Genomic DNA, 108,734 nt, shown 5'->3' with positions numbered 1-108,734 from the left:
TCGGGCTATACTTCACGGCATTGCCGAGTAGGTTCACCAGGGTCCGCGCCAGCACGCTCCGATCCCCCAAGACCATCAGGGGCGCCTCGCCGCCAACCTGTTCGATGCGGATTTTCCGCTGCAGCGATTGGGGCCAGACCTCGTCGATCGCCTCGACCGCCACATCCGCCAGATCCAGCGGCTCCAGCGACACCGGCGTCACCTCGGCGCGCGCGAGCTGCACGAAGCCGTCGGCCAGGGCGAGCGTGCGGCGCGCGTAGGCGGCGATGCGGTCGGCCGTTTCCTCAGGTAAGTCGGGCGTGGTGGCCAGCAGGGCCAGGATCGAGGTTTGCGGCGAGCGCATGTCGTGGGTCAGCAACTGCAACGCCTGTTCGCGCTGGCGCATCGCAGCGGTCAGGATCGATATGTCGGCGAGCCGCACGATCCATCCCGCCGGCGCGCCCCGTTCGTCGCGGCGAAACACCGTCTGCAGTTGGAAGGCTCGCCCGTCGGGCAGGTGCAGGTCGATTGCGTCGTGCCGATCCGTGGCCTGGGGCCAGTCCAGTTCAAAGCGGCGACCAAGAGGGTCCAGAAGATTGATCAGATCCGCCAGCGACGCCCCGTTCAAGGCTGTCTGGTGGGGTCTGAACAGGGTCTGGGCCGCAGCGTTCGCCGCGATGACCCGGCCCCGCTCATCCGCCACAAGCGTCGCGTCCGGAAGGCTGAACAGGGCGTCAGCGGAAAAGCGGCGCAGGTCGTCCATATGCGTGATCGCCTCGCCGAGGCTGGAGGCTTGGCGCGTGACGACGTCGCCGGCGAACGCGGTCGCCGGGGCGATCCGCCCGCGCACGACGGACCGAACCCGCGCAAGCTCGCGGCCGATCACGTCGTTGACGCGCCCCAGTTGGCCCCAGCCCCAAAGCAGGGCGACCAGCTTCAGTCCGACGACCGTGGCGATTGGCGAAAGCCAGATATGGCCCAGCCAGAAGAGGGCGGCGGAGTAGCCCAGGCCCACCAGACAAAGGCCAATGGTGAGCAGGAGGTTGGCGCGCGGCGGCAGAGCCAGAAAGCCGATCATCAGCAGCCAGAGCAATGTCAGGCTGAAGGCTGCTCGGCTCCATGGGCCCGCAGGTTTTATCATGCGGCCATGGCGCAGCGCGTCCAGAATACTGGCCTGCAATTGCACCCCGGTCATGCTGGCGGCGTCCGGCGTGACCGGGGTGGGGAAAGCGGGGCCAAGGCCCGGCGCGGTCAGGCCGACGAACACCGTGCGTCCGGCGATCAGTTCGCGGGGGACCTCGCCGTCGAGCACGCTCGCGAAGCTGACATGGCGGTAGATTGACGGTGGCCCAGCGAAGGAGATCAGAAGCGTCTGGTCGTCGCCCCGCGTCACGTCCGGTGAGCCGGTCGGACGTGTAGCCCGGTGAACCACAGTCATCATGTCCGGCTTGAGGTTCGGCCCGTTGGCCTCGAACGGCGCCATGCGACGCACCACGCCGTCATCGTCGAAACGAACGTGCGCCAAGCCTACGCCGGCGGCGCCCCGGGCGATCTGGGGGATCGAGCCAACGATGCGCGATGGCGCGTCCTGACTTTCATCGATCAGGAACTCCGGGAGATACACCCGTCCTGACCGGGCGATGGCCTCGCCCAGGGCGCGGTCCTGCGCCGGATCGCGCGCGGGCTGGCTGAACAGCACGTCGTAGACGATGGCGCGTGCGTCCGCCTGGCTCAGTTGGTCGATCATTCGCGCATGGGCGTCTCGCGACCAAGGCCACGCCCCCATTCGGGCGAGGCTGCGATCATCGATGTCGACAATCAGAATCGAGTCGTCGGCGGGGCGCGTATTGGCGCGCGCCAGGACGTCATAAAGGACGTTGTCGACCCGAGTGGGCGGACTGACCGCCAGCAGCGCGAACACAAGACTGGCGGCGATCGCCAGCCAGAGCCACGACAGCCGACGATCGCTGGAGCGTGACGGCCGGGAGGCGGACGACTTCACTTTCCGATCTGCAGCTGTTGCAGCGGCCCCTGCTTCTCGGTCATCACGCCATCCTTGAAGCGCAGCGCGGTCACTCGCCAGGCATAGGCGCCGGGCGGCAGGTCGGTGAGCGTGAGGAGCGGCTCGGTCAGGCCTGGCTGATCGACCACCGGGCTCTTCATGTCGCCTGCGGCGAACATCTGGAACCTGTAGTTTCGGACGCCGTCGCCCGAGGAGCTCCAACGGAACAGGAACTTGCGCTGCTTGCCGTCGCGGCTGTCGCCGGGCGTCGCGGCGTCCAGCGTGTCGAGGTCGCGATCGAAACTGTAATCGGCCGGGAAACCTTCCAGGCCGCCGGGATCTATGGCGGTCAGGCGTACGAAGTAGGTGCCATTGGCGACCTGACCGAAGTCGGCGATGGGATTTCGCTGAGAGGTGGTCTGGGTTGTCGCCTCGGCGAAAATGTCGATGAAGCCGGCGTCGCGGGCCAGCAGCAAGCGGTATGACGCCGCCCCCTCCACGGGCTCCAGGCTGAAGCGGACCAGGGCGTCGCTCTGGGTTTGGCCGCCGGCGCCCAGCTTCGGCGCTGGCAGAAGCTCGACCGGCGCGCTGACGCCGTCGGTTGATGCGCTGACGCCGAAACCGGCCTCAATGGGCGCGCCTTCTGTTGCGCTGGCGCCGGCATCGACGCCGACGGCGCCCTTCAGGACTTCAGTCTGCGCCCTGTCGGCGGCGGCGCCGACGCGGAACTCCGTGCCGCGGACAGCCGAGACCGACACCGGGGTGCGCACCTCGAAGCGAGCGCCCGGCGTGGGCGTCGGAGTCGCCGAGATGGTGCCCTTGCCTTGCTCCAGCTGGAACACCCGCTGGGGGGCGTTGTTGATCAGCACCTGACGTAGCTTGGCGATCCGCACCCGCGTATTCGAGGGCAGGGTCACGCGGGACGCGTCTTCCAGTTCAAAGGTGGCGAAGGCGCCGGGACCGGTGATGATCCACTGACCTTCCGACAGTGGCATGCCGACACGCGCCGGGGCTCTCTGGCCGTTCGTCTCGATCTGCACCGGGCCGGTGAAAGCCGATAGCGTCGCGGCGATCGGTGTCGACTTCAGGAGGTTGGGGTCGATATTGAGCCGCGAGCCTGGCCGGAGTCGTCGCGGCTCCTGAACCCCATTGGCCTTCTGGACCCGGCGGTAGTCGCTGGGCCGGTTCAGATAGGCCTGGCCCAGGCCGATCAAGGTGTCGCCCGGCTTGACGACATAGGACACAGGCGGTTCGGCAGCCTGGGTCTGCGCCCAGGCGTTCGTCGCGCCTGACAGCGCCAGAACCAGGAGACTCGCGCCTGCGGCCTTGATCATGCTCAGTCTCCCCCGCCCGCCGTATCCGGGTCGCATGCTTCAAGACGATAGCCGAAACCGTAGACCGTGCTCAGCCGGAAACCGTTGCTGGGACGCAGATGCAGCTTTGAGCGCAGTCGTGACACATGGGCGTCGAGGGTGCGCGTCTCGAGGTCAGGTCTTTGTCCCCAGATGCGTCGCAACAGGTATTCGCGCGACAGGGGGCGTGACAAATTGCTGAACAGCAGCGAAGCCAGTTGAAACTCCTTGGGCGTCAGGGTCTCGACATGCCCGTTCCAGCCGGCGGTCTGAGCGCCGGGGTCTAGGCGATACTGGCCATACTGTTCGGTCTGAGGTTGGGACGGCGGGCGGTGGATGCGGCGAACCACGGCGTTGACGCGCGCCAGCAGCACCTGCGGCTGCAAGGGCTTGACGATATAGTCGTCCGCGCCGGCGTTCAGCCCCTCCACAAGGTCGGCCTCCACCGAGCGGCTGGTCAGCAGCAGGACGGGCGGCGCGGTCAAGGGATCGTCACGGAGAAGCTTCAGCGTCTCCACGCCCGACAGCTCGGGCATGTTCCAATCCAAAATGATCAGATCGAAAGTCTGCTTGCGCAGTTCCGCCAGCAGGCGCGAAGGCGAGGTGAAGCTGGTGCAGACGAAGCCGGCGGGATCCAATACCGAAGCCACAAGCGCATTGTGACTTTGGTCGTCGTCGAGCAGGGCGACTTTCATAAGCTCACTTAAGCTGGGAAGTGGCGCGTCCCGCGGGGGAGCGGAACGCGCCGCGGGCGACTCGCCGTCGGTGGGGCGACAAGCAGGCGTCCAGCTCTTCATCTGTACCTTGCTCCGCCCCTGCGCGCTCGACCTGAGGCGGCATTTTTACAATGGTTTACAGTCCGGTCGAGCCACCTTCGGCGTGCGAGCCGACGGCCAAACCCACGGCGGGGGCGAGGTCGCCGACGGACCTGACCTCGACGGCACGAAGACCGAGCCACCGGGCCATAAGCGCCAGCTCCGCCGCCAGCGCTCCGGGGGTCTCCGTGTCGGCATGGCGCTCAGCATGCGCCGCAAGCACCAACAACCGCCCCGTCTTTCGATCGGCTTTCAGGTCCACGCGCGCGGTGATCTGTTCGTTCTGAAGGAAAGGCAGGACATAATAGCCGTGGATCCGCTTATGGGCCGGCGTGTAGATTTCAAGGCGCACGCGCACGTCGAACAGGCGCTCGGCGCGCTCGCGAAACCAGATCAGATTGTCGAACGGCGAGAGCAGGGCGGCGGTCTTGATTGCGCGCGGGCGCCGGGCTTCAGGCCAGAGATAGGCGGGCTGATCCCACCCCTTCACGTTGACGGGGAGGAGGGCTCCTTCGGCGGCCAGGGCCGCGACGCCCTCGCGCGCATCGGCGAGGTTCAGGCGGAAATAGTCGCGCAGATCGCGTTCCGTCGCGACGCCCATCGCCCGGGCGGCGATCTTGAGCAGCCCGCGGCAGGCCTCGCCACGTTCAGGCGTCGGCGTTTCGTGGATGGCCTTGGGCAAGACCCGCTCCGGGAGATCGTAAACGCGCTCGAAGGCGCCGCGCCGGGTGGCTGTGGTCAGTCGGCCTGTCCAGAACAGGCATTCCATCGCGCGTTTGCCCTCGCTCCAGCCCCACCAGCCGCCCGCGCCCTTCGCGCCAAGCTCCAGGTCCGATGCGGCGAGCGGGCCGCGCTGGTCGACAGCGCGCAGGGCCTCATCGATGAAATCCGCGTGGCTCCGCAGGAAGCTCGCGACGTTCTTCCAGACGCCCGCGCCATCCCGCGCGTCCTGCATCCGCCAGCGCAGCAGGGGGTGGGTGGCGAGCGGGGTCAACGACGCTTCGTGGGCCCAGTACTCGGCGAGAGCGGGCTTGCGGCCCCAGGCGAGGTCCTCAAGTACAGCGCGGTCATAGGGCCCCAGGCGGGAGAAGAACGGCAGGTAGTGCGATCGCGAGACGACATTGACGGAGTCGATTTGGACGACGCCCAGCGCCTCGATCGTCGAAAGCAGATGGCGCTTCCCCGGCTGGGCTGGGCGAGGGCGGCCGAAGCCTTGCGCCGCCAGCGCGATGCGTCGCGCTTCATGCGCGGAGAGAATTTCGACCATGGCCTCAGTTGAGCTTGGCCAGTACGGGCGCGCAAGTCTCTGCGACCGCTACCATGAGGCTTGGCCTCGGCGTCGAACGCCCCTACCGATGCGGCGATCGGTTCCTGGGAGAGCGCAGCATGGTCGCTATCGAGAAAGGCGGAGCCTGCCTGGTGCTGGCGCCGGAAGTCGGCGGCGCGGTGGCGGCGTTTACGGTCGGCGGGCGCCACGTCTTGAGGCCGATGGGGGCGGGCGCTGTCGACGCCTTGCTGACGGCGAGCTTCCCGCTGGTTCCGTTCTGCAATCGCATTCCGAACGGCCAGTTCGTGTCTGACGGCCGAACGGTCGTCTTGCCGCCGAACCTTCAGGGGCACCCGCACCCGCTGCATGGCCAAGGCTGGCGCGCGCCCTGGACCGTCGAGAGCGCTGAGGGCGGAGTGGCTGTCTTGGCCTTCGACCATGTACCCGGCGATTGGCCCTGGTCGTATCGTGCCGAGCAGGCCTTTGAACTGCGCGAGACGGGCTTTCGGGTCACTCTGACGGTCATCAACACCGGTGAGGAGGTCATGCCCGCAGGCCTGGGTTTCCATCCCTACTTTCCGGCCAGGCCTGGCGAGCGCCTGACGGCGTTCAACGACGGGGTCTGGCTTATCGACGCCGACGTCTTGCCTACTGTGCGCCATGAGGGAGCATGGGGACCCGACTGGGCCGCCGGCGCGCCGGTGGCCGGGCACGCGCTGATCGATCACTGCTACACCGGCTGGAACCAGCGCGCGGTGCTGAGCGCGCCGGGTCAGCCGGACACTGTCATCACAGCTTCGGCTGATTGTGCTTGGCTGCACATCTATGTCCCGCCGGGCGAGGGCTACTATTGCGTGGAGCCGTGCGCCAGCCGCCCCAATCCGTTCGGAGAGGGCGAGACGGGCATGATGGCGCTGCGCCCTGGAGAGCGGCGCTCGATCTGGATGGAGATCGCTACGGGCTGATCCCCGCCTGCGCCTTCAGGCGGGCGACCATATCGTTGGACAGATAGCCGTCGGCGGGCAGTTGCTGGCTTTGCTGCCACGCGCGGAGGGCGCGGCGCGTGCCCGCGCCGATCACGCCATCGGCGGGTCCGGGGCTGAAGCCCACCCGCGCCAGGGCGATCTGGGCGGCCATCCGATCCGACATCGACAGCGGCGTCTCCACTGGCCAAGGCGTGATGGGAGCCGCGCCGCCGGCGAACCGGTCAGCCAGCAGACCGATCCCCAGGGCGTAGGACGTGGAGTTGTTGTAGGTCCGGATCGCGAAGTGATTGGGCAAGGCCAGGAACGCCGGCCCCGCCGCGCCGGCCGGCAGGATCAGCATGGCCGGCGAGGCCGCGTCCTGCGCGGTCCAGGGCAGGCCATCGGCGCGCCGCACGCCGCGGGCTTCCCACCAGGCCGGGATCTCCCGAGGGCCTTCTGTGACGGAGTAGTCGAAACCGGGCGGCAGGATGACTTCCTTGGCCCAGCCGACATTTCGCTTCCAACCGCCACGAACCAGCAGGTTGGCGGCGGAGGCCAGGGCGTCGGCGTCTGAACCCCAGATGTCGCGCCGTCCATCGCCGTCAAAGTCAACGGCCGTGGCCCTGAAGCTGGTCGGAATGAACTGGGTCTGGCCCATGGCCCCGGCCCATGAACCCTTGAGCTGGGCGCGTGTGACCTCGCCCGAGTCGATGATCTTCAGGGCCGCGATCAGCTCGCCTTCGGCCCAGGCGCGGCGGCGGCCGTCGGCCGAAAGGCTCACCATCGAGCGCACGACGTCGAAATTGCCCTGGAGCTGCCCGAACGCCGACTCCATGGCCCAGACCGCCAGGAGAATGTCGCGCGGCACGCCGTATCGGCTCTCGATCTCCGCCAGGAAAGCCAACTGTTCGCGCTTGTTGCGGCCGACCGCGACGCGATCTTCGCTGATCACGCCCCGGATATAGTCGCCGACGGGCTTGGAGAACTCGGGTTGGCGGCTGTCGAGACTGATCACTCGGGGATCGGGAGTGACCCCGCCGAGCTCACGATCCAGAAGCTCTGGTGACAATCCCGCCGCCAAGGCGCGGCCGCGGAAGTCCTGCATCCAGGTGTCGAAGGCCAGTTCGCCGGCCGGAACCGGCGTTTGCGGCGTCGGCGCGGGGACGGCGGCCGCCTCGGCCTTGGGCGCGGGCGGCGGTGGCGGGCTGATCGCGGTCAGCGGTCCTTGCGGAGAAGTGTCCGCGCAGCCAGCGAGCAGGAGAACGAGAAAGACGCGACGATCCATGGCCATGGGCTGGAAGCTACCGGGGTTCGCATGAAAGCTTCAATCACAAGCGCGCCAGACGCGTGAAGTTCCCGCCCAACGCCGCGAAAGGGCCCAGAGCGCATTGACTCGGGCCCGTGTCCTGACTATACGCACCGCCTCCGAAACACCCGGACGTTCCGGCCGTCGACTTGTGCGCGCCCGAACCTCTCCGCTGAGTACAGACAGAGACGGTCATGAAGGTTCGCAGCTCGCTGAAGTCGCTCAAGGGTCGCCACCGCGACTGCAAGATGGTCCGCCGCAAGGGCGTGATCTACATCATCAACAAGACCGACCCGCGCTTTAAGGCCAAGCAAGGCTGATGACGCGCCCTCGTCCCAGAGCCGTTCTCTGGGATGTCGGCAACGTCATCGTGCGCTGGGACCCCCGCGCACTGTATGCGAAGATCTTCAGGGAACCGGCCGAACTCGACCGGTTCCTTTCGCACGTCTGCACCCTGGATTGGCATGTCGAGCATGATCGCGGCGTCTCGTTTGCCGACAACGCCGCACCGCTGATCGACCGCTTCCCCGAACATGCGGAGCACATCCGGGCCTGGGATGAGCGGTTCGCCGAGATGCTGTCCGGGCCCATCCCCGAGACGGCTGCGGTCATCGAGGCGTTGGCCGGCCGTGACGTGCCGCAGTTCGCCCTTACCAACATGCCGCAAAGCAAATGGCCGATCGTCCAGGCGATTTCGCCCGCGCACTTCGGCTATTTTCGGGACGCGGTGGTTTCCGGCGATGAAGGCGTGATCAAGCCCGCCGCCAGAATCTACGAGATCGTTCTCGAGCGCACAGGCCTGTCGGCGCACGATCTCCTGTTTGTCGACGATAGCGCGGCCAACATCGCCGCAGCCCGGGATATGGGCTTTCACACCCATCACTTCACCGAGCCTGGCGCCTTGCGCAACGCGGTCGCCGGCCACGGCCTGCTCTAGGCAGGATCAGTTCGTCGCAGGCGGAATCGCGCTTCCCAGCAGGCCGCCTTCGCACTAGGTTCCGCGCCTCCTGAATTCCTGACTTTCGCGAGACGCTCCCATGGCCGACGACGCCATTCCCCACACCGACGTCCTGAACTCGACCGCCCAGGGCCAGCTCAAGTCGATCATCGAGCGCGTCGAGCGTCTCGAAGTCGAGAAGGCCGAGATCATGGAGCAGATCAAGGAAGTCTACGCCGAGGCCAAGGGCAACGGCTTCGACGTCAAGGTGCTCAAGAAGGTCGTCCGCATCCGCAAGCAGGACCGCGCCAAGCGCCAGGAAGAAGACGCGATCCTGGACCTCTATCTGTCGGCCATCGGCGAAATCTAGGTTTTTCAGCGTGCTTTGGCGTGCGGGGTGCGGGATAGTCTCCAGCCATGCGCGCCAAGCCGCCTGACCCCAAGGAACAAGCCAAACGCGCGGCGCTGAACGCCCTGAAGCGCGCCCGCCGCGCGGCTGAAAAGTCCGGCGTAGAGCTCTCCGAGTGGGAGGGCGAGTTCCTGAGCAGCGTCGCGCAGCGGGTAGAGACCTACGGACGCGCCTTCGCCGATCCGGAGAAGGGTTCTCGAGGCCAGGCGCTCTCGGGCAACCAGACGATCAAGCTCAAGGAAATCGTCCGGAAGGCCAAGGGCGAGAAGAAGCCCATGAGGCGTGGCAAGGGCTTTGGACAGTCGAGCCGCACTCCGGTCACCACCTCTCAAGACGACGATTGATCTGCGGTTCGCAGGGCGCTAGAGGGCGTGCTGCGTCGCGCAATTTCCCCGTGCGACACGCCTATCCCCACAATCTGGAATTTTCGTCCCAAAGGCTTACCAAAAACTGCTGTTCGTTGAACTGCGTTAAGGTGTTGGTAACCGCTCGGCGGCAAAATGTGAACAATTGTAAAGAGTTAACAGTTTTCTTGTTGTGAGGCTCTGGGCTGCGGGCGGTACGCGGTTCCAGGATCGAAGCGCGCGGGGCGTTCCCCTGCGGCGGGCGCTGCGTGTCCTCACGACGTCTCGGAACTAAGGACAATGGCGACCACATATCAATATCTGCTGCGCCGTAAGGCGGAGCTGGAATCCCGCATGGTTGAAGCTCAACGGCGGGCGCAAGCCCCGTTTGAGAGCGAACTCAGAGCCATTCTCCTGGCGTTGGACGCGCTGCGACAGGCCGGCATGGCCGAGCGTCTGACGACAGGCGAGGCGCCCGCCTTCGCGCCGCCGACGCCAGGCAAACGCGGCCGTCGCGGTCGCTCGACCCGTGACATGATCCTGATGACCTTGGCCCAGGCGCCGGGTCTCAATGAGGCGGAGATCGCCCGCCAGCTGGATCACCGCTGGAGTCGCCCGATTACGCCCGCTCTGGTGGGGCGAGAACTCGAACCCCTTGAGATCGAGGGGCTGGTGAGACGCTCCGGCGCCGGATGGGTCAGGGTCGAAGAGCCAGCCGACCGGGAGGAAGCGCGGGAGAGTTTTCTCGCAGCGTCGGGCCACTGAGATTGCGGAGGCCGGGACTCCCGGCCTCTCAGGTCTTGGCTGAAATCTGTTTGGGGTTCGCGCGGACGGGTTTCAGCAGCGCCTTCAGGCGCTGTTCGCGTGATAGCGGCCGAAGGATCAGCGGGCTCATCAGCCCGCTTCCTTCATGTCGACCTCGATGCCCTGCTCGCGAACCTTGCGATAGAGGGTCGAGCGACCAATGCCGAGGCGGCGCGCCACCTCGCTCATATGGCCGGCGTAAACATCGATCGCGTGCTGGATCAGGTCGCGCTCGATCTCTTCCAGCGTGCGCAGATGACCGCGATCATCAAGAATACGCACGGGCGCATCGCCGATAGAGGCGGCCATGGCGGCGTGAGTGGCCTGTAGCAGCGCCGCTGGCGGCGGTGCGGGCGCAATCGAGACGGCCTCGATCGGCGCGGCCAGGCCCGAGATCGCCGGGAAGTCGAACGGCTGCAGATAGGGCGCGTCCGCGAGGACAATGGCGCGATAAACCGTGTTTTCCAGCTGGCGCACGTTGCCGGGCCAATCGAAGGCGGTCAGCAGTTGCATCGTCTCGGGCGCGGCGCCGATAACGCGCTTGCCCTCCTCGACGTTGAACCGGCGAATGAACGCCTCGACGAGCGCCGGGATGTCCTCGCGGCGCTCGCGCAGCGACGGCGCCTCGATCGGGAAGACGTTCAGGCGGTAGAAGAGGTCTTCGCGGAAGCGGCCGGCCGAGACGGCCTGCTGCAGGTCGCGATTGGTGGCCGAGACGATACGGACGTCGACCTTGATCGAGCGCTTGGAACCGATCGGGTCGATCTCGCCCTCCTGGAGGGCGCGCAGCAGCTTGACCTGCATGTCCAGCGGCAGCTCGCCGACCTCGTCGAGGAACAGGGTGCCGCCGTCGGCTTCCTTGAACTTGCCCAGGTGTTTGTCGGTGGCGCCGGTGAACGAGCCCTTCTCGTGGCCGAACAGGATCGATTCCACCAGGTTTTCCGGGATCGCGCCGCAGTTCACGGCCACGAACGGCTTGCCGGCCCGATCCGAAGAGCCATGGACGGCGCGGGCGATCAGCTCCTTGCCAACGCCGCTTTCGCCCGTGATCAGCACGGGAATGCTGCTCTTGGCGGCGCGTTCGCCCATACGCTTGACCATGGTCATCACCGGCGACGCGCCGATGAGGTCAGCGAAGGTGGTCTTTCCGCCCGCGCGCTTGGTCAAGCGCTCCACCTCACCCTTCAGGTCGCCCATCGACAGGGCGTTGCGGATCGACACGGTGATCCGCTCAGGCGAGGCGGGCTTGATAAAGAAGTCGCAGGCGCCGGCCTGCATGGCCTTGACCACGGTGTCGACGCCGCCGCTGGCGGTCAGCACGATCACGGGCTGCTGAAAGCCGCGCGCGCGCATTTCCTTGAGCGTGTCCTGACCGTTCAGGCCGGGCATGACGAGGTCGAGCAGGATCACGTCAGCGGGTGCGCCCGACGTCAGGTGCGCGATCGCCGCGTCACCGCCTTCAGCGTGCGAGACCGCGAACCCGTCGCGCTCGAGCACCGCTTGAATCAGCCGACGTTGTGTCGGGTCGTCATCGACGACAAGGACCGTTTTGGTCATTGGGCACATCCACCAGAACCGGCCATGCCCACATGGAGCAGGGCTCTTGTTGGTTCAGAGTGATACAGGTCGTCGGTAAACACCGGCTTTCGCAGAGGTGTCGCGAAACTTAAATGTTATAGTTAACAGTAACTTCCGTGCGCGACGGCGCGTGGCGGACGGACAGAGCAGGGCCGATCGGTTGCGCCTTCGCATCGGGCGCGGCTGGACTTCCTGGACGTCGCCGAGGATCGTGGCCCCAGGGCCCGCCAGAGCGCGAGGTCTGAAGCCAAGGGCGGGGGAAGGCATGTTCGTTGGGCACTATGCAGGCGCGCTCGTCGCCAAGGCGATCGAGCCCCGGGCGCCGCTCTGGAGCTACGTTCTGGCCTGTCAGGCCGTCGATATCGCGTGGGGCGGCCTGATCATCGCAGGCGTCGAGAAGGTGTCTGTGGATCACAGCCTGCCGGGGAGCGCGCTGGTGCTTTCCCATATGCCGTATAGTCATAGCCTTCCGGCCGCCGTTCTCTGGTCCGTGGGCGTGGCGACTGTGCTCGCCTGGCTGCTGAAGCTGCCCCGACGCGCAGGCCTTTTCATCGGCTTGGCGGTGCTCTCGCACTGGCTGCTCGACTTCCTGGTCCATCGTCCCGATCTGCCACTTCTGTGGACCGGACCCAAGGTTGGGCTTGGCCTCTGGAACCACGCGGTTCTGGAGCAGGCCGTCGAGATGGGTCTCCTGGCGATGGCGGCCGCTTCTTGGGCTTGGCGGCGTGGCAGGGAAGGGCTTGGCTGGGGCGGCCCCGTGGTCTTCCTGGGCGTCCTGCTTGTCCTGCAGGTCGTCCCGCTGCTGACGCCGCTGGCCGACGATCCGGTCGGCCTCGGATCTTCGGCCATCGCGACCTACTTGGCTGTAGGCCTCGTGGCGTTCCTCGCAGAGTTCAGGACGCGCAAAGACTGAAGCCTAGGGCGCCCAAGCATTGCGCCTCGGGGGGCGAGAGCCCTATCTGCTGACCTATGAACGCGCCTTTCAAACCCGACGCCCCGCCCGAATGGACTCTGACCGACCTCTACTCCGGCCGTGACGATCCGAGGATCGAGACCGACCTCGCCGCCGCCAAGGCCGCCAATGACGAGTTGGCCTCCCTGGAGGGGATGTTCCTGGAAGCGCGCAAGGAGCCTCAGCGGCTAGGCCTGCTGCTGGATCGCGGGATCAGCCTTTACGAGCAGGCGACCAACGGCCTGTGGAGCGTGGGCGCCTATGCCGGCTTGGCGGCCTCGGTCGCGCGGGACGATCCGGCCTGGGCCAAGTTCGAGGCGGACCTGCGGGCCCGTTCCTCCCAGATCGCCGCCGACAGCCTGTTCTTCACGCTGGAGCTGAACCAGCTGGAAGACCGCGAGATCGCCAAGGCGCTGGAGGCGCATCCCGAGGCCGCGCGCTGGGCGCCGTGGCTGCGCCGGGTGCGCCTGTCACGACCGCACGAGCTGTCGCCGGAGCTGGAGCGGTTCATCGTCGACAAGGCCCCGGCCGTCGCGAACTGGGCGCGGCTGTACGATGAGACGCTGGCCAAGCTGTCCGCCAAGGTCGGCGACGAGACCCTGACTCTCGCCGAAGCCCTTAACCGCCTGTCGGACCCCAGCGTCGACCGCCGCAAGGCCGCCGCCGATGGACTGGCCAGCGCCCTGCAAGAGCGCGCCTCGACCCAGGCGCTGGTCTTGAACACCCTTGCGTTCGAAAAGCAGGTCGAGGACCGCTGGCGGCGCTACGAGACGCCCGCCCAGTCGCGCCACCTGGCCAACGAGGTCGACGCCGACGCGGTGGACGCCTTGGAGCAGGCGGTGGTCGAAGCCTACCCGCGCCTCTCGCACCGCTACTACGCCCTGAAGGCCAAGGTCATGGGCGTTCCGGCGCTCGATTACTGGGACCGCAATGCGCCCCTGACCGCCGCCGCCCCGCGCGCCTACGCCTGGGGCGAGGCCAGGGAGATGGTGCTGGAGAGCTTCCAGGATCTGGCGCCCAAGTTCGCCGACGCCGCCCGCGTTTTCTTCGACAAGCCGTGGATCGATGCGAGGCCCCGTCCGGGGAAGCAATCGGGCGCCTTCGCGCACCCGGTGACGGCCGATCGCCATCCGTTCGTCTTCATGAACTACATGGGCGAGCGGCGCGACGTGCTGACCCTGGCCCACGAGCTGGGCCACGCGGTGCACCAGACCCTGTGCCAACCGCTGGGCACCCTGTTGGCCGACACGCCCCTGACCCTGGCCGAGACGGCGTCGATCTTCGGCGAGGGGCTGGTGTTCGATCGTCTGCTGGCGGAAGCCAGTCCTGAGGACCGCAAGGGGCTGCTGGCCGGCAAGATCGAGGATGGCCTCAACACCGTGGTCCGCCAGATCGCCTTCCACCGGTTCGAGCGCCGCTTCCACGACGCGCGCCAGGACGGCGAGCTCTCGTCGGATCAGATCGGCGCGCTCTGGCTGGACGTCATGGGCGAAAGCCTGGGACCTGCGGTGAAGCTGAACGCCGGCTATGAGCACTACTGGGCCTATGTCAGCCACTTCTGCCACGCGCCGTTCTACGTCTACGCCTACGCCTTCGGGGATCTCCTGGTGCGAGGCCTGATGGAAAAGCGCCGCGAAGACCCCGCGACGTTCGCGCCGCTCTACGAGGATCTCCTCGCGGCGGGCGGCACGCGCACCTATGTGGAAGCCCTTAAGCCGTTTGGCCTGAACCCGCGGGACAAGGCTTTCTGGGCCGCCGGTTGCGCCCAACTCGAGCGGCTGGTGGACGAGTTCGAAACCCTGGTGTGAGGTGACATGGCCGACGACGCCCGCGATCCCGAACGCGACCGACTGACCGGTCGCCTGTCCCGCTTCGCGAAGGTGGGCGCGGGCTTGTCGGGCGCGGCCGTGTCCTACGGCGCCAACCGGATGTTCGGCGGCGATGAGGCCGACGCGCGCAACGCCAAGGCCTTGAAGGCGGCGCTGGGCGGCTTGAAGGGGCCGCTGATGAAGGCGGCGCAGATGTTCGCGACCGTGCCGGATCTCCTGCCGCCCGAGTTCGCCAAGGAGCTGGCCGAGCTTCAGACCAACGCGCCGGCCATGGGCTGGCCGTTCGTTCGTCGACGCATGGCGGCAGAGCTGGGCGCGGACTGGCAGAGCAGGTTCGCCAGCTTCGAGCACGAGGCCGCCGCCGCTGCCTCGCTCGGACAGGTCCACCGCGCAACGACGCACGACGACCGCGCCCTGGCCGTGAAGCTGCAGTATCCGGACATGCAGAGCGCGGTCGAAAGTGATCTTGGCCAGTTGCGCGCGCTGATCGCCCTCATCAAGCGCATGGACGGCGCGCTCGACCCCTCCGAGGCCATTGTCGAGATCGGCGACCGCTTGCGCGAGGAGCTCGACTACGCCCGCGAGGCCAAGCTGATGGCGGTCTACGCCAACTTCTTCGCGGACCGTGCGGACATCCGGACGCCATCGCCTGTGCTGGAGCTTTCAACCGGTCGTTTGCTGTCGATGACCTGGCTGGATGGCCAGGGGCTGCTGGCCTTCAAGACCGCGCCCCAGGCTGTGCGTGACCGGATCGCCGCGTTGCTGTTCGAGGCCTGGTGGAGCCCGATGACCCATCTGGGGATCATCCATGGCGACCCGCATCTTGGGAACTACACCTTTGCCGGGGAGGGCGCCGCGCACCTGAATCTTCTCGATTTCGGCTGCATTCGCATCTTCTCCCCGAAGTTCGTAGCCGGGGTTGTGCGTCTGTACCGTGGGCTCGCCAACGATGATCGCGCCGAGCAGGTCGAGGCCTATCGCAGCTGGGGCTTCCAGGGGCTCAGCGATCCCTTGGTCGACGCCCTGAACGTCTGGGCCCGTTTCATCTACGGCCCGCTGCTGGATGACCGGGTCCGCACCGTGGCCGACGACGTGCCGCCTGGCGAGTACGGCCGCCGCGAGGCGTTCAAGGTGCGCCAGGCGCTCAAGGCCGTCGGCGGCGTCACCATCCCGCGGGAGTTCGTGTTCATGGACCGCGCCGCCATCGGTCTCGGGGCCGCCTTCCTGCACCTGGGCGCCAGCCACAACTGGAAGCAGCTGTTCGAGGCCTCGCTGGAGGGTTTCTCCGAAGAGGCCGTGGCCGCACGCCAGGCCGAGGCGCTGGCGGCGGTGGGGCTGTAGCCGCAGCCGTCCTGTATAGAACGGCGTTGAGGGTTATTCGTACTCCGCCAGCAGACGCTCCAGCCGACGCTGCTCGGGCTTCATCACCCAATAGAAGCGCAGGGTGTTCCAGCCATAGCTGGCCGCCAGGGCGAAGACGCAGAGCGCCATGGCCTGGAATCCGGCGGCGGCGCTCATGCGACCGTCGTCCTTGAGGTGGTCGAAGGCCATCCACAGTGGGAACAGGAACACCGGCGTCAAGGCGCAGAATGTCTTGTAGTTTCGCCGAGCCGCCTGGTTCCGCGCCAGGAGGTTTTCGAGGGTGTCGCGCATCGGCTGGCCCGTGTCGCGCCGACGGGCTCGGAAGCCGTTCCAGAACACGCCGATCAACGCCGCCCAGCAGACGCCCAGCATCGCCAGTCCCGGCCAGTCGTGCGCGAAGGCGTCCCCTCGAGAGGCGGCCACCCCGGCCACGATCGTGAACACGATCATCGCGCCAAAGGGGATCGCCGCCAGCACGAATTCCGTCCTGCGGCGGGCGTTCAACATTGTCATCAGTTCCTCCATCAGCCTGGCCTGCTGCTCTTCGGACGGGCGGTTGGCCTCCGACCGCCAGGCCTGTTCGAGGCGCTCAAAGTCCATCGGCGTCCTCCTTCACCAAGGTCGAGAGCTGCTGGCGCAGGCGGGTCAGCCTCACGCCGACATTGCTCTCCGAAAGCCCGTGCAGCCGTGCGATCTCGGCATAGGGCACGCCGTCCAGCGACAGCAGGACTAGCGACCGCTCGACCGGCGGCAGGGTGCGGATCGCCGCATAAAGGCGTTCCAGGAGCGGACCTTGCGGATCCTCGCCGGCGTCGCGGGCCAGAAGTTCGGCCTCGACCGTCACGCCGCGCAGCCGTCGGCGGACCTCGCCTCGCTTCCAGGTCAGCGCGGCGTTGTGGGCCACGCGGTGGGCGAAGGTCCCGGTCGCGCTCTCCGCACGGAAGCGAGGGCGTGCTCTCCACAGCGCCACGGTCAGCTCCTGCAGCAGGTCGTGCTGATCCGCCGCTTCCGCGAACGCCCGCGCCGTCCGGTGCAGCATCGGCAGATGCGGCGCCAGCCAGTCGGCGAAGTTGTCGTGGTCTCGGCTCAAGCCATCCCCCTGTTTCGAAAGGTTAGACGCCGGCCAGGGCGTCGTCCTTACGGAAGGCTTTCCTTTTTTCAAACGCTTGTTAGCCTGGCGGCATGTCCGACGATCTGACCGACGCCCAGACAGCCGCCATCCCGGACGGCTTCTCCCAACTCAATTGGTCGCGTGGCTTTGGCCGCCAGATTGGCCCGCTGTTCGAGCATCGCGAAGGACCCGGCCAGGCGCGCCTCGCATTCCGCGTGGAGGAGCACCACACCAACGGCCTGGGCAACTGTCACGGCGGCATGCTGATGAGCTTCGCCGACATGGCCTGGGGGCGGATCATATCGCTGCAGAAGTCCTACAGCTGGGTCACCGTGCGGCTGATGTGCGACTTCCTTTCGGGCGCCAAGCTCGGCGACTGGGTGGAAGGCGAAGGGGAGTTGATCGGCGAGGAGGACTTGCTGTTCACAGTTCGCGGCCGGATCTGGTCCGGCGATCGGACCCTGATCACCGGCACCGGCGTCTTCAAAGCTCTGAGCCCCCGAAAGCCGCGTCCCGGCGAATTGGCTTACAAGGAAGAGGCTTAACCGATGGCCGACGACCAATCCGCGCCAGCCTCACTGCTCGCGCCGTTCATGGGCGCGCCGCCTCCTGCTCCGTCATGGTTCGACGCTGCGATCGCCCAAGCGCCCGAGCGCACGATGATCTCGGTCGAGGGCGCGAATATCGAGCTTCTGACCTGGGGCGAGGTCGGCAAGCCTGGTCTGCTGCTCTTGCATGGCAATGGCGCGCACGCCGATTGGTGGAGCTTCATCGCGCCGTTCTTCGCCAAGGACTGGCGCGTCGCGGCGATCTCGTGGTCGGGCATGGGCGGCAGCGACTGGCGAGAGGCCTATACCGCCGAACTCTTCGCCGCTGAGATCTTCGCGGCTGTGGAAGCGGCGGGTCTGGAGGCGGGCGGCGTCAAACCGATCGTGGTGGGTCATTCGTTCGGCGGATTCCCGACGCTGTATTGCGCCGCGCGGCACGCCGATCGCCTGCGTGGGGCCATCCTGCTCGACACCACGGTCCAGCCGCCCGAGAAGCGCTGGAAGGGGCCTCCGCCGCGTTCGGGCAAGGGCGCGCCAGCCTATGCGACCTTGGAAGAGGCCCTGACGCGCTTTCGCCTCGCGCCGCCGCAGGGCTGCGAGAACCTCTACATCGCCGACTTCATCGCCAGACGCTCGCTCAAGGAGACCCCGGACGGTTGGACGTGGAAGTTCGATCCTGATCTGTGGCGCAATTTCAAGATGCCGGACCTGGGTGATCTGTTGCCCCAGATCGCTTGTCCGACCGCCCTGGCGTGGGGCGAGCGGTCGAACCTGATGACCGACGAGACGCTCGCCTACATGGTGGGGCGCATGCCGGAGACCGTGCTGAAGCTCGCCATTCCGGACGCTGACCATCACGTCATGGTCGATCAGCCTCTTGCCTGTGTCGCCGGATTGCGCGGCTTGCTGGCCAACTGGCCCTGAGATCTCGCGACGGGTGACAAGGCGATCTGCGACCGGTAATCGCGGAGTAAGCCGCCGAGAGACTTACCGACTTGTCCGCATCGACGTTCCAGGGCCCCGTCCTCGTCTACGCGCCCGATCGCGGAATCGGCGACCTGATGTGGCACTTGCCCACGATCCGCGCGATCGCGGCGACAACGCCTGAAGGCAAGGTGGTTTTGGTCGCGCGGCCGTCGAGCCGTGCGGCCGAAGTGCTCAAGGTCGAGCCGTCGGTCGAGAGGGTGCTCTACGCGCCCCATTACAAGGATCGCCTGAAGGGCGTACGTGAGACGCTCGACTTCTATCGGATCTGCCGGACTGAAAAGCCACGTGCGGTTTGGATCCTGGAAAAGATCGACCGTCCGGCCATCGCCGCAGCCCTGGCGGGGGCGCCTGAGCGACGTGGCTTTGGTCTTGGTCATGGCCAGCAGCGCTTTCTGACGACAGGGCCCTTCCTGCCCAAGACCATGCGACCCGCGCACCGGATCGAAAAGCTCGAGGCGTTCGAGAGGGCGCATGGTCTCGTGGTCGCCAGCCGTGAACCCGCGCTGAAGCTTGACCCTGAGGCGCTGCAGGCCGTGAAAGCCAAATACGCCGACCGCCCCGGGCCGTGGTTGTGCCTCGGGGTTGGCGCCAGCGAACCGGCCCGGACCTGGCCCGCAGCGCGCTTCGCTGCGGCGGCCCAAGCCCTCTCGGACCTCTTCGGGACGGTGTTCTGGGTGGGTGGCCCGCATGAGGCGGAGGCGTCGAAGGCGGCGGTCGGCTCAATGCCGGGGAACGTGGTGGCCTGCGACCTGCCGCTCGACCAGTCGGCGGCGCTGATATCGCTGTCTGCGGGGTTCCTGGGTAACGACTCAGGCGCATTGAATGTAGCGGCCGCCGTGGGGACGCCGTGCATCGGATTGATGGGCACAGCGCCGGTGCCAGCCTACTCGCGCTGGCTGTCGCGACTGGATGGCGGGCAGGGGCGGATTTCGGATATTTCCGTCGACGAGGCGGTTGCGGCCGTGCGCGCGCGCTTTGTCGCTGAGCGCTGGGGCGATGCGCGCGCTTGAGCCTTCGCCGCCCGCGTTGTATCGGGCGAACTCGGTTTCTTCTTTTCTTTCCTGAGGACGACACATGGCTGGCGACTATCACCGCGGTGAAATGGACATCCACGAGCAAGCTGCCACCTACGACGCGTTCGGCAAGATGACCAAGTGGGGCTCGCTGGCTGTTGCGGTCCTGCTGCTCTTCATCACCCTGCTGTTCTGCACGTCGGCTGGGTTCATTGGTAGCGCTATCGCCTCCGTCGTCCTCCTGGCGCTGGGCGTGGTGCTTCTCAAGGAAAAGCCCACTCAAAGCCACTGACACCGGTGGCCATCGGCATAATTTTTCCCTGACGTGCACGTCATGCCTCGACAAGAGGCAAGACTATCCCCTACAGAGCCCCTCATGCTGGTGAGGTAACACCGCTCTGGGGAGGGGAATGCCGATGGCCGTCATCGCCGTCACGAAAGAGACCCGCGCCAACGAAACGCGGGTCGCGGCCACGCCTGAAACGGTCAAGAAGCTCGGCGCGGCCGGGTTTTCTGTCGTGGTTCAGGCTGGGGCTGGGACGGCCGCGTCCTATCCGGACGCTGACTACGAAGCGGCCGGCGCTAAGATCGCCAAGACGGCCAAGGACGCCCTGAAGGACGCCGACGTCCTGTTCAAGGTGCGCGCGCCCGAGTCGGCCGAGATCGCGGCGCTCAAGAAGGGCGCGATCGTCGCCGCCGCGCTCAATCCGTATCAGGACAAGGAAACGCTGGACGCGCTGGCCAAGGCCGGCGTGACGGCGATCGCGATGGAGTTCATCCCGCGCATCACCCGCGCCCAGGTGATGGACATGCTGTCGTCCCAGGCCAACCTCGCCGGCTATCGCGCGGTGATCGAAGGGGCTGAAGCCTATGGCAAGGCGCTTCCGATGATGATGACCGCCGCCGGCACAGTCGCTGCGGCCAAGGTGTTCATCATGGGCGTCGGCGTCGCCGGGCTGCAGGCCATCGCTACGGCCCGCCGCCTCGGCGCGGTGGTGACCGCCACCGACGTGCGTCCGGCCACCAAGGAGCAGGTCGAGTCGCTGGGCGCCAAATTCCTCGCCGTCGAAGACGAGGAATTCAAGAACGCCCAGACCGCCGGCGGCTACGCCAAGGAGATGTCCAAGGAGTACCAGGCCAAACAGGCTGAGCTCGTCTCCAGCCACATCGCCAAGCAGGACATCGTCATCACCACGGCCCTGATCCCGGGGCGCCCAGCGCCCAAGCTGGTCAACGCGGCCCAGGTGGCGTCGATGAAGCCAGGCTCGATCCTGGTGGATCTGGCGATCGAACAGGGCGGCAATGTCGAGGGCGCCAAGCTCAACGAGACGGTCGTCACCGCCAACGGCGCCAAGATCCTCGGCCACGCCAACCTGCCCGGGCGTATCGCCGCCGACGCCAGCGCGCTCTACGCTCGCAACCTGTTCGCCCTGTCGTCGCTGTTCACGAACAAGGAGGGCGCCTTCGCCCCCAACTTCGAGGACGAGATCCTGCAGGCCGCCGTCGTCACGCGTGACGGGGCGATCGTCCACCCGAACCTGAAGAGCTGACGATTGTGGAGCCGAACCTCGTCCTTCGAGGCTCGCTTCGCTCGCACCTCAGGATGAGGTTTTACTGCGAAGACCGAGCCAACCACCTTCCTCATCCTGAGGCGCCTTCGCGCAGCGAAGGCCTCGAAGGACGCACCGAGCTGGGAGCCTGATATGGAAGCCGTCGACCCCACCGTGTTCCGTCTGGCGATCTTCGTGCTCGCCATCTTTGTCGGCTACTACGTCGTCTGGAGCGTGACCCCCGCGCTGCACACGCCGCTGATGGCCGTCACCAACGCCATCTCGTCGGTGATCATCGTCGGCGCCTTGCTCGCCGCCGCCGCTCACGGCGCCAACAGCGACCTGGCCGGCGGCGCCGTCGCCGGTTCGACCTGGATCTCCAAGGGGGCCGGCGCGATCGCCGCAGCCTTCGCGGCGGTCAACATCTTCGGCGGCTTCTTGGTCACCCAGCGCATGCTGGCGATGTACAAGAAGAAGTCGAAGTAAGCGGCGCGAGGGGGAGCAAACATCATGAACGCCAATCTCGCCGCCATTCTGTACCTCGTTTCCGGGGTGCTTTTCATTCTCGCCCTTCGCGGCCTCTCCAGCCCCGTGACCAGCCAGGCGGGCAACCGCAACGGCATGATCGGCATGGCCATCGCCGTCGGCACCACACTGGCGACGCTCTGGAGCCAGGGCGCGCTCGACGCCGTGACTTTGGGTCTGATCGTCGGTGGCGTGGCCGTCGGCGGCGTGGTCGGGGCGGTGATCGCTCGCAAGGTCGCCATGACCTCGATGCCGCAGCTCGTCGCCGCCTTCCACAGCCTGGTCGGCATGGCCGCCTGTCTGGTGGCTGTGGCCGCCATCTACACGCCCGCCGCCTACGGCATCGTGGGTGAGGACGGCGCCATTCACGGGGGCAGCCTGGTCGAGCTGTCGCTGGGCCTGGCCATCGGCGCCATCACCTTCACCGGTTCGGTCATCGCCTTCGCCAAGCTGAACGGCAACATGGGCGGCGCCCCCATCCTGCTGCCGGCCCGTCACCTGCTGAACATCATCATCGCGGTCGCCATCGTGGCGCTCATCGTGGTGCTGGTCGCCAGCGGCGGTTCGGCGATCTGGGCCTTCTGGGGCATCTTCGCCCTGAGCCTGCTGATCGGCGTCACCCTGATCATCCCGATCGGCGGCGCGGACATGCCCGTCGTGGTGTCGATGCTGAACAGCTATTCCGGCTGGGCGGCGGCGGCTCTGGGCTTCACGCTGGAAAACACCACCCTGATCATCACCGGCGCCCTCGTCGGCTCGTCGGGCGCCATTCTGTCCTACATCATGTGCAAGGGCATGAACCGCTCGTTCGTCTCGGTGATCTTGGGCGGCTTCGGCGCTGACGCCGCTGCGGCCGGTCCTGGCGGCAAGGTCGAGACGCGCCCCGTCAAGCAGGGCTCGGCCGACGATGCGGCCTTCATCATGAAGAACGCCAGCAAGGTGATCATCGTCCCCGGTTATGGCATGGCCGTCTCTCAGGCTCAGCACGCGCTGCGCGAAATGGCCGACAAGCTGAAGGAGGAAGGCGTCGAGGTGAAGTACGCCATCCACCCCGTCGCTGGCCGGATGCCGGGTCACATGAACGTCCTGCTGGCCGAAGCCAACGTGCCCTATGACGAGGTCTTCGAGTTGGAGGACATCAACAGCGAGTTCTCGACGGCGGACGTCGCCTTTGTGATTGGGGCCAATGATGTCACCAACCCGGCGGCCAAGACCGACCCGACCAGCGCCATCTTCGGCATGCCGATCCTGGACGTCGAGAAGGCGCGTACGGTGCTCTTCGTCAAGCGCGGCATGGCCTCGGGCTACGCCGGCGTCGAGAACGAGCTGTTCTTCCGCGACAACACGATGATGCTCTTCGGCGACGCCAAGAAGATGGTCGAAGGCATCCTGAAGGGACTGTAAGGCTTCCTCATCGCTGAAGCGGCAGGGCCCCGGTGTAACCGCCGGGGCCTTTTCCGTGGATAATGGATCACCGCGGCGCCGGCGCTGGCGGCGATCGCCGTTGCGCCACCATCGGGTACAGCTGGCCTCCGTGGTAGGTGACGATCCCACACATCCTGTCCGCCGCGTCGGAGAGCAGGGCGTTATAGGCGACGTCGCCTTCGCGCGATCCGACGATCAGCTGAACTTTTCGATCCGTCACGGTCAGGCTCCGCAGGACGACGGGCGCTGTCCGCATGGGGGTCAGCGTTCCGCCGTAGCGGCCGTCTAGCCGGCCGACCGACAGGAGGCCAAAGCTCGGCACGCCGCCGACGTCCATATAGACGTCCCAGAGCCCGGCCAGGTCCGGCTCGCCAGCGGGGGCGCTTGCGGAGCGCAGAGATCGCTCGGCGCAGGTGGTCTTCAGAACGGTCGCGTCTTGGGCAAGGCTTACGGCGGGTGCGGCTGTGACGAGTATCAAGCCGCAAGCGAAAAGTTGGTTTTGCATTGGATCTCCGGTGGATCTGCTTCGAGGTCGCCGCTCTCTCGGTCAGCTTGCCGATCCGGCCAAGCGCCCAATTCGCCAACGTCATTGGCGCGTTGTCGGATTTACGGCGACGTCATCGGCGGCAGGGAGCCGCCTCGCCTTTCAGGCGCTGGGCGTCACGAGGTTGGAGCGGACAGCCGCGAGATAGGTTCTGCCGACGGGCACGGTCAGACCTCCGGTCAAGGCGATGAGTGTCTGGTGGCCCTCGCGACGCAAGCCGGCGACTTCCTGGCGCGCCACCCACCAACGCCTGTGCGCCTGAAAGCCGAGCTGCGGCGGCAGGATTCGCATGGCCTCGCCCAATTGCATGGAAATGAGGGCCGAGCCCCGGCGCGTATGAACCAGGAGATAGTGATCCTGCGCCTCGAGGGCCAAAAGATCGCGCCTCAGCCGACTTGGAACGCGCTCGAAAAACCGCTCGAGATTCAGGTCCTCCGCAGGCAGCGGCGCTCTTGACGGGGTCAAGAACGGCCATCCTGTGATCCCGGCGATCACCAGCTGGACCGACGCGACCGAAAGATAGAGGGACATTAGTTGCCCGGGCGGCGTCGACCGTCCGGGAAGCACCGCTCCGAGCGCCCACGCCACGACGAACATCATGGGCAGGCTCGAGATCGATCCCACGAGCACGATGGCGGCGAGCTTGGGCAGGCGTGCGAACGCCGGTGCGGGGCGAAGGATCCGCAGGGTGGCGAGCGCCAGCGCATAGCCGGTGGCTACGCAGCCGAACCAGAAGGCGTAACGTTGCGGGGGCTCAAGGGAGCGAAAGGACCCGAACGGTCCCGCGAATCCCAGAAACACCGCCAGTGCGACAACCCCGTACAGGCTGGTGAGGCGCGGGGAGGTCCAGGTTCGGAAGGAGATGAGGGGCATCTTGCGGCGCTGGCGAAAAGCAAACGCTATTCGTGAGCATCGTTGTTGTCGAGCGGGCCGGACAGCGCCTGTTGCTGACCCCGCCCCATGCGCTCCGCCAAATAAAGCAAAGGCCCCAGGATTACCTGAGGCCTCTGTCGCGGGGTGGTGTGGGGGAGTTGGTGGTCTCGATCACTTAACGGCCACTTCGACCGCTTGAGCGCGGGCGGCGTAGGTCAGGGCTTTGCGCTGGTGCGTGGACAGCTGGTTGGCGGCTTCGCGGCGGACCTTGGCCACGCAGGCGCCGACGGTCATGTCCAGGCCTTGGTCGCTACGCTGCATCGCCCGGCAGAGGTCTTGGCCGGCGTTGTCGACACGGGCCTTGAAGACAGCGGCTTGCGACGGGTCGGCCAGGTTCAGGTCACCGAAGCTGATCGTCACGCTCTGCTCGCGCTCGCCAGCGTTGGCGGCTTGCGTCAGGCCCAGCACCGGTACGGCGGCCAGGCTCAGGGTGGCGACGGTGGTCAGGCTCATGATGAACTTGCGCATTTGAAGTATCCCTCTGGTTGGGCGCTGTTCCGTGCGCCGATGAATATTGGATACATGCGACCTTTCGAGAAGTCCCGTTACGTATCAGTCATGACGTGTAATTAAGAGAGTTACAGCCCTTTAATATTATAAAAAGTTCGTAATCTTCCAAGTATAGAACTAGTCGCTCTGGGTTTCGATGAGTGCGTGGTTTGCAAATGGTTAAGCTGCGCCCTGCTTTTGCCTTATGCGGCATCCATACACCCCGCCGATTCACCATCCCGAAAGGTCAAGTGTGAGAGCAAGATCGCCCAGGCGCGGTCCTCTCGACTGACCGAACGTCGAAGAGGAAGCGGTTTTGGTCTCTAGGAGCTTGGCGCTATCTCCGCAGCACTTGCGCGTCGCGTTCTTCTCGATGCTGGGCGTCGCGGCGATGGCGGGCGCTTTGAATGGTGCGGTTGTCTTGGGTCAGTGGGTGGCTGACGCTCCCGCGAGCCCGGCAAGCGTCACGGCGGCTCAGCCCGCGCCCGAACCTGAGTCCGAGGTTCAATCGCCGCCGCCAGCTTTCGTGTTCGACGCCCCGCTGCCAGGGCGGGTCATCAACTCCCCGTTCGGGTTGCGGCAGATGCCTTGGGAGGAGAGCGGTCGGTTGCACCAGGGCGTCGACATCGCCGCGCCCGCCGGCGCCGCCGTGAAGGTGGCGGCCCCGGGAGTCGTGAAGTCGACGGGCGTCAGCCCGACCTACGGCCGCTATGTGCTGGTCATGCACAAGGGCGGACTCTCGACGATGTATGCGCATCTTGCGCGTCCGGCGCGCGGCGTGAAGCGCGGTGCGTATCTGCGACAAGGCGAGACTGTCGCCTTTGTCGGCAATTCGGGCCGGTCCTCGGGCTCCCATCTCCATTTCGAGATCCGCAAGGGCGACAAACCCCTCAATCCCAGCTTCTTCCTGGGGCGGACCTTCGCCGAGGCTGACGATCTGCCTCTGCGCGCGGCGAGCCGGGTGTCCAAGAAGGTTCACAAGGCTACGGTGTCCCGCTGGCCGCCCGGCGTGGCCAAGAGCGCAAAAGGCCACGTCCAGGTGGCGCGCCTGAAAAATGGACGGGTCAAGGCCACCCTAACCGTGGCCGCAGTTCCGGCGCCTGCCGCCTCGACGACGCCAACGACCACCGAGGCGGCGATTTAACGTCGAAACCGGCGATCGATGGTCTCGACCGTTTGCGAAGCGCCACTACATTGGTTTCCATGATCCAGCTTGTCGGTCGTGGCGTCGCGGGCCTTGCCCTTGTCTTTTTCTTTTACATCGCCGCGGGTGGCCTGATGAGCGCGACAGGCGCGCCCAAGCTTCGCGGCCAGATGGTCGAGATCGAGCCTGGACGCGCGCTGCGTCTGGTGTGCGAAGGGCCCAGCAGCGACCGTCCGGTGGTGTGGCTGGAGGCGGGAGCCTTCGGCTTCGCGGCGGACTGGGGCGCGGCGCAGGACGCTTTGACCGCCGCAGGCTGGCGATCCTGCGCCTATGATCGCGCCGGCATGGGTTTCTCCCCCAAAGGTCCGAGCCCTCGGGATGGGCTGGCTATCGTTTCGGACTTCGAGAAGCTGGTCGCGGCGTCTGGCGAGCCTGGACCCTACATCCTGGTCGGCCATTCGATGGCGGGTCTCCGGCTGCGCGAGTACGCGGGTCGTCACCCTGACAAGATTGCGGGCCTTGTCATGGTCGATGCGGCGACCCCGGAGGCGGCCCTTAATCCGTCGATGCAGGGCTTCATCAAGACCTTTGCGCGGGTGTCAAAGTGGGCCGCTTTTGGGGCCTCGATCGGGCTTTATAAGCCCCTGATCCACACGCGTCTGGGCGACAAGATCGACCTGCCGCCGGCGGCCAAGGCCGAGAAGGGGTGGGCGTTCGCCAATGGCCGTCACAACCGCACGGCCGCCGAGGAAGTGGGCTTGTGGGCGGAGGCCTCGGCTCAGGCCGCCGCGCAGCCGCAATTCGATCCCAAGTGGCCGATGGCGGTGGTCACTGCCGGTCCCGTCGCGGGCCGTGAGCTGCGCAAGGAAATGCAGGCCGCTCCGGCCCGTCGCGCCGTGCACGGCTATGTCGATCATGTCGAGGCCGCGACCCATCAGCTGTTGATCGGACGACGCTTCGCCGACCACATCGTCCGCGCCATCGCCTTCGTGGCCGACGCTCGCGGAAAGGGCTGATACAACCATAGCGTAGGAGCGATTCGGGGAGCCATCCGATGGTCAGCGCCGTCACCCTGGAAGGGGTCTGCAAGACCTACGACGACTTTCACGCCGTGCGTGATGTCAGCTTTGAGGTTCCGGCCGGACGGATCACGGGGTTCCTGGGGCCGAACGGCGCCGGGAAAACCTCCACGCTCCGCATGATCCTGGGGCTCCTGCCGCCTACTGCAGGGCGGATATCTGTCCTGGGCGCGCTGGACGCGACCCGAGTGCGCGAACGGATCGGCTTTCTCCCCGAGGAGCGCGGCCTCTACAAGCGCATGACGCCGATCGACGCGATCGCGTTCTTTGCAGGCCTCAAGGGCGTGCCCGAGTCCGAAGGCCGCAAGCGGGCCGTCGCCCTGCTGGAAGCTCAAGGTCTGGGCTTTGCGATGAGGCGCCCCATCAAGGACCTGTCCAAGGGCATGGCCCAGAAGGTCCAGCTTCTGTCGGCCCTGGCGCATGAGCCGGAACTGGTCGTGCTCGACGAGCCCTTCTCCGGCTTGGACCCGGTCAACCAGCAAGCGCTGGAGACGATGATCCGCGAGATCGCCGCGCGCGGCGCCACCGTGCTGTTCTCCACACATGTGATGCAGCACGCTGAGCGCCTTTGCGACAAGGTGGTGCTGATGGCGCGGGGGCGGAAGGTCTTCGACGGGGATGTCGCCACCGCGCGGTCGGCCGCGCCACGCGCGCTGGTGCTGGAAGGCGAACTGACGGCCGATGAGGTCGCAGCCTTGCCTGGCCTCGGCGAGGTCGCCTCTGAGGCGCTCCACGAAGGCGGTTGGCGTCATGTCGCGCGCTTGCCCCAAGTCGGAACCGGGCAGGACGCTCTGAAGGCCGCGTTCGCGCGGGATCTCTCGTTGCGACGGTTCGAGCTCAAGGAGCCCAGCCTGCATGACGCGTTCATTGTGCTGACGGGAGGTCAGGCATGAGCCGCCTGCTGAAGATCGCGCGCCGGGAGTATCTGGCCTATGTCCGCACGGTGGGCTTCTGGCTGTCGATCATCGCCTTGCCCCTGGTGATGGGCGTCAGCACGTCAGCGCCCTTGCTGATGATGAAGTCGGCCAAGCCTGAACGGCTGGCTATCATCGACCTGACCCAACAGTCTTTCGCTCCCGCCATTACGCAGGCCATGGCCGAGGACCAGGATCGCGCGACGTCCAGAGCCCTTCGAGCCGCGGCGCTGTCATCGGCCGGGCCCGAGGCTCAGGAGGCGGTTCGCAAGGCCCAGCAGGAAGGCGGAGACGCCGCAGGGCGCGAAGCCCTGGCGCGCTTCAGTCCGACAGCCGCCGCGCGCTTCAAGCCGCCCAAGGTCGAGGCGATCGTGCTGCCGCCTCCGGCTCAGGCCCTTGCCGCAAAGACCCCCGCCGAGGCTGGCGCGATCGCCCGCCGGGAGGTCGCCGAAAAGCGTCTGGATTCGGTGCTGATCATCAGCGGGCGCGATGCGAACGTCACCCTGGACCTATGGAGCCGAAATCTCGCGGCGCCGGTTCTGGAGAGCGATCTGCGACAGACCGTCAGCGAGATCATGCGCGAGCGGGCCCTGGCCCGGGCCGGTGTTTCGGCGCAGACCCTGAGCCAAGCCGACGCCCTCAAGCCCGCCTTCAATAGCTTGTCGCCGAAAGCCGCCTCCGGGGCGAAGGTCGCGCTGCGCGATCGTCTTCCCACCTATGTCGGTCTCGCGGCCGGCTTCCTGCTGTGGTCGATGGTGATGACCGGCGCCAGCATCCTGCTGAACAGCGTGATCGAGGAGAAGTCGAGCAAGATCCTCGAGGTCTTGCTGTCGTCGGCTTCTGTGCCTGAGATCATGGGCGGCAAGATCCTGGGTGTCGCCGGGCTGACCTTGACGGTCATGGGTGTCTGGGCGATGGCCGGGTGGGTTGCCCTCATAAACTTCGCTCCTGGCCTGGCTGGCGACCTGGTCGCGGTGCTGTTGGGCAAGGGTCTGCTAGCCTATTTCGGGGTCTATCTGGTCGGGGGCTACCTGATGTACGCGGCCTTGTTCGCGGGCATAGGCGCGTTCTGTGAGACCCAGCGGGACGCCCAGACCTTGCTGGGACCGATCATTCTGGTGATGTCGATCCCGATCATCTTCATGAGCCAGGCGATACGCTCTCCCGACTCGCCGATTCTTTCGACCCTGTCGTGGATTCCGCCGTTCACGCCGTTCCTGATGCCCGTGCGCATCGCTGGTGACCCGCCGCTCGTGCAGGTGGTTGGAACGACGCTTTTGCTGGCGGCGACCACAGTCGCCCTGGTGGCCTTCTCGACGCGTGCCTTCCATGTCGGGGCGTTGGCGACGGGGAAGATCGATCTCAAGACGTTGATCGGCCAGATCGCCCGCAAGCGCGCAGGGTAGGGCTCCTGCGGCCTGGATCCAAGAACGACAAAGGCCGCGCGGATCGCCGCGCGGCCTTTGAAATCTTCAGCGATGTGAAGAAGCTGTGGCCTTACCGGCTGGGCTTCTTCGGCATCGGCAGCAGGCCTTCGCGCTGAGCGCGCTTGCGGGCCAGCTTGCGAGCGCGGCGGACGGCTTCGGCCTTTTGACGGGCGCGCTTTTCCGACGGCTTTTCATAGTGCACGTGCCGCTTCATTTCGCGGAACGAGCCTTCGCGTTGCATCTTCTTCTTCAGGGCCTTCAGCGCCTGATCGACGTTGTTGTCGCGGACGAAAATCTGGACCAGGGGTATCTCTCCATTCGACAGCCCGACCAAAATTCCCAAGTCCCTCTTGAGGGGCCGGGCGGGCGAATAAAACCAGTGCCCCGGAAGGGGTGCTTCCAGGCGATGAGGCGGGGCTGATAGCAGAGCCAACGGCGGCTGTCCATGCGCGACGCGGCTTAAACCACAGTGTAGACTCGGATTCATGAGCGAAACCGTCGACACCTCCGGCCAAGCTTCCGATCAAGCGGGCTTGAACTGGGCCGAACAGGCCGAACAGCGCGTTCTGGATGAGGCCCTGCGTCTTGCGCCAAAAGCCGGCTGGAACAACGGACTCGTCAGTCGCGCGTTGGCGGGGGCCGGACTGTCCGACGCCGAGGGGCAGTTGCTGCTTCCAGAGGGGCCGCGAGACCTCGCCGCCCTGCTGTCGCGACGCCATGACGCGGCGGCTCTGGCGCGTCTGCAGGTGTTCGATATCGCCGCGCTCAAGATCCGCCAGCGCATCCGCGAGGGCGTGGTCGCCCGACTCGACGCGGCGCAGGAGAACGCCGACGCCCTGCGCCCGCTAGCGGCGTTCCTGGCCTTTCCGACCAACTTGGCCCTGGCCCTGCGGCTGACATGGGAGTCTGCCGATGTGATCTGGCGGTGGGCCGGCGACACCGCCACCGACGAAAACCACTACTCCAAGCGGGCGATCCTATCGGGGATCCTGATCTCGACCCTGGCTGTCGACATGGCGTCGGGACGCGTCTCGGCTCTCTCGCATCTGGATGCGCGGATCGACAACGTCATGGCCTTCGAGAAGTGGAAGGCGGGCGTCAAGCCGATGGATCTGGCCAGCGAGATGGTCTCCGCGCTGGCCCGGATACGGTTCGGGAAGTCGACGCGCGGCTAGCCCCCGAACGCCGCCGCCAGGCGATCGAGCTGGTTTTGCACGGGGCGTGGCGCTTCCTCGTTCGGCGACTCGACATACATGCGGCGGTCCAGATGACGGACGCGCTCGTACAGGCGCTCGGAGCGCTGCAGCAGGTTCATCAGGCCAAAGGGCAGCTCTTCGACCGCGGGGCCGTCAGTCGGCGCCTCTTCGGCGAGTCGATAAGCTTCGGCGCAGGCGGCTTCGGGCGGCATTTCACCTTCACGCACAGCGCGTTGCACTAGAAGCCACGAGGCCACCTGCATCAAGCGTGTGGTCAGGCGCATGCTCTCTGTGGCGTAGCCGAGCGCGGCGTTGCGGGAGAGCACCTTGCTGTCATGGCGACCGGCGCCGTCGAGATAGGCCGCGGTCTCTTCGACCAGCTGCATGCCTTCCTCGAAGGTCCGGTCGAACAGTTCCGATCGCGCGAAATCCTGGATCACTCCAGCGCGCCAAGGCGTGTCCGCGAACGCGTTCACTTCGGTCATAGCTACTCAATGCCCCTTCGAAAGGCCGCGAGGACGTCTCGCTTGGCGACCGAACTGCAACGCCCGTGCCAGAGCCAACCGTCCCGTTTCGCGACCCCGCCCCTTCGAACCGACCCACATCACTCTCAAGGCGGAAGGCCGCCTTAAGCCGCCAGTAACCTCACCGAAACCTTAAAAGAACCGTTAGTCCAGGCGACCAAACAGCGCATTGGCCGCATCTCGTCCGGCCTTTTTCTTGGCGAGCTGAGCCTTGGTGCGTTCGATCTCGGCCTGCAGGGCGGCGATCCGCTCTTCCAATTCCGAGACGCCGTAGACCTCGAGGTCCTCGTGGGTCGTCTCGTTCAAAGCGCGTCCGCTGAAGGCGCGGGCTTCCGCAGGCTCCTCGAACATCGGCTTTTCTCCCTTTTCTGTCAGACATCTGACGCCTACCTAGGCCACAAGGCAAGCACCACGAAGGAGCCCGGCATGGCCGAGACGATGACGGCGATCGCGATCGACGGCGGCAAGGGACCGGCTCAGGCGCTGCACGCCACCGACGCGGATCGACCCACGCCTGGGTCGGGCGAGATCCTGATCAAGGTGGCGGCGGCCGGCGTGAACCGCCCCGATCTTCTGCAGCGTATGGGCTTCTACCCGCCGCCGCCCGGCGCGCCAGCGACGCTGGGCCTGGAAGTGGCCGGAGAGGTCATTGTGGGGGGCGGCCGCTGGAAGACCGGCGACAAGGTCTGCGCTCTGTTGGGCGGCGGAGGCTACGCTGAGTACGCCGTGGTCGACGCCCGCCACGCCTTGCCGATCCCTGGAGGGCTTGATCTCCTCCAGGCCGCCGCTTTGCCCGAGACGGTGTTCACGGTCTTCGCCAATGTCTTCGAGCACGGCGCGCTGAAGGCGGGCGAGACCCTGTTGGTTCACGGTGGAACGTCCGGAATCGGAACAACCGCAATCGCCATGGCCAAGGCCGCCGGCGCCAAGGTGATCGCCACCGGACGTGGCGCGGACAAGAAGGCCAAGGCGCTCGCGTTGGGCGCCGACATCGCCGTGGACACCAAGACCGAGGACTTCGCCGAGGTGGTCAAGGCCGCCGGCGGGGCCGACGTGATCCTCGACATGGTCGGCGCCAGCTATTTCGAGAAGAACCTCGACGCCCTGAACACTGGCGGTCGCATTGTCTACATCGCCAGCCTGGGCGGCTCGACGCTGGAGGTTCCTGTGATGAAGATCATGCAGAAGCGTGCGGTGATCACGGGTTCGACCCTGCGTCCGCGCTCGGCCGACGAGAAGGCTCGCCTCGCCGCCGAGGTCGAGCGTGTCGTCTGGCCCTGGGTGGCGGCGGGCAAGCTTACGCCGATCATCGACGCAACCTTCCCGCTTGCCCAAGCCGCGCAGGCTCACGCTCACCTTGAGGCCGGCGAGCATGTCGGCAAGGTGGTGCTGACGGTCTGAAGTAATGGGCGCGCTGATTTGAGCGGTAGGATGGCGATCTCTGCTTGTCCCCCGTTCCCTTTTCACGAGAACCGGATTATAGCGTTCACCAACAACCCGCCCGGCCGAAAGGCCGGGCGCCGTCATTTCTGGAGGACCGCATGTCCGACATCCTGATGCCCAAGGCGACCGCCGTCTGGTTGGTGGACAACACCTCGCTCAGCTTCGAGCAGATCGCCGATTTCTGCGGCCTGCACCCGCTGGAAGTGCGGGGCATCGCCGACGGCGAAGTGGCGCGCGACATCCGCGGCGCCGATCCGATCGGCAACGGTCAGTTGACCCGCGAGGAACTGGACCGCGCTCAGGCCAATCCTGACTACCGGATGAAGGCCCAGGTCAGCCGTCACGCCGAGCTCCTGAAGCCGGCCAAGAAGGCTCCGCGCTATACGCCGGTGTCGCGCCGCCAGGACCGTCCGGACGCCATCGCTTGGTTCCTGCGTCACCACCCCGAAGTGACCGACGCCCAGATCTCCAAGATCCTGGGCACCACCAAGGCCACGATCGAGCAGGTTCGCGCCCGCACGCACTGGAACGCCGCCAACATCAAGCCGGTCGATCCTGTGACCCTTGGTCTGGTTGGCCAGCTGGAGCTGGACGCTCTGGTCAAGAAGGCTGCTGAGAAGAAGGCCAAGGACGACGCCAAGCGCGGCATCGTGCCGGAAGACCCGACCCTGCGCCCCGCTTCGGAAGCCGGCCAGTTCGAGCCGGAGGTCGAGGAAGAGGAAGAAGATTTCCGGGCCAAGCGCGGCGAGATCAAGGCCGAGGACGTGTTCGGCCAGTCGACGGGCTACGTGGACGAGGAAGACGAGGACTAAGTCTCGGCGCGTCCCCAAATAGCAGAGGCCCCGTTCCTTGTCGGAGCGGGGCCTCTCGTTTTTCGGCTGCCTCTAGCAGCTAGTGCATTCGAGCCTTAAGGCCCTCGATCTCTTCCTTCAGCCGCAATTTCTGCCGCTTAAGCTCCCTGAGCGCCGTTCCGTCGCTACCGGGTCGATTGGTCTCCTCCTGAATCTTGCGATCGAGGTTCTCGTGACGGGACCCAAGCTCGCGGATACGGGATTCGATGGCCATGGCTCTCGGCTCCTTGCTGTTGGAGAGGAAAGTGAACACCCGCTGCGCGGCGCTGTCAGATCACATATGATTGCAATCGGCCCCGCTTGACGTGGCGAGGCTTGCTCCCATGACGGATGAAAATTCACCATGTCGGACGGTTCGAAAAACGCTGATCGCCCACGCCTTGTGGTGGGCATAACGGGCGCTTCCGGCGTGGCCTATGGACTTCGGGCGCTCGACGCCTGTCGAGACCTTGGGGTCGAGAGTCACCTTGTCATGTCGAAGTCCGCCGCCCTGACCCTGACGCAGGAAACGGGTCTGTCGGTCTCTGACGTCAGCGCCAAGGCCGACGTTGTCCATCGCGCCGCAGATGTCGGCGCCTCGATCGCGTCCGGCTCGTTCCGCACGTTGGGCATGCTCATAGCGCCCTGTTCGGTCCGCACGATGAGCGAAATCGCAACGGGCGTAACGTCTTCGCTTCTGACCCGCGCCGCCGACGTGGTCTTGAAGGAGCGTCGGACCCTGGTGCTGATGGTGCGGGAGACGCCGTTCCATCTGGGTCACCTGCGCACCATGACCAGCCTGGCCGAGATGGGCGCGGTGATCGCTCCGCCGCTGCCGGCGTTCTACGCCAAGCCAGCCTCGATCGAAGAGATGGTCGACCAGTCGGTGGGTCGTGTGCTTGATCTCTTTGGTCTGTCCTGGCGACCCGTGAAGCGGTGGGGCGAGGACCTCGAGACCATCACCGGCAAGTCGGAAGGTTAACGCGATGGGCGCGACCAAGGGGCTTTGGGACTGGGCGTTGGACGCCTATGCGCGGCAACCTGTCGCAGAGGCGTGCCTGCACCTGCAGGACGCTCACGGTCAGAACGTGCCCTACCTGCTCTGGGCCGCCTGGATGGCCGAGCAGGGGCGGTCAGCGGACTTGAAAATCGCCGCCGGCGTAATGCGCGGCTGGGACCGGGATATTGGCGCGCCCCTGCGCGGCGTACGACGCGCATTGAAGGCGCCAAGGCCGCCCGTCGACGAGATCGGCAAGGAAGCCTTCCGTGACGCCGTGAAGGCCCTGGAGTTGCAGGGCGAGCGGGTGCTGATGGAGAGTCTCGAGGCCCTTGCGGGGCCGCCAATGACTCCCGCGAGCCTTGTGGACGGTCTAGTGGCCGCTGCGGAGGCCTCCGGCGATCCGCCGCGCCGCGCCGCGTTGGAAAGGCTTGCTTCCGCCCTCGAAGCCACGCGGGACTGAGCGCCTTTACCGCTCGTCAGCCTTTGCTATCTATGACCCTGAAGGGGCCCTACCGAGATGACGTCCATGAACGACGATGATCCGTCGGAAGACACCGACATCGCGATCGAACGTCGCCTCGCCGATCTGCGCGAGGAGCACAAGGACCTCGATGACTCGATCCGGGCGCTGGAAGAGCGCTTCCAGCCGGACATGCTGCAGATCGCGCGTCTGAAGCGGAAAAAGCTGGCCCTGAAGGACGAGATCGGCCGTTTGGAAGATCTCCTGACGCCGGACATCATCGCCTGAAGACCGTCCGGTTGAGATGTCGCCATCTCAGCCAAATAAACAGGCTCTAGCCCGCCACCGCCTTCACGCAGGCGACCCGCGCCTCGGGCGTCAACGCTGTGGGCGTATTGATCCGTTGCACCGTGACCTGGCCCGGACCGCGTGGCAGGAATCGGATCACCTCCGGCTTTCCATTCTTTTCCACCGCGATTCCGATCTCGACGGTGCTGTCGCCCGTCTTCCCGCCCTGGCGGCCAAGATATTTCATGCCGTCCCGCAGACCCGCAGCGTAGGCGGGGCCGGAGGGATCGACGCCCGCAGTCAGCCGCCCCCTGCCGGTCTCGGCAAGATCAAGGCCCAGCCAGTACGCTGGCCGCGTAAGAGTTTCGACGGTCAGGCAGCCGCCGAAGGCGTCCGGCGGGAGCAGGATGCGTTCGCCTCGGGTCACGAACCGATCGATCTCGGGCGTCAGGTCGACTCCCGTGATGCCTCGCGCGACGGGAACCAAGGCCTCAGGCGCTGGAATACGACTAGCGCCTGTTCGGCTCGTGGCCTGATCGCGCATGGCCAACATGATGCGGTCGAGGCCGCCCTTGGCCTTGAGCTTGGTCTCCATCAAAACCGCCACCTGCGCGCCGCGTTGGTAGGGCAGCTTCTGAACGGCCCTGTCGCTCCAGAACTTTGCGACGATCTCGTCGTTGTTCACGTCGATCGCCGCTGAGGTCGCATAGGCCTCCAGGGCCTCGTTCCAAGCGGCGGCGAAGGTCTCCAGGTCCACGAGGCCCGATCGCAGCGCAAGGCGGCGAGCGTAGTAGTCGGTGAAGCCCTCGCTGAACCAGTATCCGGCGGGCTCGCGCGCGCCATCGATCGCCCCGCCCAGCCGCTCGCCGTTCCACGTGTGCAGATATTCGTGGGTCAGGAAGAGGCGATAGTCCTCAAGCTTGGTGTTCTGGGTGGAGATCACGGCAAAGGCGTCGTCCAGCCCCGTTCCGCGATAAGAGGTCCAGCCTTTCGGCGCAGGCAGGGCGGCGAAGGTGATGAGGAAAGGCGTTCGCCCATCGCCCCAGAAGGCGCGGGCCGCGCTGATCGATCGCGCCGCCATGTCCGCGAAAGCCTCGGCGCTGAAGGGGAACTGCCCGCGCATCGCGACGGTCAGGGGCGCGCCGTCGAGGTCTCGGCGGGCCTCCACCACGTCCGGGTAGGCGATCAGGACGCTCGGCCCCAGTTGTTCGATCGGGGCCGGCTTTCGCATCATCGACGAAAGGTCGGTGGCCAGTCGCAGGGAAGATCCCGCAGGATCCCAAACGAACCTCGCCCGATCGCCTTCCCGCCCCTCGGGGGTCACGAACACGGTATGGCCGATCAGATAGAAGCCGTCGGGTTCGACGATCGGCTGGCCGTAGTTCGGGCCATCGGGCGGCGGCGGGCCCTCGTAGGCGCCGACGACCTGATAGCGGACCGTCAGCGGCGCACGGGGCTTGGAGGTGATGACCCAGGTCTTCTCATCGGGTTGGGCAAGTTGGCCGCCCGTCACGGTGGGACTACTCAGAAAGCGCCAAAGCCGCTCGCCGCCGCCCCACTCGGTCGGCAGGCGCAAACGGGTCTCGCCGTCGGCGTCGGCGGGCAACGTCACGGTGACGGAAACGGCGCGGACCGCGCCGGTCTCAAGAACGGGCGCAATACGATAGACGTTCACACTGGGCTTGGGCGTCGCCGCCTGGGCGGACATCGCTCCGGCGAGCGCCAGCGCCAGGCCGGCCAAAGCCGCCTTTGGACGACCGCAGATCATAGTGAGCTCCCCTGAACCTTGGGCTCACCCTAGGGGGGCCAGGGAGTTCGGGTCAGCTTAAAGTTCTGTCACGCCGCTTGCCGGCCTTCCAGCGCGCGCACCGTCTGCAGAAGGCGTCCCGGCGTGATCGGCTTTTCCAGCCGCGCATCCGCATGCTGGTCATCCTTGAGCAGGCGAGGATCGATAGCCGAGGCCATCAGGGTGACCGCGCCGGGCAGGGCTCTGCGCACCGCGCTGACCAGTTCGCCGCCGCTCATGCGGGGCATGGTGAAATCGGTGATGACCAGATCCGGTCCGAACGTATTCAGAGCCTCAAACGCCTCTTGACCGTCACTGCAGAGCAGGACGTCAAACCCAGCTTCCGTCAGGGTGATCTCGTAGATCATCGACAGAACCGGATCGTCTTCGGCGATCAGGATACGCTGCATGATCCAAAATCTCGCGCTTATGCTTAACAAACCGTAAAGCTAGTTAGCCCGGACACGCAGAGCGAGTCGCCGTGCGATAAGGTCGCACGACTGTTGGTTGTCGTTATCAGAGTTTGGGCGCCGTGGGTGGCGTCGGCCTAGGCGGTCCTGCGTTTGCGCACGAACATCGCTGCATCGGCTTCAGCCAGCGCTTCCTCGGGATCCGCGCCAGGCTCGATTTCCCGTACGCCGAACGAGATGTGCAACGGCGCTGACCACTCGCCGAACTCGACCGGGACGGCGCGGACCGCTTCTGCGAGGCTCTGAGCCTTCGCCAGCGCCGTTTCCTTGTCGGCTTGCGCCAGAAGCACCGCGAACTCGTCGCCGCCCATCCGGCCGACGATGTCGCTTTCCCGGACATTCGCCAGCAGGCGTTTGGCGACGGCCTTCAAGGCCTCGTCGCCCGCCGCATGGCCGAAGCGATCATTGACGCTCTTGAAGCCGTCCAGGTCGAAGAAAACGATGCTGGCGGGCGATCCGTAGCGCTGGGCGAAAGCGGCCACCCGCTTCATCTCGCGCAGGAAGGCACGACGGTTCAGCACCGGCGTCAGGACATCCATGTCGGCGAGGCCTTGGGCCTCGTTGAGCCGGAGCTTGAGGACCGAAACCTCGTTCCGCAGGTCCTCGATCTCGCTCATCAGGGTTTGCAGCGCCTCGACAACCTTTGGTGTCAGGTCCGCCTCGGTCAGGCCCAGAAAAGCGGCGCTGTCGGGGGCGGACACCTCGCGAGCCGCGACCTGCGCGCCAGCGCGCGCCAAAGCGCGCTTGCGAATGGCGGCGAAGGGTTCGGTCCGGGCGCCTGAAATCTTCATGGCCTTATGGGGAATCGAATTGCACAGCTAAGTGACATGGTTAACGGGAACGGCGTTCGACGCAATCCTGGCGCCGAAGAGTCGCAGGGCCGGGGTTCGATCTGGGCGCCAAATGCGCGTCTGATGTCCGGCTTGAGCGACCTCGTGTCGTTTTGGGGTTGCGTACGGGGAGCGGCCCGAATACGGGGCGGCTTTCATCCGCCGCCGCCGAGTTCAAGGGACGACGCCGATGCCTGCCACCATTCCGCCCGTCGCCATCATCATGGGCAGCCGCTCGGACTGGCCGACCATGAAGGGGGCGGCTGACGCGCTGGACAGCCTGGGCGTGGCCTGGGAAGCCAAGGTGGTCTCTGCGCACCGCACGCCACAGCGACTGTTCGACTTCGCCACAGGGGCCGAGAAGGCGGGGTACAAGGTGATTATCGCGGGCGCCGGCGGCGCGGCGCACCTGCCGGGCATGGCCGCCTCGATGACCAACCTGCCTGTGCTCGGCGTGCCGGTGCAGTCAAAAGCGCTCTCAGGGCTTGATAGCCTGTTGTCGATCGTCCAGATGCCGGGCGGAATCCCTGTGGCCACCTTGGCCATCGGCGAGGCGGGCGCCAAGAACGCCGGTCTGCTGGCGGCCCAGATCCTGGCCCTGTCCGACGCCCCCCTGGCGGCGCGATTGGCGGCTTTCCGCGCCGCCCAGACCGACAGCGTCGCCGAGAGCGTCGAGGACTGATCAAGATGGCTTCGTTCCCCCTGGTTCCCGGTTCCACCATCGGCGTCCTCGGCGGGGGACAGCTAGGCCGGATGCTGGCCCTGGCCGCCGCGCGCCTGGGCTTTGACGTCGTGATCCAGGACCCGGAAGAGGGCTCCCCGGCGGGCCGCGTCGCCGCGCGCCAGATCGTGGCCGCCTATGACGACCGCTGGGCGCTGAAGCGTCTGGCCGAGGCCTGCGACGTCGTCACCTATGAGTTCGAGAACGTCCCGGCCGATACGGTGTCAGAGCTGACGGCTCTGGGGGCCATGGTCTCGCCGGGCGCCAAGGCGCTGGCCGCCGCTCAGGACCGCGTGGCCGAAAAGACGTTCATGGCCGAGATCGGCGTGCCCACCGTGGCCTTCGCTGCGGTGAACGACAGCCAAAGTCTCGCCGAGGCCGTGGCCCGGATCGGCGCGCCGTCGCTGCTCAAGACCCGTCGCGAAGGCTACGACGGCAAGGGGCAGGCCTGGATCCAGAAGGTCTCTGACGCCGAGGCGGCGTTCGACAAAATTGGCCGTCAGCCGGCGATCCTGGAAGCGCCCGCCGATTTCGGCCGTGAGCTGTCGGTGATCGCCGCGCGCGGCCGGGACGGCGAGATCGCCTGCTATCCGGTCTCGGAAAACCACCACGAGGGCGGGGTCCTTCGGCGTACCGTGGCGCCGGCCAAGATCACGCCGGCAACCCGCGACCAGGCCGAGTCGATCGTAGCCAAGATCCTCACCGCGCTCGATTATGTCGGGGTCATCGGCGTGGAGCTGTTCGAGCTCTCCGGCGGCAAGCTGCTGGTCAACGAATTCGCGCCGCGCGTCCATAACACCGGCCACTGGACCCAGGACGGCTGCGAGGTCGACCAGTTCGAGCAGCATATCCGCGCCGTCGCCGGCTGGCCCCTGGGCCCGACCGAGCCCCATCATCACGTTGAGATGACCAATCTCCTGGGCGCCGATGTCGACGCCTGGAGGAAGCTGGCCGCCGAACCCGAGACCCGCGTGCACCTCTACGGCAAGGGCGAAGCGCGCCCGGGGCGGAAGATGGGGCACGTCAACCGGCTGCGGCCCTTGCGCGACTAGTCCGCCTCGTCCGGGACGTTCAGGTCGTCGGCGTCGAAGTCATAGTCCAGAAGGTCGCCGGGCTTGCAGTCCAGGGCCGCGCAGAGGCGGGCCAGGGTGCGGAAGCGGATGCCCTTCACCTTGCCCGAGCGGAACAGCGACAGCTGGGTTTCGCTGAGACCGACCTCGGCCGCCAGGTCGCGCGCCTTCAGGCCCTTGGCCACGATCAGGGCGTCCAGGGTGACGCGAACGGGCATCAGATCATCTCGTCGAGTTCAGCCTGCGCCGCCAGGGCCTGGTCCATGACGCGCCCCAGCAGGAATAGCGCCCCGCCGATCATGCCCAGGGTCATGCCGGCGACGTCGAAGTGCAGATAGCCGCCTTTGGCCTGTCCCAGAAACCGCATCAGGTTGGTGACGACAAAGACGCTGGTCAGGCCTCCAGCGCCCAAGGCCAGCCCGACCCGACGCAAGGCGGGTGGCAGCGCGGCCTGGATAAGCCGACCGTTGGCCAATTCGCCGAGTGTCTGGCCGATGGTCCACACCGCGAACAGATAGCACGCAATCGGCAGGTTCCAGATCGTCGCCGCGAGCATAGCGCTCGGACGCCAGGGGGCGTCCTTGAGCAGCACCAGCAGCGCCGGGAACACCCAGGCCATCAGCGCGATCAGCAGGCCGACGCTGATCACCATGAACATCGCCAGCCAGCGGAACTGGCGGCATCGGCGGCGGAAGGCGAGGATTTCGGTTTGGCTCATGATCGGCGAAGGGGTTGGGAACCTGTCTTGTCTTTAATCTTGACTTAAAGATCTCGGCTCCGCAACTTTATCTCTAACTTAAATTTCGTGAGCGCCGCCGATGCCCGCCGCTATCGAGACCCAAGGGCTTTCGCGCCGTTTTGGCGGGCGCCTGGCCGTCGATGATCTGTCGATGACCGTCCCCGAGCGGGCGGTTTACGGCTTTCTGGGCCGCAACGGCGCGGGCAAGACCACGACCTTGAAAATGATCCTGGGCCTGATCCGCCCCAGCGCAGGGGCGGTGAGGGTCAACGGGATCGACGTCTCGCGCGATCGCATCGGTGCGGCTCGGCAGGTCGGCGCGCTGCTGGAGGCGCACGGCTTCTACGGCAATCTGACGGGTCGGGAGAACCTTGGGCTCACCGCCACGCTCGTTGGCCTGCGCAACACCGAGATCGATCGCGTGCTGGAGGTCGTGGAGATGAGTGCTGACGCCAATCGAAAGGTTGGCGGCTACTCGCTGGGCATGCGCCAGCGCCTGGGTGTGGCGCGAGCCATGCTGGGCGCGCCCCCGATCCTGGTGCTGGACGAGCCGACCAACGGCCTCGACCCCGACGGCATCGCCGACATGCGCCGCTTTCTCAAGAGTCTGCCCGAGCGGACCGGCGCCACGGTGCTGCTGTCCAGCCACCTCTTGGGCGAGATCGAGCAGACCGCGACCCATGTGGGTGTTGTCAACAACGGGCGACTGGTCCTTGAGGGCGAGCTTTCCCGACTGAAGGCCGATCTGGCGCCCGAGATCCTGTTGCGGACGGGCGATGACGCGCGCGCTGTTCAGGCGCTGTTAGCCAGCGGCCATTCGCCGGTCGCCTTCGAGGGCGGTCTTTCCGTGGCGTTGCGTCTTGGCCAGGACCTCGACAAGGCTGCGGCCGAGCTGGTCCGCGTCCTGGTCGCCGGCGGCGCGCCGGTGTTCGCCGTGGGACCCAAACCCCGCTCTCTCGAAGACATCTATCGCGACGTCGCCGCATCCCGTTCGTCGCAAGCCGAGGCCGCCTGATGCTCGCCGTCCTCTCCGTCGAAGTCCGCAAGCTCAATCGCTCGCTGGCGGCCGTGCTGGCCATCGCCGCACCGACGCTGATCGCCATCTTCCTGTTCTTCAATCTGCTACGCGGCAAGAAGGCCCCGCCGTGGGAGATGTGCCTGCAGATGTCAGGGACAGTGTGGGCCTTCTTCATGCTGCCGATGAGCGTGACGGCCCTCACCGCCCTGGTCGCCCAGATGGAGCACGCCCCGCGCAGTTGGGACCACCTGCGAGCCCTGCCCGTGGCGCGCTGGAAGCTCTACGCCGCCAAGGCCCTCTGTGTCGTCGGGCTCGTCGCAGCGATGAGCGTGCTGAACCTGCTCCTCACCTGGGGCGCGGTCCTCCTGGCGGGGACGATCAAACCGGCGGTCATGCCGGTGGGAACGCCGGATCTGGCCAAGCATGGACTGCTGCTGGCCAAGGTGATGGCTGCGGCCACGCTGATGATCGCCATCCAGCTGTGGACCGCCTTGCGGTTCGCCAGCTTCGTGCCGGCGCTGGCGCTCGGCATCGGCGGGACCTTCTTCTCCGTGGTCGCGACCTCGGCCAAGCAGGGGGTGTTTTTCCCCTGGCAGATGCCGGTGAACATGTTCGCGCGCGACGCCTGGCGGATCGAGACAGCTTTGGCTCTCGGCGGCGGCCTTGGCCTGATCGCCTTGATCATGGCGATCATCCACCTGTCGCGGCGAGAGGTTCTGTAGCGCGCGCGAGCCTGCTAGAGCGCTTTGCGTGAGTAACGCGGAGCGCGCGATGAGCGAACAGGCCCTGATCGGACTGATCGGCGGGATGAGCTGGGAAAGCTCGGCCCAGTACTATCGGCTGATCAACGAGGCGGTGCGCGAACGCCTTGGTGGGGTCGCCTCGGCGCGGACCCTGATGTGGTCGTTCGACTTCGCAGAGATCGAGCAACTGCAGCACGCTGGGCGCTGGCCCGAGCTGTCGCGACGCCTGGCCGACGCGGCGCGGGCCCTGGAGGCGGGCGGCGCGGACTTTCTGGTCCTTTGCACCAACACCATGCATCGCGAGGCCGATGAGATCGAGGCGGCGGTGCATATCCCGCTGCTGCATATCGCCGATCCGACCGGCGAGGCGATCAAGACGGCGGGGCTCTCTACGGCGGGCCTGCTGGGCACGGCCTTTACGATGGAGCACGACTTCTATCGGGGGCGTCTCGAGAAGAAGCACGGCCTTTCCGTCCTGACGCCGGATGCGGACGACCGCGCCGTCGTGCACCGGATCATCTACGAGGAGCTGGTCGCCGGGCGCGTGCTGGACGCCTCGCGCGAGGCTTACAGGGCTGTGATCGCGCGACTCGTCGAGCAAGGCGCGCAGGCGATCATCCTGGGCTGCACCGAGATCATGCTGCTGGTCTCGCAGGCGGACAGCCTGGTTCCGGTGTTCGACACGACGACCCTTCACGCGATGGCGGCGGTGGAGCGGGCGCTGAAGCCGGTCGGTCTCTAGTAAGGCAGGTTATCCGGCGCGGGCTGACCTGGTGGCGGGGCCAAGGGCGCCGTCGGTTCCAGTTCCGAAGCCGCGCGCGAGAACTCTGCGGACAGGGTTTCGTAGAAGCCGTTTCGCGGATCGGGCTCGCTCTGCGGCGCCGGATCGGGCAGCAGCCAGTCGAAGTCGCGGACCGCCAGGGTCTGATGCGCGCTCATCATGAAGCGTCGCCAGATGCTGGCGGGGATATCGCCGCCCACGACCTTGTTCATCGGCTTTTCGTCGTCGTTGCCGACCCAGACTCCGGTGACGTAGTCGGGCGTGAAGCCGACGAACCAGGCGTCGCGCCAGTTCTGACTGGTGCCGGTCTTGCCCGCGACCGGACGCCCGAAGGCGGCGCGCTGGGCTGTGCCCTGGGAGACGACCTTCTTCATCATCTTCACCATCATGCTGGCGTGCGCGACGTCGTAGACGCGCCGCTCGCCCTGCGGCGGCTGGTGCTGGAAGATCTGCTGGCCGCCCTGGGTGGTGATCGATTCGATGACATAGGGCTCGATCCGGATTCCACCCTGCTGGAACACCTGAAAGCCCGAGGTGATCTGGAGGAGGTTCACCTCGTAGGAGCCCAGGGCCACCGACAGATCGGGCGAAGGCGGCAGGCTGGTGATGCCGAAGCGGCGGACAAGATCGCCGATCGCCGGGCCCCCAACCTCCTGGCCAAGCTTCACAGCGACCGTATTGATCGATGTGACCAGCGCCTGCTCAACGGTCATGGGGCCACGATAGCCCCCGCTGTAGTTCTCCGGCGCCCAGTCGCCGAACTTCACGGGCTCATCGACGCGCATGTCGGTCGGCAAGACGCCCTTCTCGACGGCGGCGGCATAGACGAACGGCTTGAAGGTCGAGCCAGGCTGGCGCTTGGCCTGGACGGCGCGGTTGAACGGGCTTTCGGAATAGTCCGTGCCGCCGACCATGGCGCGAACGGCGCCGTCCGCCGACAGCGACAGCAGCGCCGCCTGGCTGGCGCCCGAGCGCGTGGTCTCGGTGGCCATGGTCTGGCGCACAACCTCGGCGCCCTCGCTCTGGAGCACGGGGTCGATCGTCAGGCGCACCACGAGGTCCGGTGCGTTCTGGCCGGCGATCTTGACCGCCTCGGCGGTGGCGTAGTCGAGCACCCAGCCGTAGTCGCCCTCGTCCTGCATCGCCATCGGCGACAGGCGAGGCGTGTCGTCCAAGGCGCGGCTTTCCTGTTCGGGCGTAATCCAGCCCTCCTTGCGCATGTTCGCCAGGATCAGGCGCGAGCGGGCCAGGGCGCGCTCCATGTCGCGGGTCAGCGCCAGACGTGACGGCGCCTTGGGCAGGCTGGCCAGCAGGGCCGCTTCCGACAGGGTCAGCTGGCTGGCGGGCTTGCCGAAATAGGTCTGGGACGCGCCATCGACCCCATAGGTGCCCGCGCCGAAATAGATGCGGTTCAGATAAAGCTCGAGGATTTCATCCTTGGTCAGGATCTGCTCCAGCTTATGGGCCAGCAACATCTCCTGAAGCTTCCGCTTCACCACGCGATCAGGGGTTAGAAACAGGCCCTTCGCCAGCTGCTGGGTCAGGGTCGAGGCGCCTTGGCGGGTTTTGCCAGCCCGGTAGTTGATCCAGGCCGCCCGGGCGATGCCTTGGAGGTCGATGGCGCCGTGTTGATAGAAGCGCCGGTCCTCGGCCGCCAGGAACGCCATCGGCACATAGTTCGGCACCGAACCCAGGGTGATGCGCTGGCCATAGCGCGGGCCACGGGTTGCGATCACCTGGCCATTGCGGTCCTCGAACCGGATGCCCGGCGCCCGGTTGACGGCGAACAGCGCCTCGCGCGAGGGCAGGGGCGGGGTGTCCTTCAAGTACTTGAACCAGACATAGGCCCCTCCGCCGGCGACGCTCAGGACCGCGAGGAGGAAGCCGACCAGCAGCGTTCCCCAGATCCATCCCCATTTCCGGGACTTCTTCTTGGCCGCGGCGTGCTTGAGGTCGGCGCGGAAGGGCTCTTCCGGCGGCGGTTCTGGCGGCGGGGGCGCAGCGGGCGTGTCGCCTGACAGACGGAACGGATCATGGCCCTGCGGCGCCCAGGGATCATGCGAGACGCCATTGTCCGCCGAGACCTGACCGGGCTTCGGCGGCTCTGCGGGGTTCTTCCCGTCGTCGAACTTGTAGGGCGGCAGCGTCCAGTCGTTCACGGTTTGCGTCAGGCTCTGTTTGGTCGCCGGATAAATCGGGTTTAGGACGGCGCCATGACGCCACGCAAACCTTTCTGGCAGACGAAGACGCTCGCCGAAATGACCGTCCCCGAGTGGGAGAGCCTATGCGATGGCTGCGGCCTTTGCTGCCTAGTTCGCTTCGAAGACGAAGACACCGGAGAAATCATCCCCACGCGGGTGCACTGCCAGCTGTTCGACGAGCGCCTTTGCCGCTGCAAGGACTATCCGAACCGCAAGAAGACGGTGCCCGACTGCATCAAGCTCACGCCCTATAATATCGAGGATCTGGAGTGGATGCCGCCCTCCTGCGCCTATCGGCGGCTGCACGAGGGCAAGGACCTGCCGCTTTGGCACCCCCTGGTGACCGGCGATCCGGAGAGCACGCACAAGGCCGGGATTTCGATCCGCAACCAGACGGTGTCGGAGCTCAGCTTCAAGGACGCCGAGGATGCGATGGACTTTGTCGCGACCGATCTGATGCGGGATCGCGGCGATGATCTTTACGATCCCGAAGAAAGCTGAAACCGCCGCGCGACCGAGGCCCAGATACGAAAAAGGCCGGCCCGCAAACGCGGAGCCGGCCTCTCGTCGCCCTTACGGCGAGAAGGGTGCTTAGGCCTTCTTGCCGGTGAAACCAGCGAACTTGGCGTTGAAGCGCGAGACGCGACCGCCGCGGTCCATCAGCTGGGCGTTGCCGCCGGTCCACGCCGGATGGGTGCGCGGATCGATGTCGAGCGCCAGATTCGCGCCTTCCTTGCCGTAGGTCGAGCGGGTCTTGTAGCTCGAACCGTCGGTCAGGGTGACGGTGATGAAGTGGTAGTCGGGGTGAATGTCTTGTTTCATGGCGGCGATCCAGACCGACTAAGCCGGCGAGTGAGAATGGGGTAAGCGCCAAACCGCGCACGCGCGGGGTGGCCCTCGAAGACGCGCGGCTATAAAGAACCCGCGCGATTTTGGCAAGGGACTGTTGATGACTGACGCGAACAGCGGCGACCAGAAGGTCGAAGGTCGCCCCGGCGCGGGAGCCGAACTGGTCCAGGGCATGACCGAGGCCGGGGCCCGCCGGCCGCGTCGCAAGGACATCCGTCCCCTGGCCCACCTGTTGCCGTTTGTCATCGCCCACAAGGGTGACGGCCTGGCGGCCGGCTTCTTCCTGCTGTTTTCGACGGGCGCGACCCTGGGTCTGACCTATGCGTTCAAGAACGTCATCGACCACGGCTTTTCCAAGGGGCAGGGCGCGGCGATCAACAGCGCCTTTGTCGGCCTGGGCGCGGTCGCCCTGGTGTTGGCCCTGGCCACGGCCCTGCGGTTCTTCTTCATCACCCGGCTGGGCGAGCGCGTGGTGGCCGATCTTCGGCGCAAGCTCTACGGCCATACGCTGAGCCTGGATCAGCCCTACTTCCTGAAGACGCGAACGGGCGAGGTCCTGTCGCGGCTGACGACCGACGTGTCGCTGGTCGAGCAACTGGTCGGGGCGTCGATCTCGATCGCCCTGCGCAATATCCTGAACCTGATCGGCGGCCTGACCGCCATGGCGGTGGTCTCGCCCAAGCTGGCGGGCTTCATCGTGCTGATGGTGCCGGTGATCCTGGCGCCGATGTTCCTGGTCGGTCGCCGGGTGCGCAAGCTGACCGTCACCGCCCAGGACAAGTTCGCCGACGCTGTGGGCTATGCCGGCGAGAGCCTGGATGCATTGGAGACCGTGCAGGCCTTCGGGCGCGAGTCGGCCTCGTCGACGCGGTTCGGCGCGGCGGTGGAGGCGGCCTACAAGGCTTCGGTCCGCCGGATCACGACGCGCGCCACCATGACCGCGATGGTCATCACCCTGGCGTTTGGCGGGATCACGCTTCTGCTCTGGACCGGCGCGCGTCTGGTGCTGGCCGGCGAGATGACCGGCGGCACCCTGGCCCAGTTCGCCATGCTGGCGGTGATGGCCGCCGGCTCGATCGGCGCTCTTGGCGAGGTCTGGGGCGACGTCCAGAAGGCCTCGGGCGCCATGGACCGCATCTCCGAACTCCTCAACGCCAAGCCCGATATCGCCGCGCCGCCGAAGCCCAGGACCCTGCCGGTTCCGGGCCAGGGCGAGATCGCCTTCGAGAACGTGGTCTTCGCCTATCCGGGGCGTCCTGATCTTCCGGCGCTGAATGGTTTCGACCTGCGTGTGAAGCCCGGTGAGACCGTGGCCCTGGTTGGTCCCTCGGGGGCGGGCAAGAGCACCGTCCTGCGGCTGCTGCTGCGCTTCTACGACCCGCAAAGCGGCTGCATTCTGCTGGACGGGGTGAACCTGCGCGACGCCGAACCTGCCGAGGTCCGCGCCCGCATGGCCCTGGTGGCCCAGGACTCGCCGCTGTTCTCGGGTTCGGCGATGGACAACATCCGCTTCGGCCGCCCGGACGCGACCGACGAGGAGGTTCGCGCCGCCGCCGACGCAGCCCAGGCCACCGGCTTCCTGTCGGCCTTGCCGCAAGGCTTCGACACCCCGGTGGGCGAGCGGGCAAAGACCCTGTCAGGCGGCCAGCGCCAGCGCCTGGCCATCGCCCGCGCCCTGGTGCGCGAGGCGCCGATCCTGTTGCTGGACGAAGCCACCAGCGCCCTCGACGCCGAGAGCGAACAGCTGGTGCAGCAGGCTCTGGCCACGGCCATGGAAGGCCGCACCACCCTGGTCATCGCCCACCGCCTGGCCACCGTGCTCAAGGCCGACCGCATCGTGGTCATGGAAGAGGGCCGCGTCGTCGAACAGGGCGCGCACGCCGAACTCTTCGCCCGGGGCGGCCTCTACGCCCGCCTGGCGCGTCTGCAGTTCGGGGTCGAGGCGGCCTGAGGGCGGAAATCTAACGCCCCAGATCCGCTGGCGTCGTCGGTTCGCTGAGCAGGCGCTCCATCACCTTCCAGCGCGCCTCGTCGGTCTTGCCCGCGCGAAGCACATGCTCGCGGACCATGTCCTGGCCGATGTTGTAGTTGATGACGTACGAGCGGTAGGTCTCGATGAACGAGACCCGCTTCTCGGCCGCGCCCCGCGAATAGAGGCTGTACTTCATCAGCGCCCGGACGGCCTGCTCCTTGGTCATCTTGCCCGACAGGTAGAGGGCCGCGACCGTGTTGCCGCTGCTCGACAACGCGGCCTTGGCCTGTTGCAGGGCGTCAAAGGCTTCGGCCGTCTTCGGATCCAGGCCCGCCAGCGGGTAGAGCTGGTCGCGTTCGAAGGCGGTCTTGCTCTTGCCAGGGAAGGCCAGCTCGATGCCGAAGTTGGCCGAGCCTTCGGCGATGAACGACTGCGGCGAGTAGAGCGGATAGACGCTGAACTCGACCCAGCCCTTTTCCTTCGTCAGCTTCTGCTCGAGCAGGGCGTTCAGGACGTGGTGGCCGGGATAGCCCTCGTGACAGCCCAGGTCCAAGGCGCGGCTGATATAGATCGGCAGGTCGGTGTTGATCTGGATCAGGCTGTGGGCGCCGCCCTTGTACCAGTTGTAGCCGCTCCAGGGCTTCTTGGTGACGAACTCCAGGTCGAAGCGCTCGCCGGGCGGAAGCTTCATGTGCTGCTCGGTCTTGGCCTTGCAGGCGGCGATGCCGGCCTCCATCACTGCGCCGACCTTGTCGGTCGGGATGACGTACTGGTTCTGGAAGGCGTCGACGCGGGCGGCAAGATCGCCCTTGCCAGGGACGATCTTTTCGAGACGCGCCAGGACCGGATCATAGCTCTTCAGGGGCTTCAGGACCGGGCGCACCCCGAACAGGCCCTCGGCCTCGTCCTCGAAGCTGAACGTGTCGCCGGCGATCATCGCCAGGCGCGTCTGGGCCGCCTTCAGCTGGCCGCGCAGGAACAGCTTGCGGCGGCGCTGGTCGGCGGTGAGGTCCTTGTCGTGGACCTTGGCCAACAGCATCTGCAGGCGGTCCGCCTCCTTGCGGAGCACCGACACGGGGCGCGGCGCCAGCTTGGCGGAGTCCTGCCACTCGCGCGGGCCATAATAGGCGTCGACATAGCCGGGCTCGCGCTCGCCGGCTTCCAGCGTCATGCGCACGAAGTCGACGGCGATGCGGTCCAGCAGGTCCGAGCCTGGCGAGGCCAGGGCTGGCGCGCCGAAGACGAGCGCGGCCGCGAGCGCGGCGGCCGAGGCGGCGTGACGGATCTTCATGACGGTTCTCGCAGGCGACTTCAAAGCGAGCGCACGCTGCACCGACGCGCCGGGTCGAGGCAATAGCGAGGAACGATCTGCCGTTCGTCAGCCACGAACGGCCGCGGCCTGGGCCGGGAAGTCGCTGAACACGCCGTCCACACCCGCCGCGTAGAGCGCCTTCAGCACGGCTTCGGAGGCGCCATGCTGGGCCAGGAAGCCGCGGCTGGCCGGATCGCCCTTGCGCAGTGTCGCCGGGAGGAAAAAGTTCTCCGCGCGCACCGTCCAGGGATGGACGGCCAGGCCAGCGGCGTGGGCGTCGCGGATCAGCGTCGTCGGCGCGCCCAGAACCTGTCCGTCGTGGGGAACGACGAGCTTCCAGTTCGGGCCCAGGCCATCGGCGTAGACGGCGACGTCCTTCAGGCCCTGGGCGGTGATCAGATCCGCGTACTTGATGCTCGGCTGGTCGGCGGGGCCGCCTTCGGCGTCGACCAGGAAAACCAGTCGTGCGGGCGTCTTGGCGCGCAGACGCTTGAGCGGCGCGACCTCGAAGCACTGCACGAACACCGGGGCGGTCGCGGAGTTCAGGCCCAGCGCCTTCAGCTTGGCGACGAGGCGGTCCTCTGTCGGCAGGCCGATCGAGACGAAATAGGTCGGATGCTTCAGTTCGGGATAGACGCCGATCGTGCGACCCGTTCGCTTCGAGCCCGCCTGAGCGATCGCCCACACCTCTTCAAAAGTGAGGATCTGGGCCTGCCCGTCAAAGGCCGCGCTGGCGGGACGCAACTGCGGCAGGCGTTCGCGGGCGCGCAGGGTCTTCAACTCGGCGAGGGTGAAGTCCTCGGTGAACCAGCCGGTGACCTGCTCGCCGTCGATGGTCTTGGTGGCCTTGCGCGCGGCGAACTCGGGGCGGGTGGCGACGTCGGTCGTGCCGCCGATCTCGTTCTCGTGTCGGGCGACCAGATGGCCGTCCTTGGTCGGAACCAGATCCGGCTCGATGAAATCCGCGCCCTGCTCGATGGCGCGCTCGTAGGCCAAGGCGGTGTGTTCGGGCCGCTCGCCGCTGCAGCCGCGGTGGCCGATGACGATCGGCTTCTTGCTCTGGGCGCGGGCGAAGCCGGGCAGGAACGTGCCGGCGAGAGCGGCGGTGGTCAGGGCGCGACGGGTCAGCAGGGTCATGGACCGCGATTTAGCGCGCGGATGTGACGGTTTGGCTAGACCCTACAAACTGTCACTCCGGCGAAGCGCGAAGCGCGCCGAGCCGGGACCTAGGGCGGCCGTCCTGCCGCTTGCACCTGGGTCCCGGATAGCCTCTGCGAGGCTTCCGGGATGACACTGGAAAATGAGCTCTGCCTAAGCCGCCCGCAGGCGCTCCAGAATCTGCGGGTGAAGGTCCTGGTTGCTCGCCAGGATCGACTTTCCCTGCACCACGTCGTGATCGTTCTCGTCGATCGTGGTGATCTTGCCGCCCGACTCCTGGATCATCAGCACGCCAGCCGCGACGTCCCAGCTGTTGAGGTTGCGCTCCCAGAAAGCGTCGAAGCGTCCGGCGGCGACCCAGGCCAGGTCGAGCGAGGCCGCGCCGAAGCGACGGACGCCGGCGACCTTCTGGCTGACCTGGTGCAGCTCCTTCAGGAACTGGCCGTGGCCCGGCTTGCCGGCGAACGGGACGCCGGTGGCGAGGACCGCCTCGTCCAGGTGACGACGGGCCGCGACGCGCAAGCGCTTCTCGGCGCCGAGGAAAGCGCCCTTGCCCTTTTCGACCCAGAACAGGTCGTTGGTGATCGGGTTGTAGGTGACGCCGGCGACGATCCCCTCGCCCTCGCGTTGCAAGGCGATGTTCACCGCGAAGTGCGGGATCGCGTGCATGAAGTTGGTGGTGCCGTCCAGCGGGTCGACAATCCAGGTGTGGGTCTTGTCGGTGCCTTCGACCAGGCCGCGCTCTTCGCCCACGAAGCCGTAGCCCGGACGCGCCTTGGTCAGCAGCTCGAACAGGGTCTGCTCGGCCTTAATGTCGGCGTTGGTGACAAAGTCCGCCGCGCCCTTCTTGGAGACCTGCAGTTCGGTGACTTCGCCGAAGTCACGAGCCAGGCCACGGGCGGCCTTCCGAGCCGCTTCGATCATGACGTTGAGCAGGGCGGAGGGCGTGGGCACGGGCGGGCTATCCTCAAGAAGCCGTCGACGCCCGCCGGAAAGTCCGGCGGCGGAGCGGTAGGTCGACGGTGTGAAAGAACGGGCGCGGAAACTAGTCGCCGAACGCGCGGAAGGCAAGGCGTCGTTGATTCGGCAGGCTTAACGGCGACGCAGCGAGAAATCTGGGCCCGGCGTGTCACATCGCTCGCGCCTCCGTCGTCTTGCTCTCGTATCGGCAGGAGGCGCAAGGATGAGACGCGGATTAGCCATCGGTTTGACGGTCCTTTTCATAGGCAACGGCGCGGTGATGCTGGCTGCGCCCTATCCCTGGTATCTGATGGTTCCCGGCGTGGTCCTGACCGGTCCGTTTAACGATCATTTCGTCCGCGATATCGGCGCGGCGTATCTGGCCTGCGGCGTCGCCACGGCGCTCGGCGCCTTGGATCTCCGCCGCCACGCCGGAGCGATCATCGTGGCGGCGACATTCCAGGGGCTTCACGCCACGATCCATCTGATCACGCCCTTCTGCGGCGCAGGCGCGCCCTGGCCGTTGCTGGCGCGCGATTTTCCCGGCGTCTTCCTGCCGACCGCAGCCGTCATCTGGCTCGCCGTTGTCGCGTTCCGGCCCGTGAAAGGAGATTCCCAATGATCCGGGCTTTCCTGTCCATGATCCTTGCTCGGTTCGAGGCGCGCTACGACTATGACGCCGCCTATATTCGCGACCTTCTGGCGGCCAGCCCCAAGGCCTTTGGGGCGCTCCAGGGCGTGCGCAAGCTGGCGAGCTATCGCGCGGGGGCGCCGCCAGCCGCCCTCGCCGCCGCAGGCCTGGTCGCCACGATGTCGGAGGATTGCGGGGCCTGCGTCCAGATCGGCGTTCGGATCGCCGAGGAGAACCACGTGCCCGCCGACGTCCTGAGGGCGATCCTGGCCGGAGACACGGCGGCCATGGGCGTCGACGCTGCGCTCGCCTACCAGTTCGCAAGGTCGTCCTTGGTCCGGGACCTAGAGGGCGCTGACGTTTTGCGGGACGCCGTCCTGGCGCGATGGGGACTTCAGGGCCTGTCCGCCATCGCGCTCGCCATGGCCGCGTCGCGGGTCTATCCGACGGTCAAGTATGCGATGGGACACGGCAAGACCTGCTCGCGGGTGCAGGTTGGCGGCAAGTTGATGGCGGTGCGGACATGACGGTCGCGGAGACCCTATTCGAGACGCGTCGGCAGGCGATGACAGGCCTTGCGTACAGAATGCTGGGCTCGCGCGCCGAGGCGGAGGATGTGGTCCAGGACGCCTGGCTTCGCTGGCGCGGAGTGGATGTCTCGCAGGTTCAGGAGCCTGCGGCCTTCCTCAGCCGGGTTGTCACGCGCCTGGCGCTGGATCGTCTGAAGTCGGCGCGGGCGCGGCGCGAGATCTATGTCGGCGAGTGGCTGCCCGAGCCCTTGGTCGATCCCGATTTCGACGCAGGCCGCGATGCGGATCTCTCCGTGGCTTTCCTTCTGGCGCTGGAACGTCTGAGCCCTCTGGAGCGGGCGGCGTTCCTGCTGCACGACGTCTTTGACACGCCCTTCGCCGAGATCGCGGCGACGTTGGGGCGGAGTGAGGCGGCGTGCCGGCAGCTGGCGTCGCGCGCTCGCGAACATGTCCGGCAGGACCGACCGCGCCATCAGCCGACCATCGATCAGGAGCGCCGGCTGACGGCGGCCTTCTTCGAGGCGGTGATGACCGGGGATGAGGCGGCGTTGCGCGACCTGCTGGCGCAGGACGTGGTCATGCACGCCGACGGCGGCGGCTTGGCCAGCGCCAACCTGAATCCTGTGCGGGGCCTGGCCAAGGCGATCGCCCTGATCCTGGGCGTGCGGCGCAAGTGGCCGCCCCCGGCCGACACCAAGGTTGGGCTGGCGCGCGTCAACGGCCAGCCGGGCTTCGTGCTGGCCGTCGACGGCTCTGTCTTCCAGACGGTCGGGCTCGAGATCGATGCGGGACGGATCGTCGCCGTCTACACCGTCCGCAACCCCGAGAAGCTGGCGGGATTGGATCCGCAGGCGCTTGGCCTAGGGTAGCTCGACCTTCGGGAGGCTGTCCTTGGTCTCGCACAGCAACTTGCCGGCCTTGCCCACGGCGCCGGAGATGTCGTCGATCTTGCCTTCCTTGCGCCAGCCCTTGGGCAGGCCCTTGGAGCCGTCGAAGTCCATGCCCAGGTCCATCCATTTGTCGGCCGCGCAGTCGAGGGCGAAGATCAGGATCGGGCCCTTTGAGGCCGCCCAGTTCTTGTAGGGGCCGTTGGCCTTGCCCTCAGCGATCCGGGTGACGATCAGTCCCGTAGATTGGTCGACGCGGGTGAAATCCTCGTCGTAGTAGGTCTTGGTTTCGCCGGGAGCCAGTTTCCAGTTTTCTGCGATCGCGGCCGTGGCGAAGGCCAAGATCGGTACGCCAAGCAAACACACTACGAGCCGCTTCATGATCTGCGTCTCCCCCTGTTTTTGTTCGCTGGGAGAGACGCTAGGGCGTTGTGCGCTGCGTCACAAGATACCGGCGTTACCTGGATTACTTACGGGCGGCCAGGCCCTTGGCGATCGCGGCGTTCAAGGCGGCGACCGCCGCGTCCGGACCTTGGGGATGGGACCAGACACTGGCTGAAACCGCGAGGAAGTCAGCGCCCGCCGTCGCAAGGCCTGCAGCGTTCTCCGCGGTGATCCCTCCGATCGCCACGCAAGGCGTCTCCATCGTCTCCTGCCAAATGGTCAGAATGTCCGGCTCTGCCCTGGTCGGCGCGTCCTTGGTGGTCGTCGGGAAAAAGGCGCCGAACGCGACATAGTCCGCGCCGGCTTCGGCGGCTTCCATGGCGAGGTGACGGCTGTCGTGGCAGGTGACGCCCACCATCCGATCGCCCATCAGCTTACGAGCGTCCCTGCACGACATGTCAGACTGGCCGACATGGACGCCATCCACGGCGAGCCGGGCCGCCAGATCGGGTCGATCGTTCAGGATCACCGCGACATCGCGCGCCTGCGCGATCGGGGCCAGCGCGTCGACCGCAGCCGCCACCACATCGTCCGGGGCGTCCTTCAGCCGGATCTGCAGGGCGGCGACGTCCCCGCCGTCGAGCGCGCGGGCCAACTGACGACCAAAGTGGGCGAGGTCGGCCAGGGCGGGCGGGGTGATCAGATACAGGCGGCAGGCGAGCGTCATGCGGTGGCTTTAGGCCAATTCGCCTCAGTATGCGACCTCTGGCCGCTGCTAACCATAGTGAGAGTCAGTTGCAAAAGCGGCCGCGAGGCGATAAATGAGAATGACACTCAATCGGGTAAGGCGTTCTTTCCTTGTACGTCTGCAATTGTAACGGCATCCGCGAGCGCGAAGTCCGCGCCGCTATCGACGCTGGCGCCGCTCGTCCGGCCGACATCTTCCGTCACAAGGGCTGTCAGGCCCAGTGCGCCAAGTGCGTGTGCGAGATGCGCCAGATGATCCAAGAGAGCCGCGAAGCGCTCGCCTACGCCGCCGAATAAGCCTGCGTCGCGACGCGATTTTCCGCGACCGAGAGGCGTTTCTGCGGAATTCCGTGAGACCGCGAAACACTCGCACACATTCAGGTTGAAGGCCGTTTCGGCTTGCCCCAGGGTCGCCGCAGTACGAATCCTCGACGTCGAAGGAGGCCGCCATGCAGGGCGATCCCAGCATCATCCGACTGCTCAATGCGGTGCTGACCAACGAGCTGACGGCGGTCAACCAGTACTTCCTGCACGCGCGGATGTACGACAACTGGGGTTTCAAGCGGCTCGGCAAGATCACCTACGACGAGTCCATCGGCGAGATGAAACACGCCGATATGCTGATCAACCGCATCCTGTTCCTTGAGGGGCTGCCCAACCTTCAGGACCTTCACAAGCTGAAGATCGGCGAGACCGTGCCCGAATGCCTGAACAGCGACCTGCAGGTCGAGCTGGCAGGGCGCGAGACGCTGATCCCCGGGATCATCCAGTGCGAGCAGGCGCGCGACTATGTCAGCCGCGAACTCCTGCGTGTGATCCTGAGCGACACCGAAGAGCACATCGACTTCCTGGAAACCCAGCTGTCGCTGGTGAAGTCGCTGGGCGAGGCCAACTACCTTCAATCGGCGATGGGCGAGCTGCCGGCCTAGAGGTTTCTAGCCATGAAGACGCGGGCGGTTTCGTCGAGCCCCCGCGCCAGATGCTCGCGTCGAACCGCCACCAGACCTGGAGTCAGGTCTGTCTCGGCCATGTCGATGAAGCCTAGCCTGCGATAGTAGGGCGCGTTCCACGGGATTTCCCGAAAGGTCGACAGGGTCAGTCGCGCCAAACCCGCGTCTCGGGCGCTATGCGCGACCGCGTCGATCAGTGCGGCGCCGATCCGTTGGCGCTCGAAGGCCGGCGCCACATCGATCTGTTCGATGTAGAAGCTCTGCTCAAGCAACCGATACATCACGAACCCGGCCAGGGTCGATTTCTCGCCTGCAAGCGCCTCCGCCACCAGAAGACCGCGCGCTTGCTGGCGTGCGGCGAGCAATTCAAGAGGGGATGGTTGATCGTGGGCGATGGCGTCCATCACGCCCAAGAACCGCTGGGCCGACGCCCTTTCGATGGCCTGGATGGTTTGAAGGTCTTCAGAACGGGCTGTACGGATCGTGCTGGCCATCTGAGAGCTTCTCCTCCGCCTGTCTCGCCGTCCAGCCCCGCGCATGGGAGCGACCCTTTGCGTCGTCGGCGCTATCCCGTCATGATGGTTCGCGAGCGGCCCAAAAGCCTGGAACCAAGGCTGAACTGGGCTGTTTGAACCCTTTGAGTTCACAAGGAGCGTCGCATGCACATCGCCAACGGAACCGCGCGGGACCGCGCTCTGGCCGGCCGTGAAGCGTTCGAGCTCGACCAACGGCAGCGCCATCACCCCGTCGCTCAGGTCGCCGTCGGCGCGGCCTTGGCGGGGGGCGCGATCATCGCGGCGATGATCATGGGCCGCCGTCACGAGCGGGCCCTGGACGACGAGATGTACGCTGTCGAGTTCGCCGAGATGCACGAGCCGGTGGCGCACCAGCCCAAACCGCTCACAAGTCTTCTGCTGCCGCCCCTGTTCATCGCCATGACGCTGTCGGGTCTGCGGACGTGGAACGCGCCGTCGAGCCCCGCCCGGACGCGCGCCCTGACGATCTGGAGTCTTGTCCAGGGCTTCAACGCCCTGTGGCTGGGTCTCGGCGCCAAACGTGTTGGCGGGCAGCTGGGCGCGGCCACGGCTTCGCTGGCGGCGTCTGCGGCCTACGCCCTTGAGGCCCGCAAGGTCGGGGGCGGCACGGCGCCTGACCTTGGCTGGGTGGGTGTCGCCAACGCGCTCACCAGTCAGTTGTGGCGGCGAACGATCCCGCGCGGGCCTACGCTGCACTGAGGCCAGTGGCCCCGGGGCGCCTTTCACGGCTGGCGAGCTGCCGCGGCCTTCGCGCCAAGCCGGCGCAGCCCTTCCAGAACCTCTTGAAGGTTTTCGCTGTCGCCGTGCTGACGAATGATCTTCAGCGCCCTGATATTGACCCACACGGCGCGTGTGTCCCAGGCGCCGCGCTCGACCAGGGCACGGATCAGGTCGCACAGGCTGGCGGCGGATTGCTCCAGAGTCACGAGTTCGAACATGCCGGCCAGAGAGCGAACGCTTTCCGCTAGCCGCGCGGCGGTGCTGGCATCCACATCCTCGCCGGCGGCCATGAGGGCGTCGATCGCTTGATCGATGAGTTCCATCGCCGATCCGCGATAGGCTTCGGCGTTGGCCTGGGCGCGCATCAGCGCGGTGCGGATATCGATGCCGCCCGGCAGGTCCACGAAGCGTGTCAGGCGGCTGGCGGTCATTGAAGAAGCGCTGCAGCCGCGCTTTGGATCGAGGCCCGGTAGGCGACCTCGTCAGCGTCCTCGCCATCGGCGTCACAGGAGGCGATGTTCGAGAATACCGAGGACGTGCTCCAGAGGATGCGGTCCAGCAGGGTGTTGGCCGAAAAGGGCTTGGCCACGATGTAGTGTGCGCCCACCCGTCGAGCCTTCTCGATCAACGGCCGGGGCGTGTGCCCCGTGACGACGATGACGACGGCGGGAAGCGAGCCGGCCGCCTGTCTGCGGCGATGTTCTTCGATGAGGCGAAATCCCGCTTCGATGTCCGGAAAAGGGTCGACGATGATCAGATCAGGGTCAAAGCCGGCGCGCGTCTCGCCGCCTTTCAGCCCCCGTCGCTCCAACTTCCGAAATCCAAAGCCCATCAGAATCTGGGCCGTCAGATCCATGAAGCCGGCGTTCTCATCTACGATGAGCACCCCGGCCTCTTGGAACTTGAAGGTGTTGTCTTGCCTGCCCACGCCGTACCCCCTGAGGAATGTGAACAACGTTCCTGTAACGGTGATCGCAAGGAGCAAAAACACTCTTAACGAGAATAAACCGTATCACTTCACGTGTGAGGCGAATTGTCGCAGAGCGGGTGTTTTTCAGGGCGTTCGCGTCAGGTAGTCGAGGCTGAGCCGGCCGCCGCCGCGCGCGATCAGAACGAGCAGCAGCCCCGTCCAAGACAGGTGTGTTGGCCAAGCGTCGGGATAGACAAAGACCTGAATGACGGTGGTCATGCCGAGGAAGGCCAGGGCCGACATCCGCGTGAACAGTCCCAGCACCAGCAGGATCGAGAACAGGTGTTCTGAATAGGTCGCGGCGTGAGCGGCAAGATCGGGCGGAATCAGCGGCAACGCATATTCGGTCTCGAACAGCGCGTAGGTCCCGTCCGTGATGTGCAGCCAGCCATCGACCTTGGTCCGTCCCGACTGAAAGAAGATGGCCGCGACGCCGAGGCGCGCGACAAGGCTCAGGACGTCCTGGGGCAGGAGCCGTTCGGCGGTCTTGGCCAGCAGGATGAGCGGCGTGCGCCAGGGGAGAGTTGTCGAGGTCACGCGTGGGGCTCCAGGTCCAGGCCGCTGAAGACGCCACTGGCGATCAGAGCAGCAAAGAGGATTTCGAGCGGGGCGTCTGGTTGGGTCTTCGCGGCGCGTTGGGCCGCTTGGCCTAAGGTCTCGCCGTCGCGCACCGCGCGCAGGAATTCGGCTTCGCCGTCTTGCATGAGGCGGGTCGCGACGACGCCTGAGCGCCGGACCAACATCACCGCTTGCGGAGCCTCGCTCAGTTCCAGGGCCTCATCGCCCGCGCGTGCGGCGAGCCAAAGCCCTGGTAGACCGGCGTCGAACGCGGCGAACCGCAGGCTGGGGTGCGGCCAAAGCCGCGCTGAGGCCAGCGTCTCAGGAGAAAGCCCCGACAAGGCCGTCGCCTCAAGGTGCGGCGCCTCGGCGGCGAAGAGGGCTTCAAGCCAAAGTCGGTCCAGGTGTGCGACGCCGGCGAGGTAGGGAAGCTCGGCGGCCGGCGGGAAGCTTGTGAGCCAGCTCGGGAAGTCCGCCCCATAGTCCTGGAGCGCCGCATGGCTCGGCGGAGACTCGCGGGAGAAGAGGAGGGCGGCTCCACTGAACCATTCCTCGCTGGTGAGCGCTCGCACCGTCGGAAAGTTCTCAGCGAGCGCATCGACGCAGCCCTTGGCGATCGTGTTGCGATAGACAGCGAGCCCGACGGGCGAAGAGTCTTTTGCGCACCATGCCGATAGCGCGTCGACATCGCCCCCGAGTGCGGCGACGAAAGCGTCCTGGAAAGCCAGCAACTCAGACATGGGCGGGCTCGCAAGCCAGCAAGTGGGCGTCCATCGCGGCGGCGGCGCGATCGCGCTCGGCCATCAGGGCGGCGAAGTCGGGAATGTCGTCATCGCGCTCGATCAAGGTGGGGCGTGCTCCGATCCGAGCGATCAGGCGGGCGTACAGCGCCCAGACCGCTTCGGTGACCGGCGCGCCATGTGTGTCGATCAGAAGGTCAGAGCCGCCAGGATCCTTGGCGTGCCCCGCCAAATGGATCTCGCCGATCGCGTGAGCGGGCAGAGCGTCCAGATAGGCTTCGGGCGCGTAGCCGAGATTGTGGGCGCTGATGAAGACGTTGTTCACGTCCACCAGGAGGCCGCAGCCGGTGCGCGCCACCAGCGCGGCGAGAAACTCGACCTCCTCCAGATCATGTCCCTTGAGCGGAAGATAAAGCGAAGGGTTCTCGATCAGCACCTGGCGACGCAGGGCGTCCTGCATGCGCGAGATGTTGTCGCTGATGCGGGCCAGCGCCCCGCGCGTACGCGGGAAGGGCAGCAGGTCGGGATTGTGCGCGCCGCGGTGCGTCGACCACGCCAGGTGTTCGGAAACGACGAAGGGGTCGAAGCGATCGACCAGCCGCTTCAACGCCTGAAGATGCGTAGGGTCCGGGTCAGCGTCGGCCGCCAGGGACAGCCCCACGCCGTGCAGCGAGAGGGGATGGCGCGCGCGCAACGCCTCCAGAGCCGCCAGACGTGGACCGCCGGCCGACATGTAGTTCTCGGGATGGACCTCGAACCACAGACCTGCGACGTCGCAACGGGTCGCGTCGTCATAGTGCTGGGCTTTCAGGCCAAGGCCGGCGGTGGGGGGCATCTTGCAATCTCTGAAGGCGTGTCACTCCCGACCGGCCAAAAGGGCGGCCGGAAGTGACGGGGACTGAACGGAGGTTTGGGCTTAGGCCTTCGGCGTCAGCGACCCCATGCCCTTCGGGGTCTTGATCGTGACGCAGGCGCCCTTCTTGACCATCTTCCAGGCGTCGCCCTGGTAGTCGACCTTCGAGGTGCCGGCGCACGAGGTGCCCGCGCCGGCCTTGCAGTCGTTCTCGCCGGCCTTGGACACGCCGTAGCACTTTTCAGTGTTAGCGTCGGCCTTGTGGTGGTCGGCGGCGGCGATCGAGACGCCGGCCGAGAGGGCCATGGCGGCGGCGAGGGCGGCGGTGGTGACGATGCGGGTCATGGAAGCTCTCCTTGGTGGGTGTGGAGCCGAACCGGCCTCACGCCGCTCGGTCTTGGGAGAGTTCGTCCATGACGTGGTCAAGGTTACACGGGTCGCTGAACAAAATTTCGCGGCCGCCGTGAGGTGGCGTTTCAGGCTGTCGCGACACGATGTAACCATTAGGCCCTGGCGCGCGGATTAGGGGCTGGCGTGACGGACTCCGAGACCCGATTGAAGGCGCTGATGCTGCGCGGACTGGATGGCGACACCGCCGCCTACCGCGAATGTCTCGCCCTGCTCGGAGACCGCCTTCGCGCGTATTTCATGCGCCGCATGGCCGGCGCGCCCGGTGATGTGGAGGATCTGGTGCAGGAGACGCTGCTGGCGGTGCATCTCAAGCGGTCGACCTGGGACAGCGCCCAGCCCTTCACCGCCTGGGCGCATGCGGTGGCGCGTTACAAGCTGATCGATCACTGGCGGCGCCGGAAGATCCGTCAGACCTTGCCCATCGAGGACCATGTCGAGTTCCTGGTCGCCGACGAGCCCGATCCGGGCGTCGGTTTGGAACTGGACCGCGCCTTAGCAACCCTGCCGGAACGACAAAGGACGCTCGTCAGTGACGTGAAGCTAACGGGACTGTCGCTTGCGGAAGCGGGCGCGCGAATGGGAATTTCCGAAGGCGCGGCGAAGGTCGCCCTGCACCGGGCGTTGAAGGCCCTCGCCGAAAGGATGCGCCGTGCGGACGGATGACCTGATCGACGTTCTGGCTAGCGACGCCAAGCGTGCGGGCGAGACGACCCCGCCACGACGGCTGGCGATCGTCGCAGTCATCGGATCCTTGGCGGCCCTGGTTCTGGTCGTGGGCTGGCTACGCGTTCGCGAGGACCTGGCCCAGGCTATGCTAGGCTCGATGTTCTGGATGAAGGCGACCTACACTGCGCTGTTGGGCGTCGCCGGCTATCTCGCCGTGGAGCGCCTGTCGCGGCCGGGCGGCTCAGGTCGTCGAGGGTGGGTCGTGGCGGCTCTGGTCGTCGCGGCCTGCGTGGCGGCGGGCCTCTATCAGGCGATGGTCAGCCCCGACGTGCAGGCGGCCCTGACGATGTTGCATGGACATTCCTGGCGCTCGTGCAGTCCCCGGATCCTGATGATCGGCCTGCCAATGCTGGGCTTGGGCCTCTGGATCCTGAGAGGCATGGCGCCGACCCGGCCCAGCCTGGCGGGCTTCGCCATGGGGCTGTTCTCCGGCGGGGTGGTCGCCACCATCTATGGGCTGCATTGCCCGGAGCACACGTTCACCTTCATCGCGCTCTGGTACAGCTTGGGGGTTCTCGCGCTCGGCGCTGTTGGGGCCGCCGCCGGCCGCTGGGTGCTACGGTGGTGAGCGGCGCCACGCGGCGCTGACTCTGTCGCACTCAGATTCTCAGGCTTCGCGTTCCAGTCGGTTGACAAACCGCTGTTCCGCTAATGAAGTGCCGCCGCCTTCGCGAATGCGACGCGTTTGGCTCGGTTCAAAAGCCAGACGGCTCTGTGGGGAGAGGCGCGTGACGATCGACGACATCCTCGCGCCCGCGAGCGGCGGTACGCCCATCTGGTCCGCCGAGACCCTGCCGTGGCGCCTCGCGGAGGTGGCCGCCGCCGGCGCTTTGGGCGGTTTGCTGATGATCCTGGCTTGGCTCGGTTTGCGACCCGATCTGGCGCAGGCGGTGCAGACGCCATTGTTCTGGATCAAGGTCGGCTACGCGGCGGCCCTGGCGCTCGGCGCCGGCCTGACGGCCTGTCGCTTGGCGCGAGGGCGCGCACGAGGTCTTCTTCCGCTCATGCTTGCGGCCTGCCTGGCGGGCGGATTCCTGATCTTTGGCCTGTTTCAGGCCCTGGCGATGGCGCCGCAGGCGCTTCTGCAACTGTACTGGCCGACCGCTTTGACCTGTATCGTGGCCATTCTGGCCCTCGCGACGCCGATGCTGTTGTTCGCCAGCTACGGCCTCGCTAGCGTAGACCCAGAACGGCCGCGCCTTGTCGGTTTCGCGGGCGGCGTGGCGTGTGGCGCGGTCGCCGACCTCGTCTTTGGCCTGCATTGCCCGTTCACGACCTTCGCTTTCATCGCGCCCTGGCATACGGCTGGCGCTCTGATTTGTGGGGGGGCGGGCTTATTGCTGGTTGAGCTGTTTGGCCGCCTCCGGCGGATGCGGCGGCCCCTGAACGAAGAGATAGTCATCGAATAAAAAGGGAGGCCGAAGCCTCCCTTTTCGCTGGCGCTGTGAATGACGCCGACTACTCCGCTGCAGCCTTCGCCGCGGTGGCGCCGAACTTGGCGTGCAGTTCGCCAGAGGCGTAGCGCTTGGCCATGGTCGCCGTCGACAGCGGCTTGATCTTGTCGGCGTGGCCGGCCGAGCCGAACTCGACGAAGCGAGCCTGGCAGACCTTGCGCATGGCTTCCTTGGCGGGTTTCAGATAGGCGCGGGGATCGAACTCGCCCGGCTTCTCGACGAGCAGCTTGCGGATCGCGCCCGTGATGGCCATGCGGTTGTCGGTGTCGACGTTGATCTTGCGCACGCCGTGCTTGATGCCGCGCTGGATTTCCTCCACCGGCACGCCCCAGGTCTGGGGCATCTCGCCGCCGTAGGCGTTGATGATGTCCTGCAGGTCCTGCGGGACGCTGGAGCTGCCGTGCATCACCAGGTGGGTGTTGGGCAGGCGGCGGTGGATTTCCTCGATCACGTTCATGGCCAGGACGTCGCCGTCCGGCTTGCGCGTGAACTTGTAGGCGCCATGGCTGGTGCCCATGGCGATGGCCAGGGCGTCGACGCCGGTCTGGGCGACGAAGTCGACCGCCTGGTCGGGGTCGGTCAGCAGTTCGTCATGGCTGAGCTTGCCTTCAAAGCCGTGGCCGTCCTCGGCCTCGCCCATGCCCGTTTCCAGCGAGCCCAGCACGCCCAGCTCGCCCTCGACCGAGACGCCGCAGCTGTGGGCCATCTGGACCACCTTGCGGGTGACCTCGACATTGTACTCGTAGCTGGCGGGGGTCTTGGCGTCCTCCATCAGCGAGCCGTCCATCATCACCGAGGTGAAGCCGTACTGGATCGCCGTGGCGCAGGTCGCCGGGCCGTTGCCGTGGTCCTGGTGCATGCAGACCGGGATGTGCGGATAGATGTCGACCAGGGCGTCGATCATCTTGGCCAGCATGATATCGTTGGCGTAGTTCCGCGCGCCGCGCGACGCCTGGATGATGACCGGCGAATTAACGGCGTCGGCCGCCTCCATGATCGCCAGGCCCTGTTCCATGTTGTTAATATTGAAGGCGGGCAGCCCGTACTCATGCTCGGCGGCATGGTCCAGCAACTGGCGCAGCGTGATGCGTGCCACGTAATTCTCTCCTGCAAGCGTTAAGTGGTTAGGTCGTTTCTTGTTTTTGGGGCCCGGCGCTGAAGCGCTCTTTGCCCAGATCGTCAGTCTTTAATACAGTTTGTCGTCGGTCTTGCGCGAGCCTGCATGACCCGCGCCAGAAAAGTAACTCAGGATTCGAGCGCCGCGACGCCAGGGAGCGTCTTGCCCTCCATCCATTCCAGGAACGCGCCGCCCGCCGTCGAGACGAAGGTGAAGTCGGCCGACACGCCCGCGTGGTTCAGAGCGGCGACTGTATCACCGCCACCGGCCACCGCCACGATTTTACCCGATTTGGCGAGCGAAGCGGCATGTTTCGCCGCCGAAACGGTCGCTTCGTCGAAGGGCGGGACCTCGAAAACGCCCAAGGGGCCATTCCAGATCAAGGTCAAGCTTTGGTCCATGGCCGCCAGCAGGCGCTTGGCGCTTTCCGGGCCCGCGTCGAGGATCAGGTCATCGGCTTGGACCTCGCTGAGCGCCCGGACCGCCGTCTCAACGCCGGGCGCGACCTTCTTGGCGACGACAACGTCGACCGGCAGAAGTAACTCGCAGCCGGCGGCCTTGGCCTTTTCCATGATCTCGCGGGCGGTGTCGGCCAGATCCTTTTCGCAAAGGCTCGCGCCGACATCGTGGCCCTGGGCGAACAGGAAGGTGTTGGCCATGCCGCCGCCGATCGCCAAGCGATCCAGCTTGGCGACGAGATTGTTGAGGAGGTCGAGCTTGGTCGAGACCTTGGAGCCGCCGACGATGCCGATCACCGGCTTCTTCGGATTGCCGAGCGCGGCGTCCAGGGCTTCCAGTTCGCGCTGCATCGACAGGCCCGGATAGGCGGGCAGCAGCTTGGCCAGGCCTTCGGTCGAGGCGTGGGCGCGGTGGGCGGCGCTGAAGGCGTCGTTGACATAGACATCGCCATTGGCGGCCAGGGCGGCGGCGAAGTCGGCGTCGTTCTTCTCTTCGCCTGCGTGGAAGCGGACGTTTTCCAGCAGCGCGACGCCGCCGTTGTCCAGACCATTCACGACCTTGGCGGCTTGATCGCCGATGCAGTCGCCGGCGAACGCGACGGGCTGCTCCAGCAGCTTGGACAGCGGCTCAGCCACGAAGCCCAGGCTCATCTCGGGCACGACCTTGCCCTTGGGGCGGTCGAAGTGGGCCAGAAGGACGACCTTGGCGCCTTGCTTGGAGAGGTAGGCGATCGTCGGCAGCGCCGCGCGCAGGCGGGTGTCGTCGGCGACCTTTCCGCCATCGACCGGCACGTTGAAGTCCACGCGGACCAGGGCGCGCTTGCCGGCGAGATCGGCGGTGTCGAGGGTGCGGAAGGGCATCGGTCGTCCTGAATATCGAGCAAGGAAAACCCCCGCTCCTGGAGGAGCGGGGGCCGGGTCTTTCAGTTCCTTAGAGGAACTTCGCCATTTCCAGAGCGGTGTCGCTCATGCGGGTCGCGAAGCCCCACTCGTTGTCGTACCACGACAGCACGCGGGCCAGCTTGCCTTCGATGACTTGCGTCTGGGGCAGGGCGGCCGTCGAGCTGGCGGCGATGTGGTTCAGGTCGGTCGAGACCAGCGGGTCCGTGGTCACGGCCAGAACGCCCTTCATCGGGCCGTCGGCGGCGGCTTGCAGCGCCTTGTTGATCTCGTCGATCGAGGTCTCGCGGGCGGCGACGACCTTCAGGTCGATGACCGAGACGTTCGGGGTCGGGACGCGGATCGACGAGCCGTCCAGCTTGCCCTTCAGTTCCGGCAGAACCAGGCCCAGGGCCTTGGCGGCGCCGGTCGAGGTCGGGATCATGCTAAGGGCCGCGGCGCGGGCGCGGTAGAGGTCCTTGTGCATGGTGTCCAGCGTGGGCTGGTCGCCGGTGTAGCTGTGGATCGTGGTCATGTAGCCACGCTCGATGCCAAACAGGTCGTGCAGGACCTTGGCGACGGGAGCGAGGGCGTTGGTCGTGCACGAGCCGTTCGAAACGACGATGTCGTCGGCGGTCAGGGTCTCGTGGTTGACCTTGTAGACGATGGTCTTGTCGGCGTTGTCGGCGGGAGCCGAGACCAGGACGCGCTTGGCGCCGGCCTTCAGGTGGGCGCTGGCCTTGTCCTTGGCGGTGAAGATGCCCGTGCACTCGAAGGCGATGTCGACGCCCAGGTCCTTGTGCGGCAGCTCTTCGGGGTTACGGATGGCCGTGACCTTGATCTTGCCCATGCCGACGTCGATCCAGTCCTCGCCCGAGGTGACGACGCCCGGGAAGCGGCCGTGGACGCTGTCGTAGCGCAGCAGGTGCGCGTTGGTCTCGACCGGGCCCAGATCGTTGATGGCGACGACCTCGATGTCGCGACGGCCATGCTCGGCGATAGAGCGCAGGACCAGACGTCCGATGCGGCCGAAGCCGTTGATGGCGACGCGAACAGCCATGGGTCTTTCTCCTGATATGTGGCCGCCGGACCTGATCGACCGGCGTTCCCTGTTTTGCTGCGCGTTTTGCGGGGGAAAGACGCGAAGTCAAGCCCGAGAAACTGACAACCGTCGTCAGAAAGCTGCTATGGGCTGCGCGTCGCCCAATTATCGCCCCTGCGTCTGGCTTAGACCCGCTCGATCTATATGTTGCGTCGCATGATGGATTTCCGCCGATGATCCCGGCCGACAGTACGGCCCTCGACCTCGCCGTGCGCCGTTTGGAGCGGGCGGTGGGTCAACTGGAGCAGCGTCTCGCCGCCAAGGCGGCTGAGGCCGAGCGCGCGCTCGCCGCCGCAAAGGCCGCGTCGGCGCCGGCGGCCGTCGTGACGAGCGAACCTGGCCTGTTCGAGGACGAGGAGCGCGCCCGGCTGCTGGCCGATCTGGAAGCCGCTCGCGAACGTGAGAAGGCCCTCGAGGAGGCCGGCGAGCAGGCCTCGGTGGCGCTGGGCCGCGCCATCGCCGAAATCCGCGCCGCTCTGGGCGAGGACGGCGTCGCCAACGACCTGCACGCGCCGAGCGACGACGACGACCTGTTCGAAGACTCCGAGGAGGCCTGATCCATGGCTCAGGTGACCATTCAGGTGAACGGCCGCCCGTACATGGTTGGCTGCGAGGACGGCCAGGAACCGCATCTGGCCGAACTGGCGCGCCTGTTCGACCGTCAGGTCCGCCAGGTCAGCGCCGATGTCGGCCAACTGGGCGAGACGCGCCTGTTCCTGATGGGCGCCCTGCTGCTGGCCGATGAGCTGTCGGACATGAAGCTGCGACTGGCCCACGCCAATGCGGAGATCGCCCGTATGCAGCAGGAAGGCACCAAGGCCGAGATCGCCGCCATCCGCGCCCTGGACGCGGCGGCGGAGCGGATCGAGAAGCTGGCGACGGAATAGACGTCACGGCGCCGCTGGCTTTATCGCGCCCGAACCCCTATCTTGTCGGGCGGCGGGTCTTGCTGTGGCTCTCGTCGAAGATTTCTTATCCCAGGGACCTTAATCTCTCTATCGGGACCTGTTCCCTCCCGTGGCCGTGGCTGCGGGAACACGGGGCCCACCTGTTACTGACAGGTTCGAGTGGATTGAAACGTCTTCACGGTTCTTCGCGGCGCCGCCACCCTTTCTCTATAAAAACGATCTTCCCGACCCAGTGCGCAGCACGCCGAGCCGGGATCGCCGGAAGCGTCGTGTGTGCCGCGCTCCCGGTTCGGCGCGGCCTTGCGGTCGCTGGACCGGGATGACAGCTTTCATGGAATGACCATCGTCGATCCCGTCGCGGCCAAGACGGCCCTCCGCGTCTTTCTGCGGAACCACCGCAAGCAACTGGCGATCGAGACGCCCCAGGCCGACTGGATGATCGCCGAGCAGGCCCGCGCCCCGCTGGCGCGGCTATTTCCCGATCCAAGGGGCAAGGTCGCTGCGCTGTACCATGGACTGGGCTCGGAGATTTCGCCGCTCATCCTGGCCGAGCAGATGGCCGAGGCGGGCTGGACCCTAGCCCTGCCCAAGGTGGTCAATCCCGAGGGCGGCAAGATGATCTTCCGGCGCTGGACGCCCGGCCAGCCCCTCAAGCGTGACAAGATCGGCCTGCGGGCGCCGGGACGCGAGCAGCCGATGGTCATTCCCGACCTGGTGGTCACGCCTTTGCTCGCTTTCCAGCGCGACGGCGTGCGGCTGGGCCAGGGCGGTGGCTACTATGATCGCGCCTTGGCGTTTCTGCGCTCGCGGCGCCCGGTCTTCGTCCTGGGCCTGGCCTATAGCGGCCAGCAAGCGGAGAATTTGCCGCGCGAGGCGCACGATCAAAGGCTGGACGCCATCGTCACCGAAAAAGAATATATAGCGGTCAACGAGATGGCCGGGTAACGGGCCCTCATACTCCGCTTCTGGGACTATCGATGCGTTTCGCCTTCTTCGGCGATGTCGTCGGCAAGTCGGGCCGTGACGGCCTGGCCGACCATCTGCCCGACCTTCGTCGTCAACTCGGCCTCGAGTTCGTGATCATCAACGCCGAGAACGCCGCAGCCGGCTTTGGCATCACCGAGAACACCGCGCGCGAGCTGTTCGAGGCCGGCGCCGATTGCCTGACCCTGGGCAACCACAGCTGGGACCAGCGCGAGGCGCTGACCTATATCGTGCGCGAGCCGCGCCTGATCCGTCCGGCCAACTATCCGATCCTGTCGGATGCGCCGGGACGGGGCAGCCATCTCTTCCAGACCGACTCCGGCAAGACGATCTTCGTCGTCAACCTGCTCGGCCGCGTCCATATGGACGCCATGGACGACCCCTTCGCCGCCGCTGACCGCGAGCTGGACAAGGCCCCGCTTGCCCAGGTGGCCGATGCGGTGGTGGTCGACATGCACTGCGAGGCGACCTCGGAGAAGATGGCGATGGGCCACTACTGCGACGGCCGCGCCTCGCTGGTGGTAGGCACCCACACCCACGTGCCGACCGCCGACTGCCAGATCCTGCCCGGCGGCACCGCCTACCAGACCGACGCCGGCGCCTGCGCCGACTATGACAGCGTCATCGGCAACCAGAAGGAAGAGCCGTTGCGACGCTTCACCACCAAGATCAGCGGCGGCCGCTACCAGCCGGCGTCCGGGCCAGCGACGGTCTGCGGCGTGTTCGTCGAGACCGACGATCGAACGGGTCTGGCCGTTCGCGTGGAGCCGATCCGTGTCGGCGGCCGGCTGAAGCCAACGGTGCCGACCGTCTAGGCGGGGTGACAAACCCCGTCGGCGGGCGCTAGAAGCGCGCCCACACTCCTCTTCAGACTAGAGACAGAGCCCTCCGAATGGCCGGTCACTCGAAATTCAAGAACATCATGCACCGCAAGGGCCGCGCCGACGCCGCGCGGTCCAAGCTGTTCTCCAAGCTGTCGCGGGAAATCACCGTCGCGGCCAAGACGGGCCTGCCGGATCCGGCCATGAACCCGCGCCTGCGCCTGGCCGTGAATAACGCCAAGGCCGAAAGCCTGCCCAAGGACGTCATCGAGCGCGCGATCAAGAAGTCGCAGATGGGTGACGCGGCGGACTACTCCGAGATCCGCTATGAAGGCGTCGCCGCCGGCGGTGTTGGCATCATCGTCGAGGTGCTGACCGACAACAAGAACCGCGCCGCCGCCAATGTCCGCTCCTACTTCACCAAGATGGGCGGCAACATGGGGGCCACCGGCTCGGTGACCTTCAACTTCGATCGCGTTGGCCAGATCAGCTATCCGGCCAAGACCGCGTCGGAAGACGACATGATGGAAGCCGCCATCGAGGCCGGCGCCGATGACGTCACCTCGGACATGGACGAGGAAGGCGAAGGTCACACGGTCTATACCGCCTTCGAAAGCCTGAACGACGTGGCCGCCGCCCTCGAAGCCAAGTTCGGCGCGGCGTCGAACACCAAGATCGCCTGGCGTCCGAAGATGCAGGTCCCGGTCACGGGCGACGCCGTGGCCACGCTGATGAAGCTGCTCGACATGCTGGACGAGGACGACGACGTCCAGGCCGTCTACTCGAACGAAGAGATCAGCGACGAAGATCTGGCCAAGCTGGGTTGATGAATTGGGGGAGGTCCGGCCGGGCCTCCCCTTTGTCTTTGCGTATCCCTGACAGACCGAGGCTCCGGTGACCCCTTCCGCCCCCAACGCCCTGGCCGAGGTTGTGCTGCCCGGCCTGCCCAACCACTATCGCGGCAAGGTTCGGGACAACTATGACCTGCCGGATGGTCGCCGCGTGATCGTGGCCTCGGACCGGCTCAGCGCCTTCGACCGCAACTTGTGCGCGGTGCCGGGCAAGGGGCAGGTGCTGACTCAGACGGCGCGGTTCTGGTTTGACGCCACGGCGGACATCTGCCCGAACCACGTCCTGGCCTACCCGGACCCGAACGTGCTGATCGGCAAGCGTCTCGAGATGCTGCCGGTCGAGCTGGTGGTGCGCGGCTATCTGGCGGGGACGACCTCGACCTCGGTCCTGACGCTCTACAACAAGGGCCAGCGGTCGATGTACGGCGTCACCCTGCCGGACGGCCTGAAGGCCAACCAGCGCCTGCCGCAAGCCATCCTGACTCCGACCAGCAAGGCCGCCGACGGCGATCACGATGCGCCGCTGTCGCCAGACGAGGTGCTGGCCCAGGGCCTCGTCACGCCCGCCCAGTGGGAACAGCTCAGCGCCTACGCTCTGGCGCTTTTCGCGCGCGGCCAGCAGATGGCCGCCGAGCGGGGGCTGATCCTCGCCGACACCAAGTACGAATTCGGCCTCGATGAGGCCGGCGCCATCGTGCTGGCCGACGAGATCCACACGCCCGACAGCAGCCGGTTCTGGCGCGCGGACACCTATGAGGCTCGGTTCGCGGCTGGTCAGCGTCCGGACAGCTTCGACAAGGACTTCGTCCGCGCCTGGGTCGCCGAGCGTTGTGATCCCTACAATGATCCGATCCCGGAGATCCCGGCCGAGCTGATCGCGCGGACCTCCGCGGTCTATATCGAAGCGTTCGAGGCGATCACGGGTCAGACGTTTGAAGCGCCCGCCGCGGATGAGCCGGTCATGGCCCGCGTGAAGCGCAATCTCGACGCCTATCTGGCGGGGTAAATTGTCGACGTGGCCGGCGGAACCCCGAGGCTCCGCCGGCTCACGGGGCTCTACTTGCCGCCCGCATAGTCCTTGATCAGGCCGTACAGGAAGTCGCGCCCCTCATAGAGGGACTGGACGCGCATGCGCTCGTTGAGGCCGTGGGCGCCCGTGCCGTCCGGACCGTGGAACAGGCCGGTGACGCCATAGGTCGGGATGCCCGCCGCGCTGGTGTGGACCGCGTCGGTCGCGCCGGTCGACATGACGGGCAGGATCGGAACACCGGGCCACAGCTTGGCGGCGTTCTTCTGGATGGGGCCCATGATCGCCGGCGTCAGCGGCGGGGGCGGTGAGGCGGGCTTGGAACTGTGGGCGAGGGTCACGGCGACCGCCGGATCCGCCGCCAGCTCGGTCAGCTTGGCCTTGACCTCATCAATGGGCGTGCCCGGCAGGATGCGGCAGTTGATGTTCGTCGTGGCGCGCTGGGGCAGGGCGTTCGGCGCGTGACCCGCGTTGACCATCGTGGCGACGCAGGTGGTCCGCAGCATTGAATTCCATGTGCGGTCTTTGGTGATCAAGGCGAGCGCGCCCGGATCGTTGATGTCGGCGACCAGGGCCTTCATGGCCGTCGCCTGCTCGGGCGTGACGCGCGCCTGCATCTGGGTGAAGTAGCCCCGCGTGGCGTCATTGAACCGCGGCGGGAACTGATAGGCGCCGATCCGGTCGAGCGCGGCGGACAGCTGGTAGATCGCATTGGGCGCGGTGGGCCGGCTGGAGTGTCCCCCAGGATTGGTCACGGTCAGGGTGAAGTCCTGATAGACCTTCTCGCCGGCCTGGACTTCAAGCATGACCGCCTTGCCCTGTTCATCCAGCAAGCCGGAGGCGCCCTCGTTCAGGGCGAACTCGGCGTCGACGAGCGGGCGGTGGTTCTTCACCAGGTCTTCGATGCCGTTGTAGCCCTCGCTCTCCTCGCCGCAGGTGAGGGCCATCTTGATGTCGCGCTTGGGCTTGAAGCCCGACTGCTTGAGGCGGATCAGGCTGTCGACCCAGATGGCGGCCTGCGCCTTGTCGTCGGAGGTGCCGCGTCCGTAGAAGTAACCGTTCTCTTCGACCAGCTTGAACGGATCGCGGGTCCAGTCCTCGCGCTTGGCCTCGACCACGTCGATGTGGGCCAGAAGCAGCATGGGCTTTGTCTTGGCGTCGCTTCCGCGCAGCACCGCGACGAGGCTGCCTTCGCGCGGGTGCTTGGGCTCGACCACGACCTTGACGTCGGTCTCGGGATAGCCCGCCGCCTTCAGGCGCGCGCCCATCGCCTCGGCGGCGGCGGTGCAGGACCCGACCGACAGGGTCGTGTTGATCTCGACCAGCTCCTGATAAAGCGCGCGGAAGGCCGCCTGGTCGGGGCTACGGGACTTCGGCGCGGTGGCCGTCTGTGCGTTCGCGGCGCTCGCCAGCGCCATCAGCGCGCCCGCCGTCATCCATGCCATCGGCTTCATCGAAATCGTCTCCCCAAGACCTTGCGGCGGGTAGCAGAGCCCGCGTCGCGGCCGGGCGCAAGGGGCGCGCGCGGTTAACCGTCCGTTAGCAAAGGACTGGCTTTTCGTGGGGGCGCGAAAAGGCGATGGTGCGAGAACACATGATGAACGCGAATCGCACTCCCATTCGAATTCTGGGCCTTGATCCGGGCCTGCGCCGCACCGGCTGGGGCGTGCTCGCGGTCGAGGGCTCGCGCATGACCCACGTCGCGCACGGGGTGATCGTTCCGGACGAGAAGGCTGAGTTCGCCGACCGTCTGCTGCATCTGTTCGAAGGCATCAGCGCGGTGATCGCGCAGCACAGGCCTGACGAGGCGGCGGTGGAAGAGGTGTTCCTGAACACCAACGCCCAGTCGACCCTGAAGCTGGGCCACGCCCGCGCGGCCGCCCTGATCGCGCCCGCGCGCGCCGGGTTGCTCGTGGCCGAGTATTCCACGCGTCTGGTCAAGAAGGCGGTGGTCGGCACCGGCGCGGCCGACAAGGCGCAGATCGGCTTCATGATCGCGCGGCTGTTGCCCACGGCGGGCAAGACGACGGCTGACTGCGCGGATGCGCTCGCTGTCGCCATCACCCACGCCAACCTGCGCGTCGCCAACCGGAGAGTCGCATGATCGGGCGTTTGCGCGGCGCCGTCGCCGAGATCGGCGAGGAGGAGGCCCTGATCGACGTCATGGGCGTGGGCTACATCGTCCGCTGCGGACAACGCACGCTCCAGCGGTTGCCGGCGTTGGGCGAAGAGACCCTCGTCCACATCGAGAGCCAATGGAGCGAGAACCAGGGCCTGCGGCTATACGGCTTCGCCACGCGTGAGGAGCGCCGCGCCTTCGTCCTGTTGCAGGCGATTCAGGGCGTTGGACCCAAGGCCGCCATGGCGGTGCTGGACGTGCTGTCGCCCGCCGAACTGGCCTCGGCCGTGGCGCGTGAGGACAAGGCCGCCGTCGGCCGCGCCAACGGGGTGGGCCCCAAGCTCGCCCTGCGCATCGTCACCGAGCTGAAGGACAAGCCGATCACTGACGGGCCAGTGTTGATGATGGCGCCGAGCGCCTCTTCGTCACCGTCCGCCCCGACCAAGCCTGCGCCGACGGGCGACGCCGTGGCCGCCCTGATGGGCCTGGGCGTGGCCGAGGTGAACGCTCGCCGTGTCGTCGAGGCCGCCGCCGCCGAGCTGGGTGAAGACGCGACCGTCCAGGCGCTGATCAAGGCGGGCCTGAAGGAGTTGGGTCGATGACCCGCATCATCTCCGGCGAGCCTCAATTCGGCGACCAGGTCCCGTCGACCGACCGCGCCCTGCGGCCCCAGACGCTGGCCGAGTTCGTCGGTCAGGAACAGGCCAAGGGCAATCTCCGCGTCTTCATCGAGGCCGCCAAGGGCCGGGGCGAGGCCCTGGATCACGTGCTGCTGTTCGGCCCGCCGGGCCTGGGCAAGACCACCCTGGCCCAGATCGTCGCCCGCGAACTGGGCGTGAACTTCCGCGCCACCTCGGGACCTGTGCTGAATAAGCCCGGTGATTTGGCCGCCATCCTGACCAATCTTGAAGCCAACGACGTTCTGTTCATCGACGAGATCCACCGCCTGTCGTCGAACGTTGAGGAGATCCTCTATCCTGCCATGGAGGACCATGTGCTGGACCTGGTGATCGGCGAGGGGCCCTCGGCGCGCTCGATCCGCATCGACCTGGCTCCCTTCACCCTGGTGGCGGCGACGACACGGGCGGGCATGCTGGCGACACCGCTGCGGGATCGCTTCGGCATTCCGATCCGGCTGGAATTCTACACCCCGGCCGAGCTGCGCCATGTGCTGCAGCACGCCGCGCGCAAGATGGGCGCGCCGCTGACCGACGACGGGGCCGACGAGATCGCCAAGCGGGCGCGGGGGACGCCGCGTGTCGCCGGTCGTCTTCTGCGTCGGGTCCGCGACTTCGCCACGGCCGACGGCGCGACCAATATCGACCGCAACGCCGCCGCCATGGCCCTGGCCCGGCTGGAGGTCGACGAGAGCGGCCTCGACAGCCTGGACCGTCGCTACCTGCGCGCCATGATCGAGAACTACGGCGGCGGGCCTGTTGGCGTCGAAACCATCGCCTACGCCATCGCCGAGGCCCGCGACGCCGTCGAAGACGTGATCGAGCCCTATCTGATGCAACAGGGCTTCATCCAGCGCACGCCGCGCGGACGCATGGCCTGCGGCAAGGCCTATCTGCACCTGGGCCTGACCCCGCCCGCCGCCCCGCCGGGGCAGGCCGGCCTGTTCGATGAGGGCTGACAGCGTGCGCGCGATCCGTCTGTTCACCGCTGGCCTCGGCGCTGCGAGCCTCGCGGTTTCCTTGGCCGCGATCAGCGCGGCCGGCGCGCCGCGCAACGCCCTGATCGTCCAGGGGCTGGCCGCCGTGCTCGCCCTGGGCCTGGCGCTGCTGGTCGGGAGATTCTGGCGCCGGGCCCGTTGGAGGCTGTGGTTGCTGATCGCCGCCAGCGCCCTGGCCTTGGTCGTGACTTTGATGAACGGCGTTTCGCTGGAGGGCGCCAAGCGCTGGCTTGCGCTCGGACCGATCCAAATGCACACCGCGTCGATCGTCTTGCCGTTCGCGGCCTGGGCGTTCGCCAAGGGCTTTGGCGATCGTCGCGCGGCGCCGATCGCGGCCTTGCTGGCCTTCTTGCTGCTGTATCAACACGATGCGGCCTCGTCCCTGGCTTGGGCCCTGGCGCTCGCGGCGGCGGCGGCGGTCGAGCGTCCGCGTCAGGTGACGCCCTGGGCGTGCGTGGCCGTCGCCGCTCTGTTGGCCTACGGCGCATGGGTCGAGCCCGACACATTGCCGGCTGTGCCCTATGTCGAAGGACTGCTGGACCAGACGTTCGCCGCCAGCCCGGTGCTGGGCGTTCTGGCCGGGGTATTGATGATCAGCCTGCCCGCGCCGTTCCTCCTGGTCGCCCGGACGCGGCCCGAGCGTCGCGCCGAAGCCCTGGCCCTGGCCGCCTTGTGGGTCGGCTGGATCGCCGGGAACCTGTTTGGAAACTACCCTGCGCCCGTTCTAGGGTATGGCGCTGCGCCGATCCTGGCCTGGGGCCTGTCCCTAGGTCTGGTGCTCGGTGATCCCGTCGACCAGGACCCGCCCGCGTCATGATTGAGCCCACCGCCGGCGCCTTCGAGGGGCGCGAGCATCAGCTGGCCGTCCGCATCTATTACGAGGACACCGACTTCTCGGGCATCGTCTATCACGCCAACTATCTGCGCTATCTGGAGCGCGGGCGGAGCGACTTTTTCCGGCTGGCCGGCATCTCGCACACCGAACTGGCGCAGCAAGACACCGCGTTCGCAATCATTCGCATGGAGCTGGACTTCAAGCGCTCGGCGCGGATCGACGACGCCTTGCTGGTGCGCACCACCTACGACCGCGTGGAAGGGGCGCGCCTGTTCGTGACCCAGAGGATCACGCGCGGCGAGGATGTGGTTCTGGAAGCCAAGGGCGTGGCGGTCTGCATCAGCCTGTCTGGACGTCCGCGCCGGCCTACGCCTGAGATGCTGGCCAAGCTCTCGCCCTGGCTGACGCCGATCCAAAGCTGAGCGATGTCGAATTTCGGGATCGCTCGACGATTGTCATAGTTTCACCCCAGCGCCGCTTCATGCCATACGGCGCTCTCCAGTCCTGATCAGACGACCCAACGGAGCCTATCCCGAATGGACGCCGCGGCCGCCGCCCCGAATTTTTCCTTCTTCGCCTTGTTCATGCAGGCCGACTGGGTCGTGAAGGGTGTGATGATCGGCCTGATCCTCGCGTCTCTGGGCTCCTGGGCCGTGATCCTGGATAAGCTGTTCCGCTTCCAGGCGCTGAATCGCGCCGCCGATCGCTTCGAGGAGCAGGTCAGCGGTGGTCGTTCGCTGGAAGATGTCGCGGGCGAGGCCGGCGCCAATCCGCGTCATGCGCTGCCGCGCATGCTGCAGGCGGCGCTGAAGGAATGGCGCGACGCCAAGGCCAAGGGCGCGATGAGCGAGACCCAGGCCGGCTTCCTGATCGCCCGGATCGATCGCATCCTGGACACCCAGATCGCCCGCGAGACCACCAAGGTCGAGGAAGGTCTCGGCAGCCTGGCCATCGTGGCCACCGCAAGCCCCTTCATCGGCCTGTTCGGCACGGTCTGGGGCATCATGCACGCGTTCCAGAACATCGCCCTGTCGAAGAACACCTCGCTGGCCGTCGTTGCGCCGTCGATCGCCGAGGCGCTGTTCGCCACCGCCATCGGCCTGATCGCCGCGATCCCGGCCTATATCGCTTACAACAAGTTCTCGACTGACGCGGGCAAGTACGCGGGTCGCCTGGAAGGCTTCGCCGACGACCTGTCGACCGCGATCCAGCGTCGCCTGGCCGAGCGGGTCTGACCCGATGGCGATGTCCTCCAACGACGCTTTCGCGACGGGCGGGCGACGAGGCCGTCGTCGCGGTCGCCGTTCGCGCGGCGCGCTGTCCGAGATCAACGTTACGCCGCTGGTCGACGTGATGCTGGTGCTGCTGATCATCTTCATGATCTCGGCGCCGCTGCTGACCGCCGGGGTTCCACTGGAGTTGCCCAAGACCGAGGCCGCCGCTCTCCAGAACCAGGACGAGCCCATCACCGTCTCGATCCGCAAGGATGGTCAGATCTTCGTCGGCGAGACGCAGATCCCGTTCGAAAACCTGGCGCCGCGCATCGGCGCGATCGCGGGCGACGGCTATGACAAGCCGATCTTCGTGCGCGCCGACGGCGGGGCGACCTACGCCGTGGTCGCTCAGGTCATGGCGGGCCTGTCGAACGCCGGCTTCAACAAGATCAACCTGATCACCGAGACGGGCGGTCCCTCGACGGGCGCGGCCCCGCGCGACGCACAGCCGGAAGGCGCGGCCGACCTGCGGCCCGCGCAGTAGGAGCGGCATGAGCGCCCGCCGCGAACAGACTCTGTCTCCGGCCCTGCTGGGCTCGATCGCGCTGCACGGCGCCGTGGCGGCCGTGATCGCGTTCGGTGTGCCGTGGAAGCGGTCCGAGCCGATCACGATCGGCGAGTCGGTGCCGGTCACGATCGTCACCAACGGCCCGACCAATGTGCGTCCCGCTGAGGAGGCGCTGGAGGAACAGACCGCCCAGACCCCGGAGCCGACGCCCGAGGCGACGCCGCAGCCGCCTGCGCCGACGCCGTCTCCGACTCCAACGCCGGCCCCGGCGCCACCACCCAAGCCCACGCCGACGCCGAAGCCAACGCCGACCCCCACGCCGGCGAAGCCAAAGCCACAGAAGAAGAGCGAGAGCGACTTCTTCGCCTCGCTCGAGGCTTCCATCGCCAAGACTCAGAAGGCGAGCGGCAAGCCGACAGCCAATGCGGCCAAAGGCCCGGCGCGCGCTGAAACCTCGGTGTCGGCGCGGCCCGCCATGGGCGCGGCCACCGGGCTCTCAGCCGCGGCGCTCGGACGCTTGCAGGGCGAGGTCCAGGATCGCTGGAACCCCAATTGCGAGGTCGAGGGCGGCGCCAACGTCAATGTCCGCGTCGTCTTCGTGATCGGACCCGGCGGTCGCGTCGTGGGCCAGCCGGAATCGCCCGGCACGTCCTCGCCCGATCCCGTCGTGAAGGCCGCATCGGACCGCGCCATTCGCGCGCTGTTCGCGGCGTCGCCGTTCGCTTACCTGCCTTCGGACCTGTACGGTCAGAAAATCGCCCTCAACTTCAACGCAAAACAGGCCTGTTCGCGTTGAAGCTTGAAAAGATGAGCAAGGAGACCCTGATGCGCCTTAAAGCCCTGCTGCTGATGGTCGCCGCCCTGCTGAGCGGCGCGGCCCTCGTCACCCCGGCCGCCGCGCAGATCGAGGTCGACATCAACGCGGGCGCGGTCAAGCCGCTGCCAATCGCGGTCCCGTCCTTCTCGGGCTCGCCGCGCGGCGCGGAGATCGCGCAGGTCATCACGGGCAATCTTGAGCGCTCGGGCCTCTTCCAGCCGCTGAACGTCACCGGCGTCGCTGACAAACTGGCCGACGTGAACGTGCAGCCGCGCTTCCCCGACTGGCAGGCCACCGGCGCCCAGGCGCTGATCAACGGCCAGGTCACAGTCGGCGCCGACGGCGGCCTGCGGGTGGACTTCCGTCTCTGGGACGTTTTCAGCCAGCAGCAACTCTTGGGTCTGCAGTTCTCGTCCACGCCCGACAACTGGCGCCGGGTCGCCCACAAGATCAGCGACGCGGTCTATGAGCGCCTGACGGGCGAGAAGGGCTATTTCGACACGCGCGTGGCCTTTGTCGCGGAGAGCGGCCCCAAGCTGAACCGCGTCAAGCGTCTGGCGATCATGGATCAGGACGGGGCCAATCCGCAGTACCTGACCGACGGCTCGTACATCGTCATGACGCCGCGCTTCTCGTCGACGAGCCAGGAACTGACCTACATGGCCCTGCGGCCGACCGGGTCGTCGATCTACTTGCTGAACCTTGAGACCAGCCGCCAGGAAACCGTCGGCAAGTTCCCTGGCATGGTGTTCGCGCCCCGCTTCTCGCCGGACGGTAGCAAGGTGGCGTTCTCGGTGGAGCGCAACGGCAACAGCGACATCTATCTGATGGACCTGCGCTCGCGGGCGACCACCCGGATCACGACCGATCCGGCCATCGACACCTCGCCGTCGTTCTCGCCGGACGGGACCAAGATTGTGTTCAACTCCGACCGAGGGGGGCAGGCGCAGATCTACGTGATGAACACCGACGGCTCGGGCGTACGGCGGATTTCCTACGGCGGCGGCCGCTACACCACACCTGTGTGGAGCCCGCGTGGCGACTTCATCGCCTTCACCAAGCAGACCGGCGGTGAATTCCACATCGGGGTCATGCGCGCCGACGGCGGTGATGAGCGCCTGTTGACCACCAGCTACCTGGATGAAGGCCCCACCTGGGCGCCGAACGGGCGGGTGCTGATGTTCTTCCGGGAAGGCGCGAGCGGTAATCCGAGGCTCTGGACGGTCGACATCACAGGACGGATCTTGCGCCCGGCCGCGTATGGCGGTTCGGCCTCAGACCCGGCTTGGTCGCCCCTTCTGGACTGAAGCGGCGATAGGCGCGCGCAACCTTAGCTGTCGTTGCGCGTTCCCGGGCAGAGGATGGCCTCTGCGATCGCTATTCCCGCCGCAAGTGAATCCGCATCGTCTGACGGGCATCTGACATCATTGTGAGGCTTGGTCAGACATTTAGAGGGTCCATTCCAAGCGTTGCGCAGGTATGGATCAGGCAGAGTTTCGTAGACTTGAGGAGAAACTGGATGAGCTTCGACACCCAGCGCGCCGTTCGACTGGCGCTCGTCGGCCTGGCCGCCGCCTCGCTCGCCGCCTGCGCTTCGCGTCCGAAGCCCCAGCCTGTCACGCCGCCGCCGGCGCCGCAGCCGACGCAGCCCACGCCCTACACGCCGCCGGCCCAGCCGCCGGTGACGAGCGGCATCCTGCCCGGCTCGGTTCAGGACTTCGTCGTGAACATCGGCGACCGCGTCTACTTCGACACCGACGAGTATGTGATCCGCGCTGACGCCCAGCCGGTGCTCGCCGGTCAGGCCCAGTGGTTGAACCGCTATCCGGGCGTGCGAGTCCGCATCGAAGGCAACGCCGACGAACGCGGCACCCGCGAGTACAACCTGGCGCTCGGCGCCCGCCGCGCTAACGCCGTGCGTGACTTCCTGATAGCCCAGGGCGTTGCGGGCGCGCGTATCGAGACGATCTCGTTCGGCAAGGAACGCCCGATCGATCCGGGTTCGAGCGAAGAGGCCTGGGCCAAGAACCGTAACGGCCGCACGGCCATCACGGACGGCGCTCGCTAAGACGCTTTCAGACAGGGCGGCTTCTCAAGCGAGAAGCCGCCCTAGTTTTGTCTCGGCTCTATCGGTAAATCACGGCCATGACGCTGAAATCCGCCCTGCTCGCCGTCCTGTTCGCCTCCACCGCCGTCGTGGCGGTCGCCCAAACTCCTTTGCCGCCGGCCGATCCCTTGGACGATCGTTCCGCCAAGCGCGTCGAGCGTATGGAGAAGGTCGTGCGCGAGCTGCGCTCCATCGTGTTCCAGGGCCGGGATACCGGTAAGCCCGTGGTCGTGCAGCCGGCCGAGACCGACGCGCAGATCGCGGCGCTGAACGAGCGCGTGTCCGACCTTGAGCAGACCCTGACGCGACTGAACGGCCAGAACGAGGCGACGAACTTCGAACTGACCAAGGCCCAGCGCGCCGCCGCCGAGCAGAAGGCGCGCGCTGACGCTCTTGAGCAGCGGCTCGCCGCGATCGAGAAGACGCTGGCGGACCTTCAGGCGTCGGCGACCGCTCAGGCCTCGCCGCCGCTGGCCGGAGATGTCCCGCCGCCGCCCGCGCCGCCTGCCGACCCGGCGGTGGCGTTCAAGCAGGCCAAGGATCTGTTGCTGGCGGGCGACTACGCTAACGCCGAGCAGGCGTTCGCCGCCTACGTGAACAACTATCCGGACACGCCGAGGGCTTCCGAGGCCCGCTACTGGCTTGGCGAGACGCAGTTCGTGCGTGAAGCCTATACCGACGCTGCGGGCAACTACATCGGCGCCATTCGAGGCTGGCCGCAGACCAGCTGGGCGCCCGACGCGACACTCAAGCTGGCGCGGTCGATGGTGGCGCTAAAGAAGACTGCTGAAGCTTGCCGGACGCTCGACGAGCTGGCCAAGCGCTATCCCAAAGCGCCGGCCCAGGTGAACTCGCGCGCGGCTTCCACCCGCGTCGCGGCCAAGTGCGCCTAGACCAGGTTCGAGCCGCCCTCGATAGGCGGCTGGATCCAACGTCTCGCGCGCCGGTCAGCGTTGGCTTTTCCGGCGGTGGGGACTCTCTGTTCCTGCTCAAGACGATCCTGAATTGGGCGCGACCAAGGGGGCGCCCGGTCCTGGCTCTTGTCGTCGATCACCAGCTTCAGCCCGACAGCCAAGTCTGGACGGACCAGGCGGTCGCCAAGGCTCGCGCATTGGGCGCCGACGCCCGGGCGCTGATCTGGACCGGCGATAAGCCCCGGACGGGTCTCCCGGCTGCTGCGCGACGCGCGCGGCATGGACTGCTGGCGAACGCTGCGCGCCAGGCCGGCGCTCGGGTGCTGATCCTGGGCCACACGGCCAGCGACCTCGCCGAGGGCGCGGCGATGAGGGCTGAGGGGTCCTCGGTCTCGGATCCAAGGGAGTGGTCGCCTTCGCCAGTATGGCCTGAGGGGCGCGGGATCTTCCTTCTGCGGCCTCTGCTCTCGCTGACGCGCGCCGACATCCGGGACAGCCTCGCGCAGGAGGGGGAGACCTGGCTCGAAGATCCTGCCAACCTTGACCTGCGCTATGCGCGAGCTCGCGCGCGGGCCAGTGCGCCCAGCGCGTCGCCGGCGGGCCTTTTTGAAGCGCTCCCGCCACCGGCGTTTGAGATCGACGCCGCCGGCGTGATCCGTCTGTCGCGCGACGTCGCTCCAGTGCACCTGGCCGCCGCGCTTCTTTGCGCCAGTGGAACCGAGCGACCGCCCCGGGGCGAGCGCCTGGCGCGGTTGGTCGAGCGCGTTCGCACCGGTGACGCCTTCACGGCCACGCTTGCGGGCGCGCGCCTCGAGGCGACCTCGGAAATTCTGGTCTGTCGTGACGCGGGTGAAGTCTCGAGGGGCGGCCTTGCGCGCCTGAACCTGGCGCCCCGCGAACTCGGCGTTTGGGATGGACGTTGGGAAGTTGCGGCCGGCGACCTCTCCGCAGCGATTGGGCCCTTGAAGGGGCAGGCGGCCCGTCTGGGGCCCCAGCAGCGGGCAAGACTGGTCACGATCGCCGCCGCTGCGCGCCCTTCGCTGCCGCTGATGATGCGGGAAGGTCGTGACGGGCCGGGGGAGCTGATGCTTGACGGCCCGGAGCTTGCAGCCGAAGGAGAGGCGTGTGCGCGCTCGCTCGTTCTGGATCGGTTCAAGGCCGCCGTTGGCCTTTTCGACCAAGAATCCGTGACCTGATGTCACGTCCGTGGCGCAAGCGCTCCCGACCCCCTATCTTGGGTGGTCGAGACCTCTACTCGCTGTGAAGACCCCATTCGCTAGGAAGACAAGGCGTATGAATTTCAGAAACCTGGCCATCTGGCTGGTGATCGTGGCGGTGCTGGGCGGCGTGTTTGTCGTCAGCCAGAACTCGCGCACGAAAAGCGGCGGCGAAATCAGCTACTCCCAGCTGCTCAAGGATGTTGACGCAGGCAAGATCAAGTCGGCCGAGATCGCCGGCCAGACGGTGCTGGCCAAGACCGCCGACAACAAGACCCTCACGGTCAATGCGCCGATGAACTCCGAGGAACTGGTCAACCGCATGGTGGCCAAGAACGCGGACGTGAAGTTCAAGAGCGGCTCGATCAGCTTCCTGGCCATCCTGGTGCAGTTGCTGCCGATCCTGCTGGTCGTGGGCGTTTGGCTGTTCTTCATGCGCCAGATGCAAGGCGGGGCGAAGGGCGCCATGGGCTTCGGAAAGTCCAAGGCCCGGCTGCTGACCGAGAACAAGAACCGCATCACCTTCGAGGACGTCGCCGGCGTCGACGAGGCCAAGGAAGAGCTGCAGGAGGTCGTCGACTTCCTGAAGGATCCGGCCAAGTTCCAGCGCCTGGGCGGCAAGATCCCCAAGGGCGCCCTGCTGGTCGGCCCTCCGGGCACCGGTAAGACCCTGATCGCCCGCGCCGTGGCCGGGGAAGCCGGCGTGCCGTTCTTCACCATCTCGGGTTCGGACTTCGTCGAAATGTTCGTCGGCGTCGGCGCCAGCCGCGTGCGCGACATGTTCGAGCAGGCCAAGAAGAACGCGCCCTGCATCATCTTCATCGACGAAATCGACGCCGTCGGTCGCCATCGTGGCGCGGGCCTGGGCGGCGGCAACGACGAACGTGAGCAGACCCTCAACCAGTTGCTAGTCGAGATGGACGGCTTCGAGGCCAATGAAGGCATCATCCTGATCGCCGCGACCAACCGTCCCGACGTTCTGGACCCGGCCCTTCTGCGTCCGGGCCGCTTCGACCGTCAGGTCGTGGTGCCTAACCCCGACGTCGCCGGCCGCGAGAAGATCATCCGCGTGCACATGAAGAACGTGCCGCTGGCGGCCGATGTCGACGTCAAGACGCTGGCGCGGGGCACCCCGGGCTTCTCGGGCGCGGACCTGGCCAACCTCGTCAACGAAGCCGCCCTGATGGCTGCCCGCAAGAACCGCCGCATGGTCACCATGCAGGACTTCGAGCAGGCCAAGGACAAGGTCATGATGGGCGCCGAGCGCCGCTCGATGGCCATGAACGAGGAAGAAAAGAAGCTGACGGCCTATCACGAGGGCGGCCACGCCATCGTGGCGCTGAACGTGCCAATGGCCGACCCTGTGCACAAGGCCACCATCGTGCCGCGGGGTCGCGCCCTGGGCATGGTCATGCAGTTGCCGGAAGGCGATCGCTACTCGATGAAGTACCAGCAGATGACCAGTCGCCTGGCCATCATGATGGGCGGTCGGGTGGCAGAGGAGATCATCTTCGGCAAGGAGAACATCACCTCGGGCGCCAGCAGCGACATCAAGGCCGCCACCGACCTAGCCCGCAACATGGTCACCCGCTGGGGCTATTCCGACATCCTCGGCACCGTGGCCTATGGCGACAACCAGGACGAGGTGTTCCTGGGCCACTCGGTCGCTCGCACTCAGAACGTCTCGGAAGAGACCGCCCGTCTGATCGACAGCGAGGTCAAGCGTCTGGTCCAGTACGGCCTGGATGAAGCGCGCCGCATCCTCACGGAAAAGATCGACGACCTGCACACGCTGGGCAAGGCGCTGCTCGAATACGAAACGCTCTCGGGCGAGGAGATCGCCGGCGTGCTGAGGGGCGAAGCCCCCAAGCGGGAGGAAGAGGAAACCACCACGGCGGTCGTCGCGCCGTCTCTGGTGCCCCTGTCCCCGGGCGCAGGCGCTAGCGTCACCGCCTGAGATCGCTTCTGTAACCCAGGAAAAGCCGGCTCGAAGGGGCCGGCTTTTTTCTCGTCGAATTTTCTGCGGGGCGTTGCAACTCCAGACGCGAGAACCCGTTAAAAGCTTCGCCGTGCAAGTGCGGTTCCGGGGCTGTTTCGATTGGATACCGTGTCCGCCGCCGAGCCAAAGGGCTCGCCCACCCTGTTGGGTCCGCCGGCCTTCCTTGCGGGGCTAGGCGAACAGGGACGCGCCATCGCGATGTTCGACTGGTCCAAAACCGCCTTGGGCTCCCCCGAAGCGTGGTCTGCAGCGCTCAAGGTCTCGGCCGGCATGATGCTGGCCTCCCCGATTCCCTCGTTCCTCGCGTGGGGGAACGGGGCGGTGATGCTGCACAACGACGCCGCCAAGGTCCTGTTCCCATCGCTGACCTTGGGCGTCGGGGGCGCCGAAGCCTTCCCCATTCAGGAGATCGGCGCGATGCTCAGTCGCGCGCAGGCTGGCGAGAGCCTTGTGCGCGAATATGTCAGCTTCGTGCGGGAGAACGGGGAGGCGGCCTGGTGCAACTTGATGTTCTCGGCGGTGCGGGCCGATGATGGCGAGGTGCAGGGGGTTCTCGTCCTCTGCAACGACATCACCGAAAGAGTTCGGCAGGAACGCGCCCATCGCGCCGACGAGCTTCGCTTCCAGGCGCTCTTTGAGTCGATGGACGAGGGCTTCTGCATCATCGAGTTCCTCGATGGTCCGCACGGTCCCGACAGCGACTACGTCCACATCATGGCCAACGCCGCCTATGAGCGGCACGCGGGCATTCCTGACGTCGTGGGACGGACGCTTCGCGGGATGGTTCCCGACGAAGCAGACGCCTGGGTGGCGCGCTATGGCGCGGTGCTGCGGACAGGGGCGCCGATCCGCTTCGAGCAGGAACTCGTGGCGACAGGCCGCCATCTCGAACTGTCCTCGTTCCGGATCGAGCCACCCGAATTGAAGCAGGTCGCGGTGCTGTTTCAGGACGTCACCGCCCGCAAGCGCGCCGAGGCCGAGCTCCGAAGTCTCAATGAGACGCTTGAGAGCCGCATCACCCAGGCGCTGGAAGAGCGTGCGCGTACGGAAGAAGCGCTGCGCCAGGCGCAGAAAATGGAGGCCGTCGGACAGCTGACAGGCGGCCTGGCGCATGATTTCAACAATTTGCTGGCTGGCATCTCGGGCTCATTCGAGATGATTGGCGCACGCTTGGCTCAGGGGCGCACGGGCGAGGTCGATCGCTACCTCGCGGCCGGTCAAGGGGCGGCGCGGCGGGCGGCGGCCCTGACCCATCGCCTGCTCGCCTTCTCGCGCCGCCAGACCCTCGCGCCGCGCCCAGTCGTGGTCAACAGGCTGCTGCCAGACTTCGTCGAGCTGGTCCGTCGGACCGTCGGACCATCGATCGAGGTCGAGAATGTCGCGGCGACGGGCCTCTGGCCGACTTTGGTCGACGCCAACCAGTTGGAGAACGCGCTCCTCAACCTCTGTATCAACGCCCGCGACGCGATGCCGGATGGCGGCAAGATCACGATCGAGACCGGAAATCGTTGGCTGGATTCGCGCACCGCCCGCGAACACGGGCTAGACGCAGGGCAGTATGTTTCGGTCTGTGTGAGTGACACGGGCACAGGCATCGACAAGGCGACGCTGGAGCGCGTCTTCGACCCCTTCTTCACCACAAAGCCCATCGGGCAAGGCACAGGCCTTGGTCTGTCGATGGTCTATGGCTTCGCCCGGCAGTCGCACGGCCATGTTCGGATCTATTCCGAGGTAGGGCAGGGCACGATGGTCTGTCTCTATCTTCCCCGCCATCTGGGGGAAGAAGAGATCGACACCCAGGTCCCGTCGTCGGACGCCCCGCACGCCCACGCTGACAGGACAGTGCTCATTGTCGACGATGAGCCGACGGTGCGGATGCTGGTGGTCGATGCGCTGTCCGAGTTGGGTTACGCGTGCCTGGAGGCGTCCGACGGCGCCGCAGGCTTGAGGATCCTGCAGTCGGGTCGGCAGGTTGACCTGCTGATCACCGACGTCGGCTTGCCTGGCGGCCTGAACGGTCGGCAGGTGGCCGACGGCGCCCGCGCGATCCTGCCCGCACTGAAAGTGATGTTCATCACAGGCTACGCTGAGAACGCCGTGCTCAACCACGGCCATATTGAATACGGCATGGAGGTGCTGACCAAACCCTTCGCGGTCAGCGATCTGGCGGGGCGGGTCGACCGGATGCTGGGAGAGGCGTAAGGCTGGCTCCATGAGCACCGCCTATCGGCCCCGGGTCATGGGGATCGTCAACGTCACGCCCGATAGCTTCTCCGACGGCGGCCAGTTCTTCTCGGTCGCCGATGGGATCGAGCATGCCCGCCGAATGATCGCCCAGGGCGCCGACATCCTCGATATCGGCGGCGAGAGCACCCGGCCGGGCGCGACGCCGGTCTCGGAGTTCGACGAGATCCTGCGCGTGGTCCCCCTGATCGAGGCGATCCGCAAGGCCAGCGACATCACCATCTCGATCGACACCATGAAGCCCGGCGTGGCGCGTGCGGCGATCAAGGCCGGAGCCACGATCTGGAACGATGTCGCCGCGCTGCGTTTCTCGCCGCAAGCGCCAGAGGTCGCCGCCGAGCTGGGTTGCGAAGTGGTGCTGATGCACATGCTTGGCGAGCCCGGGACGATGCAGGACGCGCCCCGCTATGATGACGTGGTGGCCGAGGTCGAGGCCTTCCTTCTGGCGCGGGCGTTTACAGCCATGGCCGCGGGGGTGGCCAAGGAGAAGATCTGGCTGGATCCCGGAATCGGCTTTGGCAAGACGCTGGAGCACAATCTTGCCCTGCTGGCGGCTCTCCCACGCTTCGTGGCCTTGGGCTACCCGATCTTGCTCGGCGCCAGCCGCAAGCGGTTCATCGCCGGGATCGATCCGTCGGCCCATGAGGCCAGCGATCGTCTGGGCGGCTCGATCGCCGCGCACCTGGTCGGAGCCCAGGCGGGCGTGGCGGCCGTACGGGTGCATGACGTGCGCGAAACCGTCCAGGCGCTGGAGGTTTTTCGGGCCGTTCGCAGCGTCGCGCCAACAACCTGAGGCGCGCCCAAGCGCCCTTTGTGCGCGTCCGATTCCCGCCTAGAGCCTCGCGCGTCAAAACGGAATCGATTTGACGCGATAACGAGGCTCTAGATCAAACACTTAGAGCGTAACGCGCGCCGAAACCGGTTCCCACTTTCGGCGTCACGCTCTAGGAACGCTGCATGTCTCAAGCTCACAAAGGTCGTGTTCTCGTGATCGCCGGCTCGGACTCCGGTGGCGGGGCGGGAATCCAGGCCGATATCAAGACCATCACCGCGCTGGGCGGCTACGCCGCCACCGCAATCACCGCCGTCACGGTGCAGAACACCCTGGGCGTCACGGGCGTGCACCCTATCCCGCTGGAAGTGATCGCCGCCCAGGCCCGGGCCGTGCTGGATGATATCGGCGCTGACGCCATCAAGACGGGCATGCTGGGCGATGCGGCGGTGGTCGAAACTGTGGCCCAGGTGCTGGACCACGCCGGCGGCGTTCCAGCCGTCGTGGACCCCGTCATGGTCGCCAAGGGCGGCGCTTCGCTCCTGGCTGAAGCGGCGATCGGCGCGGTCAAGAGCCTGATGATTCCGCGCGCGGCCTTGCTCACGCCCAACGCGCCCGAGGCCGCTGCGCTGACCGGGATGACCGTTGAAACCACCGATGATCTGCGTCGCGCTGGCGAGGCCTTGCTGACGCTCGGCGCCCGGGCGGTTCTGATGAAGGGCGGTCATGTGGCGGGCGATCGTGTTGTCGACGTGCTGATGACCGCAGCGGGCGAGACCACCTTCGAAGGTGAACGGATCCAGACGCGCCACACCCATGGCACGGGCTGCACGCTCGCATCGGCCTGCGCCACGGGTTTGGCCAAGGGGCTCAAGCTGGAAGAGGCCGTCGCCGAGGCCTGGAACTATGTGCACGAGGCCATGCTGCGCGCGCCGGGGTTTGGCGCGGGCCACGGTCCCCTTGATCACGGCTGGACTCTGCGGACATGACTTCGAGCCTGGAAGACCGCTTTGTTGAAATCGTCCGGGGCGTCCCCTCGACGATGCAGGTGCTGGAGACTGTCCGCGCGCTCGATCTGCCTGATTGGATGATCTTCTCCGGCGCCGTGTACCAGCCTGTCTGGAACCACCTGACGGGCCGCGCGCCGGACTACGGCATCAAGGACTATGACGTCGCCTATCACGACGACAGCGACACCTCCTATGAGGCCGAGGACGTGGTGATCAAGCGCGTGGCCGCAGCGTTTGAGCCGCCGCTCCGTGATCTTGTGGAGGTTCGGAACCAAGCCCGCGTGCACCTGTGGTTCGAGAAGAAGTTCGGCGCCGACGAGCCTTATCCGCCGCTGGAAGACAGCGCCGCGGCCTTGAAGCGCTTCGTGGCGACGGCCTTCTGCGTGGGCGTACGCTTGGAAGCCGATGACAGGCTCCGCGTGTGGGCCCCGTTCGGACTTGAAGATCTGTTCGCCATGCGACTGCGTCCCAATCCGCTGCGATTGAAAGGGGCGGGGGGCTGGGAGCGGACGACGGCGTCGGCCAAGGCGCGCTGGCCGGAGATCACGATCGAGCCCTGAGCCGGGATTGTCATCGGGACAATAAAGGCTTTGCCGACCGCGCCCGCCGCGCATAACAGCGATGTCCATCGGATTTCGCCAGAGCTTTCGCCATGCGCCAGTGGACCATCGACGCCTTCGCCAACGGGCCCTTCAAGGGCAATCCCGCCTGCGTGCTGGAACCCTTCGAGGCTTGGCCGTCGGCGGCGTGGATGCAAGCGCTCGCGGCCGAGAACAATCAGGCCGAGACAGCCTATTTGTTGCGGACCGAAGACCCCGCTCGCTTTGGTTTGCGCTGGTTCACCCCGACGCTGGAGGCGCCGCTGTGCGGGCATGCGACGCTGGCGGCGGCCCATGTGCTGTTTGGCGAACTGGGCGTTGATGTCCCGCTTTTGACGTTCGACACCTTGTCAGGACCCCTGACGGTGCGCCGAGCCGGCGGCGGCCTGGAAATGGACTTTCCTGCGGATCCGCCCCGCCGCACCGAAATCCCGGATGGCCTGGAGGCGGCGCTTGGCGCAAAGCCGCGGGAAGTCTGGGCCGGCGCCTATCTGATCGCGGTGATGGACGACGAAGGGGCCGTCCGCAGGCTGAATCCGGACCTTGGAGCCTTGAAGGGTATCGGGGGAGAGGCGACCGGCGGCCCGGGGCAGACCGTTGTGGTCGCGCAGGCTGACGAAGGCGCGGGTTACGCTGTCGTCAGCCGGTTTTTCGCGCCTGGCTTCGGGATTCCGGAGGACCCCGCGACCGGTTCGGCGCACTGCATCTTGATGCCGCTCTATGGCGAGAAACTTGGCGCGCAAACGCTCAAGTTCCATCAGGCCTATCCGGGCCGAGGCGGAGACTTGGAATGCGAAAGCCGCGGCGCGCGCGTTCTGTTGCGCGGCCGCAGCTTCACGGTCATGGAAAGCCAACTCCGGCTGGAGCCGGTTTAGCCTTGGGTTTGGCTACCAGCGACGGTCGCCGCGGTAGTCACGATCGTAGCCGTAGCCGTAGCCGTAGCCGTAGTCGCGGTCATGGCGCTCGTAGCGGATCTGAGCACTGATGCGGTCGAAGCGACGGTCCAGGTCGGCGCGCTCCCAGCGGCTCAGGCCATTGTGACGGTAGCGATACTCGAGGCGCGCAGTCTCGCGCAGCTCGGCGCGCAGGCGATAGGCTTCGCTTCGGGTCAACGAGCCGTTGCGCAGGCCCATATCGATGCGGCGCTCCAGCCGGTCTTGGCGCTCATTGATCGACTGGGCCGAGGCCGCGGCGGGAACGGTGGCGGCCGCCAGGGCCGAGACCGCAACGATCGGGATCAGGATCTTCTTCATCGGTTCGGTTCCTCTTCGAATGTCTCCGTCGCCACCAGAGGGAAGGGGTGGAGGCGACGTTGAGCTAAGAGAAACACGCCCCGCCTGAAGCGGTTCTGAGCCGCTCGTTATCTTGCGTTCATGTTGAGCGGAGCCCTGAGGCTCTCGCCGCGCGGCCTATGCGGCGTGGGAAATTCGGGTGTTGGCCACCGCGCCTTCGATGGCGTCGTACAGCTTGCTCACCTCGATCGGCTTGGCGACGTGTCCGTCCATGCCGACCGCCAGATACTCCTCGATCTGATGCGCCAGGGCGTTCGCGGTCACGGCGATGATCGGCGTGCGTCGGCGCTTTTCCGCGTGCTCCGCAGCACGGATGGCCCGCGCGGCCTCGACTCCGTCCATGACGGGCATATGGATATCCATCAGCACGACGTCGAAGTTGCCGTTGCGCCAGGCCTCCACGCAAGCCGCGCCGTCGTCGACCAGCGTGACTTCGGAGTTCAAGGGCGCCAGGACCGCCGCGACAACCTTCTGGTTGGTCGGGTTGTCGTCGGCCGCCAGGATCCGAAGACGCGGCGACTCGGCGGGCGATGGGGCGACGACTGGGTCGCCGTCGTCGATATAGTGGACGTCGGTCAGGGTCTCTTCACGCGGCAGGGCGACGAGCACGGTGAAGGTCGAACCACGCCCCTCGCGGCTTTGCACCTTGATCGACCCGTTCATCATCGCCGCCAACTCGCGACAGATGGCCAGTCCCAGTCCCGAGCCCCCAAAGCGACGCGTGGTCGAGCTGTCGGCTTGCACGAACTTGTCAAACAGGCGCGGGAGGATTTCGGGAGAGATTCCGATACCGGTGTCGGCCACGTCGATCCGCAGGCCCGAGCCGTCTTCGGCCGAGGCGAAGCGAACAGCGACCGCGCCGTCCAAGGTGAACTTGAGGGCGTTCGAGATCAGGTTGCCCAGAATCTGACGCAGACGATCGGCGTCGCCGCGCCACAGGCCCTGCGCCTCCGGGGCCACCGCGACTTCGAAGGCCAAGCCCTTGGCCCGCGCCTGAGGGGCGAAGGTCTCACGAATCGACTGCGCCAGCTGGGCGATATCGAAGGGACGGTCCTGGATCTCCAGTCGCCCGGCCTCGATCTTCGACAGATCGAGTACGTCGTTCAGAACGCCCAAAAGCACCGCGCCGGACTCGCGGATCACCGACAGGCGTTCGCGCTGAACATCGCTCAGCTTGTCCATGGCCATGACGTCGGCCATCGCCAGCACGCCATTTAGAGGCGTGCGAATCTCGTGGCTCATGTTCGCCAGGAAGTGCGACTTCAACACGTTCGCGGCGTTCGCATCGTCGCGGGCCTTGACCAGTTCGGCCATCGCGCCACGCAGGTCCTGGTCGTTGCACTCCAGGCGCGCCACCAGATGGTTGAAGCTCTCGGTCAGGCTGCGGAACACGTCATCGTCGGCGGTCTCCTCAACAGCCTTGAAGCGGCCGCCGACCGCAGTCTCATGCATGGCCTCGGAGAGGCGCTCCATCGGGCGAGCGAGTCTGCGCGCGAGACTGTTGGCCAAAAGGATGGCCATGCCGGCCGCGCCGAAGAACAGCGCGCCGGTCAGCGCCAGGTCTCGCGCCAGGGTCTGGGCCAGGCGAGGGTGCTTGGCGACTAGCACCAGCGTGCCCACGGTCTTCGAGGACAGCTTGATGGGCTGTTTCAGCGTATCGACGTCCGAGGGATTGGCTTCGCCCAACTGGGCGACAACCCGCCCCTTGGCGTCTATGATGCGGACGCCCGCAACGCCCGGCGCCTTGGCCACCGCCTCAAGAGCTCGGTAGACGCCGACCATGTTGTGGTCCGCCAGGGGCGCCGCCGCCCCGGCCGCGGCCATCTGCACAAGCACTTCATGATTCGCACGCGCTTCTTGGCGGGCCACGCTCCACTGCTGGAGCATGAAGCAGAGACATGCGGCCACCAGCGCCAGCACGGTCGTGGCCAAAGCCACGCCGGCGATCCGCGCCTGCAATGGCGCGTGACTTGACGCGTTGTGGTTGCGGATTTGGCTCATCGCGCCCAGGAGTTCAACTTGGGCATAATTTGCCTGAATGTTCCTAACGCTTCACTTCCATCCGAAGCGAGAGCTGCGCGTCAAAACAACGCTAACGCACATTTTTCGCGTTGCTTTCGCGTTAACATTCCGTTTACCTTTGCCATTAGTGTTTCGTTAAACGGAGGCGGGTGTGGAAAAGGTTTTTGTTGCTCAGCGCGTGGCTACCAAGCTGTTCGCCACGGAAGCTGCAGTCGACGCTGCTATGGTCGAAGTGTCGGGCATGATGGCCGAGTTGATGCAGGCCCGTAAGGACCTGGGTCTGTCTGCCACGGTTGGTGACGCGGCCTGCACGAAGGTCGCCGACGCAATCCAAGCGCTCGCCGCCGCGCGCAGCGCAATCGTCGAGGCTCACAGCCAACTGGATGAAACGCGCCTGCGCGTTGGCATCCGCACCCGCATGGGCGGCCTGATCAAGGAAGAGCAGCTTCCGCCGCCGCAGGGCCTCCGGGAAGTTGTCTAGGCTTTCATCATCGCACATTGCGATAGTTTAACACTCTAGGCCTCTAATCTCGGTTAGAGGCCTAATTGTTATGTTCGCCCACCTGCAAATCCTCGTACTGATCGGTTGGCTTCTTTTGGCTGTAGCCTGTGTCACCGCATGGCGGTGGGGGGGCGAGGCCGAAAGGCGAGGGGCGCTTTTAGTCCTCGTCGTGACCATCGGGTTCACCCTTTCGGGCTCCATCGCCGATACGAACGCCGTACGTGGTGTCTACCTGACTCTCGATGGCGCATTGGCTTTAGGGCTGCTTCTGCTGGCGTTGCGCCATACGACCGCATGGCTGGGCGTCGCAGTCCTGTTGCAGGGCGTGCAGTTCAGCCTTCACGCCTACTACCTCGTCGCCAGCAAGAGCTACGACAAGCTCTACGCCACCGTGAACAATCTGGTGACGCTTGGCGTCCTTTCCTCTCTGCTGGTCGGTGTGGCTCTGGCGGCCCGCCGCGCCGCAAAATAATTTCCCAAGGCGCGCGTAAATCCGCGCCCCGCGACAAATCTCTCCTTGCAATTCCGGCCCAGACGCGGTTTCTCGCCGGCGGGCCACGCCCCCCCAACGGGGCGCAGTCCATCTGTAAGGATGGGAGACATCGCTATGACCACGACCCTCGCCAAGCCGGCGATCCGCCCGGCTCGTCCCGAGTTCTCTTCCGGCCCCTGCGCCAAGCGCCCCGGCTGGACCCCCGAAAATCTCAGAAACGCCGTTCTGGGCCGCTCGCACCGCTCCAAGCTGGGCAAGGCGCGCCTGAAGGCCGCCATCGACCAGACGCGCGAAGTGCTGGAAGTGCCCGCCGACTTCCTGATCGGCATCGTCGCCGGATCGGACACCGGCGCCGTCGAAATGGCGATGTGGTCGATGCTGGGCGCGCGCGCCGTGCAACTGCTGGCCTTCGAGTCCTTCGGCAAGGACTGGGTCACGGACGTCACCAAGCAACTGAAGCTGCCCGACGTCGATGTGCTCAGCGCCCCGTACGGCCAGCTGCCCGACACCACCAAGGTCGATCCGGCCAAGGATCTCGTCTTCACCTGGAACGGCACGACCTCGGGCGTGCGCGTGCCCAACGCCGACTTCATCTCGGCGGACCGTGAAGGCATCACCATCTGCGACGCCACCAGCGCCGCCTTCGCCCAGGACCTCGACTGGACCAAGCTCGATGTCGTGACCTTCTCCTGGCAGAAGGCGCTGGGCGGCGAGGGCGCGCACGGGATCCTGATCCTGTCGCCGCGCGCCGTGGCCCGCCTGGAAAGCTACACGCCGGCTTGGCCGATGCCGAAGCTGTTCCGCATGACCAAGAACGGGAAGATCGCCGCCGACATCTTCGAGGGCGCCACCATCAACACCCCGTCGATGCTCTGCGTGGAAGACGCCCTCGACGCCCTGAAGTGGGCCTCGTCCATCGGCGGTCTGCAGGCCATGCAGGCCCGCGCAGACCAGAACCTGAAGGTGCTGGCCGACTGGGTCGAGAAGACTCCGTGGGTCGACTTCCTGGCCGCTACGCCGGAAATCCGCTCCAATACCTCGGTGTGCCTGAAGGTCGTGGATCCCACGATCGCCGCCCTGCCGGAAGACGCCCAGGCCGACTTCGCCAAGAAGCTGGCCAGCCTGCTCGAGAAGGAGGGCGCGGCCCTCGACATCGGCGGCTATCGCGACGCCCCGGCGGGCCTCCGCATCTGGTGCGGCGCCACGGTCGAGGCTTCGGATCTCGAGGCCCTGACGCCCTGGCTCGACTGGGCCTTCGCCACCGTCTCGGCCGAACTCGCCGCCGCTTAAAGCTTCTCCCGCACAGCAGCTGAAATCCTCGTCCTTCGACAAGCTCAGGATGAGGATTTCAGACCCGCATTTCAGTCGCCCTCATCCTGAGCCCGTCGAAGGACGAGGGCGGCTACCGGAAAACTGGACAGATCTCCCATGACCGCTCCCCGCGTCCTGATTGCTGACAAGCTCAGCCCCGCCGCCGTCGACATCTTCAAGAACCGCGGCCTGGACTTCGACATCAAGGTCGGCCTCTCGAAGGACGAACTGATCGCCGTGATCGGCGACTATGACGGCATCGCCATCCGCTCGGGCGCCAAGCTCGACAAGGACGTCATCGCCGCCGCGAACAAGCTGCGCGTCATCGCCCGCGCCGGCATCGGCGTCGACAATGTCGACATCCCGGCCGCCACGGCCAAGGGCATCGTCGTGATGAACACGCCCTTCGGCAACTCGATCACCACGGCCGAGCACGCCATCGCCATGATGTTCGCCCTGGCCCGCCAGATCCCCGCCGCCGACGTCTCGACCCAGGCCGGCAAGTGGGAAAAGAACCGCTTCATGGGTGTGGAGCTCTACGCCAAGACCCTCGGCCTGATCGGCGCCGGCAACATCGGCGGCATCGTCGCCGACCGCGCGCTGGGCCTGAAGATGAAGGTCGTGGCCTACGACCCCTTCCTGTCGCCCGAGCGCGCCGTCGAGATGGGCGTCGAGAAGGTCGAGCTGGAAGACCTGCTGGCCCGCGCCGACGTAATCACCCTGCACACCCCGCTGACCGACAAGACCCGCAACATCCTGTCAGCCGAGAACCTGGCCAAGACCAAAAAGGGGGTGATGATCGTCAACTGCGCCCGCGGCGGCCTGGTCGACGAGGCGGCCCTGCGCAAGCTGCTGGATGACGGCCATGTCGCTGGCGCCGCCTTCGACGTGTTCGTGACCGAGCCGGCCAAGGAAAATCCGCTGTTCGGCTCGGACAAGGTCGTGGCCACCCCGCACCTCGGCGCCAGCACCAACGAGGCGCAGGAAAACGTCGCCCTCCAGGTCGCCGAGCAGGTCAGCGACTACCTGCTGACCGGCGCGGTCACCAACGCCCTGAACAGCCCCTCGATCACGGCCGAAGAAGCCCCCAAGCTGAAGCCGTTCGTGGCCCTGGCCGAGAAGATCGGCGCCTTCGCGGGCCAGATGGTCGACTTCGGCGTCAAGGCCATCGACATCGCCTATGAGGGCGAGGTTTCGAACCTGAACGTCAAGCCGATGACCTCGGCGGCGCTGGCGGGCGTGCTGAAGCCGATGCTGGCCGAGATCAACATGGTTTCGGCCCCGGCCATCGCCAAGGAACGGGGCATCACCGTCTCGGAGAGCCGCCAGGAGGTCAGCCCCACCTATGACAGCCTGATGCGCGTGACCATCACCACCGAAAAGGGCAAGCGCGCCTTCGCCGGCACGGTGATCGCCGGCGCCCCGCGCATTGTCGAGGTGAAGGGCATGGAGCTGGACGCGGCCTTCTCGCCGGCCATGCTGTACGTCAACAACCTGGACAAGCCGGGCTTCATCGGCGCGCTGGGCATGATGCTGGGCGAGGCGGGCGTCAACATCGCCACCTTCAACCTGGGCCGCGTCGCCGCCGACGAGGACGCCATCGCCCTGGTCGGGATCGACCAGGCGCCGGATGCTGGCCTGCTAGCCAAGATCCAGGCGCTGCCGCACGTGAAGGAAGCGCGCGCGCTGACGTTCTGAGGTCAAGATGCTCCCCCGCGGTGCGGGGGAGCTGTCACGGCGTGACTGAGGGGGCTAAGGCCGTACCAGCCTTGCTGGCCCCCTCCGGCCCTCTGGGCCACCTCCCCCGCATCGCGGGGAGGAACTTGCCAAAGGTCCCGAATGTCGCTGCTTGTCCCCCGCAAGATCCGCTGGCCTGGCCTCCTGGTCTTCGTCGCGGCGGTCATGTTCACGCTGTACGCAGCTCTCGCGCCGGGCGACGACACCGCGGGCCTGATCCCCTGGGACAAGGCCAAGCACTTCATCGTCTTCTATGGCCTGACCTTCCTGGCGGCGATGGCTTTGCCCAAGAGCCGCTGGTGGAAGATCGCCGCCGTGTTGCTGGTGTTCGGTGTCGCTATCGAGATCCTGCAGGGCCTGCCGATCGTGGGGCGCGACGCCGACGTGTTCGACATCGTCGCGGACGCGCTGGGCATTGGCTTCTTCTTTGGCCCGATCATGGTTCGTGACGGGCTGAACAGAGACTAGAGCATTTTTCGAGCGAAGTGGTTCCGGTTCGCGTGAAGAAAAATGCGTCAAAACAAAAGATTAGAGCTCACGGCCTGACGCAGTCAGGTCGTGAAATGCTCTAGCCCCAGCGGGACCTAAAGAGACCGACCTCCCCGGCGAATGCCGGGGCCCAGATTCATCCTGGGAGCCTGCCGTGTCTGCGCCAAAGGCTGTATTCGCGCCTGCGGACGTTCGTGGGTTCGATCTGGACCCCGGCATTCGCCGGGGAAGTCGGATGGCAAGGCGCAGGGGCCCTTAGAAGCTGTCGACCCGCACCTCCCACGGCCTGCTCATCGCAGAGGCCGCGTCCAGTCCTCCGATCACCCAGCGCCGCGTATCGGCAGGATCGATGACCGCGTCGATCTCCAGCGCCGCCGCCATGCTCGTGGCCTTGCCCGCTGCATAGAGCCTGGCGACCAGTTGGTCGTAGAGCGCCTTCTGCTTGACCGGATCGGTCTCGGCCTCCAACTCCTTGCGGTAGCCCAGCTTGACCGCGCCCTCCAGGCCCATGCCGCCGAACTCGCCCGTGGGCCACGCGGCGATGAAGGCGGGGCTGTGGAAGCTGCCGCCGGCCATGGCCTGAGCGCCCAAGCCGTAGCCCTTGCGGGTGACGATCGTGAACACGGGCGAGCGCAGCTTGGCGCCGGCGATGAACTGGCGGCTGACGCGGCGCACGGCGGCGGCGTCCTCGCTGTCCGGACCCACCATAAAGCCGGGGGTGTCGCACAGGCTCAGGACCGGCAGGGCGAAGGCGTCGCACAGCTGCAGGAAGCGGGCGGCCTTCTCGGCGCCCTCACAGTCGATGGCGCCGCCTAAATGGCGCGGGTCGTTGGCGATGAGGCCCATCGGCCGGCCCTCGATCCGGATCAGGCCGGTGACCATCCCGGCCGCGAAACCGCCGCGGAGTTCGAGGAAGGAGCCTTCGTCGACGAGGCCGGTTATCAGGGCGCGCACGTCATAGACCCGCAGGCGGTTCTCCGGGATCGCGTGGCGGAGCCGGCGCTGGTCCGGCGCGGTCCAGGTCGGGAGAGGGCCCTGGAAGTAGGACAAAGCCTGCTTGGCCAGCCGCGTGGCGTCAACCTCGTCGTCCGCCAGGATGTCGATGACGCCGTTCTTCCACTGATGCGCCGATGGGCCGATCTGCTCGGGCCGGAAAACGCCCAGCCCGCCGCCCTCGATCATGGCCGGACCGCCCATGCCGAGGTTGCTGTCGCGGGTGGCGATGATGATCTCGGACAGACCTGCGATGGCGGCGTTGCCGGCGAAGCAGCGGCCGGCGACGATGGCGATCTTGGGAACCAGCCCCGACAGCTGGGCGAAGCTGCGGAAGGTCGGCACGTCCAGGCCGGCCACGGCGGTGGTGTCGGTGTCGCCCGGCCGCCCGCCGCCGCCCTCGGCGAACCAGACCACCGGCAGCTTCTGGTCGGCGATCACCGCCATCAGCCGGTCGGACTTGCGATGGTTCATCGCGCCTTGCGTGCCGGCCAGCACGGTGAAGTCATAGGCCAGCGCCGCCGTTCGCGCCTTGTCGGGCGGGAACAGCGCGCCATTGACCGTCCCGATGCCGGTGATCAGGCCGTCGGCGGGGGTGTTGAGGATCAGGTCCTCGGTCGTGCGGCGACGCTTCTGGGCGGCGATCGCCAGGGCGCCGTATTCCAGGAAGCTGCCCGGATCGACCAGATCGTCGATGTTCTCGCGGGCGGTGCGATGGCCGGTCTTGCGCCGCTTGGCGACGGCGTCGGGGCGAGCCTCGTCCAGGGTGTGACGATGGCGGGCGACGACGTCGGCGAGGTCGGGGCGGAGCGCGTCCAGATCTTCCTCGATGGTCTGGGTATCGGCGGCGCCCTCGACATCAGCGGCTTCCAGGAACATCAGGGGCTGGCCTTCGGCGACGGTCTGTCCGGCCTCGATGGCGATCTTGACCACCCGGCCGCCGGCGCCGGCGCAGACGAGGTGCTCCATCTTCATGGCTTCCAGAACCGCTAGAGCCTGACCCGGACGGACGAGGTCGCCTTCGCGGATGGTGATCGCGCCGACCGTCGCGGCGAGGGGCGCGACGACGGGCTCGGCTCCGGCGATGGTCTCGAAGACGCCGGCGGTCGTGTGCGCGTCCGGCGTCAGGCGTTCAGCTTGCGCCACAAGGGTCTCGGCGTGCTGTGCAATGAAGGTTGTCGTGGCCTCGCCGGTCACGGCGCTCGGATGGGCCAGGAGGGCGCGGACCAGCGGCGCGGTGGTCGCCACGCCGGCGACCTTCAGCTCGGCCAAGGCGCGATCCAGCCGACTGGAGGCTTCGCTGGGCGTCCGCCCCCTGACGATCACCTTGGCGAGAAGGCTGTCATACGCCGCGCCGATCGTCTGGCCAGCGATCACCCCCGCGTCGACGCGTACGCCGGGACCGCCTGGCGGCGTCCAGGCGCTCAGAGTTCCGGTGGAGGGCCGCACCTGCCCCTCGGCGGTCAGGGTCTCGGCGTTGATCCGCGCCTGGATAGCCACGGCGAACGGCGGCGGGGCGTTGGTCAAGCCAAGCTCCCCTAGGCGCTTGCCCGCGGCCAGATCGAACTGCAGCCGTACGAGGTCAAGGCCCGTGACCTCCTCGGTCACTGTATGCTCGACCTGCAGGCGGGGATTGACCTCGATGAAGAAGGCCTCGCCGTTCAAGGGCGAGCTCGGATCGACCTCGACCAGGAACTCGACCGTCGCCAGGCCGCGATAGCCTGCGCACAGGCGCTCGGACCAGCCGGCGAGGGCGGCGCGCAGGTTGTCGGACAGGGTGGCCGGCGCGATCTCGACCAGCTTCTGGTTCCGCCGTTGCAGGGAGCAGTCGCGATCGCCCACCGCCAGCACCTCGGCGCCGTCGCCCACGATCTGAACCTCGATATGGCGGGCGTGCTCGATGAGCTTTTCGGCGTAGAGGCCGCCGTCCCCGAACGCGGCTTGAGCTTCGCGTTCGCAGGCGGCGAAGGCGGCGTCCAGTTCGCCGGGATCGAGCACCATGCGCATGCCACGTCCGCCGCCGCCGGCCCGGGCCTTCAGCATGATCGCCCCATGCTCGGCCTGGAAGGTGCGGGCGGCCTCCAGCGTGATAGCGCCGGTTCCGGGGATCAGCGGCAGGCCGCGCTCGGCGGCCAGGGCGCGGGCGGCGGCCTTGTCGCCGAAGACCTCCAGGTGCTCGGACGAGGGGCCGATGAAGGCGATCCCGGCTTCGACGCAGGCCCGGGCCAGGGCAGGGTTCTCTGACAGAAAGCCATAGCCGGGATGCAGGGCGTCGCAGCCCTGCGCCTTGGCGGCGGCCACCACAGCGGCGACGTCGAGATAGGCCCGCGCGCCCGCGCCGGGCAGGGCGACGGCGTGATCCGCCGCGCTGACATGCGGGCTCTGCGCGTCGTCAGGGGCGTACACGGCCACACTCTGGATCCCCGTCTCGGCCGCCGCGCGGGCGATCCGGACGGCGATCTCGCCCCGGTTTGCGATCAGAACTCTGGAGAGGGACATGACGCTTCCTGCGGGGCTTCATACGGCCGTTTGAGACACTTTGGCCGCTCGTGAGCGACTCTCCAAGCCTTGACTCTCCAGCTTGAAAAGATCAGAACAGAAGCAGAACACGGAGTGGGAAATGGCCGGATCGCGCGAGGCGCGTCTTGCGGCCCTGAGAGGCCGGATCGCCGCGATGGAAGCGGGGACTCGGACTCCGACTCCGGTGCTCTCGTTTGGAGAACAGGCGATCGACGGATGCTTTCCGGGCGGTGGTCTGCCGCTGGGCGGCTGGCATGAGGTGACCGGCGCGGGGTTGGAGGATGAAACCGGGGCGGCGCCCGCCACTTTTGTCGCGCAACTGATCCGTAGGCTGACGGATCGTAGGGGCGGCGTTGTGGTCTGGGTGGCGCGGCGCGCCGACCTCTTCGCGCCTGGCCTGCTGGGGCTGGGCTTTCCGGCGGGGCGGCTGATCCAGGTCCGGGCTCGCGACGAGGCTGAAACCCTGTCGCTGCTGGAGGACGTGCTGTCGACCCAAGGCGTCGCGGCCGCTGTGGCCGAGGCCGAGGCGCCCGACCTGACCGCTGGGCGCCGTCTGCAACTGGCCTGTGAGAAGCGGGGCGGTTTTGGCGTGGTGCTGCACCGCCGTCCTTACGGCGGGCGGGCGGGCGGCAAGCCAAGGCTGGTCTCAGGCTCGGCGTCGTTCAGCCGCTGGCGGATCGCGCCTGCCCCCAGCGGCCCGCCGCCGGATGACATCGGCCTGGGGCCGCCGAGATGGCGGGTTGAACTCGAGCGCTGCCGGGGCGGGCGTCCCGGCGGCTGGATCTTGCAAGCTCAGGAGGCCGGCCATGGCCCGCATCCTTTCCGTCTGGTGTCCCAACTGGCCGATCACGACGTGGCGGCGACGGAATCCGTGCGGCGCGTCGGGTAAACCATCCTCCCCCCAGGGGGGAGGAGGCCGCAGGCCGGAGGGGGAAGAGGCGGGGGGCGCTGGACTTCCCCCTCCGTCGCCTACGGCGACACCTCCCCCGCTAGGGGGAGGATTTCCCTTCGCCCTCCTCGTCTCTGAACGCGGAACCCGCCGCCTCGCTGCGGTCGATGACCAGGCGCGCTCTGTGGGTCTATACCCCGGCCAGAAGGCCGCTGACGCCCTGGCCCTGGTCCCCAACCTCGTCACCGTCGACCATGATCAAGCGGCTGATCGCGCGGCGCTGGAGGCTTTATGCGACTGGTGCGTGCGCTTCTCGCCGGCGGTGGCGATCGACGGTGACGACGGCCTATTCCTGGACATCACCGGGACCGATCACCTGTGGGGCGGCGAGGCGGCCATGCTGGTCGATCTGATCTCCCGGCTGGCGCGCTGGGGCGTGCCGGCGCGGGCGGCGATTGCCGATACGGCCGGCGCGGCCTGGGCCCTGGCGCGGTTCGGGCCCGACCTCGCCATCGCGCCGCCGGGGGAGCAGAGAGCCTCTATCGCGCCCCTGCCTGTCGCAGCCTTGCGCCTGGGCGAAGACGCCGAAGCCCAGCTGCCCCGCCTGGGCCTCCACCGCGTAGGCCAGGTTCTGGCCCTGCCCCGGGCGCAACTGGCCAAGCGCTTCGGCCTTGCAGCGGTGTTACGCCTGGATCAGGCTTCGGGCCAGGCCGCTGAGGCCCTGACCTTCCGCCGTCCGGCCTCGCCGTGGTTTGACCGTCTGGCCTTCTTCGAGCCGATCAGCGCGCCCGAGGACCTGGCCCGGGTGGCGGCCGACGCCCTGGCCCTGATCTGCGCCCGGCTGGAGGCCGAGGGGCGTGGCGCCAAGCGGTTCGAGGTCGTGTTCCACCGCCTGGACGGCCGGAGCTTTCCGGTGCGCGTGGGTCTGGCGCGGATCGGCCGTGACGCTCAGCGGCTGGCCAGGCTGGTCAAGCCCAAGCTGGACGTGGTCGATCCAGGCTTTGGGATCGAGGTGGTCACCGTCCACGCCTCGGCTGTGGAGCCGATGGGGGCGGCGCAGGAGCGCCTCGACGCCGACGCGGAGGCCAGCGCCGACGAGACCCTGGCGCCGCTGATCGACCGCCTAGTCAACCGCTTGGGCGAGAACCGGGTCTGGCGCGCCGATCCGTTCGAGAGCCATGTGCCCGAGCGCTCGGTCGTGCGCGTGGGGCCGCTGGATCCTCCTGCGTCGGCGCGGTGGGACTCCGACCGGCCGCGACCTGTGCGGCTGTTTAAGCGGCCTGAAGCCATTGTCGCGATCGCGGCCGAGCTGCCCGATTATCCGCCGCGCCTGTTCACCTGGCGCGGGCGCTCACATCGTATCCGGCGGGCTGAGGGGCCCGAGCGCATCGGCCAGGAATGGTGGCGGGCCGGCGTGGCGAAGGGCGAGGCCGGGCCGGGCAAGATCCGCGACTACTATCGCGTTGAGGACGATGACGGCGGTCGGTTCTGGATCTTCCGACAGGGCCTCTATGGGGGCGAGGACGCGCCGAAATGGTGGATCCATGGCCTGTTTGGTTAGGGGGCTCAAATCCTCCCCCTATGGGGGAGGCGGCGCGAAGCGTCGGAGGGGGGAGGGGCAAGGCCTAAAGGCTTCCCCCTCCGTCGGCTACGCCGACACCTCCCCCGCGAGGGGGAGGACCTAACATGCGCCCGCCCGCCTACGCCGAACTGCAGGCGACCACCAACTTCTCATTCCTGCGCGGCGCCTCGCATGCCGAGGAGCTGGCGCTTACGGCCGAGGCGCTAGGCTTGACGGCGATCGGCATCGTCGACCGCAACAGTCTGGCGGGCGTGGTCCGCGCCTGGACGGCGGCCAAACGGCATTCAATCCGTGTACTGACGGGTTGCCGCCTGGACTTCATGGACGGTACGCCAAGCCTGCTCTGCTATCCCACCGACCGCGAGGCGTTTGGTCGCCTGACGCGCCTTCTGACCATCGGGCAATTGCGGGCCGAGAAGGGCGAGTGCCACCTGACCTGGGCGGATTTCCTGGATCATGCCGAGGGGCAGCTGGGACTGATCGTGCCGCCCAGGGTCCTGGATGACCAGTTCGCACAGGACATTACGCGCATGGCCGGCGACCTGCGGGGCCGTTCATGGCTGGCCGCCAGCCGGGCCTACGCCGCCCGGGACCTTCAGCGCCTGGCGCGGCTGGAGAGTCTTGGCCGAGCGGCTGGCGCGCCGATGGTCGCCACCAATGACGTTCTCTATCACGGCCCGGAACGACGCCCGCTGCAGGACGTGATCAGCTGCGTGCGCGAGCATTGCGCGATCCAGGAGGCGGGTTTCCGCCTGGAGGCCAACGCCGAGCGCCACATCAAGTCGCCGGAGGAGATGGCGCGCCTGTTCGACCGCTGGCCACGCGCGGTCGAGCGGACGGTCGAGATCGTCGAGCGCATCGGCTTCGACCTGAAGGACATCCGCGAACAGTATCCGGACGAACCGGTGCCGCCCGGCAAAACCGCGATGCAGCACCTGACCGACCTGACCTGGAAGGGCGCGGCCTGGCGCTACCCGAACGGCGTCAGCGCGAAGGTCACCGCCCAGATCCAGGAGGAGCTGCGGCTGATCGAGAAGATGGACTACCCCAACTACTTCATCACCGTGCACGACATCGTGCGCGAGGCTCGCAGCATGGGCATCCTGTGCCAGGGACGGGGCTCGGCGGCCAATTCCTCGGTCTGTTTCTGCCTGGGCGTGACGGCGATCGACCCCACCGAGCACCGCCTGCTGTTCACCCGGTTCATCTCTGAGAACCGGGGCGAGCCGCCTGACATCGACGTCGACTTCGAGCACGACCGGCGCGAGGAGGTCATGCAGTATGTGTACCGGCGCTATGGCCGGGACTATGCGGCCATCTGCGGGACGGTGATCCACTATCGCCCGCGTAGCGCTATCCGCGATGTGGGCAAGGCGCTAGGCCTGACCGAGGACGTCACCAGCCTGCTGGCCGGCACGGTCTGGGGCAGCTGGGGCGACGGCCTGCCGGAAGAGCATCTGCGCAAGGCGGGACTGGATCCCGAGGCGCCGGAGATCGCCCGCGCGGTCGGGCTGGCGAACGACCTCATCGGTTTTCCGCGTCACCTCTCCCAGCATGTCGGCGGCTTTGTCCTGACCAAGCGTCGCCTGGACGAGACCGTGCCGATCGGCAAGGCGGCGATGAAGGATCGGACCTTCATCGAATGGGACAAGGACGACATCGACAGCCTGGGGCTGATGAAGGTCGATATCCTGGCGCTAGGCATGCTGCACGCCATCCAGCGGGCCATGACGATGCTGCGCGAGGATCACGGTCAGGCGTGGCTGAAGGACCTGGCCGACATCCCCAAGGAGGTTCCGGGCGTCTACGACATGCTCTGCGCAGCCGACAGCGTGGGCGTGTTCCAGGTCGAGAGCCGCGCCCAGATGTCGATGCTGCCAAGGCTGCGGCCCCGCGAGTTCTATGATCTGGTCATCCAGGTGGCGATCGTGCGTCCAGGGCCGATCCAGGGCGACATGGTCCATCCCTACCTGAAACGCCGGAACGGCGAGGAGCCGGTCGACTGGCCCAAGCCCTCGCCCGAGCATGGTCCGCCCGACGAACTGCAGGAGATCTTGGGCAAGACCTTTGGGGTGCCCCTGTTCCAGGAGCAGGCCATGAGCCTGGCCATTGAGGCGGCCAAGTTCACGCCTAACGAGGCCGATGGCTTGCGCAAGGCCATGGCGACGTTCCGCAATCTGGGCTCGCCGGACGCCTATCGCGACAAGTTCATCGAGGGCATGGTTGGGCGCGGCTATGAGCGCGCCTTCGCCGAGCGCTGCTTTAAGCAGATCGAGGGTTTCAGCCACTATGGCTTTCCCGAGAGCCACGCGGCCAGCTTCGCCAAGCTGGTCTATGTCTCGGCCTGGATCAAGTGGGCCTGGCCCGACGTGTTCTGCGCGGCGCTGATCAACGCCCAGCCGATGGGCTTCTACCAGCCGGCCCAGCTGGTTCGCGACGCGCGGGAGCACGGGGTCGAGGTGTTGCCGCCCGATATTCTGAGCAGCGACTGGGACTGCACGTTGGAACCAATCAGCCCAGGCTTTCGCGCCCCTCACGTTCGCCATGACAAGGTTGCGTGCCAGAAGACCCGCCCGCACTGGAAGGCGGTGCGCCTGGGCTTTCGCCAGATCAAAGGCCTGAAGGAGAAGATCGACATCCCGCCGCTGTTGAAGGCCCGGGCCGAGGGCGCGCGCACGCCGGCGGAATTCGCCCAGAGCGGCGTACCGCAGAAGGCGCTGGAACTGCTGGCCGAGGCTGACGCCTTCGCCTCGGTGGGGCTAAGCCGTCGCGAGGCCCTCTGGGCGGTGAAAGGGCTGAAGGGCGAGCACAAGGCGCTGGTTCAGGCGCCCCTGCTGGCTGGCCTGCCGCTGTTTGAAGAGCGCGTGGCGCTGCCGGCCATGGCCGCGACCCAGGAGGTGGCCGAGGACTATCGGACCACCAGCCTCTCCCTGAAGGCCCATCCGATCGGCTTCTATCGATCGATGCTGGCCGCCCGGGGCGTGGTCCCCGCCGATCGACTGCTGTCGCTGAAGGACGGCGCAAAAGTGTCGGTGGCGGGTCTGGTGCTGATCCGCCAGCGGCCCGGTACGGCCAAGGGCGTGGTGTTCGTCACCCTCGAGGACGAGACGGGCGTGGCCAATGCGGTGGTCTGGAAGGACCGGTTCGACGCGGACCGAAATGTGGTGATGACCGCCTCGTTCCTGATCGTCCATGGCCGGGTGCAGCGGGCCGACAACGTGCTCCACGTGGTGGCCGAACGCTTCACCGACCTGTCGGCTGAGCTCTCAAGCCTCCGCGACGAGCCCGGAGCGCCCGCGCCGCGCATGCGCCAGAAGGTGTCGGGACGCCTTCTGCGCAGTCGCGATTTCCACTGAGGCCAAGGCGGGGAAACGTCTATGCGGCGTTTCCCCGGGGCCCCGCGCTAGAGCATTTTTCGAGCGAAGTGGTTCCGGTTCGCGTGAAGAAAAATGCGCCAAAACAAAAGATTAGAGCTCACGGCCTGACGCAGTCAGGTCGTGAAATGCTCTAGAGCGTGGCCATGTCGATCACGAAGCGATAGCGCACGTCGCTCTTCTGCATGCGCTGGTAGGCTGCGTTGATCTGGTCGATCGAGATCACTTCGATGTCGGCGACGATGTTCTTCTCACCGCAGAAGTCGAGCATCTCCTGCGTCTCCTTGATCGAGCCGATCATCGAACCCGCCAGGGTGCGACGGCCGGGGATCAGGGCGAAGGCGTTGAGCTGGGCCGGTTCTTCCGGCGCGCCGACCAGCACCATCGTCCCGTCGATCTTCAGCAGCGCCAGGTACGCGCCCCAGTCCAGCGGCGCCGAGACGGTGCAGATGATCAGGTCGAACGTATCGGCCAGGCTTTCGAAGGTCGTGGGATCGTTGGTGGCGTAGTAGTGGTCCGCGCCCAGCCGCAGGCCGTCGTCCTTCTTGGACAGCGTCTGGCTCAGAACCGTAACCTCCGCGCCCATGGCGTGGGCCAGCTTGACGCCCATGTGGCCCAGACCGCCCATGCCCAGGATCGCCACCTTCTTGCCGGGACCGGCGTTCCAGTGGCGAAGCGGCGAATAGAGCGTGATGCCCGCGCACAGCAGCGGCGCGGCGGCGTCCAGCGGCAGGTGTTCGGGGATCGACAGGACGTAGTCGTCCTTGACCACGATATGATCGGAATAGCCGCCATAGGTCGGCGTCTCCGAACCCGGCTCGAAGCCGCTGTAGGTCAGTACTAGGCCCGGCTGGTACTGCTCGCGGTCGAGGTCGCGCGCGGCCTTACAGGTGACGCAGCTGTCGACGAAGCAGCCGACGCCGACATGGTCGCCTTCCTTGAAGCGGGTGACGTTGGCGCCGACGGCCGTGACGACGCCGGCGATCTCGTGGCCGGGAACGATCGGATAGACGCTCTGACCCCAGCCGTTGTCGACCATGTGGATGTCGGAGTGGCAGACCCCGCAGTACTTGATGGCGATGACGACGTCGTCAGGGTTAGGGTCGCGACGATCAAACGTGAAGGGCGCAAGCGGCGCGCCTGCGGCGGGCGCCGCGTAGCCTTTGGCGGTGGCCATGGGATAGTCCTCGGATTTTGGGAGACGATCGGGGAGGATCGCGGAGGTCGTATCTCACGAGAAATCCGAACCCGTTAGATCGATCCTCCAGGTCTCCTGCACGATCCTCCAGAGCCGAGCTTACGACGCCCGGATCTTGACCACCTTGGACGGACCGACCTGACGAAGGTCCTCCACCAGTTCGAACAAACGGGCGCGCACGCCGGCTTCGTCGCCGACTTCCGCCAAGCCGTCCAGCTCGGCCAAGCGCTCATCGGCGATCGTCGGGGCGGGGGCCAAGCGCACCGCCTCCATGATCCCCGGCGCCTTGAGACGCGCGACCTCGTTCACGTCGACGAGAGTCTCCGTCAGCTTCTCACCAGGCCGCAGCCCCGTGATCTGGATCTCGATGTCGCGCCCAGGCGCGAGGCCCTGAAGCTCGATCATCCGCCGGGCCAGGTCGATGATTTTCACGGGCTCACCCATCTCGAGGGTCAGCACGCCGGCTTCGGGTTCAGAGGCGATCATCGACAGGGCCACGGCCCGGAGCACCAGCTGCACGGCCTCCGGGATGGTCATGAAGTAGCGCTCGACCTCGGCGTGGGTCAGGGTGATCGGGCCGCCGCGAGCAATCTGGCTCTTGAAGATCGGGACGACCGAACCGGCCGAACCCAGCACGTTGCCAAAGCGCACGATGCTGACCCGCATGTCGCCGCCGCCGCCGTACTGGCGCGCGACGGCCTCCGCCACCCGCTTCGCAGCGCCCATGACGCTGGTCGGCGCCACGGCCTTGTCGGTCGAGATCAGGGCCAGATGCGCCGCGCCACAGGCCTTCGCCGCGACAGCTACGTTCCGGGTGCCCAGCACATTGGTGCGCACGCCCTCGCAAGGATGGTTTTCGACCAGAGTCACATGCTTCAACGCTGCGGCATGGAAGATGATGTCCGGCTTCATCTCCGCGAACACGCGCTGGACGCGCGCGGCGTCGCGGACGTCGCACAGCGCTTCGCGCCGGGCGAGGATCGGGTGCCGCTCGGCGATCTCGCGATCGATGTGGAACAGGTTGTACTCGGAGGCGTCCACCATGGTCAGATGCGCG

117 protein-coding genes and 2 pseudogenes (2 of these 119 only partly in view) are annotated in these 108,734 nt (G+C 66.7%); 75 read left to right on the top strand and 44 right to left on the bottom strand.

The window, feature by feature from the left end; translation table 11 throughout:
- The 4 genes in view from J2X45_RS12500 to J2X45_RS12485 are tightly spaced (at most 55 nt apart) and all read right to left on the bottom strand, a layout consistent with a single transcriptional unit that may run on beyond the window.
- Positions 1-1,981, bottom strand: partial view of a CHASE2 domain-containing protein gene (locus J2X45_RS12500; RefSeq protein ID WP_310215147.1) — the 5' portion only. Its footprint begins 311 nt before the window's first position; only the first 1,981 of its 2,292 coding nucleotides appear in the window; it begins with the start codon at positions 1,979-1,981; its stop codon lies beyond the left edge, outside the window.
- On the bottom strand, positions 1,978-3,351 hold the full coding sequence (locus J2X45_RS12495) for a FecR domain-containing protein (protein WP_310215145.1): 1,374 nt from the start codon (positions 3,349-3,351) through the stop codon (positions 1,978-1,980). The genes J2X45_RS12500 and J2X45_RS12495 overlap by 4 nt, the downstream gene beginning before the upstream one ends.
- Positions 3,318-4,130 carry a response regulator transcription factor gene (locus tag J2X45_RS12490; protein ID WP_310215144.1) on the bottom strand — a complete coding sequence of 271 codons (813 nt, stop codon included), beginning with the start codon at positions 4,128-4,130 and terminating at the stop codon, positions 3,318-3,320. The genes J2X45_RS12495 and J2X45_RS12490 overlap by 34 nt, the downstream gene beginning before the upstream one ends.
- Positions 4,131-4,185: 55 nt before the next feature.
- Complete coding sequence (locus J2X45_RS12485; RefSeq protein WP_310215142.1) at positions 4,186-5,415, bottom strand: winged helix-turn-helix domain-containing protein; 1,230 nt, start codon at positions 5,413-5,415, stop codon at positions 4,186-4,188.
- A gap of 119 nt (positions 5,416-5,534) precedes the next feature.
- On the opposite strand from J2X45_RS12485, the gene J2X45_RS12480 reads away from it, so the two are divergent.
- Positions 5,535-6,380, top strand: a complete 846-nt coding sequence (locus J2X45_RS12480) for an aldose 1-epimerase (protein WP_310215139.1) — start codon at positions 5,535-5,537, stop codon at positions 6,378-6,380.
- Here the strand turns inward: J2X45_RS12480 and J2X45_RS12475 are convergent.
- Entirely contained in the window at positions 6,370-7,671 is a 1,302-nt protein-coding gene (locus J2X45_RS12475; protein WP_310215136.1) for a lytic murein transglycosylase, read from the bottom strand. The genes J2X45_RS12480 and J2X45_RS12475 overlap by 11 nt on opposite strands.
- A gap of 209 nt (positions 7,672-7,880) precedes the next feature.
- Between J2X45_RS12475 and ykgO the strand changes: the two genes are divergently transcribed.
- From ykgO to J2X45_RS12450, 5 genes are all read left to right on the top strand, one after another.
- A complete protein-coding gene (gene ykgO / locus J2X45_RS12470; protein WP_004616427.1) occupies positions 7,881-8,006 on the top strand; it encodes a type B 50S ribosomal protein L36 in 126 nt (41 codons plus the stop codon).
- Entirely contained in the window at positions 8,006-8,623 is a 618-nt protein-coding gene (locus tag J2X45_RS12465) for an HAD family phosphatase (protein ID WP_310215131.1), read from the top strand. Before ykgO ends, J2X45_RS12465 begins: the two co-directional genes overlap by 1 nt.
- A 100-nt stretch (positions 8,624-8,723) precedes the next feature.
- Positions 8,724-8,993, top strand: a complete 270-nt coding sequence (locus J2X45_RS12460) for a DUF2312 domain-containing protein (RefSeq protein ID WP_010921151.1) — start codon at positions 8,724-8,726, stop codon at positions 8,991-8,993.
- Between the two features lie 47 nt (positions 8,994-9,040).
- A complete protein-coding gene (locus J2X45_RS12455) occupies positions 9,041-9,376 on the top strand; it encodes a hypothetical protein (protein WP_310215126.1) in 336 nt (111 codons plus the stop codon).
- A gap of 300 nt (positions 9,377-9,676) precedes the next feature.
- On the top strand, positions 9,677-10,141 hold the full coding sequence (locus J2X45_RS12450; protein WP_310215124.1) for a hypothetical protein: 465 nt from the start codon (positions 9,677-9,679) through the stop codon (positions 10,139-10,141).
- Between the two features lie 28 nt (positions 10,142-10,169).
- On the opposite strand, the gene J2X45_RS12445 is transcribed toward J2X45_RS12450, so the two are convergent.
- Together J2X45_RS12445 and J2X45_RS12440 are read right to left on the bottom strand one after the other, a co-directional pair.
- Positions 10,170-10,271: a hypothetical protein gene (locus tag J2X45_RS12445; protein WP_310215122.1), complete on the bottom strand. Its 102-nt coding sequence runs from the start codon at positions 10,269-10,271 to the stop codon at positions 10,170-10,172.
- Complete coding sequence (locus J2X45_RS12440) at positions 10,271-11,737, bottom strand: sigma-54 dependent transcriptional regulator (RefSeq protein WP_310215121.1); 1,467 nt, start codon at positions 11,735-11,737, stop codon at positions 10,271-10,273. Before J2X45_RS12440 ends, J2X45_RS12445 begins: the two co-directional genes overlap by 1 nt.
- Before the next feature lie 286 nt (positions 11,738-12,023).
- Between J2X45_RS12440 and J2X45_RS12435 the strand changes: the two genes are divergently transcribed.
- Genes J2X45_RS12435 through J2X45_RS12425 form a run of 3 tightly spaced genes read left to right on the top strand, consistent with a single transcriptional unit; the run spans position 12,024 to position 15,880 of the window.
- Positions 12,024-12,671 carry a hypothetical protein gene (locus tag J2X45_RS12435; RefSeq protein WP_310215118.1) on the top strand — a complete coding sequence of 216 codons (648 nt, stop codon included), beginning with the start codon at positions 12,024-12,026 and terminating at the stop codon, positions 12,669-12,671.
- Positions 12,672-12,727: 56 nt separating this feature from the next.
- Positions 12,728-14,518, top strand: a complete 1,791-nt coding sequence (locus J2X45_RS12430) for a M3 family oligoendopeptidase (RefSeq protein ID WP_310215115.1) — start codon at positions 12,728-12,730, stop codon at positions 14,516-14,518.
- A gap of 6 nt (positions 14,519-14,524) precedes the next feature.
- Positions 14,525-15,880 (top strand): AarF/UbiB family protein, encoded by a 1,356-nt coding sequence (locus J2X45_RS12425; protein ID WP_310215114.1) that lies wholly within the window; start codon positions 14,525-14,527, stop codon positions 15,878-15,880.
- Positions 15,881-15,913: 33 nt separating this feature from the next.
- Here J2X45_RS12425 and J2X45_RS12420 read toward each other — a convergent pair whose 3' ends face one another.
- Both J2X45_RS12420 and J2X45_RS12415 read right to left on the bottom strand, forming a co-directional pair.
- Positions 15,914-16,501 (bottom strand): hypothetical protein, encoded by a 588-nt coding sequence (locus J2X45_RS12420; RefSeq protein WP_310215113.1) that lies wholly within the window; start codon positions 16,499-16,501, stop codon positions 15,914-15,916.
- Positions 16,491-16,991, bottom strand: a complete 501-nt coding sequence (locus tag J2X45_RS12415) for an RNA polymerase sigma factor (RefSeq protein ID WP_310215112.1) — start codon at positions 16,989-16,991, stop codon at positions 16,491-16,493. The genes J2X45_RS12420 and J2X45_RS12415 overlap by 11 nt, the downstream gene beginning before the upstream one ends.
- Positions 16,992-17,083: 92 nt before the next feature.
- On the opposite strand from J2X45_RS12415, the gene J2X45_RS12410 reads away from it, so the two are divergent.
- The 7 genes from J2X45_RS12410 (at position 17,084) to J2X45_RS12380 (ending at position 23,039) form a co-directional block, all read left to right on the top strand.
- The gene (locus tag J2X45_RS12410) at positions 17,084-17,557 is read left to right on the top strand and encodes a PaaI family thioesterase (RefSeq protein ID WP_096052565.1); all 474 of its coding nucleotides are present in this window, start codon (positions 17,084-17,086) and stop codon (positions 17,555-17,557) included.
- Between the two features lie 3 nt (positions 17,558-17,560).
- Positions 17,561-18,484 carry an alpha/beta hydrolase gene (locus J2X45_RS12405; RefSeq protein WP_310215110.1) on the top strand — a complete coding sequence of 308 codons (924 nt, stop codon included), beginning with the start codon at positions 17,561-17,563 and terminating at the stop codon, positions 18,482-18,484.
- Between the two features lie 71 nt (positions 18,485-18,555).
- On the top strand, positions 18,556-19,557 hold the full coding sequence (locus J2X45_RS12400) for a glycosyltransferase family 9 protein (protein WP_310215108.1): 1,002 nt from the start codon (positions 18,556-18,558) through the stop codon (positions 19,555-19,557).
- A 64-nt stretch (positions 19,558-19,621) separates the two neighbouring features.
- Entirely contained in the window at positions 19,622-19,852 is a 231-nt protein-coding gene (locus J2X45_RS12395; protein ID WP_310215106.1) for an aa3-type cytochrome c oxidase subunit IV, read from the top strand.
- A 118-nt stretch (positions 19,853-19,970) separates the two neighbouring features.
- Positions 19,971-21,110, top strand: a complete 1,140-nt coding sequence (locus tag J2X45_RS12390) for a Re/Si-specific NAD(P)(+) transhydrogenase subunit alpha (protein ID WP_310215105.1) — start codon at positions 19,971-19,973, stop codon at positions 21,108-21,110.
- A gap of 153 nt (positions 21,111-21,263) precedes the next feature.
- Complete coding sequence (locus J2X45_RS12385) at positions 21,264-21,596, top strand: proton-translocating transhydrogenase family protein (protein ID WP_295113706.1); 333 nt, start codon at positions 21,264-21,266, stop codon at positions 21,594-21,596.
- Positions 21,597-21,620: 24 nt separating this feature from the next.
- Complete coding sequence (locus tag J2X45_RS12380; protein WP_310215100.1) at positions 21,621-23,039, top strand: NAD(P)(+) transhydrogenase (Re/Si-specific) subunit beta; 1,419 nt, start codon at positions 21,621-21,623, stop codon at positions 23,037-23,039.
- Between the two features lie 67 nt (positions 23,040-23,106).
- Here the strand turns inward: J2X45_RS12380 and J2X45_RS12375 are convergent, their stop codons facing one another.
- The 3 genes from J2X45_RS12375 to J2X45_RS12365 form a co-directional block, all read right to left on the bottom strand.
- Entirely contained in the window at positions 23,107-23,565 is a 459-nt protein-coding gene (locus tag J2X45_RS12375) for a hypothetical protein (protein ID WP_310215099.1), read from the bottom strand.
- Between the two features lie 141 nt (positions 23,566-23,706).
- Positions 23,707-24,477, bottom strand: coding sequence for a LytTR family DNA-binding domain-containing protein (locus tag J2X45_RS12370; protein WP_310215096.1), 771 nt, complete (start codon positions 24,475-24,477; stop codon positions 23,707-23,709).
- 171 nt (positions 24,478-24,648) lie between these two features.
- Positions 24,649-25,005, bottom strand: a complete 357-nt coding sequence (locus J2X45_RS12365) for a UrcA family protein (protein ID WP_310215093.1) — start codon at positions 25,003-25,005, stop codon at positions 24,649-24,651.
- A gap of 394 nt (positions 25,006-25,399) precedes the next feature.
- Here J2X45_RS12365 and J2X45_RS12360 point away from each other — a divergent pair, with 394 nt between their 5' ends.
- The 4 genes from J2X45_RS12360 to J2X45_RS12345 are packed head-to-tail and all read left to right on the top strand — an operon-like array spanning position 25,400 to position 29,569.
- On the top strand, positions 25,400-26,170 hold the full coding sequence (locus tag J2X45_RS12360) for a M23 family metallopeptidase (protein WP_310215312.1): 771 nt from the start codon (positions 25,400-25,402) through the stop codon (positions 26,168-26,170).
- 59 nt (positions 26,171-26,229) lie between these two features.
- A complete protein-coding gene (locus tag J2X45_RS12355; protein ID WP_310215090.1) occupies positions 26,230-27,186 on the top strand; it encodes an alpha/beta fold hydrolase in 957 nt (318 codons plus the stop codon).
- 38 nt (positions 27,187-27,224) lie between these two features.
- Complete coding sequence (locus J2X45_RS12350; protein WP_310215087.1) at positions 27,225-28,142, top strand: ABC transporter ATP-binding protein; 918 nt, start codon at positions 27,225-27,227, stop codon at positions 28,140-28,142.
- A complete protein-coding gene (locus J2X45_RS12345; protein WP_310215086.1) occupies positions 28,139-29,569 on the top strand; it encodes an ABC transporter permease in 1,431 nt (476 codons plus the stop codon). The genes J2X45_RS12350 and J2X45_RS12345 overlap by 4 nt, the downstream gene beginning before the upstream one ends.
- A 91-nt stretch (positions 29,570-29,660) precedes the next feature.
- On the opposite strand, the gene rpsU is transcribed toward J2X45_RS12345, so the two are convergent.
- Positions 29,661-29,894, bottom strand: coding sequence for a 30S ribosomal protein S21 (gene rpsU, locus J2X45_RS12340; protein WP_096053900.1), 234 nt, complete (start codon positions 29,892-29,894; stop codon positions 29,661-29,663).
- A gap of 181 nt (positions 29,895-30,075) precedes the next feature.
- Here rpsU and J2X45_RS12335 point away from each other — a divergent pair, with 181 nt between their 5' ends.
- Positions 30,076-30,765, top strand: a complete 690-nt coding sequence (locus J2X45_RS12335) for a COQ9 family protein (protein WP_310215084.1) — start codon at positions 30,076-30,078, stop codon at positions 30,763-30,765.
- Here the strand turns inward: J2X45_RS12335 and rcdA are convergent.
- Together rcdA and J2X45_RS12325 are read right to left on the bottom strand one after the other, a co-directional pair.
- Positions 30,762-31,271, bottom strand: a complete 510-nt coding sequence (rcdA, locus tag J2X45_RS12330; protein ID WP_310215081.1) for a protease adaptor protein RcdA — start codon at positions 31,269-31,271, stop codon at positions 30,762-30,764. The two genes, J2X45_RS12335 and rcdA, sit on opposite strands and share 4 nt — an antisense overlap.
- 183 nt (positions 31,272-31,454) lie before the next feature.
- On the bottom strand, positions 31,455-31,661 hold the full coding sequence (locus J2X45_RS12325) for a DUF1192 family protein (protein WP_310215078.1): 207 nt from the start codon (positions 31,659-31,661) through the stop codon (positions 31,455-31,457).
- Between the two features lie 75 nt (positions 31,662-31,736).
- On the opposite strand from J2X45_RS12325, the gene J2X45_RS12320 reads away from it, so the two are divergent.
- Positions 31,737-32,711, top strand: a complete 975-nt coding sequence (locus J2X45_RS12320) for an NAD(P)H-quinone oxidoreductase (RefSeq protein WP_310215075.1) — start codon at positions 31,737-31,739, stop codon at positions 32,709-32,711.
- Positions 32,712-32,851: 140 nt separating this feature from the next.
- The gene (locus tag J2X45_RS12315; RefSeq protein WP_310215073.1) at positions 32,852-33,565 is read left to right on the top strand and encodes a DUF1013 domain-containing protein; all 714 of its coding nucleotides are present in this window, start codon (positions 32,852-32,854) and stop codon (positions 33,563-33,565) included.
- Between the two features lie 79 nt (positions 33,566-33,644).
- On the opposite strand, the gene J2X45_RS12310 is transcribed toward J2X45_RS12315, so the two are convergent.
- On the bottom strand, positions 33,645-33,818 hold the full coding sequence (locus J2X45_RS12310; RefSeq protein ID WP_062098180.1) for a YdcH family protein: 174 nt from the start codon (positions 33,816-33,818) through the stop codon (positions 33,645-33,647).
- Between the two features lie 129 nt (positions 33,819-33,947).
- Between J2X45_RS12310 and J2X45_RS12305 the strand changes: the two genes are divergently transcribed.
- The 3 genes from J2X45_RS12305 to J2X45_RS12295 are packed head-to-tail and all read left to right on the top strand — an operon-like array spanning position 33,948 to position 35,331.
- Positions 33,948-34,565 carry a UbiX family flavin prenyltransferase gene (locus J2X45_RS12305; protein ID WP_310215071.1) on the top strand — a complete coding sequence of 206 codons (618 nt, stop codon included), beginning with the start codon at positions 33,948-33,950 and terminating at the stop codon, positions 34,563-34,565.
- A 4-nt stretch (positions 34,566-34,569) separates the two neighbouring features.
- Positions 34,570-35,043, top strand: a complete 474-nt coding sequence (locus J2X45_RS12300) for a TIGR02444 family protein (RefSeq protein WP_310215069.1) — start codon at positions 34,570-34,572, stop codon at positions 35,041-35,043.
- A 57-nt stretch (positions 35,044-35,100) separates the two neighbouring features.
- Entirely contained in the window at positions 35,101-35,331 is a 231-nt protein-coding gene (locus J2X45_RS12295; protein ID WP_310215066.1) for a DUF465 domain-containing protein, read from the top strand.
- Positions 35,332-35,377: 46 nt separating this feature from the next.
- Here J2X45_RS12295 and J2X45_RS12290 read toward each other — a convergent pair whose 3' ends face one another.
- The 3 genes from J2X45_RS12290 to J2X45_RS12280 form a co-directional block, all read right to left on the bottom strand.
- Positions 35,378-37,099: a M61 family peptidase gene (locus tag J2X45_RS12290; protein ID WP_404980061.1), complete on the bottom strand. Its 1,722-nt coding sequence runs from the start codon at positions 37,097-37,099 to the stop codon at positions 35,378-35,380.
- Between the two features lie 68 nt (positions 37,100-37,167).
- Complete coding sequence (locus J2X45_RS12285; RefSeq protein WP_310215065.1) at positions 37,168-37,527, bottom strand: response regulator; 360 nt, start codon at positions 37,525-37,527, stop codon at positions 37,168-37,170.
- 137 nt (positions 37,528-37,664) lie between these two features.
- Positions 37,665-38,378, bottom strand: coding sequence for a GGDEF domain-containing protein (locus J2X45_RS12280; RefSeq protein ID WP_310215063.1), 714 nt, complete (start codon positions 38,376-38,378; stop codon positions 37,665-37,667).
- Between the two features lie 229 nt (positions 38,379-38,607).
- On the opposite strand from J2X45_RS12280, the gene purE reads away from it, so the two are divergent.
- Together purE and J2X45_RS12270 are read left to right on the top strand one after the other, a co-directional pair.
- A complete protein-coding gene (gene purE, locus J2X45_RS12275; protein WP_310215061.1) occupies positions 38,608-39,099 on the top strand; it encodes a 5-(carboxyamino)imidazole ribonucleotide mutase in 492 nt (163 codons plus the stop codon).
- 5 nt (positions 39,100-39,104) lie between these two features.
- Positions 39,105-40,190, top strand: coding sequence for a 5-(carboxyamino)imidazole ribonucleotide synthase (locus J2X45_RS12270; RefSeq protein ID WP_310215058.1), 1,086 nt, complete (start codon positions 39,105-39,107; stop codon positions 40,188-40,190).
- Here the strand turns inward: J2X45_RS12270 and J2X45_RS12265 are convergent.
- Both J2X45_RS12265 and J2X45_RS12260 read right to left on the bottom strand, forming a co-directional pair.
- Positions 40,187-40,426: a helix-turn-helix transcriptional regulator gene (locus J2X45_RS12265; protein WP_310215056.1), complete on the bottom strand. Its 240-nt coding sequence runs from the start codon at positions 40,424-40,426 to the stop codon at positions 40,187-40,189. The two genes, J2X45_RS12270 and J2X45_RS12265, sit on opposite strands and share 4 nt — an antisense overlap.
- Positions 40,426-40,926: a DUF2975 domain-containing protein gene (locus J2X45_RS12260; protein WP_310215054.1), complete on the bottom strand. Its 501-nt coding sequence runs from the start codon at positions 40,924-40,926 to the stop codon at positions 40,426-40,428. The genes J2X45_RS12265 and J2X45_RS12260 overlap by 1 nt, the downstream gene beginning before the upstream one ends.
- Positions 40,927-41,026: 100 nt before the next feature.
- Between J2X45_RS12260 and J2X45_RS12255 the strand changes: the two genes are divergently transcribed.
- From J2X45_RS12255 to J2X45_RS12245, 3 genes are read left to right on the top strand one after another with little or no spacing between them, the layout of a single operon-like run.
- On the top strand, positions 41,027-41,962 hold the full coding sequence (locus J2X45_RS12255; RefSeq protein ID WP_310215050.1) for an ABC transporter ATP-binding protein: 936 nt from the start codon (positions 41,027-41,029) through the stop codon (positions 41,960-41,962).
- Positions 41,962-42,687 carry an ABC transporter permease gene (locus J2X45_RS12250; RefSeq protein ID WP_310215048.1) on the top strand — a complete coding sequence of 242 codons (726 nt, stop codon included), beginning with the start codon at positions 41,962-41,964 and terminating at the stop codon, positions 42,685-42,687. The genes J2X45_RS12255 and J2X45_RS12250 overlap by 1 nt, the downstream gene beginning before the upstream one ends.
- A gap of 49 nt (positions 42,688-42,736) precedes the next feature.
- Positions 42,737-43,450: an aspartate/glutamate racemase family protein gene (locus J2X45_RS12245; RefSeq protein ID WP_310215046.1), complete on the top strand. Its 714-nt coding sequence runs from the start codon at positions 42,737-42,739 to the stop codon at positions 43,448-43,450.
- On the opposite strand, the gene pbpC is transcribed toward J2X45_RS12245, so the two are convergent.
- A complete protein-coding gene (gene pbpC, locus J2X45_RS12240; RefSeq protein WP_310215044.1) occupies positions 43,447-45,648 on the bottom strand; it encodes a multimodular transpeptidase-transglycosylase PbpC in 2,202 nt (733 codons plus the stop codon). The genes J2X45_RS12245 and pbpC overlap by 4 nt on opposite strands.
- A 54-nt stretch (positions 45,649-45,702) precedes the next feature.
- On the opposite strand from pbpC, the gene J2X45_RS12235 reads away from it, so the two are divergent.
- Complete coding sequence (locus J2X45_RS12235) at positions 45,703-46,191, top strand: YcgN family cysteine cluster protein (RefSeq protein WP_310215042.1); 489 nt, start codon at positions 45,703-45,705, stop codon at positions 46,189-46,191.
- A 90-nt stretch (positions 46,192-46,281) separates the two neighbouring features.
- On the opposite strand, the gene rpmE is transcribed toward J2X45_RS12235, so the two are convergent.
- Positions 46,282-46,512, bottom strand: a complete 231-nt coding sequence (gene rpmE, locus J2X45_RS12230; RefSeq protein ID WP_004616338.1) for a 50S ribosomal protein L31 — start codon at positions 46,510-46,512, stop codon at positions 46,282-46,284.
- A gap of 124 nt (positions 46,513-46,636) precedes the next feature.
- Between rpmE and J2X45_RS12225 the strand changes: the two genes are divergently transcribed.
- Positions 46,637-48,490: an ABC transporter ATP-binding protein/permease gene (locus tag J2X45_RS12225; protein WP_310215040.1), complete on the top strand. Its 1,854-nt coding sequence runs from the start codon at positions 46,637-46,639 to the stop codon at positions 48,488-48,490.
- Positions 48,491-48,500: 10 nt separating this feature from the next.
- On the opposite strand, the gene J2X45_RS12220 is transcribed toward J2X45_RS12225, so the two are convergent.
- The 3 genes from J2X45_RS12220 to J2X45_RS12210 all read right to left on the bottom strand — a co-directional run bounded on the left by J2X45_RS12220 (position 48,501) and on the right by J2X45_RS12210 (position 51,935).
- Positions 48,501-49,802, bottom strand: coding sequence for a hypothetical protein (locus J2X45_RS12220; protein WP_310215038.1), 1,302 nt, complete (start codon positions 49,800-49,802; stop codon positions 48,501-48,503).
- 87 nt (positions 49,803-49,889) lie between these two features.
- A complete protein-coding gene (locus J2X45_RS12215) occupies positions 49,890-50,960 on the bottom strand; it encodes a glycerophosphodiester phosphodiesterase (RefSeq protein ID WP_310215036.1) in 1,071 nt (356 codons plus the stop codon).
- A 174-nt stretch (positions 50,961-51,134) separates the two neighbouring features.
- On the bottom strand, positions 51,135-51,935 hold the full coding sequence (locus J2X45_RS12210; protein ID WP_310215033.1) for an inositol monophosphatase family protein: 801 nt from the start codon (positions 51,933-51,935) through the stop codon (positions 51,135-51,137).
- Between the two features lie 172 nt (positions 51,936-52,107).
- Between J2X45_RS12210 and J2X45_RS12205 the strand changes: the two genes are divergently transcribed.
- The 3 genes from J2X45_RS12205 to J2X45_RS12195 are packed head-to-tail and all read left to right on the top strand — an operon-like array spanning position 52,108 to position 53,971.
- Positions 52,108-52,563: a hypothetical protein gene (locus J2X45_RS12205; RefSeq protein WP_310215030.1), complete on the top strand. Its 456-nt coding sequence runs from the start codon at positions 52,108-52,110 to the stop codon at positions 52,561-52,563.
- Positions 52,560-53,099 (top strand): hypothetical protein, encoded by a 540-nt coding sequence (locus J2X45_RS12200; protein WP_310215027.1) that lies wholly within the window; start codon positions 52,560-52,562, stop codon positions 53,097-53,099. The genes J2X45_RS12205 and J2X45_RS12200 overlap by 4 nt, the downstream gene beginning before the upstream one ends.
- Positions 53,096-53,971 carry a sigma-70 family RNA polymerase sigma factor gene (locus J2X45_RS12195; RefSeq protein ID WP_310215025.1) on the top strand — a complete coding sequence of 292 codons (876 nt, stop codon included), beginning with the start codon at positions 53,096-53,098 and terminating at the stop codon, positions 53,969-53,971. Before J2X45_RS12200 ends, J2X45_RS12195 begins: the two co-directional genes overlap by 4 nt.
- On the opposite strand, the gene J2X45_RS12190 is transcribed toward J2X45_RS12195, so the two are convergent.
- Positions 53,963-54,370 (bottom strand): hypothetical protein, encoded by a 408-nt coding sequence (locus J2X45_RS12190; RefSeq protein ID WP_310215023.1) that lies wholly within the window; start codon positions 54,368-54,370, stop codon positions 53,963-53,965. The two genes, J2X45_RS12195 and J2X45_RS12190, sit on opposite strands and share 9 nt — an antisense overlap.
- 85 nt (positions 54,371-54,455) lie before the next feature.
- Positions 54,456-55,100, bottom strand: coding sequence for a thiamine phosphate synthase (gene thiE / locus J2X45_RS12185; protein WP_310215021.1), 645 nt, complete (start codon positions 55,098-55,100; stop codon positions 54,456-54,458).
- A gap of 131 nt (positions 55,101-55,231) precedes the next feature.
- On the opposite strand from thiE, the gene J2X45_RS12180 reads away from it, so the two are divergent.
- Both J2X45_RS12180 and bfr read left to right on the top strand, forming a co-directional pair.
- Positions 55,232-55,417 carry a bacterioferritin-associated ferredoxin gene (locus J2X45_RS12180; RefSeq protein WP_310215018.1) on the top strand — a complete coding sequence of 62 codons (186 nt, stop codon included), beginning with the start codon at positions 55,232-55,234 and terminating at the stop codon, positions 55,415-55,417.
- Positions 55,418-55,569: 152 nt separating this feature from the next.
- A complete protein-coding gene (gene bfr, locus J2X45_RS12175) occupies positions 55,570-56,049 on the top strand; it encodes a bacterioferritin (RefSeq protein WP_010921095.1) in 480 nt (159 codons plus the stop codon).
- Here bfr and J2X45_RS12170 read toward each other — a convergent pair.
- Entirely contained in the window at positions 56,046-56,564 is a 519-nt protein-coding gene (locus tag J2X45_RS12170) for a GNAT family N-acetyltransferase (protein ID WP_310215017.1), read from the bottom strand. The two genes, bfr and J2X45_RS12170, sit on opposite strands and share 4 nt — an antisense overlap.
- A gap of 165 nt (positions 56,565-56,729) precedes the next feature.
- On the opposite strand from J2X45_RS12170, the gene J2X45_RS12165 reads away from it, so the two are divergent.
- Entirely contained in the window at positions 56,730-57,305 is a 576-nt protein-coding gene (locus tag J2X45_RS12165) for a tryptophan-rich sensory protein (protein WP_310215015.1), read from the top strand.
- A gap of 23 nt (positions 57,306-57,328) precedes the next feature.
- Here J2X45_RS12165 and J2X45_RS12160 read toward each other — a convergent pair whose 3' ends face one another.
- The 6 genes from J2X45_RS12160 to J2X45_RS12135 form a co-directional block, all read right to left on the bottom strand.
- Positions 57,329-57,757, bottom strand: coding sequence for a chemotaxis protein CheE (locus J2X45_RS12160; RefSeq protein WP_310215012.1), 429 nt, complete (start codon positions 57,755-57,757; stop codon positions 57,329-57,331).
- Entirely contained in the window at positions 57,754-58,254 is a 501-nt protein-coding gene (locus tag J2X45_RS12155) for a response regulator (protein WP_310215010.1), read from the bottom strand. Before J2X45_RS12155 ends, J2X45_RS12160 begins: the two co-directional genes overlap by 4 nt.
- Positions 58,255-58,380: 126 nt before the next feature.
- Positions 58,381-58,833 (bottom strand): DoxX family protein, encoded by a 453-nt coding sequence (locus J2X45_RS12150; RefSeq protein WP_310215008.1) that lies wholly within the window; start codon positions 58,831-58,833, stop codon positions 58,381-58,383.
- Entirely contained in the window at positions 58,830-59,594 is a 765-nt protein-coding gene (locus J2X45_RS12145) for a DNA-binding domain-containing protein (protein WP_310215006.1), read from the bottom strand. The genes J2X45_RS12150 and J2X45_RS12145 overlap by 4 nt, the downstream gene beginning before the upstream one ends.
- The gene (locus J2X45_RS12140) at positions 59,587-60,429 is read right to left on the bottom strand and encodes a DUF692 domain-containing protein (RefSeq protein WP_310215004.1); all 843 of its coding nucleotides are present in this window, start codon (positions 60,427-60,429) and stop codon (positions 59,587-59,589) included. The genes J2X45_RS12145 and J2X45_RS12140 overlap by 8 nt, the downstream gene beginning before the upstream one ends.
- An 81-nt stretch (positions 60,430-60,510) precedes the next feature.
- The gene (locus J2X45_RS12135) at positions 60,511-60,792 is read right to left on the bottom strand and encodes a DUF2282 domain-containing protein (RefSeq protein WP_310215002.1); all 282 of its coding nucleotides are present in this window, start codon (positions 60,790-60,792) and stop codon (positions 60,511-60,513) included.
- A 189-nt stretch (positions 60,793-60,981) separates the two neighbouring features.
- Here J2X45_RS12135 and J2X45_RS12130 point away from each other — a divergent pair, with 189 nt between their 5' ends.
- The 3 genes from J2X45_RS12130 (at position 60,982) to J2X45_RS12120 (ending at position 62,993) form a co-directional block, all read left to right on the top strand.
- On the top strand, positions 60,982-61,521 hold the full coding sequence (locus tag J2X45_RS12130; protein WP_310215000.1) for a sigma-70 family RNA polymerase sigma factor: 540 nt from the start codon (positions 60,982-60,984) through the stop codon (positions 61,519-61,521).
- Positions 61,508-62,152 (top strand): anti-sigma-F factor NrsF, encoded by a 645-nt coding sequence (nrsF, locus tag J2X45_RS12125; RefSeq protein WP_310214998.1) that lies wholly within the window; start codon positions 61,508-61,510, stop codon positions 62,150-62,152. Before J2X45_RS12130 ends, nrsF begins: the two co-directional genes overlap by 14 nt.
- A gap of 160 nt (positions 62,153-62,312) precedes the next feature.
- Positions 62,313-62,993 (top strand): DUF1109 domain-containing protein, encoded by a 681-nt coding sequence (locus tag J2X45_RS12120; protein ID WP_310214996.1) that lies wholly within the window; start codon positions 62,313-62,315, stop codon positions 62,991-62,993.
- A 49-nt stretch (positions 62,994-63,042) separates the two neighbouring features.
- On the opposite strand, the gene fba is transcribed toward J2X45_RS12120, so the two are convergent.
- From fba to gap, 3 genes are all read right to left on the bottom strand, one after another.
- On the bottom strand, positions 63,043-64,134 hold the full coding sequence (gene fba, locus J2X45_RS12115; RefSeq protein WP_310214994.1) for a class II fructose-bisphosphate aldolase: 1,092 nt from the start codon (positions 64,132-64,134) through the stop codon (positions 63,043-63,045).
- A gap of 149 nt (positions 64,135-64,283) precedes the next feature.
- Positions 64,284-65,474, bottom strand: a complete 1,191-nt coding sequence (locus J2X45_RS12110) for a phosphoglycerate kinase (protein ID WP_310214992.1) — start codon at positions 65,472-65,474, stop codon at positions 64,284-64,286.
- A gap of 70 nt (positions 65,475-65,544) precedes the next feature.
- Positions 65,545-66,552 carry a type I glyceraldehyde-3-phosphate dehydrogenase gene (gene gap / locus J2X45_RS12105; RefSeq protein WP_310214990.1) on the bottom strand — a complete coding sequence of 336 codons (1,008 nt, stop codon included), beginning with the start codon at positions 66,550-66,552 and terminating at the stop codon, positions 65,545-65,547.
- Positions 66,553-66,767: 215 nt separating this feature from the next.
- Here gap and J2X45_RS12100 point away from each other — a divergent pair, with 215 nt between their 5' ends.
- From J2X45_RS12100 to J2X45_RS12075, 6 genes are all read left to right on the top strand, one after another.
- Positions 66,768-67,151 (top strand): hypothetical protein, encoded by a 384-nt coding sequence (locus J2X45_RS12100; protein ID WP_310214987.1) that lies wholly within the window; start codon positions 66,768-66,770, stop codon positions 67,149-67,151.
- 3 nt (positions 67,152-67,154) lie between these two features.
- Positions 67,155-67,481: a cell division protein ZapA gene (locus tag J2X45_RS12095; RefSeq protein ID WP_310214985.1), complete on the top strand. Its 327-nt coding sequence runs from the start codon at positions 67,155-67,157 to the stop codon at positions 67,479-67,481.
- Between the two features lie 321 nt (positions 67,482-67,802).
- On the top strand, positions 67,803-68,447 hold the full coding sequence (locus J2X45_RS12090; protein WP_310215308.1) for a 5-formyltetrahydrofolate cyclo-ligase: 645 nt from the start codon (positions 67,803-67,805) through the stop codon (positions 68,445-68,447).
- A gap of 20 nt (positions 68,448-68,467) precedes the next feature.
- Positions 68,468-69,301 (top strand): YmdB family metallophosphoesterase, encoded by an 834-nt coding sequence (locus J2X45_RS12085; protein ID WP_310215305.1) that lies wholly within the window; start codon positions 68,468-68,470, stop codon positions 69,299-69,301.
- A gap of 77 nt (positions 69,302-69,378) precedes the next feature.
- Positions 69,379-70,134 carry a YebC/PmpR family DNA-binding transcriptional regulator gene (locus J2X45_RS12080; protein ID WP_310214983.1) on the top strand — a complete coding sequence of 252 codons (756 nt, stop codon included), beginning with the start codon at positions 69,379-69,381 and terminating at the stop codon, positions 70,132-70,134.
- 67 nt (positions 70,135-70,201) lie between these two features.
- Positions 70,202-71,164, top strand: coding sequence for a phosphoribosylaminoimidazolesuccinocarboxamide synthase (locus J2X45_RS12075; RefSeq protein ID WP_310214982.1), 963 nt, complete (start codon positions 70,202-70,204; stop codon positions 71,162-71,164).
- Between the two features lie 50 nt (positions 71,165-71,214).
- On the opposite strand, the gene J2X45_RS12070 is transcribed toward J2X45_RS12075, so the two are convergent.
- Entirely contained in the window at positions 71,215-72,639 is a 1,425-nt protein-coding gene (locus J2X45_RS12070) for a M20/M25/M40 family metallo-hydrolase (protein ID WP_310214980.1), read from the bottom strand.
- 128 nt (positions 72,640-72,767) lie between these two features.
- On the opposite strand from J2X45_RS12070, the gene ruvC reads away from it, so the two are divergent.
- The 18 genes from ruvC (at position 72,768) to J2X45_RS11980 (ending at position 90,150) form a co-directional block, all read left to right on the top strand.
- Entirely contained in the window at positions 72,768-73,289 is a 522-nt protein-coding gene (ruvC, locus tag J2X45_RS12065) for a crossover junction endodeoxyribonuclease RuvC (RefSeq protein ID WP_310215303.1), read from the top strand.
- Entirely contained in the window at positions 73,286-73,906 is a 621-nt protein-coding gene (ruvA, locus tag J2X45_RS12060; protein WP_310214977.1) for a Holliday junction branch migration protein RuvA, read from the top strand. Before ruvC ends, ruvA begins: the two co-directional genes overlap by 4 nt.
- The gene (gene ruvB, locus J2X45_RS12055) at positions 73,903-74,940 is read left to right on the top strand and encodes a Holliday junction branch migration DNA helicase RuvB (protein WP_310214974.1); all 1,038 of its coding nucleotides are present in this window, start codon (positions 73,903-73,905) and stop codon (positions 74,938-74,940) included. Before ruvA ends, ruvB begins: the two co-directional genes overlap by 4 nt.
- On the top strand, positions 74,930-75,796 hold the full coding sequence (locus J2X45_RS12050) for an FtsW/RodA/SpoVE family cell cycle protein (protein ID WP_310214971.1): 867 nt from the start codon (positions 74,930-74,932) through the stop codon (positions 75,794-75,796). The genes ruvB and J2X45_RS12050 overlap by 11 nt, the downstream gene beginning before the upstream one ends.
- Positions 75,793-76,236, top strand: a complete 444-nt coding sequence (locus J2X45_RS12045) for a YbgC/FadM family acyl-CoA thioesterase (protein ID WP_310214970.1) — start codon at positions 75,793-75,795, stop codon at positions 76,234-76,236. The genes J2X45_RS12050 and J2X45_RS12045 overlap by 4 nt, the downstream gene beginning before the upstream one ends.
- Before the next feature lie 114 nt (positions 76,237-76,350).
- Complete coding sequence (gene tolQ, locus J2X45_RS12040) at positions 76,351-77,049, top strand: protein TolQ (RefSeq protein WP_310214968.1); 699 nt, start codon at positions 76,351-76,353, stop codon at positions 77,047-77,049.
- A 4-nt stretch (positions 77,050-77,053) separates the two neighbouring features.
- Positions 77,054-77,572, top strand: a complete 519-nt coding sequence (locus tag J2X45_RS12035) for an ExbD/TolR family protein (RefSeq protein WP_096034330.1) — start codon at positions 77,054-77,056, stop codon at positions 77,570-77,572.
- A 7-nt stretch (positions 77,573-77,579) separates the two neighbouring features.
- Positions 77,580-78,392 (top strand): cell envelope integrity protein TolA, encoded by an 813-nt coding sequence (gene tolA / locus J2X45_RS12030; RefSeq protein ID WP_310214966.1) that lies wholly within the window; start codon positions 77,580-77,582, stop codon positions 78,390-78,392.
- Positions 78,389-79,720: a Tol-Pal system beta propeller repeat protein TolB gene (gene tolB, locus J2X45_RS12025; RefSeq protein ID WP_310214964.1), complete on the top strand. Its 1,332-nt coding sequence runs from the start codon at positions 78,389-78,391 to the stop codon at positions 79,718-79,720. Before tolA ends, tolB begins: the two co-directional genes overlap by 4 nt.
- A gap of 197 nt (positions 79,721-79,917) precedes the next feature.
- Positions 79,918-80,481 carry a peptidoglycan-associated lipoprotein Pal gene (gene pal / locus J2X45_RS12020; protein ID WP_310214962.1) on the top strand — a complete coding sequence of 188 codons (564 nt, stop codon included), beginning with the start codon at positions 79,918-79,920 and terminating at the stop codon, positions 80,479-80,481.
- Positions 80,482-80,558: 77 nt separating this feature from the next.
- Complete coding sequence (ybgF, locus tag J2X45_RS12015; RefSeq protein WP_310214960.1) at positions 80,559-81,413, top strand: tol-pal system protein YbgF; 855 nt, start codon at positions 80,559-80,561, stop codon at positions 81,411-81,413.
- A complete protein-coding gene (tilS, locus tag J2X45_RS12010; protein ID WP_310214959.1) occupies positions 81,404-82,630 on the top strand; it encodes a tRNA lysidine(34) synthetase TilS in 1,227 nt (408 codons plus the stop codon). Before ybgF ends, tilS begins: the two co-directional genes overlap by 10 nt.
- Positions 82,631-82,727: 97 nt before the next feature.
- The gene (ftsH, locus tag J2X45_RS12005) at positions 82,728-84,608 is read left to right on the top strand and encodes an ATP-dependent zinc metalloprotease FtsH (protein WP_310214956.1); all 1,881 of its coding nucleotides are present in this window, start codon (positions 82,728-82,730) and stop codon (positions 84,606-84,608) included.
- Between the two features lie 141 nt (positions 84,609-84,749).
- Positions 84,750-86,852 (top strand): ATP-binding protein, encoded by a 2,103-nt coding sequence (locus tag J2X45_RS12000; RefSeq protein ID WP_404980059.1) that lies wholly within the window; start codon positions 84,750-84,752, stop codon positions 86,850-86,852.
- Positions 86,853-86,862: 10 nt separating this feature from the next.
- Positions 86,863-87,687, top strand: a complete 825-nt coding sequence (gene folP / locus J2X45_RS11995) for a dihydropteroate synthase (protein WP_310214954.1) — start codon at positions 86,863-86,865, stop codon at positions 87,685-87,687.
- A 164-nt stretch (positions 87,688-87,851) separates the two neighbouring features.
- The gene (thiD, locus tag J2X45_RS11990; protein ID WP_310214953.1) at positions 87,852-88,655 is read left to right on the top strand and encodes a bifunctional hydroxymethylpyrimidine kinase/phosphomethylpyrimidine kinase; all 804 of its coding nucleotides are present in this window, start codon (positions 87,852-87,854) and stop codon (positions 88,653-88,655) included.
- The gene (locus J2X45_RS11985; protein ID WP_310214950.1) at positions 88,652-89,236 is read left to right on the top strand and encodes a nucleotidyltransferase family protein; all 585 of its coding nucleotides are present in this window, start codon (positions 88,652-88,654) and stop codon (positions 89,234-89,236) included. Before thiD ends, J2X45_RS11985 begins: the two co-directional genes overlap by 4 nt.
- Before the next feature lie 92 nt (positions 89,237-89,328).
- Positions 89,329-90,150, top strand: coding sequence for a PhzF family phenazine biosynthesis protein (locus tag J2X45_RS11980; RefSeq protein WP_310214948.1), 822 nt, complete (start codon positions 89,329-89,331; stop codon positions 90,148-90,150).
- 12 nt (positions 90,151-90,162) lie between these two features.
- Here J2X45_RS11980 and J2X45_RS11975 read toward each other — a convergent pair whose 3' ends face one another.
- Positions 90,163-90,528, bottom strand: coding sequence for a hypothetical protein (locus tag J2X45_RS11975; RefSeq protein WP_310214945.1), 366 nt, complete (start codon positions 90,526-90,528; stop codon positions 90,163-90,165).
- A gap of 156 nt (positions 90,529-90,684) precedes the next feature.
- A pseudogene (locus tag J2X45_RS11970) lies at positions 90,685-92,594 on the bottom strand (ATP-binding protein).
- Positions 92,595-92,740: 146 nt separating this feature from the next.
- On the opposite strand from J2X45_RS11970, the gene J2X45_RS11965 reads away from it, so the two are divergent.
- The 6 genes and pseudogenes from J2X45_RS11965 (at position 92,741) to J2X45_RS11940 (ending at position 97,100) form a co-directional block, all read left to right on the top strand.
- Entirely contained in the window at positions 92,741-93,070 is a 330-nt protein-coding gene (locus J2X45_RS11965; protein ID WP_310214942.1) for a hypothetical protein, read from the top strand.
- 70 nt (positions 93,071-93,140) lie between these two features.
- A complete protein-coding gene (locus tag J2X45_RS11960; protein WP_310214939.1) occupies positions 93,141-93,563 on the top strand; it encodes a hypothetical protein in 423 nt (140 codons plus the stop codon).
- 135 nt (positions 93,564-93,698) lie between these two features.
- Entirely contained in the window at positions 93,699-94,874 is a 1,176-nt protein-coding gene (locus J2X45_RS11955) for a phosphoserine transaminase (RefSeq protein ID WP_310214938.1), read from the top strand.
- A gap of 24 nt (positions 94,875-94,898) precedes the next feature.
- Positions 94,899-94,989, top strand: a pseudogene (locus tag J2X45_RS11950) (hypothetical protein); the annotation flags it as partial.
- A 23-nt stretch (positions 94,990-95,012) separates the two neighbouring features.
- Positions 95,013-96,593 (top strand): phosphoglycerate dehydrogenase, encoded by a 1,581-nt coding sequence (gene serA, locus J2X45_RS11945; RefSeq protein WP_310214935.1) that lies wholly within the window; start codon positions 95,013-95,015, stop codon positions 96,591-96,593.
- Between the two features lie 141 nt (positions 96,594-96,734).
- Complete coding sequence (locus J2X45_RS11940; protein WP_310214932.1) at positions 96,735-97,100, top strand: VanZ family protein; 366 nt, start codon at positions 96,735-96,737, stop codon at positions 97,098-97,100.
- A gap of 276 nt (positions 97,101-97,376) precedes the next feature.
- Here the strand turns inward: J2X45_RS11940 and J2X45_RS11935 are convergent, their stop codons facing one another.
- Positions 97,377-100,613, bottom strand: coding sequence for a carboxyl transferase domain-containing protein (locus tag J2X45_RS11935; protein WP_310214929.1), 3,237 nt, complete (start codon positions 100,611-100,613; stop codon positions 97,377-97,379).
- Positions 100,614-100,734: 121 nt separating this feature from the next.
- Between J2X45_RS11935 and J2X45_RS11930 the strand changes: the two genes are divergently transcribed.
- The 3 genes from J2X45_RS11930 to J2X45_RS11920 all read left to right on the top strand — a co-directional run bounded on the left by J2X45_RS11930 (position 100,735) and on the right by J2X45_RS11920 (position 106,461).
- On the top strand, positions 100,735-101,523 hold the full coding sequence (locus tag J2X45_RS11930) for a protein imuA (protein ID WP_310214926.1): 789 nt from the start codon (positions 100,735-100,737) through the stop codon (positions 101,521-101,523).
- Positions 101,524-101,707: 184 nt separating this feature from the next.
- The gene (locus J2X45_RS11925) at positions 101,708-103,084 is read left to right on the top strand and encodes a DNA polymerase Y family protein (protein ID WP_404980056.1); all 1,377 of its coding nucleotides are present in this window, start codon (positions 101,708-101,710) and stop codon (positions 103,082-103,084) included.
- A 125-nt stretch (positions 103,085-103,209) separates the two neighbouring features.
- Entirely contained in the window at positions 103,210-106,461 is a 3,252-nt protein-coding gene (locus tag J2X45_RS11920; protein ID WP_310214921.1) for an error-prone DNA polymerase, read from the top strand.
- Positions 106,462-106,612: 151 nt separating this feature from the next.
- On the opposite strand, the gene J2X45_RS11915 is transcribed toward J2X45_RS11920, so the two are convergent.
- Together J2X45_RS11915 and J2X45_RS11910 are read right to left on the bottom strand one after the other, a co-directional pair.
- The gene (locus tag J2X45_RS11915) at positions 106,613-107,656 is read right to left on the bottom strand and encodes an NAD(P)-dependent alcohol dehydrogenase (protein WP_310214919.1); all 1,044 of its coding nucleotides are present in this window, start codon (positions 107,654-107,656) and stop codon (positions 106,613-106,615) included.
- Between the two features lie 120 nt (positions 107,657-107,776).
- On the bottom strand, positions 107,777-108,734 hold the 3' portion of the coding sequence (locus J2X45_RS11910; RefSeq protein ID WP_310214917.1) for a nucleoside-diphosphate sugar epimerase/dehydratase. It continues 926 nt past the right edge of the window; the window shows 958 of its 1,884 coding nt (coding positions 927-1,884); its start codon lies beyond the right edge, outside the window; it ends in the stop codon at positions 107,777-107,779.

The sequence above is a fragment of the Caulobacter sp. BE264 genome (genome assembly GCF_031457805.1).
Lineage (GTDB): Bacteria > Pseudomonadota > Alphaproteobacteria > Caulobacterales > Caulobacteraceae > Caulobacter.
This window is presented reverse-complemented; position numbering and strand designations above follow the sequence as displayed.

What these genes read in the sequence shown, in the direction of transcription:
- J2X45_RS12495 (WP_310215145.1), bottom strand. Translation starts at nt 3,351, where the DNA reads ATGCGACCCGGATACGGCGGGCGGGGGAGACTGAGCATGATCAAGGCC.
- J2X45_RS12490 (WP_310215144.1), bottom strand. Translation starts at nt 4,130, where the DNA reads ATGAAGAGCTGGACGCCTGCTTGTCGCCCCACCGACGGCGAGTCGCCC.
- J2X45_RS12485 (WP_310215142.1), bottom strand. Translation starts at nt 5,415, where the DNA reads ATGGTCGAAATTCTCTCCGCGCATGAAGCGCGACGCATCGCGCTGGCG.
- J2X45_RS12480 (WP_310215139.1), top strand. Translation starts at nt 5,535, where the DNA reads ATGGTCGCTATCGAGAAAGGCGGAGCCTGCCTGGTGCTGGCGCCGGAA.
- J2X45_RS12475 (WP_310215136.1), bottom strand. Translation starts at nt 7,671, where the DNA reads ATGGCCATGGATCGTCGCGTCTTTCTCGTTCTCCTGCTCGCTGGCTGC.
- ykgO (WP_004616427.1), top strand. Translation starts at nt 7,881, where the DNA reads ATGAAGGTTCGCAGCTCGCTGAAGTCGCTCAAGGGTCGCCACCGCGAC.
- J2X45_RS12465 (WP_310215131.1), top strand. Translation starts at nt 8,006, where the DNA reads ATGACGCGCCCTCGTCCCAGAGCCGTTCTCTGGGATGTCGGCAACGTC.
- J2X45_RS12460 (WP_010921151.1), top strand. Translation starts at nt 8,724, where the DNA reads ATGGCCGACGACGCCATTCCCCACACCGACGTCCTGAACTCGACCGCC.
- J2X45_RS12455 (WP_310215126.1), top strand. Translation starts at nt 9,041, where the DNA reads ATGCGCGCCAAGCCGCCTGACCCCAAGGAACAAGCCAAACGCGCGGCG.
- J2X45_RS12450 (WP_310215124.1), top strand. Translation starts at nt 9,677, where the DNA reads ATGGCGACCACATATCAATATCTGCTGCGCCGTAAGGCGGAGCTGGAA.
- J2X45_RS12445 (WP_310215122.1), bottom strand. Translation starts at nt 10,271, where the DNA reads ATGAGCCCGCTGATCCTTCGGCCGCTATCACGCGAACAGCGCCTGAAG.
- J2X45_RS12440 (WP_310215121.1), bottom strand. Translation starts at nt 11,737, where the DNA reads ATGACCAAAACGGTCCTTGTCGTCGATGACGACCCGACACAACGTCGG.
- J2X45_RS12435 (WP_310215118.1), top strand. Translation starts at nt 12,024, where the DNA reads ATGTTCGTTGGGCACTATGCAGGCGCGCTCGTCGCCAAGGCGATCGAG.
- J2X45_RS12430 (WP_310215115.1), top strand. Translation starts at nt 12,728, where the DNA reads ATGAACGCGCCTTTCAAACCCGACGCCCCGCCCGAATGGACTCTGACC.
- J2X45_RS12425 (WP_310215114.1), top strand. Translation starts at nt 14,525, where the DNA reads ATGGCCGACGACGCCCGCGATCCCGAACGCGACCGACTGACCGGTCGC.
- J2X45_RS12420 (WP_310215113.1), bottom strand. Translation starts at nt 16,501, where the DNA reads ATGGACTTTGAGCGCCTCGAACAGGCCTGGCGGTCGGAGGCCAACCGC.
- J2X45_RS12410 (WP_096052565.1), top strand. Translation starts at nt 17,084, where the DNA reads ATGTCCGACGATCTGACCGACGCCCAGACAGCCGCCATCCCGGACGGC.
- J2X45_RS12405 (WP_310215110.1), top strand. Translation starts at nt 17,561, where the DNA reads ATGGCCGACGACCAATCCGCGCCAGCCTCACTGCTCGCGCCGTTCATG.
- J2X45_RS12395 (WP_310215106.1), top strand. Translation starts at nt 19,622, where the DNA reads ATGGCTGGCGACTATCACCGCGGTGAAATGGACATCCACGAGCAAGCT.
- J2X45_RS12390 (WP_310215105.1), top strand. Translation starts at nt 19,971, where the DNA reads ATGCCGATGGCCGTCATCGCCGTCACGAAAGAGACCCGCGCCAACGAA.
- J2X45_RS12385 (WP_295113706.1), top strand. Translation starts at nt 21,264, where the DNA reads ATGGAAGCCGTCGACCCCACCGTGTTCCGTCTGGCGATCTTCGTGCTC.
- J2X45_RS12380 (WP_310215100.1), top strand. Translation starts at nt 21,621, where the DNA reads ATGAACGCCAATCTCGCCGCCATTCTGTACCTCGTTTCCGGGGTGCTT.
- J2X45_RS12375 (WP_310215099.1), bottom strand. Translation starts at nt 23,565, where the DNA reads ATGCAAAACCAACTTTTCGCTTGCGGCTTGATACTCGTCACAGCCGCA.
- J2X45_RS12370 (WP_310215096.1), bottom strand. Translation starts at nt 24,477, where the DNA reads ATGCCCCTCATCTCCTTCCGAACCTGGACCTCCCCGCGCCTCACCAGC.
- J2X45_RS12365 (WP_310215093.1), bottom strand. Translation starts at nt 25,005, where the DNA reads ATGCGCAAGTTCATCATGAGCCTGACCACCGTCGCCACCCTGAGCCTG.
- J2X45_RS12360 (WP_310215312.1), top strand. Translation starts at nt 25,400, where the DNA reads ATGCTGGGCGTCGCGGCGATGGCGGGCGCTTTGAATGGTGCGGTTGTC.
- J2X45_RS12355 (WP_310215090.1), top strand. Translation starts at nt 26,230, where the DNA reads ATGATCCAGCTTGTCGGTCGTGGCGTCGCGGGCCTTGCCCTTGTCTTT.
- J2X45_RS12350 (WP_310215087.1), top strand. Translation starts at nt 27,225, where the DNA reads ATGGTCAGCGCCGTCACCCTGGAAGGGGTCTGCAAGACCTACGACGAC.
- J2X45_RS12345 (WP_310215086.1), top strand. Translation starts at nt 28,139, where the DNA reads ATGAGCCGCCTGCTGAAGATCGCGCGCCGGGAGTATCTGGCCTATGTC.
- J2X45_RS12335 (WP_310215084.1), top strand. Translation starts at nt 30,076, where the DNA reads ATGAGCGAAACCGTCGACACCTCCGGCCAAGCTTCCGATCAAGCGGGC.
- rcdA (WP_310215081.1), bottom strand. Translation starts at nt 31,271, where the DNA reads ATGACCGAAGTGAACGCGTTCGCGGACACGCCTTGGCGCGCTGGAGTG.
- J2X45_RS12325 (WP_310215078.1), bottom strand. Translation starts at nt 31,661, where the DNA reads ATGTTCGAGGAGCCTGCGGAAGCCCGCGCCTTCAGCGGACGCGCTTTG.
- J2X45_RS12320 (WP_310215075.1), top strand. Translation starts at nt 31,737, where the DNA reads ATGGCCGAGACGATGACGGCGATCGCGATCGACGGCGGCAAGGGACCG.
- J2X45_RS12315 (WP_310215073.1), top strand. Translation starts at nt 32,852, where the DNA reads ATGTCCGACATCCTGATGCCCAAGGCGACCGCCGTCTGGTTGGTGGAC.
- J2X45_RS12310 (WP_062098180.1), bottom strand. Translation starts at nt 33,818, where the DNA reads ATGGCCATCGAATCCCGTATCCGCGAGCTTGGGTCCCGTCACGAGAAC.
- J2X45_RS12305 (WP_310215071.1), top strand. Translation starts at nt 33,948, where the DNA reads ATGTCGGACGGTTCGAAAAACGCTGATCGCCCACGCCTTGTGGTGGGC.
- J2X45_RS12300 (WP_310215069.1), top strand. Translation starts at nt 34,570, where the DNA reads ATGGGCGCGACCAAGGGGCTTTGGGACTGGGCGTTGGACGCCTATGCG.
- J2X45_RS12295 (WP_310215066.1), top strand. Translation starts at nt 35,101, where the DNA reads ATGACGTCCATGAACGACGATGATCCGTCGGAAGACACCGACATCGCG.
- J2X45_RS12290 (WP_404980061.1), bottom strand. Translation starts at nt 37,099, where the DNA reads ATGATCTGCGGTCGTCCAAAGGCGGCTTTGGCCGGCCTGGCGCTGGCG.
- J2X45_RS12285 (WP_310215065.1), bottom strand. Translation starts at nt 37,527, where the DNA reads ATGCAGCGTATCCTGATCGCCGAAGACGATCCGGTTCTGTCGATGATC.
- J2X45_RS12280 (WP_310215063.1), bottom strand. Translation starts at nt 38,378, where the DNA reads ATGAAGATTTCAGGCGCCCGGACCGAACCCTTCGCCGCCATTCGCAAG.
- purE (WP_310215061.1), top strand. Translation starts at nt 38,608, where the DNA reads ATGCCTGCCACCATTCCGCCCGTCGCCATCATCATGGGCAGCCGCTCG.
- J2X45_RS12270 (WP_310215058.1), top strand. Translation starts at nt 39,105, where the DNA reads ATGGCTTCGTTCCCCCTGGTTCCCGGTTCCACCATCGGCGTCCTCGGC.
- J2X45_RS12265 (WP_310215056.1), bottom strand. Translation starts at nt 40,426, where the DNA reads ATGCCCGTTCGCGTCACCCTGGACGCCCTGATCGTGGCCAAGGGCCTG.
- J2X45_RS12260 (WP_310215054.1), bottom strand. Translation starts at nt 40,926, where the DNA reads ATGAGCCAAACCGAAATCCTCGCCTTCCGCCGCCGATGCCGCCAGTTC.
- J2X45_RS12255 (WP_310215050.1), top strand. Translation starts at nt 41,027, where the DNA reads ATGCCCGCCGCTATCGAGACCCAAGGGCTTTCGCGCCGTTTTGGCGGG.
- J2X45_RS12250 (WP_310215048.1), top strand. Translation starts at nt 41,962, where the DNA reads ATGCTCGCCGTCCTCTCCGTCGAAGTCCGCAAGCTCAATCGCTCGCTG.
- J2X45_RS12245 (WP_310215046.1), top strand. Translation starts at nt 42,737, where the DNA reads ATGAGCGAACAGGCCCTGATCGGACTGATCGGCGGGATGAGCTGGGAA.
- J2X45_RS12235 (WP_310215042.1), top strand. Translation starts at nt 45,703, where the DNA reads ATGACGCCACGCAAACCTTTCTGGCAGACGAAGACGCTCGCCGAAATG.
- rpmE (WP_004616338.1), bottom strand. Translation starts at nt 46,512, where the DNA reads ATGAAACAAGACATTCACCCCGACTACCACTTCATCACCGTCACCCTG.
- J2X45_RS12220 (WP_310215038.1), bottom strand. Translation starts at nt 49,802, where the DNA reads ATGAAGATCCGTCACGCCGCCTCGGCCGCCGCGCTCGCGGCCGCGCTC.
- J2X45_RS12215 (WP_310215036.1), bottom strand. Translation starts at nt 50,960, where the DNA reads ATGACCCTGCTGACCCGTCGCGCCCTGACCACCGCCGCTCTCGCCGGC.
- J2X45_RS12200 (WP_310215027.1), top strand. Translation starts at nt 52,560, where the DNA reads ATGATCCGGGCTTTCCTGTCCATGATCCTTGCTCGGTTCGAGGCGCGC.
- J2X45_RS12195 (WP_310215025.1), top strand. Translation starts at nt 53,096, where the DNA reads ATGACGGTCGCGGAGACCCTATTCGAGACGCGTCGGCAGGCGATGACA.
- J2X45_RS12190 (WP_310215023.1), bottom strand. Translation starts at nt 54,370, where the DNA reads ATGAAGCGGCTCGTAGTGTGTTTGCTTGGCGTACCGATCTTGGCCTTC.
- thiE (WP_310215021.1), bottom strand. Translation starts at nt 55,100, where the DNA reads ATGACGCTCGCCTGCCGCCTGTATCTGATCACCCCGCCCGCCCTGGCC.
- bfr (WP_010921095.1), top strand. Translation starts at nt 55,570, where the DNA reads ATGCAGGGCGATCCCAGCATCATCCGACTGCTCAATGCGGTGCTGACC.
- J2X45_RS12170 (WP_310215017.1), bottom strand. Translation starts at nt 56,564, where the DNA reads ATGGCCAGCACGATCCGTACAGCCCGTTCTGAAGACCTTCAAACCATC.
- J2X45_RS12165 (WP_310215015.1), top strand. Translation starts at nt 56,730, where the DNA reads ATGCACATCGCCAACGGAACCGCGCGGGACCGCGCTCTGGCCGGCCGT.
- J2X45_RS12160 (WP_310215012.1), bottom strand. Translation starts at nt 57,757, where the DNA reads ATGACCGCCAGCCGCCTGACACGCTTCGTGGACCTGCCGGGCGGCATC.
- J2X45_RS12145 (WP_310215006.1), bottom strand. Translation starts at nt 59,594, where the DNA reads ATGTCTGAGTTGCTGGCTTTCCAGGACGCTTTCGTCGCCGCACTCGGG.
- J2X45_RS12140 (WP_310215004.1), bottom strand. Translation starts at nt 60,429, where the DNA reads ATGCCCCCCACCGCCGGCCTTGGCCTGAAAGCCCAGCACTATGACGAC.
- J2X45_RS12135 (WP_310215002.1), bottom strand. Translation starts at nt 60,792, where the DNA reads ATGACCCGCATCGTCACCACCGCCGCCCTCGCCGCCGCCATGGCCCTC.
- J2X45_RS12110 (WP_310214992.1), bottom strand. Translation starts at nt 65,474, where the DNA reads ATGCCCTTCCGCACCCTCGACACCGCCGATCTCGCCGGCAAGCGCGCC.
- gap (WP_310214990.1), bottom strand. Translation starts at nt 66,552, where the DNA reads ATGGCTGTTCGCGTCGCCATCAACGGCTTCGGCCGCATCGGACGTCTG.
- J2X45_RS12100 (WP_310214987.1), top strand. Translation starts at nt 66,768, where the DNA reads ATGATCCCGGCCGACAGTACGGCCCTCGACCTCGCCGTGCGCCGTTTG.
- J2X45_RS12095 (WP_310214985.1), top strand. Translation starts at nt 67,155, where the DNA reads ATGGCTCAGGTGACCATTCAGGTGAACGGCCGCCCGTACATGGTTGGC.
- J2X45_RS12080 (WP_310214983.1), top strand. Translation starts at nt 69,379, where the DNA reads ATGGCCGGTCACTCGAAATTCAAGAACATCATGCACCGCAAGGGCCGC.
- J2X45_RS12070 (WP_310214980.1), bottom strand. Translation starts at nt 72,639, where the DNA reads ATGAAGCCGATGGCATGGATGACGGCGGGCGCGCTGATGGCGCTGGCG.
- ruvA (WP_310214977.1), top strand. Translation starts at nt 73,286, where the DNA reads ATGATCGGGCGTTTGCGCGGCGCCGTCGCCGAGATCGGCGAGGAGGAG.
- ruvB (WP_310214974.1), top strand. Translation starts at nt 73,903, where the DNA reads ATGACCCGCATCATCTCCGGCGAGCCTCAATTCGGCGACCAGGTCCCG.
- J2X45_RS12050 (WP_310214971.1), top strand. Translation starts at nt 74,930, where the DNA reads ATGAGGGCTGACAGCGTGCGCGCGATCCGTCTGTTCACCGCTGGCCTC.
- J2X45_RS12045 (WP_310214970.1), top strand. Translation starts at nt 75,793, where the DNA reads ATGATTGAGCCCACCGCCGGCGCCTTCGAGGGGCGCGAGCATCAGCTG.
- tolQ (WP_310214968.1), top strand. Translation starts at nt 76,351, where the DNA reads ATGGACGCCGCGGCCGCCGCCCCGAATTTTTCCTTCTTCGCCTTGTTC.
- J2X45_RS12035 (WP_096034330.1), top strand. Translation starts at nt 77,054, where the DNA reads ATGGCGATGTCCTCCAACGACGCTTTCGCGACGGGCGGGCGACGAGGC.
- tolA (WP_310214966.1), top strand. Translation starts at nt 77,580, where the DNA reads ATGAGCGCCCGCCGCGAACAGACTCTGTCTCCGGCCCTGCTGGGCTCG.
- ybgF (WP_310214960.1), top strand. Translation starts at nt 80,559, where the DNA reads ATGACGCTGAAATCCGCCCTGCTCGCCGTCCTGTTCGCCTCCACCGCC.
- ftsH (WP_310214956.1), top strand. Translation starts at nt 82,728, where the DNA reads ATGAATTTCAGAAACCTGGCCATCTGGCTGGTGATCGTGGCGGTGCTG.
- folP (WP_310214954.1), top strand. Translation starts at nt 86,863, where the DNA reads ATGAGCACCGCCTATCGGCCCCGGGTCATGGGGATCGTCAACGTCACG.
- thiD (WP_310214953.1), top strand. Translation starts at nt 87,852, where the DNA reads ATGTCTCAAGCTCACAAAGGTCGTGTTCTCGTGATCGCCGGCTCGGAC.
- J2X45_RS11985 (WP_310214950.1), top strand. Translation starts at nt 88,652, where the DNA reads ATGACTTCGAGCCTGGAAGACCGCTTTGTTGAAATCGTCCGGGGCGTC.
- J2X45_RS11980 (WP_310214948.1), top strand. Translation starts at nt 89,329, where the DNA reads ATGCGCCAGTGGACCATCGACGCCTTCGCCAACGGGCCCTTCAAGGGC.
- J2X45_RS11975 (WP_310214945.1), bottom strand. Translation starts at nt 90,528, where the DNA reads ATGAAGAAGATCCTGATCCCGATCGTTGCGGTCTCGGCCCTGGCGGCC.
- J2X45_RS11960 (WP_310214939.1), top strand. Translation starts at nt 93,141, where the DNA reads ATGTTCGCCCACCTGCAAATCCTCGTACTGATCGGTTGGCTTCTTTTG.
- J2X45_RS11955 (WP_310214938.1), top strand. Translation starts at nt 93,699, where the DNA reads ATGACCACGACCCTCGCCAAGCCGGCGATCCGCCCGGCTCGTCCCGAG.
- serA (WP_310214935.1), top strand. Translation starts at nt 95,013, where the DNA reads ATGACCGCTCCCCGCGTCCTGATTGCTGACAAGCTCAGCCCCGCCGCC.
- J2X45_RS11940 (WP_310214932.1), top strand. Translation starts at nt 96,735, where the DNA reads ATGTCGCTGCTTGTCCCCCGCAAGATCCGCTGGCCTGGCCTCCTGGTC.
- J2X45_RS11935 (WP_310214929.1), bottom strand. Translation starts at nt 100,613, where the DNA reads ATGTCCCTCTCCAGAGTTCTGATCGCAAACCGGGGCGAGATCGCCGTC.
- J2X45_RS11930 (WP_310214926.1), top strand. Translation starts at nt 100,735, where the DNA reads ATGGCCGGATCGCGCGAGGCGCGTCTTGCGGCCCTGAGAGGCCGGATC.
- J2X45_RS11920 (WP_310214921.1), top strand. Translation starts at nt 103,210, where the DNA reads ATGCGCCCGCCCGCCTACGCCGAACTGCAGGCGACCACCAACTTCTCA.
- J2X45_RS11915 (WP_310214919.1), bottom strand. Translation starts at nt 107,656, where the DNA reads ATGGCCACCGCCAAAGGCTACGCGGCGCCCGCCGCAGGCGCGCCGCTT.